This is a genomic window from Streptococcus rupicaprae, assembly GCF_040545225.1.
GTDB classification, from domain to species: domain Bacteria; phylum Bacillota; class Bacilli; order Lactobacillales; family Streptococcaceae; genus Streptococcus; species Streptococcus rupicaprae.
Genome location: NZ_JBEPLO010000004.1, coordinates 1 through 115,343, shown reverse-complemented (window position 1 = coordinate 115,343; position 115,343 = coordinate 1). Strand labels below are relative to the sequence as shown.

Genomic DNA, 115,343 nt, shown 5'->3' with positions numbered 1-115,343 from the left:
ATCCACTAAAATCTTATCAAAGGTATCCGGCCCAAACACACGGTGAACATCCCTTGCATCTAATACCTGCGTTTTAACCTTATCCGACAGCCCTAGACGTTCGGCATTTTCCCGAATCAAAGCTAACTTGTGCTCGTATAAATCAAGAGCTATGACTCGCCCCTGATCTAGGTAAGAGGCCATGTGAACCGTCTTGCCTCCAGGAGCAGCGCAAGCGTCCAAGACAAACTCATCTCCCTTTAAGGCAAGGGTTGGTGCTACTAACTGACTGGTCTCATCCTGGATGGCCAAGGCGCCTGTCTTAAAATAATCCGTCCCTGCAAAATGGCCTTGGTCTTTCACCAAACCATGCTTGGCTAAGACTGACGGACGACTCCCCGTTGCCGTCATAATTTCCTTAAAGCGTTCTGGTTGTGTTACCCGAACACTCGCCTTGCTTCGGAGTAAAAGGCTCTCAAATATCTTAAGGGCACGTTCCAGTCCGTAAACGTCTATCAGGTAGCCAACTAGCCAAACCGGTAAAGAATATTGGACGGAATAGCGCTTGTTAACCCGCTTAATCGTTGCAATCTCTGGCAGATCGGCGCCGAGGATTTTGCGGAGAACAGCATTGACAAACTTATCTGCTCCCAATTTACGCTGCTTGGCCAGGGACACTGCCTCGTGGACCACTGCCCGATCCGGTAGCTTGTCTAGATAGAGCAACTGGTATAGACTGAGCATCAGCAAACTATAAACCCAGCTGTCCAAGGTGTCTCGATCTGCGATGTAGTGAGATAGGTACCATTCTAAGGTGATCTTTCGCGAGACGGTGCCATAAACCAGCTCCGTCACCAAAGCCTTATCTTGGTCACTGAGAGCGCTTCTGTTAAGTTCTTGTTTGAGCGCTAAATTCGAAAAAGCTCCTTGTTCAAAAACCCCTTCTAAGACAGTAAGAGCCGTTCCCCTCGCTGTCTTTTGCCAGTGTTTAGTCAAAATAATCCCCCACTTTCAGGTCACGACCATTGCCATTGAGATAATCTCTGATCTGCAGTTGAGGTTTGCCTGCAGGTTGTACCCGCTCTAAGCTCAAGGCACCCTGGCCAGTCGCAACCACTAGGCTCTGTTTGGTCTTTTCAAGGATCTCTCCCGGATGACCTTGACCTTCCACTGGTGTTGCCTCATAAATTTTGAACCGCTCTCCATTTAGAAAAGCATGGGCCACTGGCCAAGGGTTCATGCCTCTGATCTGATTGAACACTTGACGATTGGTCTTGGTCCAATCAATCTTCTCCTGCTCAGGGGTTATATTAGGGGAGAAACTGACTTGTTCCGGATCCTGTGACTGGGGCACAATATCTCCTGCTACATAAGCAGGCAAGGTTTCGAGGAGCAATTCTCTACCGACCAAGGCTAGTTTATCAAAAAGCGTCCCAACAGTATCCGTTTCCTCAATCGGGACTGCTCGGTTGGCAATCATATCGCCAGCATCCATCTCCTTAACCATTTCCATCAATGTCACCCCTGCCTGCTCATCACCATTAATCAAGGCATAATGGATAGGAGCCCCTCCACGGTACTTAGGTAGCAAGGAAGCATGGACATTGACCGCAAATTCAAACTGTTTCAACAGGCGTTCCGGCAAAAATTGTCCAAAAGCTGCGGTCACGATTCCCACTGCTGGCAGCGCCATCAGCTCCTCCAATTCCGGGCTACCCGACAATTTTTCAGGCTGATAAACAGGTATACCGTGTGCAACAGCTACTGCCTTAACAGGCGTCAGCCGAACTTCCTTCTTGCGTCCAACCGCCCGATCTGGCTGGGTAACCACCGCAATCACTTCATAGGTTTCATCTGCCAAAAGCCCCTCTAAAACGCGAGCTGCAAAATCGGGTGTCCCCATAAAAATAAGCTTCATACACACTTGCCTCTTTTCTATAATCTTATCTATTATATCAAAAAATAAGGCTACTTGCCTTAAACTAACCCTATTTTTAAGACCGTTACAGGCAATTCCTTGCCTTTTCTTGTGCCCTTTTCCATAGCAGAGCAATCTTCTACACCTAGCTATTGGGATTAAAACTCAAAACGGCCCAATTGGAAGACAAAGGAGCAAACACAATCGACCGGTTCTCTTTGCGCCCTTACACGATGCATTAAACGCTAGGTACCTCCCGCCCTATTGACCGAGCATCGCCTTAATTTTGGAAATTGTCCCGGTACTCTGCTGGTGACATGCCTACAATTTTCCTGAAAACCTTATAGAAATAAGAAGGGTTCTCATAGCCAACTTTGATCGCAATCTTCTCTATTGGTGCACTTGTTAACGTTAAGAATTCTGCTGCGATATTGACCCGTTGCAGATGAATCAACTTGATAAAGGATTTGCCAGTATGCTTTTTGAGGTAAGTAGACAGGTAGTTCGGATTAAATCCAAATTCCTCTCCCATATCTTCTAGAGTAGCCGTCGCATAATTCTTCTCAATATAAAGCAAGAGCGACAGGAGCGTATTGGACGATTTGGCATTTTTCTGGATCACTTGGGCACTATTAGCTGATAGCCGAATAAGTCTTGCGAACAGACTAAGAAGACTGAGGCGGATTAGCTGATTGCTTTGGATATCGGTATGATAGTATTCTTCAACGATATCAAGAATCGTTTCACGGATTTTGGGATTATTCTCCGTTTTAAAAATGGTGTAAGAGCCTGAAAAATCACTCTCTGCTGGTCCAAAGAAAAGCATATCCGACAGATTGGTCCCTGTCCCTTGACGCATGAAATCCAAATCATTGAGAGAGAAGGCTGTACTTTTCATGGCAATATTGACCACTAAGTCTTCTGAGCTAATCTTGCGATTACGATGGATGGTATTGGTTCCAACAACCAGAATATCTCCTTGTTGAAGTTCCAAGGTTTCATGCTCCATGACAATGTCCGCCCTGCCTTTAAGAACAACAATCATTTCCACATAATTATGAAGGTGAAAGGGAACTTCTGACTCGATTGGGTTAACCGAGATTGAAATCGGTTGAGGATTGATATAAAGATCATCACTCAGTGTGTTAAAGAATTCAAAAACAGGCTCTTGACCGATATATTGGATAGGAACTGGCCTCATCTTGTCTTGCAATTCCTCCCAATCATATTGCGGACGGTCCTGCTCCAAAAATTTTAAGATCGTTTCCATTTTGCATCACCTCTTTTTTCTATCCTATCATACCATATTTTGTAAAAAGAACTACGAAATGAACACACAAGCCATTAAATTTCACACTAGTTTATGGACATAAAAACGATTACAATAGGAGTAATGAATACTATGGAGGTCCTATATGGTCGACTTACGTCAAAAACCTTATTTACTCACAGAAGAACAGATCGCATTCGTGGAGACTTCTGTCCAAAACTTATCCATGGAAGACAAAATCGGACAGCTCTTCTTTGTCATCGGACAGGACGAAGATCAAGTAGATTTAGCCCAGTTTATCAGCAAATACAGACCTGGCGGGATGATGTATCGTCCTGGTCCAGCTGAAAAATTAAAGGCACAGATTGCCAAAATTCAAGACTATAGCAAGTACCCTCTTTTTCTCGCGGCTAACCTTGAATCGGGTGGCAATGGCATTATCTCGGAAGGAACCTGGTTTGGCAATCCCCTTCAAATCGCAGCGACTGACAATCCCGATGCTGCTTACCAGCTTGGTCGCGTATCAGCTTACGAAGCTAGCCAGGTTGGTTGTAACATGTCCTTTGCACCGATTATCGACATTGATAGGAACTTTCGAAATCCGATCACCAATACGCGAACTTATGGCAGCGATAAGGATCGTGTCCTTGCCATGAGTCAGGCGCAAATCAAAGGTTTTGAAGAAAACCATATCATCCCGGTCATTAAGCACTTCCCAGGAGACGGCGTTGATGAACGGGATCAGCACCTCTTGTCGAGCGTTAATAGCCTCTCTGCTGACGAATGGATGGACAGTTTCGGTCACATCTATAAAACCTTGATTGACCAGGGCGCTCCAAGTGTCATGATTGGGCATATCCTACAACCAGCCTGGGAACGTAAATTACAACCTGGTATTGCTGATAAGGATTTGCGCCCTGCGTCCGCTTCACCTCTTTTGATCAATGGCCTCTTGCGCCAAGAACTCGGTTTCAATGGTCTTGCCATCACCGATGCAACGGCTATGATTGGTTATAATGTGATTCTACCTCGCACGGAACTTTTAGTAGCATCCATCAATGCTGGTATTGATATGATCCTTTTCAACAAAAACATTGACGAGGATTACCAAGCAGTGAGACTTGCTGTTGAAAATGGCGCGATTTCATCAGAACGCCTCGATGAGGCAGTGACCCGTATCCTTGCAACCAAGCTTTCTCAAGGCTTAATGGATGCCTCTGGCCACTACACCTTCCCAGTCCCTGACGCTATCACCCTCAAGTCTGAAGAGCATCTCAAGCTGTCTGAAGCTGTTGCCGACCAAGCTGTCACCTTGGTCAAAGACCGGGACAACCTCTTGCCATTAACTCCTGAAAAATACCCTCGTATTCGTCTCACCGTCCTTGGTGACGCTGATGGCGGCGGGTTTAAAGAAGGCGGCAAAGTCACCGACCTCTTTAAAGAAGGCCTTGAGGCACAAGGTTTTGAAGTCACCCTCTACGGTGAAAAAGGCCTAGACTTCCACGAAATCTTTGAAGAAGGCGTTGCTGATCACAAGGCTAAATTTGATTTGGCATTGTTTGTTGCTAATGTTGAAACAGCAAGCAACCAAACAACGACCCGCCTCAATTGGATTCAACTGATGGCAGCAAACGCCCCATGGTATATGCGTGATATTCCGACAGTCTTTGTATCAACTGCAAATCCTTACCATCTCTTTGACGCTCCTTACCTATCAACCTTTATCAACGCTTATACTGGCAATCCAGGAACGGTCAAAGCAACGCTTGACAAATTGGCAGGTCACTCTCCCTTTAAGGGCATTAGCCCAGTAGACCCATTCTGTGGTGATTTCACCGCCAAACTCTAAACAAGGAGATCTCTTTCACATGAAAATTACAACTATTACCATCAATCACATGACCGAGCCCCTAGGTTTTGAGTACAAAAGCCTCCACGTTGGCTTTAAGGTAGAAGCAGAGCAATTTGAGACTGTTGAAAAACAAGTAGAAATCAAAAGCGGAGACAGCCTTGTCCATCGGTCTGATTTTATTCCATTTGATAGTAACAGCTTTGAACTAAACCTTGACTTAGCACCACGCACACGCTATGACGTGATTGTGAACCTAAAAACAACTGATGGCCAGACTATTTCAGCGACCTCTTTCTTTGAAACAGGGAAGATGACAGAAGCTTTTGAGGCTAAATGGATTGCCAATAAGGATAAAGAGATCCAAAACACACTGTTCCGTAAGATTGTTTCAGTAGCTAAACCCGTCGCTAAAGTTCGCCTCTACATGACAGCTTTGGGGGTGTATGAAACCTTCATTGATGGGCAAAAAGTAGGCAAGGAATTCTTAGCTCCAGGGCAAACAGCCTATGATCAATGGGTTCAACTCCAAACGTATGATGTGACGAGCGCTTTTACCCAAGGCGACCATGAATTACTGATCTCGACAGCTGATGGTTGGTTCAAAGGGGCTTATGGCTTTATTGAAGGCATAGATTGTATCTATGGTGATCAGCACCGAGCTCTTGCAGAGTACCATATTGACTACGAAGATGGTAGCTCCGAGATCATTTCAACCGATGCTTCTTGGGAAACGACTGCTGGTCGTGTAAGCAAATCAGCCATTTACTACGGTGAAGACCGTGATGACTCTAAAGAAATCACGGATTGGGAACCTGTTGTCCTAGTAGAGGGTGACTACGCTGTCTTGACAGACCGCCTCAGCCTCCCACTCGTAGTCAAAGAAACGTTGGATGTTGTCGAAGTTCTGAATACCCCTGCGGGCGAGACTGTCCTTGATTTCGGGCAAAACCACGCTGGGCTCTTCCGCTTTTATAATCGATTGCCTAAAGGAACGAAAGTCTTCCTCCAAGTTGGGGAAATTCTTCAAGAAGGTAATTTCTATAAAGAAAACCTCCGATCCGCTCGAGCTGCTTTTGAGTATATCTCTGACGGTGAAGAAAAATGGGTCCAACCAGCCTTTACCTACTATGGGTTTCGTTACATGAAAGTCGAAGGGTTTGATGTCATCCATCCAGAAGATTTCAAGGCAGATGTCATCTACTCAGATATGGTCTCTACCGGTCATATCACGACTAACAACGCTAAAGTCAACCGCCTCTTTGAAAACGTCATTTGGGGTCAAAAAGGAAACTTCTTTGATGTTCCAACAGACTGCCCGCAACGTGATGAGCGTCTGGGTTGGTCCGGAGACGCTAATGTCTTCTCAAACACTGCCCTCTTTAATATGGATGTCTATGCCTTCTACCGCAAATACCTCAAAGATCTCGCCATCGAACAAGACCTCAACGACGGTCGCTCACCCATGTATGCCCCATCTTTTGGCAACCCCGATGGAGGTGGCGCCATCTGGGGAGACGCCACAACCGTCGTCCCTTGGAACACCTATCAGGCAACTGGAGATGCCAGCATTCTTACAGAGCACTATCAATATATGAAAGCTTGGGTGGACTGGATTGGACGTCAAACCAAGACCCAAAACCTCTGGACAGGCGGTTTCCAATTTGGTGACTGGCTAGCTCTTGACGGCGAAAACCCTGCCATGCCAACCGGTAAAACAGACGAAGACTTTATCGCATCGATCTACTACCATTATTCAGCGCATATCGTAGCAGAAACGGCTAAACTCTTGGAAAATGACGCAGATGCTACGTATTATGGCCAACTATCTGCTGCTATTTTAGACGCTATTCGCAACGAATACATCTCAGCAACAGGACGCCTCACCATCGATACACAGACAGCATATGCCTTAACGCTCCAATTTGACTTGGTCCCAGAAGAGCTCCGTGAACGTGTGACTAAGGATTTAGTCGCTCGCCTCCACAAGGATGACGATCACCTTAAGACTGGTTTTGTTGGGACACCATTTATCAACCAAATGCTCTCTCAATTTGGGCAACATCAATTGGCAACCAAGATTTTCCTTCTGGAAGACCTGCCAAGCTGGCTCTATGCGGTTAATATGGGAGCAACCACAATCTGGGAACGCTGGAACTCTGTCGAGCCTGATGGCAGCATGAATCCTGAGGGCATGAATTCCCTCAACCACTACTCTATTGGTGCCATTATGGAGTGGGCCTATAAATATGTCGTGGGTATCCGTAACCCGCAAAAAGGGTACCAAGCGTTTGATATTGCTCCCGAATTTGATTACCGTTTGGATCAGGTTTCGGGAGAATTTGATAGCCCGTATGGTCCTATCTCTGTCTCTTACCACATCGAGTCTGATGATAACCATACCATCAAGATGGCAATCAAGATCCCATTTGGCAGCACTGCTCATGTCACCCTGCCACGTTCTGAGAACGTTGCTGTCATGGTAAATGGCGACAGTCGCCAAGGTGGTCAATTTGATCTGACTGCTGGTCACTATGACATTAGCTATGTCCCAAATCAAAATTACATCGAACACTACTCTGCCGAAACAACTGCTGCAGAAATCATGGCTGACGATTACCTAATCGAACAAATTGATGCTATCGATCCTGTCCTTGATTTCTTCCGTAAGGATCCTGATGCTGTTCACGGCGGACTTGGCAAAATGTCTCTTACTAAGCTCAATGCCATTCTACCATTTATCACCATTTCAGATGAGCATTTGAAGCAGATCAATACTGTTTTAGAAGCTACACCAATTCTGGCTCAACGCCACTCCTAACAACTAAAAAAGAGGTGGACTGCTGATGTTCAAAGAACACCGACGAGTCATCTCTTTTTGCTCCATTGAGAAAGGACGTTCTATGTTTAAAGGTGCTTTATTTGATTTAGACGGTGTCATTGCTGACACTGCTGTCTTCCACTTTGCTGCTTGGCGGAACCTCATTAAAAAATATTTCAATGCTGACCTCCCTGATGAATTGGAAGAAAAAACCAAAGGCGTTAGCCGTGAAGATTCCCTTCGTGTTATCTTAGACCATCTTCATATCCGTGTCCCAGCTGACGCGTTTGCTCGTCTGGCTGGGGAAAAAAATGAGGCCTACGTTGAAGCGTTAGAAGTCTTAACACCGGATTATATCCTACCAGGCATTGCTGACTTTATTCAAACGTTACAGGAAAATGGCGTCAAGCTAGCTCTGGCATCAGCTTCTAAAAATGGGCCTCTGATTTTGGAGAAATTAGGCCTTTCAGATGCTTTTGATGCCATTGCAAACCCTGCTAACGTTGCTAACGGTAAACCAGCGCCTGATATTTTCCTAGCGGCAGCTCAAGGACTTGGCTTGGCCCCAGCAGACTGCATCGGTGTTGAAGATGCTGTCGCTGGTGTAACAGCTATTAACGCTTCTGGCGCTTATTCAGTAGCTGTAGGCGGAGAAGAGCTAAAGCATGCTAGACTGCGCTTCCAGAGTACGGCAGATCTTGATTTCACCAAGATAAAAACAGATTTCAATAGCTAAGGTAGCGTTTAAAAGAGGAGACACAATGAAACGAAGTGACATTACCATCCGAGACCCTTACATTCTGGTTCATAATGGGATTTATTATCTCTATGGCACACGGAGTGAGACGACCTGGTCCGACGCTTCTGGTTTTGATTGTTATACATCTGTAGACTTAATCAACTGGGAAGGACCGATTGAAATTTTTAATCGTGATGAGGATTTCTTTGCGACACAGAATTTCTGGGCGCCCGAAGTCTATGTTTATAATGGCAAATTCTATCTCTTGACTACTCTCGGTGCTCCAGATCGTCATAAAGGCATTTATCTCCTAGAGGCTGATAATCCTACTGGTCCCTTTTCACTTATTAGCGAACGATTGACGCCTAAAAATTGGGCTGCTATTGATGGAACACTTTATGTTGAAAAGGGTACTCCCTACTTAATCTTCTCTCACTCATTTGAGACGTCACCAGATGGAGATATGTGTTTATTGCCTTTATCAAATGACCTGACCAAGCCCTTAGGTACACCCACTAAATTATTTTCAGCAGCGGATGCGAACTGGGCAAAACCAGTCCCTTTTGCAAAATCTGAGTTTGGTTTAGACGGAGATGTCTACTTGACAGATGGCCCATCTATCTTTAAAGACGATGATGGAGAACTTTTCATGTTATGGTCCAGCTGGGGAACAAAAGGATACGCTGTTGGTCTAGCCAAATCAGCATCTGGAATCATTAAAGGCCCATGGATTCAGCTGGATACTCCTCTTTTCCCTGAGAATGGTGGTCATGCCATGGTCTTTACGGGAATTGACCATGTCAAACGCATCGCTTATCATTTCCCCAATGATCGCTACCAAGAAATGCCACAATTCGCCCAGTTAGTCAAAATTAACGGTGACTATCACCTACAAAATCGCACAGATTTAGCTTAAAAAGGAACTTTTCATGACTGTAACTCACTATCAAAACCCTATCCTACGTGGCATGTATCCCGACCCATCAATTGTCCGTGTTGGGGAAACATACTACATGGTCAATTCGACCTTTGAATATTACCCAGGCATTGCCCTTTCAACCTCCACAGATTTGCTCAACTGGACCCAATTGCCAAGTATTGCCACAAAACCTGAACAGGCCGATCTAAGACAATCAAAATCAAATGAAGGAATCTTTGCAGTCTGTATCCGTTACCACGATGGGCATTTTTATGTCATCACAACGAACTTTGCTGAGTTCAAAAACTTCATCATCCGTGGACGTTTAGTTGATGATGGGCAAGCCATTATCTGGGAGGATAACCGAGTCGTCGTGGATATCTTCGGTATTGATCCAGACCTCTTCTTTGAAGATGGCAAGACCTATGTCCAATTCACGGGCTACATTGATGACAAGGGCACTAAGGCTATTCAACAGGTCGAAATCAACCTAGAAACCGGTGCCATTTTACGTGGTCCTGAAGTCTTGACCTTGGGCACAGGTGGACGCGATGTTGAAGGCCCTCACATCATCCAAAAAGACGACTACTACTACCTTCTTATGGCTGAAGGCGGAACAGGCCTTGGGCATATGATTACCATGTTTAGAGGGCAAAATCTTTGGGGACCTTTTGATGAAGCTGCGCCTAAAAATCCTCTCTTTACCAACCGTGACCGAGCGGACGAGCCCCTTCAGAATATCGGACATGCTGACCTCTTTCAAGATACGGCAGGAAACTGGTGGCTGACCTGTCTAGGCACACGTCCTGCTTCTGTCGGTTTTGTACACTTTACCAATATTGGTCGTGAAACCTTGCTCTACCCTGTAGATTGGTCAGGCGATTGGCCAGTCATCAATGATGGCAGTCCTTCTCAACTGGTCGATCTGACAGCCTTCCCAGACCATGCCAAAGTTCTGAAAAATCCGCAACAACTAAAGCCTTTCGAGGACAACTTCACGACAGAGAGCCTCCATCCAGAATGGGTCAGCCTCCGCTCGGACCTCACTGATCGTCTGAAAATCGGAGCTGACTCCCTCAGCCTGACAGGATCTGCTATCCGGCTCAATGATCTAGCGACACCTTCCTTTTTAGCCCTTCGGCAGACCGAACACGAAGAGAGCTTTGAAGTGGTCCTAGACACTGCCAACACTCTTGTCAACCAAGGTCGACTCGGCCTAGCAGTGATTATCAACTCCGATCATTTTGCGAGTTTAACCCTTGAGGCTGCTCCAGAGGGTGGCTATCAATTCATCAAGCATGTCCGCGTCCTTGATCTTGAGGTTGAGACAGTCGTCGGGCACAGCGAAAATCTGCCTACCCGTTTTACGCTAGAACACACCGTTTCCAATAAAGCTTTCAAGGCTCATTTTGAAGATGGAAGCTCCATCGGATTTGACGTTCATGCCATGCACTTTTCAAACGAAGCCATCGCCGCCCTAAACACTGGGGACTTCTGTGGCTTGTACGTTTTAGATGACGCTCAGATGGTGGTGACAAAAGCTAGTCGGAAGTCCATATAGATAGAACCGGTATCGCTACTTCGTCAATAACTTCCCTACTTATAGCAACCAACCACCAAGATCTTACTACAATGAACATTTGGTAAGATCTTGGTGGTTTATCGCTTATTTTTCTGAAAATTATATGGGGAGTACGTCCTTTGAACTTATAGTAGAAGAGTTGATCAAACGCTTTTAAGTCCCTTTTTTGAAAGGACGAGATAATTAAAAATGGGCGTATTATAAAGCTCCAACAATGGCATGTGGTCGGTAGAGTTCATCAAGATAGGTCATATCGGCTTTCGTCAAGCGAACCTCGAATGCTCCCATAAAATCATCTAGGTACTGTTCTTTGGTCACACCAACGATGGGCGAATGAATACCTTTGTTCCACAGCCAAGCCAGTGCAATCTGCGAACGACTGACCTGATAGCGATTGGCCAGTTCTGCGACACGTTCCACGATAGGGTAGTCTTGTTCCTTTTGGTGGTCATATTTAGCTTTATTGGTCTCATCCGTTTTACTGCGGGCTGTATCAGCTGACCAGTCGCGGACAATTCGGCCAGCTGCCAGAGGGCTATAAGGTACCAAAGCTACTCCTGAATCCTGACAAAATGGGATCATTTCTCGCTCATCTTCACGGTAAATTAAATTGTAATGATTTTGCATGACTGAAAACTTGGTCCAGCCATTTTTCTCAGCAATGTATTGCGCCTTTTGAAATTGCCAGGTGTACATAGCAGAAGCTCCGAGATAATGAACTTTACCAGCACGCACCAAAGCATTAAGCGCAGCCATCGTTTCCTCAATTGGGGTATTATAATCCCAACGGTGGATATAAAGAATATCGATATAATCTGTTCCCAGACGTTTCAAACTAGCGTCCACTTGATGGAAAATTGCTTTGCGGGATAAACCTGCCGTATTAGGAGCTGGTATTTGTCCATTACCAAAGGTACTATCTCCAAAGAAAACTTTTGTAGCAACGACGACTTCTTCGCGCTTAGCAAACTCACGAATAGCCCGCCCTAAAAATGCTTCACTAGAGCCAAAACCGTAAATATTAGCTGTATCAAAAAAATTGATTCCTGCATCCAGTGCTTTTTTGATGATCGAGCGACTCTTCTCTTCATCGAGTATCCAGCCGGATTGAAAACCACGTGCTGCTTCACCAAAACTCATACAGCCCAAACATAGTTTTGAAACGGTTAACCCTGTGTTTCCCAATTGTGTATATTCCATGAGTATCCTCCATTTTGGATTAGCTAATATAATTTGACTTCAAAACACTGACGATAACTTTTTGTGTATGTTATTTTGACCTATTTAAACCTTTCCCTAAGTTTAATGACTCGATATTTCGCCACCTTTCAGTAGGGACGATGATGCTTTTTAGATAGACCGCGGAATCACAATCACCATGGCGGTGATTAAGACAACCCACATCATGGCAGGTGGATAAATGGTTAAGGATAGGAGAAGCCCAATGACTTTTAAGGCAATATCCAACATGCCTGCACGGTCTAAAATATTAAATCCTTGATCTTTGCTAATAGCAGGATTGAGAAGCTCTAATTCACGATACATCCAGACATTGCTGGCTGTTACAAGTAGCACTATCAAACCGTACAAGGTCTGGGCTACTGGGTTATTAAAATCAGCAGAAACAAGGGCTGTTGTATAAGGGAAAAATGAGGAGAAAAAAAGTAGAACAATCGAACTCCAAACCAAATTGGTGTTGATTTTATCAATCACATCCCAACTACGATGCAGATTAACCCACATGGTTCCCAACCAGAAGAAAGAAATGGTGTAAGCGAAAAAATTGGTCCGCAAATCCCATAGAGCCTGCCAGCTAATCTGATCCGGCCGTTCTAATTCCAAAACTAAAATCGTCATGATAATCGCCAAGACGGCATCTGTAAAAGCGATTAAACGCTCTTTTGACATTAAATACATGTTCACTCCTCCTTAATAAGGAGTATTATACCAAAATTTATTTCTTGTGAGAATAAAGAGTTGTTCTCTCTTTCCATAGAAATCTTAATATCCTATCTCAGTAAGCCATTCAGCTACTTCTGAGCTTGTAGCTGATGAACTAAACCGTTGCCCTTCTTCCCAGTTGCCTGTTCCTGCCATCCCTGCTAGTAAATTTCCACTTTCCCCTAAATCAGAGCTAGTAGATATCGCAAATGGAATGACTGTTTTTCCTGAAAAGTCATTTTCTTCAACGAAATCATTGATAGGCCAGGCAGCTTCTTGCCACCAAATAGGATAGCCAATAAAAATAACATCATAATCTGCCCAGTTTTCAGGACTCACTACTTCCAAAGGCGTTTCCCGTTGGGACTCATTGAGATACTCTTGGACGACACGACTATTTTCTTCTGTCCAATTCAAATCAGCCTCGCTATATGGATTCTGTGGTTTGATTTCAAATAGATTTCCACCTGTTTCAAAAGCGATATCTTGGGCAATCATGGCTGTATTTCCAGAGGCGGAAAAATAAGCAACAAGAATTTTTTGACTATCATCTGCCGAACTGGCTTCTTGACTGGATTCCGCCGTTTGACTGCTAGCTGTCTCACTTGTTTGCGTACTCTGCTTACCACTGCTACTTGCAACAAGGACAAAAACTGTCAAAAATCCTAGAAAAATAAACTTAGTTTCTTCATGAACCTCTCCCTTCCTTACCTAGTTATCATACCCTTGTAGTTCATTCCATACAAGCCGGCATAACGGCTCATAGTGTAGTTTCCCATATCAAGAACTTCCTGCGTCGGAGCTGAGCCTTGAAAGATGAAATACAACACTTTTCCGATGAGCTGATCTTCGACACGATTATACTGTCGATCCAGGAAATTCCGTACCAAACCATTGATGCTATGCCAATAGACTGGTGAGCCAAGCACAATTGTATCTGCTTCAAATAGCTTTGCTAGCACCTCTTCAAATTGATCATCTGAGAAATCTTGTCCGTAATCATAAATTTTATAATCAGCTAGATGAAGCGTTTCAAAAGATTGATCTCCTAATAATTTTTTGGCTAAAGCGACGGTATTGCCATTTTTATTGGGACTACCGTTTATAAATAATGTTGTCATCCCACTTTCTCCTTATTTACCGCACTTTATACCTATTAAAATGATTTTCCAACAAATCCAGCAATAATTTCGACAGCTTTTGCTGAATGATGATCTTCAAAAAGTGTCGTATTTGTATTCAGACTAGAAATTTTTTCCATGTCTTCAGCTGATAATTCAAAGTCAAAAATATCAAAGTTTTCTTGAATGCGAGTTGGTGTAACGGACTTAGCCAATGAAACTAGGCCTAATTGCAAATGCCAGCGCAACATAACTTGAGAAGTCGTTTTCTCATATTTTCTAGCAATTTCAACTAAGACTGGATTTGAGAAGACATCGAATTGACCAGCAGCCAAAGCTCCCCAACTTTCCGCAACGACACCTTTTTCTGCCATATAGGCACGTTCTTCATTCCGTTGGTTAAAGACATGGAGTTCGATTTGGTTAACTGCTGGAGTTACCTCGTTAAAGGCGGCAAGGTTGGCTAATTGGTCTGATTTGAAATTTGATACACCAATAGCACGAATCTTACCTTCTTTGTAGAGTTCCTCCATAGCACGCCAAGCTCCAAAAATATCTCCAAATGGTTGGTGAATGAGATAAAGGTCTACATAATCCATGTCCAATCGCTCCAAGGATGCGGCAAATTCCTCTTTGGCTCCCTCATAAGAGAAATCTGAAACCCAGAGCTTAGTAGTGATGAAAAATTCCTCGCGCGGTAGGCCTGAAGCTTTGATAGCTTTGCCAACAGCGACCTCATTGCCGTAGATTTGGGCGGTATCAAAATGACGGTAGCCTACTCGAATCGCTTCTTCAACAACTGCTTGGCATTGCTCCAAATCAGGAATTTGGAAAACTCCAAATCCAACCATAGGCATTTTAATTCCGTTATTAAGTATTGTGTATTGCATTGTTTACCTCGTTTTTATCTATTTTCATTATTCAAATGGATAGTTAGGATTAAATATTTTTTTCAAAGAAAGGTATGATTGCCTCAAAGGCGACATCTATAAAAGGATGGAGGTCGTACATGTCAAAGTGGCTTGCTTCAGGGACAACTACCCATTCTTTTACATCACTCTTGGCTGCATCAAAGATTTCACGAGATGCTGGTTGGCTCCAGGCATTTTCAGCAGTAACAACCAAGTACGGTTTGGTCATATCTTTCATGATATTGGTCACATTGTAATTGATCAGCTCTAATTGACTCCAAGCCACAACTTGATTGCTCCAACGAGAACGGTTTCCACGAGCAGAATAGTAATATTGTGCCCCCTCTTCAAAGGCACGAGGTTGGAAATTAAGTGTAATTAGGTCACCTGTTCCGTTTTCATAAGCTTCTTTAGCTATCCTTACTTCCTCTTCTGGCAAGAAGAATGATGTCATTGGCGAAGTTGAAATATCAGAAATAGCTGGCACGACTGCGGTAATAGCTTTTAAACGGCTATCTTTGACACCAGCAACAGACATATAAGAACCTGACCCGCACATGCCTAAACCACCAATACGGCTATTATCAACGTAAGGAAGGCTCTCAAGGAAGTCAATAGCCCCTTCGATATCTGATTGCTTGACATCAGGAAGCTCTTGCTGGCGTGGGAAACCTTGACTTTCGCCAAAATAAGCGCCATCAAATACCAAGGTAACGTAACCCGCTTCTGTAAGTGCATCGGCATAAACGGCTTGAGCTTGTTCTTTTACGGAAAGCATGGGCCCCGTTACAACAATTGCCGGGTAATTGGTATTCAAATCGAAGTTTGCAGGCAAGCGAAGGATACCTGCGAGGCGGAGGTTTAATTCTTTATTCAAAAAAACAACATTTTGTGTTTGCATTATCAGTTCTCTCTTTCTTTAATGGGGTAGTTGCTTAGTAAAAGCTAGGCTTAGTAAAGGCAGTTCCTACTTCACCTAATCCCAAACTTTCGCGATAATAATTTTCTTTACCAGTGAGCAAGTCAACCACAAATTGTGCTACCGATTGTCTTGATACTTGAGCGGAAGTAAAGGGTTCACCTTTCCGAGTTATTTCTAAAGGAACTAACCCTTTATTATAAAGCCAAGTAATACGAAGAATAACATAATCCAAGCTACTTGCTTCTATCCTATCAGCAAAATCTCGGACAGGTGAGGTCCACATGATACCAGTGTTTTGCCGATACCATTTTTGAAAAGGACCAGTAATCTCCTGGTAAATATCCGGTACACTTACAGCAATCAATCGTTTTACACCAGACTCTATAATAGAATCTAGTGCAGTTTGTAAGACCTCAGGGCCTGACACGTAATTAAGATAGACCGCATCTACTCCCTCTAAAGCTTTCAATAATTGTTCTTTATCGTCAAACTGACCATCTATGAGTTGAACTCGTTCAGATGTTAAATTTGCAAGTTGTTCATGAGCCTTCCTAGCATATAGCACTAAATCAAAGTCAGTCTGGTCAAGTAAATAATTTGTAACCATACTTGCGATTTGACCGGCGGCTCCTAAAATTAACACTTTTGTCATCACACTGCCTCAGCAGTCTTTAATCATGGGCATGAATATCATAAACCGTTAATAGATATTCTCCTACACCTGGGGCATCTGGATCATGAGATCCTTTCCCCTTATCAAGGGCACGGAGTTCGGCTAGTTCCTCAGCAGTTAATTCAAAGTCAAAAATATCTTTGTTGGAAGTCATACGGCTCTTTTTAGTTGATTTTGGCAAGACAACAATACCCTCTTGGTTTGCAAAGCGTAAAATGATTTGACCTACGTCTTTGCCATACTTACTTGCAAGTTTTGTGATCACAGGCTCTTCGAATAATTCTTTATTACCTTGGCCAAGCGGAGCCCACGCTTCAATAGTTACTTGATCTTTCGCAAGCAGGTTCCGTAATTCTTTTTGTTGGAAGTATGGGTTGAACTCAACTTGGTTGACAGCTGGGATAGTTGCAAAATTTGGAATAAATTGTTTCCAAAAGTTTGGTGTGAAGTTTGAAACACCGATGGATTTAATTTTACCAGCAGCTTTGGCTTCTTCAAGAGCTTTCCAAGCCTGCTCCACTTCCCCGTAAGGTTGATGAAGTAGATAGAGGTCAAGATAGTCAAGTCCCATTTTCTCTAGAGTCGCATCAATTGTTGACTTAGCAGTCTTATAGGCAAAATCCTGAATCCAGAGTTTACTGGTTACAAAGATTTCTTCTCGTGGAATACCTGAATCCTTGATAGCCTGCCCAACTTCTTTCTCATTGAAATAGGCTTGAGCCGTATCGATATGACGGTAGCCAACTTCCAAAGCTTCTTTCACTGCTGTATAAGTTGAACCATCCGCTGGAATTTGGAATACTCCAAAGCCAATTGCAGGAATCTTGTTTCCATCGTTTAATGTGATTTGTTGTGTCATATGTTTTTTCCTCTTTCTTATTTATGAATCTATTTTATTTTTAAAAGAGTGAATAGTACAATACTTATTGTTTATTGCAGTATTCATTTTACAAATACTGATAGACTATTCATCTGAATCGGCTTTTTAGTTTGTTTTGACAAATAACGTTGGGAGCATATTGTACAGATATTCTTGAACAGCAAGAAGGTCATGACTTGAACCTGTACTAATATGAAGTGTCAGATTATCTTGAGAAAATGGCTGTCGTGTCCACATTTCTTCCACCTGTGTCACAATTAAATCCTGAGCGAAGTCTTCTGTACCAGTTGCTGCGTAAATCTGATAATCAGATATATCGTAGCCACCTTCTGTCACTACTTGTTCAAATAAATCGACCGTAGCTTGACTTTTATCTCGTCCACCATAAACCTCAACTTCCCAACTATCACCACTCATTGGTCCAAAGTATTTTATTAAGTCCAAATTGTGCAGGAATTGTGACCAGGTCGTCACAGAGCCTCCCGAAAAACCTGCAAAAGCCCGATGATTACGACTAGCTTGTAAATCAGCTACATCGCCACTCCTTGCATAGGTATGATAACGTTCTTCGATGTAAGGAGCTAAATCATTCCGAAAATCATGATAGAAGTTCCGAATTTCTGCTTCCGAACGACTGAAATCTTGGGGAGCATTTTCTGCATCAAAGGTTGGTGTCACCACAATCAAAGGCTCTATATTACCATTTTCAATCATATGGTCTAAAATATTTTTCAAATCAGAATATTGGAAAAAATCTCCAGCAGTCATCCTCCAACCATGCATCAGATACAGAATATTGTAAGAAGTCGTTTCATCTTCTGTTTCGTATCCTGGAGGAAGATAAACGTAGGCTACTTTTTTAATATCTTGGTTAGCATCTGCATAATCCTTACTTTTATAAGTAACTTCTTCAATTGTTCCGCCATTTTCCATCTCCTCCAAATAGGACGGAGGCACATCTTGCGTTTCTTGCATTAGATTACTTGAATTATTAGTCGTTGTCTGCACTATATCTTGTCTCGCTTGTAAATAAATCCAACTAGCTCCCGCTAATAGAAGGAATAATAGACTAAGAACCACTATAATTTTTTTATGTTTCATTCCATTTCTACATTTCTTAACTTGCCCCTTGTCCACCATCAACGCCATAAATAGCTCCTGTCACAAATGAGGCTTGTTCAGAACCTAGAAAAACTGCCAGACTTGCAACTTCTTCGGGACGTCCAAATCGGTGCATTGGGATTAGTTGAGAAATAGCCTGCTCATGTGCCTGTGCTTCCTCAGCTGATAAATCTGTCAAATTCCAAATATCTGTACGAATCGCCCCTGGTGCAATGGCATTAACACTCCTTCTGCAAATAGTTTTATTGTTGGCTGTTACTGCCCTTTGTAACATAGTAGTGTAAACTAATAATTGATTTATGGAAACTGCTCTTTTAGTATAGAAATATGCACCGAACGTATGCTTAAATTTTTTCAAGTAGCAATGGTTTTGCTAATTCAAAATGCTATAACACTTGATAACTATCAAAATCATTGGCAATCCGAGTGTACGTTTCCCCTACTAAGTACCAGTCTTGATTAGTCTTCGTAAAAATCTCAGAAACTATAAATGGATTCTCCACCTCACTGTCCCCAACTTGTGCGGTTAATACGAGTTTTTTAAAGATGATAACGGTCTGACCATAGTCTTCAATCCATTCGTCTGTTATCGCAACATGTTTATAGATAAATTTTTGACTATCAAAGGCATCCAGTTCTCCTTTTTTATCAAACGTAATGCCCATATGCACAAATTTAGCATTATCAGCAATGAAATCTGCTATTTTCTTTGTGTCATTAGCTAATTTGGCTGACCAAATTTGTTTAGATAATTGTTTAACTCTTGTTACCATAATCTTCTCCTTCGTTGTTTTTACGATAAAATGGATTAGTTGGGGTATCAAAAAGGGCGCTTTGTTTCCAATCGGTTGTTACCCCGTAATCAATATAAATCTGTTGACCAGAAAGGTTACTGAATGAGAGATCTTGTGCATATCACTAACTCTTCAATTCTTCTCTTTTTTAAAATGATTTCCCAATAAAACCAGCCAATAATTCAACCGTTGATGCGTCACGATGGTCTGCAAATACAGTTGTATCTGTATTGAGCGCCTTGATCGCTGCCATGTCATCGCTTGATAATTCAAAATCAAAGATGTCAAAGTTTTGGCGGACACGCTCTGGATTAGCTGATTTTGACAAACTCACAATACCACGTTGTAATTGCCAGCGAAGCATAACTTGCGCGGTTGTCTTGCCATATTGGTTGGCAATTTCCGTCAAAACTGGGTTGCTAAACACATCAAATTTGCCTTCTGCAAAAGCACCCCAACTTTCTGTTATAATGCCTTTTTCTTTTTGATAGGCCACTTGCTCTTCTTTTTGATGAAAAACATGACATTCGATTTGATTAACAGCAGGTGTTATGTCATTAAATAAAGCCAAGTTAGCTAATTGATCTTCCTTAAAGTTAGACACGCCAATAGCACGGATTTTTCCTTCTTTATAAAGCTCTTCCAAGGCACGCCAAGCGCCAAAAGTATCTCCAATCGGTTGGTGTAGCAAATAAAGATCCACGTAGTCTAGATCTAATTTTGCCAAAGAGTCAGCAAAGGCCTTTTTAGCTCCCTCATAACTCATGTCTGAAATCCAAAGTTTGGTCGTGACAAAGATGTCCTCACGTGGAATGCCAGACGCCTTAATGGCACGACCAACGGCTACTTCATTTCCATAGGATTGGGCAGTGTCTATTAGGCGATAGCCCGTTTTTAAGGCTTCTTCAACGACTGCTTGAGTAGTGGCATCATCTTGAATTTGAAAAACACCAAAACCAACCATAGGCATTTGAATACCATTATTTAATGTGACATATTGCATAATAATCACTCACTTTCTTTTTGATAATTCTATCCTAACAGAATTCTTTTAAGTTGCACAGAACCATATGTTTATGGTAGTATACATATAACGTATGCTAAAGAAACGCTCACGGAGGAAGGACTTACAATGACCTATACCGAAAATCGCCTTCTTGAAATCCTAGTTTTATTTGCTAAGCTAGGTAGTCTATCCGCTACTGCAGAAGCTCTTCTCTTAACTCAACCAACTATTACCCGTAGCATGCAGAGACTTGAGGAAGAGTTGGCTGTTCAACTCTTTATCCGCACACCGAATCGCCTAGAATTAACCGAAACAGGAAAATTAGCGGCTCAAAAAGCGGAAGTATTACTAAAAGAGCATAAACAATTTGTGAAAGAACTGCGTCAATTTGAGCAAGAACAATACCAGATAGTACTCTCTTCCACTGCCCCTGGCCCCATTTATCTGTTTCAAGAGAACGAATCACTTCGAGCCACTATGGATGAGACGATTATTGCTCAAAGTCAAGTTGAGGAGGCCTTGCTTTCCCACCGTTTCTCTCTTGTTTTCACCACTGAAGAACTGTTTACCGATCAGATTGAATCCCTCTATATCGGGGAGGAGATCCTCTCCGTCCATCTAGATGCCAAAATGGTCGCTTCAAACGTTGAAACAACAACTTTTAGAACTTTAGCTAACACAAGCTTTTTAACTATGTCTGGCCTAGGTGAATGGGGAGATGTTGTTCGAGAGGAAATTCCCAACGGAAAATTTCTCAGTCAGGACAATCGAGAAACCTTTCATGAAATTTTGCAACATTCAAACCTAGCTTACTTCTCAACCAACCTCTCTAGAAATTCGATTAAGAATAACAATCGCAAAATGCTTTTGATTACCGATGAACGTGCTAGCCTTCCATTTTATATGACTTACCTCACTTCAGAAAAAGAGCGACTAACACCACTTATCCAAGACCTTAAAAGGACTTGGCCAGTAAATCATTAATTACTACTTACAAGGCGACGACTTTCGTATTCTCTATTTGTTTAGTCTTATGTAAAAACGCTATATTTTATTAAAAGTAAATGATCAACAATATTAGAAAAGGCTTGAAATCAGGTGATTGAAACCAAATTTCAAGCCTTTTTCTTATTGAATTTGTGTTGACCAACCTTTCCTAATTCCAGCACATCATAACCAATGAATGATCTATAGTCTAGGAAAAGAAATTTTCTGTGCTGTATTCTAAGGGTAAATCAATTGAAAACGGAACTGTCGAGATACTAAAGACAATACTTCTAAAATAGACGTCAACAGTAGAGACAATTAATCCGCTGGCACATAGGCCATTAGGTTTTTCTCACGTTCTTCCAAGGTCATATTGAAATAACGGAAGTCTTTATTAAGGGCATTGATTCTTGCCATTTCCTCATCGGTCAAGGCAAAATCAAAGATGGCAATATTCTCTTTTAAATGGTCTGGATTGGTCGTTTTTGGAAAGACTGCATGACCAGACTGAATATGCCAACGTAGGATAATCTGTGCATTGGTCTTGCCATATTTTTGCGCTAATTCAGTAAAAATAGGCTCATTGATTAAGGTAGCATCACCGTGCCCTAGTGGATACCAGCTTTCGATAATAGTCCCGATACTTGCAATCCGTTCTTTCAACTCCCTTTGTTGGAAATATGGGTGGCATTCTACCTGCAGAGCTGCTGGTTGGACGGTTGCTATCTCAAGAATTTCTTCCAAACGCTCAGACTCAAAATTGCTGAGACCGATAGAGCGCACCTTACCAGCTTGAACAGCTGCTTCCAAATTTTTCCAACCTGCTTTGTAGTCCCCAATTTCTTGGTGCAGGAGAACAAGATCGATGTAATCCATATCTAAACGCGCTAACATTTTGTCAATCGCCTTTGGATCGGCATAGTCACTCGGCCAGAATTTTGAAGTGATAAACAATTCACTGCGATGCAATCCAGAGGCCTTAACAGCTTGCCCAACTTCACGCTCATTTTGATAGGCATGCGCCGTATCCACATGACGATACCCAAGTGTGAAGGCATCCAGTAAATTTTGCTTCGTTTCTTCTGGCTTTACTAAATAGACACCGATTCCAAATTGGGGCATTTTATAGCCTGAATTGAGTGTTAAATACGTTTGTTCCATGATAGTTTCCTTCCTTTATATTGTAGTCCTTAGACTTCTTTGACGTCTGTGTAAATGAAATGCGACGTACGATTGGCTATCTTCCATTGATTATCCACTTTGACGTACTCATCCTCATAACGAACACCTTGCGTTGTTTGAACCTGCTTACCTTTTTCATTAGCACCGATTAAGACCACCTGACAATAAGCTGTGCCTGTTGCCTTATCCCCATCAATTTGGACGACTTGTTGGCCATTAAGGTGGTAAACTGTATCAAATAGCGCTAAAAAATTAGCGAAAGCTTGCTCGATAGCTTCTCTACCCTCTTGTTTGAACACTTGATCGCCATTGTATGATGTCACGCTAGCATCTTCTGTAAATAATTCCACCTGCGCTTTTGTATCCTTGATATCTGCTAAATTAGAAAATGTATCAACTAATTCTTTTAATGCTAATTTTTCTATAAGTATTTCTGTATTCATGTTTTTACCTCTCTTTATTTGTATTTAATCAACCATTTTCCACTGGCCGTCTATTTTTTGAAAGTAGCGATCGCCTGGCACAGACCAAGTCCCCTCACTACCGTATATCTTAGCATGGATTCGCTGTTTAACCTGCATGAGGACACGATCACCTTCTTGTGAAAAGGTATATGCTGTATCCAAAAAATCATAGTAATTCATCTCACCATTTTCGATATCCGCTAACCATTCTGCCTTGGTCTGGGTTCTCCCGGTAATATGAACGGCCAAATAGTCATCTGGCAAAATAGCATCTAAAGTAGCCATATCTTTATCTATCATAGCCTGGCGCATTTGCTCAAAAATGACTATCATTTCCTCTTTATCAGCTTGTGTTAACATTTCTTCCTCCTGATGATGTTTGACTTGATCCTGTGCTGTCGTCGTGTGCTCTCTTTGTCCTTGCTGGTTATTGCAGCCTACTAGCAGTAGCACTAGTAGCAAGGTCATGCGTCCAAATTTAACCCTCATTAGCTGGTTGCCACCTCCCTTCTACCCTTTCAAAGGGCAACTCAAAGTCCATGGTCCAAACCTTCCGAAATCCATAAATACGAGCGTCTGTTTTGGCCTTGGCATGGAGAATGGCTCGCTCATCGTTGATGAAGCGCACCGTCTCAGAAATAGGCACGTAGGTGTAATACCGAAAGATTCCTCTCCGAATAGTGTCGAAGTATTCCTCCCGTGTCTGGTAGTAACCACCAACATGGCGAAAAAGATGGTCTTCTGGATAGAGTTGATTGAGTTGATCAAAATCGCGTGCAATAATCGCTTCCCAAATCTCATGTTGGAGGGCGATAATCTCTTGTTCTCCATTTTTCACAACTATTCCCCCTTCATCCGAATCAATTTAGCTGGATTGCCGCCCACAATGGCATTGGCTGGAACATCCTTGGTTACGACTGCGCCACTAGCTAACAATGCATTGTCGCCAATAGTAACCCCTGGCATAATTTTGACACCTTCTCCAACCCAAACCTTTTTTCCAATCACGACAGGCTGGCAACGCAGGATTAAAAGATCATCCATATCATGATTATCGGTCACAATGCTGACGTTGGGGCCAATAAAGGTGCCATCACCAATTGTCAACCCTCCGATGGACATAAGCGTCAAGCTGTGATTGATGAATACTCCTTCTCCTAGGCAGACATTTCTTCCAAAATCAATTTGTGATGGACTCATGATATGTGTCGATACCGGCAATTTCTTTCCAAGCAAGTCACTATAGAGTGCATGAAGCTCAGGAGAGGTTGGCTGGGTTTGATTGATTTGAAATTGTAGGTCTCGACAACGGTTAAACTCTGTTAGCACAATGTCTTGATAATCTTTCTCCATCATATTGACTACCTCGCCAGTGGCCAAACGGTTCCAAATATCCTTCATCATCCACCTCCTTTTGTTTTAATCTAAGTCCATTATAAATGCCCATCGTGACAAACACAATGGGCATTTTTCTAAAAAAGTGGCTTATGCCACACATGAACCAAAATTGTGGCAAAAAATTATGTCAAAAGGGAGTTGACGCCTGCCAGGGTGAGAAGATTGGCTGTTTCAATCACGTCTTCAAGAGGGGTGTTCTTCCCCTCTTCAACCCACTGACGGTAGATAGCAAGTCCTGTATTTTGAACAAAATTCAAAAGGCTAATCTTTTGAAAATCACTGAGCTGGTTGACCTTCTCGGCCTTAGACCAAGTAGACGCCATAACCATATCAACCATATCTTGCCGAATATCCTTGTAAGAGGATTGGCTGATGGTAATCTTATCGTAGGCCTCTCCCTGCTGGGCTGAAAACTCAAAAAAGGCGCGCTGCATTTTTTCCAAATCCTCAGGCAACGAAAAATCCTTAATCACGTCAATATAGGCCTGAGCATACTGTTCTTGCATTTCAGCTAGCAAATCATCCAAGGTCGGGTAATAGCGATAAAAGGTCTTCTTATTGATGACAGCACGCTTGGCTAACTCTGTCACTGTGATTTTGTCATAATCCAACTGACAGATCAACTCCTCAAAAGCTTGATAAATAGCTGTAATCGTACGCTTCACACGTAAGTCTTCAAAACCTGTTAATTTCATAGCATTCCCTCCGCATGTATTCTACCAAGAATTCAAAGGAAGTACAAGTGGTATCCAATCGATTGAGGGTTTTCTTATTTTCTCCGTGCCAGCAATATCCTACATCTTCAAAAAGTCAATGACCTCTCTTGCAAACTCAGACGCATACTGAAAGATAGAACCATGACCGGCATTGGGATAGATGATGAGTTGACTACCTGCAATCTTATGGTGCATGTCATATGAATTTTCCGTTGGGACCTGCATGTCCTTATCCCCATTGACAATGAGGGTCGGCTGAGTGATGTAGGACAAGTCGTCTGGCAACTCTTTCCCCCAGCGCTTGATAGCTCTTAACTGAGTTAAAAATCCTAGGACATTGATAGCTTTGTCTGAATAGGGGGCTGTTCGCTGGCCCATACGTCCCAAAACTTTTTCAGCTTCCAGGCTACCTTCTTCGTCATGGTTATAGAAGATATAACGTTTGGGGTCAATGCGCTCCAAACCTGCTCTTAGCATGTAACGAAAGGTCTTTCCTGTCACTTTATCAACTTCTTTCCCCCCACGAGGACCTGTCCCTGCTAGAATCAAGCGGTTAACCATTTGGCTATCAAGACGAACGATTTCTTGGGCGATAAAACCACCCATCGAAAGACCGAGCAGGTTAATTTTCGTATGCCCCAAAGCCTCGATAATAGCATGAGCCTGCTCTGCCATTCCTGGAATCGTAGGAGCTACCTTGCCTTGACTGGCTCCGACGCCAGGCAGGTCAAGGACAATGACATGCTCTTTTTCAGCTAGTAAATCTAGCAATTTTGGGTCCCAGTTGTCCAAGGTTGCGGCCAAATGGACCAACATGACCAAGGGCAGTTTGGACTTGCCCTTGCCTAGTTCCCGGTAGGCAATCTGGTTTCCAGCCACAGTTATGTATTGATTTTTGCTTGTGATATAAGACATAGCTTCTCCTATTATTTAAAACTAAGGACAGTTTTGCCACGTGAACGACCATTTGCTACCTTATCAAGGGCAGCATTGACCTCCTCAAAAGGGTACACTGTATCTATAGATGGTTTGATTTGGCGCTGTGCAAGAATATCTGCTACTTCTTGCAATTGTTCACCATTACTCTTGACAAAGATAAAGTCATAATATACCCCATATTTTTTAGCCATTTGATCAAACTTGCGACCAACCAGCCCAAATAAGACCTGTTTCCACTTAGGAAGGTTCATGCACTTAGCAAAGGCTCCATTTGGCATGGCACGCAATGACACCAAATGTCCGCCCTGTCTCATAATGGTCATCTGTTTCTCTGTTTCATCCCCCCCTAAGGTATCAAGGACATAGTCAACACCATTGACTGTTTGCGTGTAATCCTCTGCTTTATAGTCGATAAAGCGATCTGCCCCCAAAGCCAAGACCCGCTCGGCATTATCCCCAGCTCCATTGGTAATAACCGTCAATCCTTTGGCCTTGGCGATAGGAATGGCCATCCCACCGACACCGCCTGTCCCACCTGAGATGAAAATGGTCTTTCCTGCTTGTGCTCCCATCAACTCAAGAGCCTGCATAATGGTTAAAGCTGTCAGTGGCACAGCTGCTGCCTCCACATCAGTCAGATAGGCAGGAACTTTGGCAAAGGCTGTAGCTTCCACCGCTACATACTCCGCAAAGGCACCGATGTTGTCAAGGGGCAGACGACCAAAAACACGATCACCGACCTGAAACTGGCTCACTTGATTGCCAACAGCTTCCACCAGACCAACCACTTCGTTACCAGCTATTTGTGGCAATTTGTAAGGGACAATCATCTTGACCTCACCTCGTGAAATCATGTTATCCAAGGGATTGACGCCAGCTGCGGTCACTCTTATCAAGACTTGATTACCCGAAATCTGAGGCTTATCAACCTCCACCAAATCTAAGGCAATGTTCTGTTTATTGTAAATTTTATGTTGTGCTGCTTTCATCGTTTCCTCTTTCTATTTTTATAATAGCAGAACTGGACTGCTAAGGATATTGAGATAGTTTCTAGGTACTTTATTAGCAAATTGTACTTGAATCTAGTACAAATACATCCAGTGGTAAAACATTAACCAAGCGTTACTTGGTTAATCCTGCTTGAGCATAGAGATTGGAGATGACCGCTGCAAGACTTTGACTGGCAAGCTCTTTTTCCAACTGACGTTCTGCCTGATGAAAAACAGGGTTAATTGCCGCTTCAATATGCTTTCCGACCGGACACTCCAAATTGGCATGTTGATGCACTTGGAAGAGTTTTATCTGAGACACTTCTTGTGTCGCAAAATAAATATCTAAAAGACTAATGTCTGCTGGTGTTATTGTCAACTCATAGCCACTCTTTCCTTGATGGGATATGAGTAGACCTTTATTTTTCAGCAAGGCGATAATCTTGCGAATATAACTGGCATTCGTTCCTACACTAGTGGCTAGAGCTTGTGAACTCAAGACTTCTTTGCTCTCGGCAATCATAGTTAAGATATGAATAGCCACTGAAAATTTAGTATCCATAGGACCTCCCTGAACATGTATCAGAAACAAGAATAAGTTTATCATAAGACGACTAACTTGGCAAGGATTTTGCTTAGAATGGCATAAAACCTATCTCCTTCGCTTGCTTTTCATCAATAACGACCTCCGCCCTTGACGAAAAGCAAACTGAGCTAATAGTCTGTTAAAAGCCTCCGTACCGACAAGAGAGTTCGTATCAACTCTTAGATAAATGTTTCATATTAAACCGCACCGCAGTCACTGCTAGATAACAAGACATGATGGCAGCGATGAACAGTAAAAACTGGCTGTTCTCTAAGAAAAGACAACTCAATCCCAAACCAGCCAGCCAAGCTGTCAGACAACTATAAACCAGACTTTTAGTAAACCGATGGGTCGGTTTATTCATGGATTTGAATTGGTAAATACCTGATAAAATCAAGAAAACACCTAGGTAAAAGAGGGCTACTGCAAAGCCATTGTGTGCTTCTGCATTTCCTAAAAACCCGATTGCTACGGTGACAAAACTTAGTCCAAAAATGATGGGATAATGCCAGTAGATCAAGTGGTTTTCGTTGGGATTGGATGTATACGGATCAATCAAATGGTCTATTTCAACAATATAGGTCATAAAGAGACTCACTACGATCAAAAATATCAAAACAGACAAAACACTCAGTCTATCTGGACGAAAATAATCAGCAACCCCAATAATCATCTCTCCAAAGGTAATAATAACCAGTAGAGAAAGTCGCTCCACTAGATGCGGAAAATTCATGGGCTTTAAATCAGGGGACATGGCCTTCCTTTTGACCAAAAAGCCCGGGAGTAACCACGTTATGAGAACACTTGTAGCAGCGACTATTAACCCTATTTGTTTGATAAGGAAGAAATAGAGCCAGCAAGAGTCCTGACGTTCTAGCGCCTAGAATGGAAAAGAAACGCCTGATAAAGAGTTTGTCTGCTGGGTTTTCTGTCCGAGCATACTCTAATAGATACTTCACCAAGAGGAGAAAGGAGATTCCTGCAAAAGGTCCATAAAAATACAAAAAATGATCAGCGTCACGATTACCATCAATAGACGTTAAAGCAACCAGCAAGAAAAGCATCTGGCCAAACATCATGGCAATATTGGTCAAAGAATTTCACCCAAACCGATTGGTAAACACCGTCTGTACCATCCAAGAGTTTAGCATAATGAGCATTCCAATCGCAAAAGCAACAAAAGACAGGGTTGGAACGACACCGTGGTGAATATGGTGAATCAGTGAGGTAGTCTGACTAAAACCGTAGACATAGACCAAATCGTAAAAAAGTTCTGTTAATTCTACCTTTTTATGTGTCACCATAGCAAAATATTTTTTCTTTTTATTAGCTCCTGATTTGAGAGTGGTTTCTTTTACTCATTCTCCCCAAACGTCCTTCGCTAAACCAAAGGCTGACCAAGCTTTTGGCCACCCGACATAAAAGGCAATGTGAGTGATGATTTCTGAAATTTCTGCTTTCGTCACCCCGTTCTTTTTAGCGGTGTTTAGGTGGTATTTGAGCTGCTCCCAATTCCCACCTGTAATAAGAGCTGAAACAGTGACGATGGAGCGAAGTTTGGGGGAAAGCTCTTCTTCACGCGCCCATACCTGTCCAAAAAGCACATCGTCATTGATTTCTGCAAACGTTGGTGCAAATTCTCCTAATTGATCACGTCCTGCTGTTTGTTTGATTGCCATCTTATTTTTCCTCCTTATGCGCTGCTTGATAGTCTTCATCCGTCACTGGTCCATAAAATTCACTGGCACCAGCAGTAATTGCTATATGGCTAAACCAAGAATCTTCGGTTGCCCCATGCCAGTGCTTCACCCCTTTATCTGTTACTACGACATCACCTGCTTTGAGATGTCGAACAGGTTTTCCAGCTTCCTGATAAAGGCCTTCACCTCCGGTAACAAGGAGGATTTGGTACCCATCCAAATGCACATGCCAGTTATTACGGCAACCTGGTTCAAAGGTTACATTCCCAACACTGGTTTTGCCGTCTGGTGCTTGTGCCAACATAGCTAGATAAGATTGGCCGATAAAACTGGCGCCATAAGGATTTTCTTCCCCTAATGCAAATAAGGGACTATACTGCAACTCTTCATATTTTGCCATAAGTCATCTCTTCTTTCTAAAATCATTTAACCACGGTTGACTAGCATGTCGCCATGCAACGTTTGCAACTGTTTATCTAGGACCAGTTTTGCGCTACGGTCAATATAGTCTTTAAAATGTGGCGTTTCTCTGTGTTGCTCATAAGCAGTTTCATCTTGATACACCTCAAAGAAATACCAACTATCCGGATTGTTTCTATCTGTACCAGCGTACATGACCAAAACACCAGCTTCCTGCTCCATACTTGCCTGCATCTCAGGTAAAACAATTTCTGAAAAAGCTTGGCTATCGCTAACCGTCAGTGTGGCTAACCGGATAGACAAGTCTACATCACCAAAAACTTGTAGGGGACTTGGTTTTTGAAGGAGCAGCTTGGGTGTCAAGGTGACGACCTCACGGCTGATCAACGCTTTTTGAGCCAAATCTGCGAAGGCCTTAAAATGTGGCGATTGAATATGCTCCTGATAAGCTGCTTCACTAGCGTAGCGCTCGACAACAATCTGCTGGCTGAAATCTCCAGGGAGATGGTTACCGTACATAGCTAAAGTTCCTGGCTCTAGCACTAGCGACTGCTGAAAGTTTGTATGGCCGATTTGGCGATAGGCCTCCTCATACTCTAAGTTTAAGCCAAGACGAAAGAGTCTAAAAATTTCTGTCATTTTTCTTCTCCTAAGTGATACAATCGCATCGCATTACCTGCCAAAATCTGTTCTTTTTCTTCAGCAGTGAGAGGCAATGCGTCAATAGCCTCCGCGATAACCTCGGTCGCACCTGCTGGCAGAATGCCAAGCGGCGCATCTGTCCCAAAGAAAACATGGTCAATGCCATAATAGTCCACACAAAGTTCCAAAGCTTTGCGATTGCCTAACAGGGCTGTATCCACATAAAATTTCTTGAAATCAGCCGCCTGGTCTTCTGGCAAAATGTGCTCAATCCGCCCTGCAAAGTAAGGAACCATGGCTCCACCATGATGAACCAAAATCTTGAGGTTTGGAAACTCTCTAAAATAACCAGCCTGGACGATATCAAGCATCGCCTGGGTCAATTCATACTCCCAGCTAAAAATAATATTGTTGTCCGGTTTTCGATGATCAAAGACAGGATGGAGCCAAATAGGAACCCCTACCTTTGCTGCTGCGGCAAAGACTGGCTTAAAAGCTTGATCCGCTATCGATTTGCCCAAATGCCGGGTGAAGAGCTGAATTCCCAAGATCTCAGGGTGGGCTGGAACAAATTCTTCCACCACGCGCACCGCATCCGTGATATGATTCATTGCCACCATAGCCACACCACCAGCAAACAGGTCTGAGTGATTCTGAACAGTAGCCAGTAATTCCTCATTAGCCAGTTGCACCAGTTTCGCTGCTTCTTTGCCATCCACATAATCCTCTGGATTAGCATTGATATAGCTGATAATCTGCCTTGTTTGATCTGGCATGGTTTCACGGCGTTTTGCCATATCAGTCAAAACAGGATTTTGGATAAAGGGCATTTTTTTCACCAAGTCACTATCCAAGGCCCGCATTTTGTCGAAAAACTCTGGCAATAACACATGGGCAAACGCATCAATTTTCAAAGTCATCTAAACGCTCCTTCCAACTCCCAGTTTCATCAAAAATAATCCCGTACTCTTCATAATAGGTGGCCTTATTTAAAATCTCTCCTGACTCATAAAGGTTGATTTTATGAGTCAAACGGTCAATGGAGCGTTGAAGATTTTTTTGTTTTTTGACAAGGACTGCTAATTGCTTTTTCAGCAAGGCTTCACGAGCTCCAACCGTTTTATCCCCCTGCATCAGGAGTTGGCAATAGTCCATCAAAACATCTATTGGGACACCTGAGTGCCGCAGGCAAATGACCATCTCTAACCATTTATTCAATTCATCTGTGAAATAGCGGTTGCCATTCGCTTGACGAGGAAGGCTAGGCAATAGACCAATTCGCTCATAATAGCGGATTGTATTGGGTTTGATATCATATCGTTGAGACACTTCTGTAATCGTATAGATTTTATTTTTGGCCATAATGGATTCCCTTCTTCCGCTTGATGAATGCATCTTATTCTAGTATACAAGATTTTTAGTCAACTGGTGGCATTTTGGTCAATTCGTTCTTACAAATGGCTAACCGTCTCTTTTAGAAATAGCTACGGGACTGTCTCTTTAAGCCTGACCTTCCCAGCCGCCACGCGTATTTACCCCAGCTTGTAATGCTAAGTCTTCCAATTTGACCATTTCATCTGCACTGAGAGTCACTTGACTAGCCTTGGCAGCATCTAAGACTTGCTCAACCTTTGTCACACCTAAGATGGGTGTCGTCCCACGTCCGATAGCCCAAGCTGTCGCGATTTGAGCTGGGGTTACCTGATAGTTAGTCGCCAAGCGTTGCAACTCAGCCAGCAAATCAGCTAAAGCAGGGAACAATGGATTATAGGTTCTACCTCGGTTTGAATCAGCTGGCATTAAGTTCTGGCTATTGTATTTCCCAGACAGGGCACCTTGTTCCAACACCATATAAGAGAAACATTGAATGTCATTTTCCTTGCAGTAATCCAGCAAGCCATCTTCCATCGCGTTACGATACAGCAGGCTAAAATGATTTTGGACTGCTGAAATTTGGACGCCAGTTGGCTTTAAGATTTCCTGGACACGCTTGACTTGCTCAAGACTGTGGTTGGACACCCCAATGCGTTTCACCCGTCCTGAGGTAACCAAGCCGGCTAAGAATGGCGTCCACCGCTCAACATCTGATGCATTATGGATCCAATAGATATCGATGTAATCTGTTCCCAAACGGTTGAGGGAGCCTTCTAGCATATCTTCGACAGGATTTTCTTTGCTATCGTCTCGCATACCTGGTGTAAATTTATCAGACAAAATGAGTGCCGATCGGTCATATTAACCAACTAACTCCCCTAAAATCCGCTCGGATTCGCCATTGGCATATGCAAAAGCAGTGTCAAATGTATTGAGGCCATTTTCCATGGCGACAGCAAATGCTTCCTTCAAATCTGCTGTGTCAAGATGATGGCCAAAAACCACATTCCCACCGGCAAAACCGCCAGTTCCCCATGACCATGTCCCAAGTACGATTGGTGCTAGTTGTTTTACCATCTTCTATCCTCCTTTTTCTTTATAATTGTAGTTTACCACTTATAGTTCACTATAAGTCAAGTCTCTTTTTCATTTTCAAGCAGTCATCTGTACCTCAAGAGTTGTAGCTTGTGGAAAATTCTCGTAATCTAGCCGGTCTGTCAAAAAGAGGTGGCTATTGTGAGAGGTTATGACTCGTTTCTTAAAAGGGGCTGTCCCAAGGCGATGCAAGTTCTGGTGCTAACAGCACCTCCTTTTCTAGATTTCGGTGCAGGACACTTTGGCTTTTCTGGCTACCTTAGTATAACCGATTCAACCTTTTTGGGGTATCGTAAAACACTCCTCGATTCTGGGGTTACCAGATTCAAGAGGAGTGCCTTTGTGTCTCCATTCAGGGAGATGCCTAGATTATTTTCGCTCACTGCCCAAACCTTATGATTGATTTAATTGCTCCAATTCATTTTGGATCGACTCAATAACGTCCTGATTAACCATTCGGTTAATAATTGGGGCCCGATCAAACTGTTCTAATGGTAAATCTAGAAAGGAAAGAACCATGTCGTTTTTCTTCAAAAAAGGGATATGCTTATATATGATCTGGCTTGTAGCAATAGGAACAGCTAAACTTTCAAAAGGTTGTTTCACACTATAAGTTGGCTTATAGGCAATTGTGGGTTGGTAATGAAACGCATACTCTCCTGCCGGCACAGTTAATAACATCTGATTCCCTTCTTTTCTTGCTTCTGGGTATTGATATAGTAGCTCTTCCGGGGCATGAGGTAAGACAATGGTTGCAGTTGTGTTAAAGGGCACCCTAAACTTAAACTCTAATTGACCATCTGCTAATAGATTGCTCTCACTGACTATTAAGCCATTGATTGATTGGTAACGTGCTTTAATGTGTTTTAACTGCCACGATGGTTGGGGTTTTAAATAAAAATGTTTAAACCCAACTCTCTCTGGATCTGACTGAATGCCTGCTGCTACTCGGTAAATCCACTCAGCAATAGAACCATAAGCATAATGATTGAGAGAATTCATACCAGTCCCAGAGATGGTACCATCTTCAAGAACAGAGTTCCATCTTTCCCACACCGTTGTTGCTCCTAATTTAACCGCATATAACCAACTTGGGTAATCATCATTCAACAAAAGGGTATAAGCATATTCTGTCAGTCCATATTTCGAGAGCGCTTCGCACATGTACGGTGTCCCTGTAAAGCCTGTCTTTAAATGAACAGCAGACTCCAGCAATAACTTTTTCAGTCCCTCAATGGTCCTTGAGAGCGCTTCTTCAGGGACCAAATCAAAATATAAAACCAAAACATGAGCGGTTTGAGTACTAATGGCCAAACGTCCACGCTTCGTAAAAAATTCCTCCTGAATAGCACGCTTAATGTCATCCGATAGTTTTTGATAATGCCTAATATCCTCTTTAATCCCAAGTGCTTGAGCTGCTTTGACTAATAAACTCGTTGAATAATAGTAGAAGACTGATGCTACAAGGACGGTATCCGTGCCCCCCATTGGAGAATTAGGATCCTTACCATCAAGGGAAAGCCAATCACCAAATTGAAAATTAGTCGTCCATAGCCGTTTTGATCCCGTTTGTATATCTTGACGTTGGATATAGTCTACCCAATCCTTCATAATCGGGTAATGGTCTTCTAAGCGTTTAATATCACCGTATTGTTCATAAAGAACCCACGGGATAACTGTTGCCGCATCAGACCACACTGCTGCTCCATTTCCCATAACAAATCCGTCTTGACTCTCCGGTTTTAGCATCGGAACCATAAAGGGCACTGAACCATCTAATTCTCCTTGCTCGCGACGAAGATCCTCTAGAAACTTCTGATAAAATGCTGGTGTGTACATCAAGTAACTAGCCGTTCGCGCAAATATCTGTGCATCCCCGGTCCAGCCCAAGCGCTCATCTCTTTGAGGACAATCTGTTGGAACATCTAAAAAGTTGCCTTTTTGCCCCCATTTTATGTTTGAAATCAATTGATTAACAGCCTGGTTATCAGTTTCAATATCTCCCGTCTCCTCCAATTGACTATAAAGGGCAACTGCTTCAAAATCTTCGGGATCAAGGCTTTCAGGAAATCCTGTTAATTTCGCATAGCGAAACCCATAAAATGTAAAATGTGGCCTAACTGTGCGTTCCTGTCCATCACTTATATAGGTAAATTTTGCTTCAGCAGTTCTTAAGTTTTCACGGTAAAAGTTGCCTGCCTGTAACAATTCACCGACCTCATAGCTAACCTCAGTTCCAAGAGGTAGGGCTTGCTTAAATTCAATCCAACCCGACAAATTCTGGCCAAAATCAAGAACGGTCTCTCCTGCTGGTGTCCGAATCAATTGTGGTTTGAATCTCTCATGAGCAGTTATCGGAAGCGACAAACGATCATACAGGCGTTCCGTCAAGTCTTTAGCTAATGCTACTGGAAACGTTTCTTGAACATCAATGAGATTCGCATTAAAAATTTCTCCATCATAAATGCCTGAAAACGATACAGGAGAAAGAGAGGTTTCCCATGATAAATCTGTTGCAATGATTTCTTCCGTTCCATCTTTATAAGTTATTATAAGTTCTGCAAGGAGCTGCCTCTGATCTCCATAGAGATTTTGATAGCCCCCATCAAATCCTATACGCCCCTTGTACCATCCATCTCCTAGGTAAACTTGCAGACGATTTCGCCCCAAGACAGGAAAAGTTTCATAGGTCTGATACTGAAGCCATAAATCATACGCATGAAAACCAGGTGACAAATATTCCTCACCAATCTTCTTACCATTTAGATAAGCCTCATAAACACCTAGACCAAGAATATATAATCGGGCACAGGAGATGGGCTTATTGACTTGGAAATCCTTGATAAACTGAACTGGTTCTTCTTTTCCAGAGGTAATCCAATTCGCACTCCAAGCCTCATCTTGCTTTGCTGTTTCAAACCAAGACACCTCTGATAGAACTTCCTCATTGTATTCTGTCCAAATCCTGACTTGAACATAGTAACGTGTCCTAGCCGCAAATTCGAAATGGAGATAGTAATTATTATCCTTAATCCTCTCGTCTTTGCCAGTATCAAAAACGATTGATGTCATATCCGAGTCTCTAGCCAGCAACACCTGACCAGCTATTTGTTTGGACCCACTAAGCAACGTGTCGTCGACTTGCCAAGATACCTTGACATAGTCTTTTATCCGAAACCCCAACGGTTTGGGAATATCGTTTATTTTTAAATCAGTAATCATACACACTTCCTCACTTCCAAAAATCCCAGATTAGTGACACTGTATCTATTCAAAGAGAGAACCAAGCGTTAACAGAGTTATCTGCTATGCGGCTTGGCACTCTTTGCTTCATTTATTCTATTTCTCTTTCACCAGCCTCAGCTATTTGACGGAGTGTTTTACGGTTCTCCAATTCAGCCTTGATGAGGGGGTATTCTTTATCTAAATTGTAAAATGTTAAAATCAAAATACAAAGTGCTGAGAAGATCATAGGAATATAAATAAAGGCAGCTTTAAGAGAAAAAATAGCTGAATCCGTTTGGCTAGTAGCTTGTGCCACATAGCCACCCATACTCATCACAATACTTAAGACGACTGCTCCTAAACCAGAGCCAACTTTCTCACCGAATGTTCCAGCCGCAAAAATCATCCCATCGCTTCGAATACCTGTCTTATATTCACCATAATCCGCAGTATCACCAAGCATTGCATAGCCTGCAACAGCTACTGGAGCTAAACCAAGGCCTTTAATAACTGTACCAATCAACACCATCGTATAGTTATCAGGTGCAATGGCAATAAGACCGAGGCCAAATAGCGATAGGACGCTACCTGCAATACACAGTGTTTTTTTACTAAAACGGGTAATAACTAATGGCATTAACATTGCCCCAACAGCAATCGGCGCAAAACTCATCATCCCTAAAACAGCTACTAGTTGAATATCCCCTAGAACCCATTGCGCGTAATAGATGAGAACACCACCAAGACCTGATGAAATAAACCCAATCAAAAGGACCCCGATTACCATGAACCAATATTTGTTCTGTAGTAAACTCGATAAACTTTGTTTTGCCGATATTTTTTGATGGTATTGAGAAGCTTCGTTGACAGAAACGCGTTCTTTAGAATTTTTAAAGGTGATCAGTAGCAAGATCGCTGAAATCAAACCATAAATAGCAGCCATTTTTGTCCATGAAGCAGTATCGGTTGTTTCACCAAAGAAATTGACTATTTTTAGCGTTGTTGATTGCAGGACAAATGCTCCTACAAAACCAAATAACGTTCTTGAGTTAGCTAATTGTGAACGATCTTCCTGAGTTGTTGAGGTTGTTCCCATCATCGCATTATAAGGAACCATCGTCGCTGTATAAACACCTGCCATGGCGATAATATAGGATACAGCCGCCCAAATAATTTTCCCATTAGCGTCCAAGAAACTTGGAGAAGAAAAGAGAAAAATGAGCGACAAGGCGTAGGGAATAGCCATCCATAATAGCCACGGTCTTGCTTTACCGTATTTTGATTTCGTTTTATCGACAATAGACCCCATCAACAAATCTGATATCCCATCAAAAATTCTAGCTAAACCTAGAACTACGCCCGCTGCAGCAACTGAAATACCAACAACATCTGTATAGAAAAAGGTTATGAATGTACTCGCTGTGGTCACCATTAAATTTGCGGCCAAGTTTCCAAAGCCATAGGTAATTTTTTCACTGCCAGGCATCCGATTAGTATCTTTAGACATAAAATAGCCTCCTTAAGAATCTCTTATTATTACCTTTATTATAAAGAAAAAGGTAACGTTTTCAATGTGGTTCTTACAGGAGAAACTGGTCAAAATACAGGTGACGTTTATAACTGGCATTCTCTAAAAAAACATGTTAGCCCATTGTAGGTTAACATGTTTTGAGGTTGATAGATTAGTGTTGTTTTCGGATCTTAGCCGGTGTTGTTCCATAAAGTTTTTTAAAACTCTGATAAAAATAGGACGGGTCTTGAAGGCCAATCTGTTCACAAATTTCTTCAATCGTATAATTCGTATGACGAACGAGCTGATAAGCATGTTGCATTCGTTGGGTTTGAACTAATGTTTTAAAATTCAGACCTGTTCGTTTCTTTATCATATTACTAAGATAATTGCTGTTATATCCTACCTCATTAGCCAACCATGACAAGGTAATCGTTCGATAGTATTTCTCAATTAACTGAAGGCTTTTGGAAATTTCATCTTCTTGAGGTTGTTCTTGCAATATTTGGTGTTGACTTCTTGATAATTCAGTAAAAAGTAGCGGAAGATACATCTCTAGAATATGTAAGGAAATTTGTTGTTCATTATAATACTCCGTCAAAATCAGTTGCATCAAGTCATCAAGTCTTTCATTTCCCTTAAAAACTAAATGCTTTTGATTCGCTTGGCCTGCTTGCGCTAAAAATTTGGAAAGGATTGAAACAGAATCTGTCATTTTTTGCAAAATAGCGGTGCTAATCCAATCAAATCTTAACAAAAGATTAATTAAAATATCTCCTTCTCCCAGAGCATCAATCGCATGGTGACTCTCACGGTCTAACATGATAAAATCACCTTTTTGCAAAACAAGGCTTTCTCCGTCTATCTCTTGCCGACACGATCCTTGATACATATAATTTATTTCCAAAAAAGCATGCTTGTGATCAGGCATCGGAGCATAGCGATTATGTTTACTAATGAAGACATTCCCACGTTTAAAGAAGATCTCTTCTGGCATATCGTACGTTTTAGCTTGAGCAAACACCTTAATCATTTCCGGATCAATCTGCTCAATGAGTTCCAGATCAACGATGTTTTCTCCTGTACGTTTCTGTTCTTTTTCTGCCCATGTCTCCGCCATTAAAAGATTGTGTAAATCTTTTTTATTCATCAGCATACATTTCCTTTCCGCTCAAAATTTGAAAATAAGTGAGAGAAGGTTTCTCCCACTTATTATCTATATTTCACCTGCATTTGTCAATCTAATACCGTAATTCCTCTCGTCCACAAAATGGATCAATAGGGCTTTGACCTTTAAAGGGACTTCTTCCCATCAACTTTTCTATGACACATTCTATCGTATAAATAGAATTATCATAAGCATTAATATAGGTTTTTACCATAGGAACATCTAGCAAATGATACGGATTGGCTAGGCTAACAAATACGGTTGGCACTTCATTAACAAACCATGGAAGATTGTTCCCTCCACCAAAAAAAGTATGCCAATTTAATCTAGCTGTTGTGGCATTGGAACGGTTTTCGACATTTGCAAAATACAGTACTAAATCATATTTTTTTTGAATCGTTAGAGCAGTATCCATCTGGCCTGACATAAATGTTTCCATCGTCTCAGGTTGGTAGACCGTAATCTGGAATCCTTCCTCCTCAAGACGCTTTTTAATCTCATCCAAAACTGTTTGATTACTCTCCTCATATGGCCCTAAAATTTGGAGTAAAACGCGTTTATGTTTGGTCACTGAAATTGGAAGAAGGTTTTGTGTGTCTTTGACTAAAGTAATCGCCTGAGTAACATTTTCCTTTGCAAGTTGCAAAAATTCTGGTGTCCGTAGCTGTTCAACGTTTGCCTCGACAAGCCTACCCGACTTTTTCTTAGCTGGAAGCCCTAAGGCTGCTTTTGTGGCCAAAATACGTGTTACAGCTTCATTAAGCCGCTCTTCCGTTAAAATGCCTTCCTGAAACCCTCTCAACATATAATGATAATCTTCCTCAAGACTCTGATTGAACAAGAACATATCACAACCTGCGGCAATGGCGGCTGGAACTGCTTTTTCACGGGGCATAGCAGACGTAAACCCAACCATTGGTGTCGCATCCGTGACGATCAAACCGTTAAACCCTAACTGATTACGAAGAAGACCTGTTATGAGTTCTGGGGAGAGGCTTGCAGGTAACTTTTGACCGTTTTTCAAGGCAGGATTTAATTTTTCCTGATAGGCAGGCAAGGCAATATGCCCAGCCATAACGGTTAGCACACCCTCATCAATTAATTCTTTATATATCCGACCATAAGTGCTATCCCATTCTTCCACTGAAAAACGGTTAACACCAACTAATAAATGCTGATCACGATCATCCGTACCATCTCCTGGAAAATGCTTAATAGAAGCAGCCATACCATTTTCTTGAACTCCCTTACAGTATTGGCGAGCAAAGTCTAAAACTGTTTGAGGATCACTACCATACGTCCGTACGTTGGTAATCGGATTATAATAATTATAGTCTATATCAACTACTGGTGCAAAAGCCCAGTTAACCCCCACTGCTCCTCCTTCAATAGCTGAAATTCGCCCAAGTTGGTAGGCTTTTTGAGGATCACCAGTTGCAGCGACTTGCATCTGTCTTCCAAAATGTGTGCCTTCTTCGACAATACCTGTGCCTCCAAACTCAAGATTAGCAGCAAGTAATAATGGAATCTCACTATATTGTTGTAATCGTTTATGCGCTTGAACAATATCATCATACTGTCCACTTCGGAACATCATACCACCAATTTTATAATTTTCCACAATAGGTCTTAAATAGCTTTCTTCATTTGAGTACCCAATTGGGCAAAACAATTGACCTATTTTTTCCTCAATGCTCATTTTAGACAAGGTGTCTTTTACCCAATCAATATCTGACTCAGATAGAAAAAATGGATTTGCTTTTAAATTTAAGTCCATCTAAGTAGTCTCCTAACTTGCTTTTTTTCTATTTTATGAACTTCATCCCTTTTTTACAAGAGGCATTTTTTATAGAAAAATGGTGAAATTACAGAATCTATAATGAGATATCTAGGAATCATGCTATGAATAGGTTACACTATAAAATTAACTACCCCTACGAGTATTATACTAAAAGGAAATCAAAATCTGAAAAACGTCATTAGTTGAAACTCTGTTTAATGGATACATCACTAAAAACCTTTTTTCTAGAAAGTTAGCGCTCCAGATTTTGATTTTAAATAAGTCTTAGTATGCCTATTCTTTCTTGATTTTTCTACATTCGAAAAACCCAGGTACTTATTCACTAATCCTGGGTTTTATAGTTGTCTCTTTTGCTTAAAACTCTATTTCTCCCGTCAAACCCTCTCCTGTAACGGTGACGGTTGTGGTTTCTGCGGTTTTCTTGAGGATGGCTAGCGCACGCCCGTTGAAGGTTGTGGTGTCAAGGCTATGGTAATGGTCTTTTGGTTTAGGGTTTCCTGTGCCAAATCCTAGGACCTCTGCGCCTTCTACTGTCAGATGAAGCGTTAGCTCTTCATCTCCAATGACCTGACCATTTTGATCTGTATGGGCAATGTCAAGATAAGTCAATTCTTGTCCTTGGTGAGAGAGCTCAAGCGTCAATGACGCCTTTGTTTTATCTGCAGTAGCTAAACTTGACTCTGATACCATTTGACCCTCACGGTAAAGAACGGCCCTAAGTTCCCCTGGTTGGTAGACTGTTTCAAAACGCACTAGACAGCCCAATTCTTCACCGATGACTTTTTTCTCAAGCAGAGCATCATCCAGATAGAGTGCTACTTCATCCCCTTTGGCATAGACTTCGACAACGACTGGCTTACCTTCAAGACCTGACCACGTCCACGAATGAGTGGCATCTGATAAGACCCATGGGGTTTTGATCAAGGTTTGGCCAAAATGCTTTGGATTTTGAACGGCAATGTACGGTTCCTCACGCAAGCCAAAGACAATTTCACGGTAATAGGACTGGGGACGACGGAAACCAGTAATGTCAATATCACCTGCAAAGGCCAATTGGCATGGGAATTGTGCGCCGAAACCTCCTTCCCCAAAGGCGTAAGCTGGTACACCGACACCCGCTTCACCAATATAATCCCAGCCTGTCCAAGTAAAATCACCAATAACGCTCGGCAATTCCTCAACGATATCCCAGTTTCTAGCAATAGCTGGTGGATAAGTTTCACTTCCGACCATGACGCGGTTTGAATAGGCTTTAGCATCGCCATAATAGCGCGCTGTCATGTAGTTGTATCCAGCAATATCTGTGCTGGCTGTCGCAAACTCAAGGGTTTTCGTAATCGCCGGATGAACCACAATTTTATCCATATTAGTATCTAACAGGGTCATAAAGTCATTGACATTTCCTTCAATTTCAATCCCTTCAGCAGCGTTTTGCGCCATAACATCTCCCATGATTTGGCCCATCTTATCGCCTGCGGCAAAGACACCGTTGATACCCGCTAGTGTTGGTCGGCTATCATCAATCGCCTTAATATGATCATGGATTGCTTTCGCCAGTCGACTACCATGAGCTGTTCCAATTTCAGGAATTTCATTTCCAATCGAGTAGAGAATCACACTGGGGTGGTTAAAGTCTGTCTCAACCATGGCTGTCACATCCTTGCGCCATTGGTCTTCAAAGACAAGGCTGTAGTCAAAATCCCCTTTGAAACGCGTCCACATGTCAAAGGTTTCATCCATGACATACAGTCCCAACTCATCACAAGCTTTTAAAAGGGCAGGCGCAGCAGGATGATGGGACATGCGAATCGCATTAAATCCTGCTTCTTTGAGGATTTTAACCTGACGCAGATGAGCATCTAAGTATGTTGCGGCACCTAGCAGGCCGCTATCATGGTGGATACAAGCACCACGTAACTTAACCGTTTCTCCGTTAATACGAAGTCCACGCTGGCTGTCAACACTGATCGTGCGTACCCCAAAACGATGTTCTTCGGTATCGATGGCTTTGCCATCCACCAAGAGACGATTCTCTATCGTGTACAAATCAGGTGTTTGGTCGGACCAGGGTTTGATATCGGTCAAGAGGTAGCGTTGTGTGCAGACCAGATTGTCCCCTGTTTTAAGGAAGTAAGGCCTGCTATCTGTCAAAACCGTTTGACCGGATGGTGCTGTTATCACCGTTTCTAAGACCACTGACTGGGCACGCGCCGTCTCATTTTGAAGAGGGACAGCCACCTCAATCAGGGCTTCTGAACCAGTCAACTCTACTGTTTTAATCAAACTACCGCGCGCAGCGATATGGAGTTGGTTGCCGGATAGCAGATAAACGTCACGGTAGATGCCACTGCCAGAATACCACCGGCTATTGCTCATCGCTGCATTACGGACTTGGACACGAATTTCATTGGCACCGACCTGAAGAAAGTCATTGAGGGCAATGGTAAAACCAGTATAGCCAAAGTGGTGTTTACCAGCCAACTGCTCATTGACATAGACGAAGGTATTCATGTAAGACCCTTCAAAGTGCAGGAGCAAGCATTGTTGAAGGTCCTCTTCTGAGACCGTCAAGGTTTTAACATAGACATAATTTTGACCGTCACGAAAGCCTGTATTGCCACCATTTTGACTGTCAGCATGAGGTTCGAGAGCAATCATGGCATCATGAGGGAGGGTCACTTCCTGAGCGTGCTCTGGAACGTCCCAAACGAGGGCAAAGGAATCGCCATCTTTCCAAAATTTCCAATTGTCATTAAACAAGGTCTGCTTCATTATTCTTTTCCTCTCTCCTATTTTTAAGGGTAATTATCGTTAAGCCTTATTTTTCTCTAGTATACAGCAGGAATCCCCATTTGACTAGAGTGATTTTTTGGATAGCTGTGGCTATTTCGTAGAAGTATGAGCTGATCTAGTCAGTTTCGATAGCCAAGCAACATAGAGGTCCAACCACTGCTCAACTAAGGTCCTATCGTGGTAAAATTGAGGCATTTGCTCTTCTAGACACCCTCCAAAACCATGGCCTCCTTCTGCAAATACATGCACCTCAGTAGAAACACCCTTAGCACTAGCAACCTTTGCCAAGTCGAAAATATGATGAGCAGGAACCACTTCGTCATCTAAGGCTGCGCAAAGAAATAAGGGACTATCTCCTTCTCTTACATGCGTTCGCATATCATAATTGGCAGCAAACACACGGCCTTTTTCTTTATCGTTATAGGTTTCTTCCCCAGCTAATACAACTAGAATTTTGTCATCCTCAAGAGCTATCGCAGGATAGATTAGGGCAAGCGCAGAAAGTTCTGCGGAAACATGGTCAATAGCATCTGCCTGATAGCTGTCAGCTGAGATCTCTTGGTTACGGGTCACCAAACCAGTGACACCAGCTAAGTTACCCCCTGCTGAAAAGCCTATCATGCTGATTTTTTGAGGGTTGAGTTTCAAATCATTCGCATGATAACGGACATAGCGGATGGCACGTTGAGCATCCCAAAAAGGAACTGGCGCCTGATAAGGATAAGTCCGATACCAGAGGACAAACGCTGAGATTCCTGCTTGATTAAGACGTTGAGCGATGTGCTCGCCTTCATTAGTCATGGACTTGGTCAAATAAGCCCCTCCAGGGCAGATAATAACGGCACTATCCGCTCCTTCTACTAAGTAAGGGATTAAAAATGGTTTATCCTCATAGGTCATCCCTGCAGGGCCATGCTCGATTTCCTGACGGTAAACAAGGGTAGCATTGCCTGACATATCGCCAATGATGTCTGTTGTTTTATCCCAAATACCAGGGTATTTCTCAAATAAATCTTGTTGAGTATACTCGTTGTGAATATCCATGAGATCCGTTTTTGATCCAGGATGATTTCCAGGAATCTTATCTCCCCATATATAAAGCTTGTGTTCTGACATTTTTTCTCCTTTTAATTATCGGCATGCGATTGATGATAAAGGGCTAACTTAGCGTAAAAGTCTTCTAAGGTTAAACGCACATCCATGTGGCGATAAACACGAATCAACCGTTTTTGCTCATCAATCGGCTGATAAGCCATCGTTTCCTCATCAATATGAGGAGCGGGCACCATCTGATAAAGGTCGGTCCGCTGCTGCTCATGCATTAGAGCTGCTAAAACGCCTTGGTCACCTAATCCCCAAAGCTCACCATGGGGCCAATCAAAATCAGGCATAGCCTTCCCCAAGGCAAGATTGAGTTCCACCATTTGCTTAAAGAGATAGGCTCCCAGTGGTCCTTGAGGGACTACACGGTATTGCAATTCTGCCAGCGATACGGCAAAAGATTTGTAAACATCTGACGGGACTTGCCATAAAGGCATCTCAGACGCAAAAACAATGTTAGCTGCTTTAATGTCTTGCATCAGGTTAAATTCTTGACCTCCTTCAGGATAGGCACCGCCACCAATCCAAATCGCAGTCATCCGTTGGCAGATGCGAGGCTCCATCAAAATCGCTGAAGCAAGGTCAGTCAAACACCCCTGCATACCTATATATAAAGGTCTCAGATCCTCCTTCATCGCTTCATCGATGATCAATTGAGCTCCCTCAGAGATCAAGGGAATATCACTAGCTTCTAAGGCCCTATCTGCTCCCATGAAAACAGGAACCTCTGCATATTCTGGCATGAAAGACAAGACTGTCCTTATTTCATCGTAACTGGCTTTTGCGGATTGTCCTTGTGCAAAGCGGCCATAATTCTGATCAAAATATCCTGCAATAATACCTTTAACTTGGAAACTTGGCGTTAGTAAAGCATGAACTAAGGCAAACTGATCATCTGCTTCATTCTTGCAATCGGTGTGAATAATGTAGCGAACCTGACGGCTATTAGGCACTTGAAAGTCATATGCAGTCATCTTATCCTCCTTTAAGCCCAGCGACTTTTTTCCTTCAAGGGTAAAGCAAAGCGTTTTTGGAGCCAAGACTCCGCCAGATCTACCCATTGCCTTGCGTCAGCATTCACTTCTGTCAAAGCTGCTGCCGTCGCTTGGGTAGCAAGAGCCAGCCCATGTGGTCCTTCTTCAAAAATATGCAATTCAAAGGGAATCCCCGCTTCCGCAAGAGCTGTTCCGAGGCGCGTGGATTGGCTAACTGGAACGAGCTTGTCCCCAGCAGTCGCCCAGATAAAGGTCGGCGGCGTTGCCTCATCGACTAGCCGTGCCGCACTCGCTTGGAGCAACTGCTCCTCAGAAGGTGTCTCTGTTCCAAACAAGGATAGATTAGCCACTCGAAAGAGTCTTTGAGCCATCTGATCTTGCCTTTTAACATGGGCCTCATGGGCAAAGTAATCCGTAATAGGATAGCCTGCGATAATCGCTGCTGGCTTGATTTTGTTGACATCAAAATAATCTGTTACAATCGGCTTGTTCCAATGAACGCTGTAGTTGGTCACGTTATTTCCTCCAGCAGAAAAACCACAAAGAGCGATCTTATCCGTGTCAACTAACCATTCTTCTGCATGGTCATGGATAAGAGTGAAGGCCTGTGCGATATCATGAATGGCTGCAGGAAACACCGTATCTGCTCTGCCTTTTACCTGACCTGAAAAGACCTCTTCAAACGCATCATCTGCTTCTAAAAGGACATGGTAACGAAGAACAAAAGCGTGGTAACCCATACTCGCAAAGCGCAAAGCGACCGCTTCCCCTTCACGGTCTGAACAGTTCAGATAAGCCCCACCAGGACAAATCAAGACAGCAGGCCGCTTTTTCCCATCGAGCAACTCTGGAGAGTCACTAAGGACATAGGTTGTTAAATCAACATTGGTTCTGTTTTCGTCTAACGTAAATCTTTCAATAATCATCTCATCACACTTTCTAAATCACTTTTTATAATTGAATTGTTTCACAAAATGGCAGAGCGGGTATCCCTGCTTGATTATATAAATTGAGGGTCATCCAGTTGGATTGTCCCAAACTGACACGCAATTCTGTGAAATCCTTGGCCTCTGAAAGCCTTAGAATCAGGTTATCTCGGTCAAGCCTCTCTGTAAAGGAGAGCGCCTCACCATTAGCCTCCACTTTCAGACATGCTACTCGCTCACCCCTAATCACCAATCCTTCTTCAGCATGGTTAAAATGAAGCACCACTTGCCCCGCCTCATAAGTCACCTGTGATAGCATAGGGGCATCTGCTTCTATCGGATAGCCATAGGTGTGTTTTTGGGCTAACAAGGCTAGTCGTTCCCCTACCGTCTTTTTATTTTTAGGGTGTATGTCAAATCGTTCGCCTAGATCAGAAATGGAACAGAGGTAGGTCAAATCTGTTTCCTTGACTGCCTCCTGCTGGCAATTACGAATGATGTCATACCGAATAGCCTTATTCTCCAGCCAAGACTCATAACCTGGTAATTGAATGATATAAAAAGGTGTTTCTTCTCCAAAAACCTCACGCCAATCGGTGATAAGCCCCTTTAACAAAGACTTATAGCGGTACTGTTTGCCCTCTACATCATTACTTTCTCCCTGATACCAAAGAATACCCGCTATCGCAACCGGTTCTAATTGAAGAACCATATGCTCATATAAACTTGCAGGGAGAGCTTGGGGCTGCAATGTGCTCCTATAGGTTTTGATTTCCTCACCCACATGTGTCAAGAAGGCGCCAAATTCCTCTGCTTGAACTGTCCTTGGCATCACCAATTCTCCAAAAGCATCTTCAAAAGGAAGACCTCTATGGTTTAGTGGAGAAGTGCGTTGCTTTTCCCAGTAAGCTGCCATATCTTGCGTCTGTAACCAATCTTGGTAGGCATCGAAAGTTTCAGCATCTAGCTCTCGAATCGTTTCCAGTTTCATCCATGATTGGATTTTAGTGCCACCCCAGTTACAACCGATGACCCCAATCGGGCTGTCTATGGCTCTTGATAAATGTTTCGCAAAATAATACCCAACCGCTGACCACCATTCTACATTTTGAGCATCTGCCATACGCCATTTGCCCATTTCTGAAAAATCAAAATATTCCACAGCCTGCGCAAAAGCCATTTCTGGCACATCGTAGAAATAAATGTGATCCGCCAGCTGTGACAGTTCTTCTTGAAGGTGCTTTTCATAGCGCATGTGGAATTCCATATTGGACTGGCCACCTGCTAGCCACAGTTGCCCGATAGCAAGACGCAAGCAAATCTCGTCTGAGTCTGTCGTCCAAACCCGTAATTCCTCTTGCCAAGAGGTCTCTAGAGGTGGCAGTAAAATCTCCCAATTCCCAAACTCATCAGCAAGGACTTCTCGTTTGTGAGTTTGAAGACAGAGGTGAATAGTAGCCTTCGGAGCAGCTTTTCCCCAAACTTTCTGAGGAGCACCTGCTTGAAGCAGCATGTGATTTTGGAAATAAGGTGCAAGTTTTAACATGGGTTCACACTTTCTTTAAGCTATAGTCAAAATGTAACGTTGATAAGACTTCAATGGGGTTTCGGCTTGATTTGCCACCTCTAACAAGAGATGAAAGGTGTCTCCTAGCTGGGCATCGGCTCGGAATGCTGGGCAATGGGAATATCCATATGGCCTAGTTTTCCCATCACCGTCTGAAGGGGGACTTGGCTCAAGTCCCAATAGCTAGAAGCCTCATAATAGCAGGACCATTTATAGGTCAAGGGGAAACCATTCGGATCACTGGCTGGATCGGATAAGGTGACGGTTTGACCAGCTTCAACCGTGAGATTACGGGGCTGGTCCTTAAACTCTGGGTAGTGCACCGCCTGATCAAAACGTTCTGCGACACACCAGTTCGCCCTTGCTGCAAAATCTGCCTGAATGTCTGGAATCCAGCGAGCAATGCTGTACTCTGTTTCAAAACGACCTGTCTCAGGATTATAATCAGCTGTCTTATTGCCATAGGTCTTTCCATGAAGCAGATCAAAACGACCACCCCAGCCACCGTAAGTCGGATGTTCAAATCCCCGCAAACCTTGGGCTAACAGATAGAAATAAGAAGGAGAATCACCTTCTGAGATAAAGGAATAAGGCTTCACCTCAGGGTGTTTATCGAGGTAATCCTGTGTCCCGAATTGGAACTCCTCTGCTTCCCCCTCAAGGTAGTGACCGTCCCCAATCAAGGCATATTGATCTAAGAGCGCCCCCTTATTCTTGATATGGTTTTTGAACCATTCCGGTTGGAAAACAGTCTGAGTCTTCTCAGGAAGATAACGCCAAACATAGGCAAAAAAACCAAAGTTGGTGTAGTCATTGATGATGGTCAAGTCCCAGTGCTTGGCAATGTATTGCTCATAGGTTTCGTCTTGGTTGAGAATAATGTAGAGAACAACCTTATCTTCCACCTTCTTTTTAATCGCTGGCCATTCTGGCGTTCCTTCATACCGCTCTTGAATCGTCTTAAGGGCACGAGCAGTTGTATTGGTCCCACCCCAAGTCTGGATATACACCGGTTGAGGGTTATCATCCAAAAGAACCGAAACCATATGATTAGACCCATCCGTTTCTTCAGCCATATCACCGACATCTGAAATGTTGCCAATATGGTAAAGACTGTGGAGATGATCTGGCGTTGGGTAGTCAGGATTATGCTTGATCAAGTTAGGATAAACCGTCGCGTAACGTTCAATCATCTCAGGAATCCAGGTCGTCCCTGTCCAGCGATAAGCAGGTTTATCCACTGTGCCACTATAGTGGAATTTAGAGGAGGTCAGGATAATACCCGCCACATCCAAATCATTGGTATAGAGCAACAATCGAATAAATGAATTAATATCATCAATCTCACCATCCGTCGTCACGATGGTCCGTGGTTTCACTTTTGTCATAAACGCCTCCTAGTTTCCTTTTCCATAAACCTTTAGCACTTCTGCTTTTTCAATCATGATACTTCCTTTGCCATACCGAATCCGGCAAAAACGAGCTGACCTTGGATCCATTTCGATAAAGCGATGGTTAAGTTTATCTTCAATGCCAACTGTGCCTTCAAAAATCCCCTCAACCAAGTTAAGATAGTCCGTCAAGTAGGACCTCGCAATCGGTGCCCCATTATGATTTGGCAAAAGATAATCATAACGATCTGAATAATCTAGCAAGAGTTCTGTATTGGCCTTAAAATTCAGTAGACGTTCTTTCACATCGTAAGTTTTGGCGACTTCAGGATTTCGCGAGTTTTCAAACAAAAGGACTTGAGCTGACTCCATCTCATCGCCACAGAACATTAGACGTTCTTTGGCATCGAAGAAAAAGAGTGAGGAATTGCAGTGGGCTGGCTTGGCCTCTAACAGCTCAATGATACGCCCGCCAAGATCAATCGTGTCACCTGGCGATAAAGTCACCCGTCTGTAGTCCGGATAAGGAAGCTTTGTGATGTCAAACGGTCCTGTATTGTTAGTCACAGATTTGTCATCTAAATCATGTCCTCTCGGGATTAAAACCTCCTGAAACTCGCCGTTACCACCTGAATGGTCTGGGTGAAAATGGGTATTGGCACAGATCAAGGGTTTGTCCGTCAACTGCTCAGCAAATGCTCGCAAGGTCCCGGAACCATAACCTGTATCAAGGAGCAAAGCACTGCTTTCTCCCTCCAACAGGTAAATGTTTTGACTCCCTGACATGAAGTTAATAGCCCAGGTGCCTTCTTTCATTTGGTAAGCCGAATATGCCGCAAAAATATCTAATGGATTCATTTGTTACTCCTTTTAGATTTGTTCATTCAGTTCTTTAATGACATCATCCAATTCGTCACTAGTCATCTCTACAAATGGTAACACACCCCTCAGTGGCATGTTTTTAAAGATGCTGTCACCTATATCATCAGAAACCGCATCATCTTGATCCACACCATCTGGGTGGAAGAAAGCATCTATTTTACGTTTTAGGCCTTCCGTCCATGCTCTCGTTTTAGGATTTTCCATCAACTCTCCAAGAGTGGTATTGCGGTGAATGACGAAGGGGAGAACCTGAGAACTCTTTACTGAAATATTTTGGCTCAAAACGATGGTGCGGGAATCCTTCCCAATTTCAATAACATAATCTCCAGAAGGCACATACCAATCCTCCAATAAGGTATTGTACTCCGCAAAACTGCGTTTGGTTAGTGTGAAGGTTACTTCTTTAGATTCTCCAGGTCCCAGCGCAATCTTTTCAAACCCTTTTAACTCTCTAACAGGACGAAGGGATGAATCAACTTGACGGTTGACATAGAGCTGGATAACTTCTTTACCAGCACGATTTCCACTATTGGTTACACGAACACTCACTTCTACTTGATCAGTATCTTGACAGGTTGTATGACTGACTTTCAAATCCTGGTAGCTAAAGGTCGTATAAGACAACCCATACCCAAACGGAAATTGCACGTCCATTTTTTTCTTATCGTAGTAGCGGTAGCCGACAAATAAACCTTCCTTGTACTGAACCTTGTCTCCATCGCCTGGGAAATTAAGGTGTGACGGGTTATCTTCGAGCTGGTACGGGAAGGTTTCTGCCAAACGGCCACTCGGGTTAACTTTCCCATAAAGCAGATTGACCGTCGCTTCTCCTATAGCTTGACCAGCTAGATACATTTCTAAGATGCCTGCTACTTGATTGGCCCACGGCATAGCTACCACTGAACCATTATGGAGAACAACCACCGTCTTAGGATTAGCTGCAGCGACCGCCTCAATCAAGGCGTTCTGGTTAGATGGCAAATCGATATGTTGACGGTCATAGCCTTCAGACTCATAACTTTCCGGCAAACCAGCAAATACCACAGCAACGTCACTGTTCGCGGCCAAAGTAACTGCCTCAGCAATAAGCTGCTCCTCGGTACCTTCTTCTAACCGGTACCCTTGCGCGAAGTGGACATTACCCAGCCCAGATACAGCATCTAAAGCATTGGATACCTTAAAGGCATTGATGTGAGAACTGCCGCCACCTTGGAAACGAGGGGCCTTTGCAAATTCCCCAATAAAGGCTATTTTTTGTTGAGAATTAAGGGGTAAGACACCTTCATTTTTAAGAAGAACCGCTGATTCTTCTGCGATACGTCTCGCCTCAGCATGATCTTTTTCCTTATCCCAAACAACTGCTTGATAACGAGAGGTATAGTCTAAAATAACCGTTAAAATCCGCTCAACCGCCTGATCTAAAACAGCTTCCTCAAGCCTCCCGTCCTTTACCGCCTGAACAATCTCAGCATCATTAATCCCATTAGAGCTGGGCATTTCCAGATCAAGACCCGCTTTCAGGGCTTCCACACGCCTATCTACTGCTCCCCAGTCTGACATGACATAACCGTCAAATCCCCATTCGTCACGCAGAATTTCCGTTAATAACCGATGATGCTCAGAGGCGTAGACACCATTAATCCGATTATAGGATGCCATAATGGTTTTGGGCTGTGCCTCTTTGACAACCGTTTCAAAAGCTGGAAGATAGATTTCTCGCAAGGTTTGTTCATCAACTTCTGCTGAAATACTCATCCGCCATGCTTCTTGATTATTAACCGCAAAATGTTTGGGACTAGTTGCAACACCACATCCTTGAGCCCCTTGGACAAAGGCCTTGGCCAACTCTCCCGTCAGATAAGGATCTTCTGAGAAATATTCAAAATTTCGTCCACACAAAGGAGACCGTTTGATGTTCATACCAGGACCTAATATAACGGATACCTCCTCTGCCAAACATTCTTCACCAATGACCTTTCCCATCTGTTTGAGCAATTCACGGTCGAAAGAACCAGCTGTGCAGCAGGCGGCTGGAAAACAGACAGCCGGTATACTGTCATTAATGCCCAGATGGTCAGCCACCATATCTTGCTTCCTAAGCCCATGCGGGCCATCACTGACCATAACACTTGGGATCCCCAAACGCTCCAAACCTTTCAAATGCCAAAAATCAGCCCCTGAACACAGTCCTGCTTTTTCTTCCAACGTCATTTTTGAGCAGATCTCTTTTCCCGTTCCCATGGTCATTTCCTCTCTAAATAGTGTTCATTTCGTATGTTTAATAACTTGAATTCAAAATCTGAATAGTATGGGTTTTCAGAGGTTTATTTGTCTGGATGCTTTCCTTAAGCAGAGCGTTCCCTGATGACCATCCGTGGTTGAGATTTTGATTTTTATTTCGTATGAGCATTGAGTGATGACTTATTGCCAAAGAAGGCCCCATATCACAGATATAGAGCCTTTTTGCAAATCGCTACGACTTATTATTTAGAGATTATGCCTCGTGATTTTCGTCAGAGTGGTCACGAATTAATGCCTTCATAGCCGCAATATCTTCACGATGTTTATCAACTGGATTGAAGCGAAGCGCTAACAGCATGATCAAACCGATAACAACCGGAGCACCAAAACGTAAGAAGTTAATGGCAAACATGGTCGCTTCATTTTGCTGCCCAATAGCGTTAGGGACATAGCCTACCAAGCCAAGGACAAATAGAACACCTGAGTTGGTTAAAGCATTCCCACACTTCTGAGCAAACCCTTTAATAGATGAGATGACACCATTAGCAGAGATTCCTTCTGTAAATTGGATATAGTCAATGGCATCATTAACCAAAACGTTAACCAAGGCATTTTGCATGGTTGAGAACATGGCAGCTGCAAAGCTGAGGACAACCAGAAGAATAAAATTTGTTTTACCAAAGAAGAAGAGGGCAACAAAGAAAATACCTGATGCAAAGACTGAGAAGGCCAATGCTTTTTGAGCAGTTTTCAAGTATTTAAGCACCAACGGCATAACCACCATCATAGAGATGATTCCAGCTGGAGAAGTAAATGCCATATATCTACCAATCAAATCTGGACGAGCCCAATAGTACATGACATAATAAACCGATGCTGCAAAACCTAAGCCATACCCTAGAGAAGCTAAAACCCAAACCACGATAAACGGTGCTAATTCTTTATGCTTCAAAATGCGTTTCAAATCTTCCGAAAGTGGGCGATCAGGAAGTGGTTCAATATATTTTTCCTTCGCAGACCCAAATAAGCCCCAGAAAGTTACGCAAGATAAGGCTCCAAGGATTAACATAAATGGAATATAACCATTTGAAACACCGAGAGTTGCTTCAAACCAAGCCTTGATATCCATACCAAATGACGAACCAATGGTAAAGGAAATCGCAGTTGCACCTGCACCCAATGAGATAATCAAGTTACGGTTACGATCCTCTTTTACATGGGCTGGTAAAATAGCCATCTGTGGCATCGTGTACATCGTCACAGTCATCCCATAGCCAATATACATCAATAAGAAATACCACCACTTCCCAGATGCTGAGAAATCGGGTACGACCCAAACCATAGTCGCAAAGAAAGTGAGTAGCAATGGAGCAGGTAAGAAGTATGGACGATACCGTCCCCACTTAGATTTCGTACGGTCAGCCAAGACACCCATCATAGGGTCATTAATGGCATCCCATAATGTTGCAATCAACATAATCAATGCACCAGATGTAGCACTAATTCCTAGGTTGTCCGTCATATGAATACTTAGGAATGATGCCATTGCAGCAGCAATTACCATGGCTGGTCCACTAACAGACGTTGCATGGAAGAAGGCAAACTTTTTGTCTAACTTCTCCTGAGGTTGTTTGATTTCCATAGGATAAGCTCCTTTTTGTTTTTTCTATGGTTCTATTTTACGCAATTGATATCGTTTACACTATCGCTAAATAATCCCTTTTGTGTGTTCATTTCGTAGATTTTAGATTGATTCAGTCAACTCTCCTCCCACAGCTGACAAATCGATCATCATTTGGATCTTATCCGGCGACTTCACTGCCCATTGTTTTCCATCTTTTTGAATCCTGATCTCACCAAAAGGTGTTTGATAGGACATTTCAAAGGCGTCTACGATTTCAAGACTTGGTCTAACAGAAACAGCCTGATACCCTGGTGCCACCGGTTTTAAACCAACCGTTTCGCGGATTATCCAGTCTAAAACACAGCCAAAAGCATAGTGATTAAATGAGAAGGTGCCAACTTTACCGTCTGGCTGAATACTTGCCCATGATTCCCAAATCGTCGTTGCCCCTTGATTCACTTCATAAAACCAAGACGGACAGGCTTCTTGGAAGAAGAGCGTTTTCGCCAGCTCCGTTTCACCGCATGTGCATAAGACATCCAAAAGGTAGGGGACGGATAAAAATCCTGTATCCAATCGATCTCCATTCTCATGGATTAAGGTGACCAAACGAGCAATCAACGCCTTTTGATATTTTTGGGGCACCATATTAAAGGCTAAAGCTAAAACATAACAACCTTGGTAATCCTTTGTCAACAGGCCATCTGCAGTGACAAAATACTCCGTAAACGCCTCTTTGACTTTTTGAGAATAAGCCAGATAAGAAGAGCCATCTTTTCCCAGTAGCTCCGAAATGGTAGCCAATAACTCAGCCGAATGGGCTAAGAAAGCTGTTGCCACAAGGTCTTTGGTCACCTCTGCCGTCTTCATAGGATTGGGATTTTCCATCATAAAGCTCGGAAACATCCAATCCCCGTAATGAAACTTCGTATCCCAGATATAGCGCGCAGCGCCAGATTTATCTCCTGCTGCACTATTCTTAGAGAACTCAAACCAACACACCATGGCATCATAGTTCTCCTCCAAGACCGCTTTATCGCCATAGCGTTCATAGAGGGTCCAGGGGACCATAATAATCGCATCTCCCCAACCAGCTGAAGAGTACGCCCCTGTAAAAGCGACACTCTTTGCTGCATCTTTGGGTGCAGGCGAGTAATCTATCACTTCCCCATTGGCTTTTTGATTGCTCCGAACGCTTTTAAGCCATCTCCTGATCAATGCTTCCGTTTTTAAAAAGAAGGTCGAGGACGGGGCAAATACTTGCATATCGCCTGTCCATCCAACACGCTCTCTTTGAGGGCAATCCGTCGGAACAGAGAGCATATTGCCTTTTTGACTCCATAAAATATTGGACAAGAGCTGATTAACCTTGTTATTACTGGTTTTTAAGTAACCTGTTCTCTCCATTTCAGAGTAAATGGCTATGGCTTTAATAGCGGTTATCTTCTCTTTCTTCAAGCCAGTTACCTTAACATAGCGAAAACCATGGAAGGTAAAATCTGGTTCTAAAACCTCCTTGCGACCTCGCCCAATAAAGCTATCGGTCGCATCCTTATTCCGCCCAACAATATTTTGAAAGAAGTTGCCATTTTCATCCAAGGTTTCGGCATGTTCTAGCTTAATCTCTTGACCATCTTGCAAGAAAGCCTCTAATCTCACACGGCCCGCTATGACCTGTCCAAAATCAACTATAAGCGCATCGTCTTCTTTCCAAAAAGCTTGAGCAGGAAATTGTTCTTGGCGATAGACCATCGGTCCTTCTTGAGGGGCTAACCGTCCATAATCTGCATCTACTTCAAAAACGGCTAACTCTAAGGACTCTAGGGACCTTTTCCAATCTGTCTCTAACCTCAAGTCCTGTTTTTCACCGATTTGAATGTCCGCATAGCGATGCTTGCCAGAACCCGCACTAAAATGCTCGTCTGTCCCTATAACGACCCGAGACCCATCCTCAAATGTGACCTCTAAATCAGCCAATAAAGCCAGCTGGTCTCCAAACTGTGCACTCCCGCCTTGGACACTGATTCGACCTGCATACCAGCCATCTGCCACCTCAACTGCCAGTACATTATGACCCTCTCTCATCAATGCTGTCACGTCATAGGTTTGATACATGAGGAAATCGTTATAATCCGTATAATCCGGCGTAAAAATCGCCTCAGTCACCTTTTGGCCATTTAAATAGGATTGATAAATCCCTTGACAGGTCATGATAAGCCGAGCAGAAGCAATTGGTTTTTGAGTCTCAAATACCCGTTTAAAATAAACAGTTGGATGCAATCGCTCCTCAACAGGAGCTTGAGGGCGAATCTGCCCAGAGAACATTTCCTCAAGTGAAAACTCTGGTTCTTCTGATACTCTGGCGTGCTCACTTGAAATCCATCGTCCAGTCCATTTTTCTTTCTGATTACGCAACCTAATGCCCTCCAATAGTTTTAGTAGCTTTAGTATACAAGAATCTCCGTACCTTTCAATGCTTGCTCATGACAAAAAACTGTGATAATATGACATCAACAGAAAACGAAAGAGGAATGATATGGTGAAAAACAATTGGAAACTGCCCTCATTTGAGATTAATCAGCCATTCTTATCAGGTATTGAAAACTACTTAAGTGTTGATAAAGACTTTCTGCCTTTTAATCAAATCCAACACGAAGCCAACCACATTTATTTTGCAGATCTTCTCGATGCCCTCCGCTTGCCAAAGACTGCTCAACTGGCTATCACATCTCATAAAATGACATATCCTACCAAATGGCACAATCATGATTACATTGAATTATTCTTTGTTTTAGAAGGACGTCTCCTTCATCTCACGAAGGAAACTACCCATGTATTAGACAGCCCTAGCTTTTGCTTCATTCCTATCGGAGAATCCCATTTAATTGCCCCTATCGATGCTCAGCCAACCACTATCGTCAATCTTTTGATTCATCCTGATCTCTTTCAAAAAATAACCGAGCTGGACTCGAATTTTTCAAAGCAACATTTCCAAGCCCCTCTTATTCTTGAACCTTCCCTTACAAATGAACAGCTTATGCTTAATCTCAAAACCTTAATTCTTCATTATTATAAAAACGAGTATCAGCCGACACTCGTTACTATTGCTCATCTTATGACTATTTTATACAGCATCTTCGATCAAGCGAAGCCTAACTATCCTTCCTCAGACCTGTTATCCAAAGCTTGTCTGGATCTCATCAAAAAACAGGCTTCAACCATCACTCTAAAACAACTTGCTCAGCACTTGAATTATAGCCAAGGCCATCTCTCTAGGCATATTCGCCAACAAACAGGACTGACTGTTTCGCAGCATATCGCTCAAACCAAATTAAATAAAGCATGCCAATTGTTGCTAGAGTCAAAGCTTTCAATCCATGAAATCGCACAGCAATCGGGCTATCAAAGCGAAAGTCATTTTCACAGGGTATTCAAGAAAGAACTCGCTCTCACCCCTGGGCAGTACCGCAAACTGGTTGGGTCAAAGTGAGCGTAAAACCGTTCTATTATCCCTCACATGACATTCTGCGGTTCGTGGTCAATGCTGAGTTTGAGATCTTTGTTGGAGGCTTCTTGAGTTAAATCCAAGATTTGATTCAGAACTTGGGTTAAATGCTCCTCGAAGCGGTATTTGATTAGAATTTGGTAATGGTACAAATTATGGGTCCGTGCAATCGGTTTAGGCGTCGGTCCAAGGAGCTGGACCTGATCGGACAACTGCTCTCTCAATAGGCCCATCACCCGATAAGCCTGTTGGGCAACAAAGGTCTCATCCTTGTGCGATAGGGTCAAGGCAACCGTGTACACATAAGGTGGGTAACGGAGCTGCCTCCTGATGGCCATCTCATAGTGGTAAAAGCCTTCGTAGTCCTGATCTTTGGCAAACCGGATCGCATAATGGTCTGGATTATAGGTCTGAATAATCACCTGGCCTGGTTTGTCAGCCCGGCCCGCTCGGCCTGCCACCTGGGTCAGGAGCTGAAAGGTTCGCTCCGAAGCTCTAAAATCAGGTAAGTTGAGGGCCGTGTCTGCATTGAGGACTCCGACTAGGGTCACATTTGGAAAATCCAAGCCCTTGGCAATCATCTGAGTCCCTAGTAAAATATCTGCCTCCTGGCGTCCAAAGGCCTCTAACAGTCTTTCATGGGCGCCTTTTTGACGGGTTGTGTCCACATCCATCCGCAAGATACGCGCCTCAGGTAAAAGCGCCTGCAACTCATTGACAGCCTTTTGTGTTCCTGTTCCATAATAACGAATGGACCTGCTTTGACAGGACGGGCAAGTCTGAGGGATTTCCTTGGTAAAACCACAATAATGGCAGTGCATCAAGCGAGTATCCATATGCAGGGTCAGGGAAATGTCGCAGTTGGGGCATTCCTCCACAGCCCCACAATCACGACACATGACAAAACTTGAATAGCCCCTGCGGTTCAAGAGGAGAACCACCTGCTCTTTTCTAGCTAATTTTTCCTGAATCTTATCAAGAAGATAAGGTGTGAAATTCCCTGCCTCAGTTTGCCCAATATGGTCCCTAAAATCAACCACCGTCACCTCTGGTATCTGGGCTTTGGGATTAGCTCTTTGGCTCAGAACGAGACGGTTATAAACCTGTTTGCTTGCCCTGGCTCGACTTTCCAGGCTAGGGGTTGCAGAACCTAGAACGAGGCTAGCTTGATTGTAGCGAGCCCGCAAGGAAGCAACTTCCCGCGCATGGTAGCGTGGATGATTGTCCTGCTTATAGGTCGCCTCGTGCTCCTCATCAATGATGATGACTCCGAGATGTCTTAAGGGCGCAAAGATGGCAGAGCGGGCACCAACCACTACCTGGGCCTTCCCAGCTGCAATTTTTCGCCACTCATCATATTTTTCCCCATCGGACAGCCCCGAATGTAAAATGGCCACCTTGTCTCCAAAACGACTAACAAAACGCTCCGTCACCTGAGGCGTCAAGGAAATTTCTGGAACCAGCATAATGGCTGTCAAGTTTCTTGCCAGAGCTTCTTCAATCACTTGTAAATAGACTTCTGTCTTGCCAGAGCCTGTAATCCCTTGAAGTAAGAAGGTCTGGGATTCCTGCCCCATCTGGCTTGTGATGGCTGAAACTGCCTGGGCTTGTTCAGCATTGAGTGTCAATGGTTGACTGGGCTTAATGTTCTCAAAATAAGCCTGACTCCGACTGATCTCCTTGTCAAAAGCCTCAAGAAGACCTGCTTCGAGGAAGAATTTGGCAACTGGTGCTGAAAAAGCCTGTCTCAAATCAGCCAAACGCCCATCGCCTGCCTTTTCTAGCAAGAAGGTCTGAAGCTCTTGACGCTTCTTAGCCCTGTTGCCAGGATCAAATCTTGCCAGTAAGGAAGAATTCACTCGGTACCAAGCTTCCGTTTTAACCTTTTTCTTGTCCTCTGCCACATACTCCACACGAATATGGCCTTCCTGCGCCAGACGGATTACCTGGGCCTGTTTCTCAACCGAAAGTTCCGTAAAACGAATAGACGCCTCCTGGCCAAACAATTCCTGCCGCACTGCCTCTTGCAAACTTTCCAAGGGGAACAAATACTTATCATAGGTCGAATTGAGGACATTAGGAAGCATGGCTTTTAAGATTGAAATCTTATAGGAGAAGACGGTCTCACGCATGGCATCTGCCAGCCAAAGCAATTCCTCTGTCAAGACCGGCTGGGTGTCCAAGACTTCCGCAAGCTCCTTGAGTTCCACCTCAAGCTCTTGAGTTTCTTCAACGTCAACCACCAGACCTTGGAGCAAGCGGTTGGCCTTACCAAAAGGAACATGGACCCGCATTCCCCTTGAAACCAGACCATCTAAGGCCTCAGGAATCGTATAGGAATAGGGCTGGTCCGTCTGCATCAGAGGCACATCCACAATAACCTTAGCGATCTTTTTCATTTCTTACTCCTTTCCCTATCAGCATAAAGAAAGAGAAGTTGAGCCCTTGTCTCAACTTCACTAGTGTATCAAGGACGCACCAGACCTGGCTAGATCTTTTCGCCGTCTTCTTTTTCCTTGGCAATTTGCTCTTTGATTTTACGTTCTTCTTCTTCCTTGCGGAGACGCTCCAATTCTGCATGGCGACGAACAGCCTCACGTTTTGCCTCTGGATCAGGATGAATCACCACATTACCCGATTCGATTTCTTCTAAGGCACGAAGGGTAGATTTCACTGATTTAAAATCCTGAGTCGGTGCTGCACCCGCTTCTAATTCGTGGGCGCGTTTCGCTTCTAAAATGACTAAGGAATACTTTGATGGAACCTTGTCCAACAAGGTATCAATAGACGGTTTTAACATCATAATGGTTTATCTCGTTTCTATTTTTATTTAGCTGGAACTTCTGCGCATGCCATCTCAGCATAGCGGCCGATCACTCTCTCGACACGGAAATGTTCCGCCTCAATGATGCGCCGGACCCGCTCTGCAGCTAAGGGGACTTCATCATTGACCACAGCATAGTCATATTCGCGCATGAGGGCAATTTCTTCCTTGGCTCTGGCAATTCGCTGGGCAATGATCTCTTGCGAATCTGTCCCGCGTCCTACTAAACGATCTTGCAACTCCTCTAAGTCAGGTGGCGTCAAGAAGATAAAGACCCCATCTGGTACCTTGGATTTGACCTGCAAAGCCCCTTGAACCTCAATTTCTAAGAAAACATCAATCCCTTGATCAAGTGTTTCATTAACATAATTGAGCGGTGTCCCATAGTAATTGCCGACATACTCTGCGTACTCCAGCATCTGGCCTTGACGAATTAAGTCTTCAAATTCCTCGCGCGTGCGGAAATGATAATCTATGCCATCGACCTCACCCGGGCGTTGAGGCCGTGTTGTCATGGAGACAGAATACTTAAATTTATTATCCCGATGTTCAAAAATCTCTTTTCTAACCGTTCCTTTTCCAACACCAGATGGTCCTGAAAAGACAATCAGCAAGCCTCGCTCTTTCATGTCAACTCCTCAATTGCTTTCCTACTAGTTTAACAGAAAAAGCACCTGATTTCAAGTGCTTTTTCTTGGCTAGAGTCTATCTACTTGGCATAGTCAACCGCACGGGTTTCCCGAATCACAGTAACCTTGATATTCCCTGGATAATCCAGGTTTTTCTCGATTTTCTGGCGAATATCATGCGCTAGAATAGTGATCTTGTCATCCTTAACAATGTTAGGCTTGACCACCACACGAATCTCACGGCCTGCTTGAAGGGCATAAGCTTGGTGGATGCCATCAAAGCTCGTTGCAATCTCTTCCAGCTCTTGAAGACGCTTGATGTAGTTTTCCATCGATTCGCTCCGTGCACCTGGACGAGCAGCGCTGAGAGCATCTGCTGCCGCAACAATGACAGCAATGACTGATTCAGCTTCCACATCTCCGTGGTGGCTGGCAATCGTGTTAACCACAACAGGGTTTTCTTTATACTTTCTAGCAAGCTCCATACCGATTTCGACGTGACTGCCTTCAACCTCGCGGTCAAGGGCCTTGCCGACATCATGTAGGAAACCAGCCCTGCGAGCCAAGGCAACATTCTCGCCCAGCTCTCCTGCGATCACTCCTGCCAGTTTACCAACCTCGATAGAGTGTCTTAGGACATTTTGCCCATAGGACGAACGGAAATGCAAACGTCCCATGATTTTCATCAGATCAGGATGGAGGTTAGGTGCCCCAATTTCGTAGGCGGCCTCTTCACCGTACTCACGGATCCGCTGATCCATCTCAAGGCGCTTCTTCTCTACCAACTCTTCGATCCGAGCTGGATGGATACGCCCATCCTGGAGGAGGGTTTCCATGGTCATACGGGCAATTTCCCGTCTAATCGGGTCAAACCCTGACAAGACAACTGTCTCAGGAGTATCGTCAATGATGACATCAATCCCTGTCAAACTTTCAAAGGTCCTGATGTTACGGCCCTCACGCCCGATAATCCGTCCCTTCATGTTTTCGTCTGGCAGATGGAGCGAGGTCACCGTCTGCTCAGTCACATAATCCCCAGAAATCCGCTGCATGGCCTGAACCAGGAGATCCTTGGCCACCTTGTCTGATTTTTCCTTAGCTTCCGCTTCGGCAACCTTAATCAGACCAGCAATTTCATGTTCCAAGCCCTGACGCGTATCAGTCAAAATGATCTCACGCGCCTCCACCTGGCTCATCTGAGCGACTCTTTCTAACTCTGCTGTCTTTTGAGCTTCTAACTCTGTCAGCTTTGCTTCGCGCTCATCAATGTGTTTAGTTTTATCAGCGAGACTTTGCTCTTTTTTCTCGAGTGTTTTCTCTTTATTGCTTAAATTATCATCTTTACGATCAAGATTTGAAGCACGTTCTGCCAAACGAGCCTCAATTTGTTTCAATTCCTGTCTTTCAGATTTAAATTCTTTCTCGATATCCTCTCGATACTTTCTCGCTTCTTCTTTTGCTTCAAGCTGGACTTCTTTTTTCAACGCACTGGATTCTCGCTTGGCAGTCTGGACAAGTTCCTCTGCTTGCCGTTCTGCCTGGGTGCGAAGATTAGTCGCCTCTTGCTCAGCATTGAGAAGGGCTAGCTCTGCCGCTTCCTTTGAAGCTTTCATTTTCAAAGAAATCAACAGGCTACCAATGGCTAAACCTAGGAGCGCAAAGACAAGCATAATCATCAATGATGGCATGTCTTTACCTCTTTTACAATTTTTTACGAATTTTTTGGACAAATTCTCTATTATTTTACCATAAATTAAACAAATGGACAATCTAAAATCACCAAGCTATGATATAATATTTGAAAAGAGAAATTCCTAAAATAAGTTATTTTTAGCGCTAGAGTAACATTCTTAAAAGAAGGCTGGAATCTTTCGATAAGGTGACTGTTTAAGAATTTCCAAACTATTTTAAAAGGAGTTCCCCATGACCAAAGAAGTTGTCGTTGAAAGTTTTGAATTGGATCATACAATCGTTAAGGCCCCCTATGTCCGCTTAATCTCTGAAGAATACGGCCCTAAGGGCGATGTGATCACCAACTTTGATATCCGCTTGATCCAGCCCAACCATAATGCCATGGATACCGCTGGTCTTCACACGATTGAGCATTTATTGGCAAAATTGATCCGTACGCGTATGGACGGAATGATCGACTGCTCACCTTTTGGGTGTCGGACAGGCTTTCACATGATTGTTTGGGGACAGCCGACCGCTAGCCAAGTTGCCCAAGTCATCACAGAAAGCTTGCGTGAAATTGCTGAATCAATCACCTGGGAAGACGTGCCTGGGACAACCATCGAGTCTTGTGGCAATTACAAGGACCACAGCCTCCATTCTGCAAAAGAGTGGGCCAAGTTGATCCTAGACCAAGGTATTTCCGAAGATGCTTTTGAACGAAAGGTAAACGGATAGACCAATAAGGAAAACCACTAGTTTCCAATCACCGGATACTTCCTAAGGCAGCCTGAGGTATTTTATCCCTGTCAAATCCAAGTTGACATACAGAAATGATTGACCAAAAATAAACCACTTTAAAAGCATTGAACCTAGAAAGGATTCAGTGCTTTTTATATTTTTATAATCACTAAAAAATACCAGACATACGGAGAAACGCAATACAGTTATTGCAAGCATGCAGGAGAATAACAACCTCTAATTGTTTGGTCCGATGATATAAGTAAGCAAAGACCAGGCCCATTCCCCCATAGAGAGCCCAGGAGGCCAAATCAGTCGGTCCATGAAGGAAGCCAAAAACTACGCTACTGAGAACTATTGCTAAGATCGGCCGATGCTTCAGTAACCTCCCCATGAGGATCCCCCGCATGGTGACTTCTTCAAGAACTGGCCCTTGGCACACCACGAGAATAAAGAGTAAATACATAGGCATCTGGGCGTCTATGATATTCTGCTGGTTCTGAGGTTCAACGAGTTGGCCATATTGCCAAATCATCAGCAGGTTTCCCAGAATTTGCGTCAAATAAATGAGCAACATCCCTAAGCCCAGCCTCCTAAGTGTTCGCCAAGTCCAAAATTTCCCCCAAGCTTGAAATAACTCCAATCGGAAAGCTACGTATAAACAGATCAGCAAGAGGACTATCGACAGAATCGCTGTTACCACAGGATGGGCCGTCCAGACCATCGTATTGACGATAAAATCACTCGCAAATAAGATCATATAAGCAATAGCCGCTGACCAGTTATCCCACCTTGTTTTCTCCATAAGTCCTCCTCAGACAATTGATATATTAATAGTATAGCATATGGTCTTGTGAATGTGAAGTTTTAATCAATCTAAAAATTGCACTCTTGTCTCCATTTCCTATCAGCTAATGCTGTTTAGCCTTCTTCATCCTTTAGCTACTTACCACCTACTTGATGAATGTCCTGATAAAGCAGGCTAATACTCTTTGAAGATCAAAGATAGTCGTTGTCAACTGGCTTCGATGAACTCCAGTTCTATCATCAGCTTCCTTTCCTAGGCTAGATTGATTTTCTTTGAGTATAAGCCCTTTTCAAAACGGTTTTGAAATAGAACCTTGCAGGACTCGAAAAGCAGGAAAAAAGGCTGGCCTTATAAGCCAACCTCTTGTACATTAATTAAGCAGCGTCCTTGGTCTTAGATAGCAATCCTTCTAATTTTTTGACTTGTTCGGCAGTCAAGGACGGTGATAAAGCATCGATCAGTTCTTGTAGCTCCGCTTTGGTATGATTAGAAACTTCTGTCTCTAGCATAGTATAAAATTCTTGAAACTCTTCATCACTCATCTGGTAATCTACAGTAGTATCTGCTCCGCTGCTAGCCATAAGACTTTGTTGCAGTTCCTCTTGAGAGATGATATCTTTTTCAGCCGGAACCTTAGGTGCCTTATAATCAATCTTGTTGATAGCCATCTTGATGGTCATGCCATCTTCTTTATTTTCAGCTGATTTCATGGTTAAAACAGCTTCGGCATTATTCTTTTTGTCAACCGTCATGACGAACTTAGAATCCTTCGTAAAGGCACCCTGGGCAGTTTCCATCTGAGCCTTGTATTGCTGAGCAAGTTCCTTGGTCTCTTCATCGCCAGTCTCCAAAACTTTTTGGGTAAATGCCATTAACTCTTCTAGGGTCAAACTTAGGCTAACCTTGTCTCCAGACTTGGTAAAGTTTTTGCTGTCAATCTCTTTAAAGAAGGCAACATTTTCCTTGTTGGCAGGTGTTAATTCACCAAGATCAGGCAGGGGAGAACCTTGTGCATCTGCTACATCCATGTATTTTCCAGCCAAATCGCTAGAGGTCACACCATACATCCCTAACATAGGCTCTACCGTCATATAGGCCTTGTCACCAATATAAACCATTTCAAAATCAGATAAAGTTGGATTAACATCTGACAAATCTGCATGAAGACTGACTATTTTCTCTGACAAATCTTGACTTATCGTAGCTTTGATTTCCTTACCGATGAAAGAGGCCATCGGATTAACCCCGCTAGAAGTTACATCATCCAATTTGATGGTCATTTCATAGGCAACAGGCTTATCCGTGTATTGGTTTTCAAGACGCGAAATAAATTCGTCCTTAGGACTTTTTCCACAAGCCACCAACAAAAAGGTGAGGGGCAACCAGAGTAATAATGCTAGTTTTTTCATCGTAATCCTCCTCGTAAAAAACTATCTCTATTATACCATTTTTAAAATAAAATTTGTGAAAAAAACCGAATAAGCATATACTCACTGGCTAATATCCGAACTTTCACATCCCTAGGTATATCTAAAATCCAAGGACTCTAAACCTGCTGCTCTCCTATTTAGAAAGCCAATCAGCGACAGTAAGTTACTCACCTCAAGCTATTCCAAGGAAATCAGTTCCTTCCCACTACCAGTTGACCACATACTGCCTCTTTTCATAATAGGCCCAATCTCTCCACCTCAAATCCGTTACAAAAAACTCAAAAGCAGGAAACTTCCCTAGCTTCTGAGTTTTATCTCATAGAATCTCTATAGAATGAACTGTTGCAGAGCTCTTAATCCAACAATTTCTGCAATTCTTGGGCTAGGAGTTGTTGGGCCACTTGTGGGTTGGCTTGACCTTTTGTAGCCTTCATCAGGAAGCCTGTGAAGGCCTTGTCTGCATTGCGTTTGCCAGACTTAAAATCCGCAACAGCTGCTTCGTTATCTTCAAAGACTTGGTGGATAATGGGAATCAGAACCGCTGGGTCTGAAACCTGCACTAAACCTGCTTTTTCCACATGTTCCTTAGCTGAGCCGCCATTCTTAGCCAGGTGAACAAAGACCTTCTTGGCAATCTTAGAGGAAATGGTCCCATCTGCAATCAAGGCAATCATCTCGACCAGATTTTCTGGAGTCAAGGCAATCTTTTCAAGGACCGTTTGCTCAGCATTGAGGTACTGCGCTACTTCGCCTTGAAGCCAGTTGGAGACCTGCTTGGCATCGCCGCCGATGGCCACGGCCTGCTCGAAGAAATCAGATGTTGCTTTAGTGGCGGTCAACTGACCAGCATCGTAGGCTGACAAGCCCAAGTCCGCCATATAGCGAGCACGGCGCTCTGCTGGAAAGGCCGGCAAGCTAGCCCGCATCTCCGCAATCCACTCGTCTGAGATCTCATAAAGGGGCAGGTCTGGCTCTGGGAAGTAGCGGTAGTCCGCCGCTCCCTCTTTGACCCGCATCAGAATGGTGCCCTTTGTCGCTTCATCATAGCGGCGGGTTTCCTGACGGATTTGACCTCCACTGCGCAGGATCTTGGCCTGACGAGCTACTTCAAACTCCAGACCTTTGCGGACATTGGAGAAGGAGTTGAGGTTTTTGAGCTCGGTTTTGGTCCCAAACTTCTCCTGACCGTACGGACGTAAGGAAATGTTGGCATCGACCCGCATAGAACCCTCTTCCATCTTGACATCGGAAATTCCTGTGTACTGGATGATTTCCTTGAGGGCTGTCAGGTAAGCATAGGCCTCTTCTGGAGAGCGCATATCTGCTTCTGACACAATCTCAATCAGCGGCACACCCTGACGGTTGAGGTCCACGTAAGAATAACCGTCTGTCCCGTGGGTGTTTTTCCCAGCATCTTCTTCCAAATGAGCCCGCTCTATACGGATTTTCTTGGTCGTACCATCTTCTAGGGCAATCTCAATCCAACCATTGTAGCCAATGGGCTCATCAAATTGAGAAATCTGATAGGCCTTGGGGTTGTCAGGGTAGAAATAGTTCTTGCGGTCAAAGTGCATGTGCTGGTGAATGTCCATGTTGAGGGCCAGCGCAGCCTTGATCCCAGCGTCGATAACCCCCTTGTTCATCACAGGCAAAACACCCGGGAAAGACCAGTCAATCACATTGGTGTTGCTATTCGCATCTTCTCCAAAATGGGCCGAAGAAGGCGAGAAGATTTTGGAGTTGGTATTCAATTCCACGTGGACTTCTAGTCCGATAATGGTTTCAAAATTCATTACTTATCACCTCCAAAAATCACGGGCTGTTGCTTGTGGTAATCGGTCACCGCTTCAAAGGCTGCGGCTGCTTGGTAGATGGTCTCTTCAGAATATTTTGGACCAATCAGCTGAAGCCCTACTGGCAAGCCATCCACAAAGCCTGACGGGATGGAAATGCCCGGCAAGCCCGCCAAGTTAACTGGAATGGTCAAGAGATCTGCTAGGTACATGGCCACAGGATCCTGGCTTTGGCTGCCCAAATCATAGGCTACCGTCGGTGTCGTAGGCCCTAAAATCAAGTCATAATCCGCAAACACCTTATTGAAGTCTTCAATGATTAAGGTCCGCACTTGACCAGCCTTCTTGAAGTAGGCATCGTAATAGCCAGAAGAAAGGGCAAAGGAGCCTAGCATGATCCGGCGTTTCACTTCCTCACCGAAGCCTTGGCTACGGGTCTTGACATAAATATCTTCTAGAGATGTAGCATCTTCTGCACGGAAACCATAGCGAATCCCGTCAAAGCGTTGCAAGTTAGAGGATGCTTCTGCAGAAGCGATGATATAGTAGACCGCTACCCCATACTTACTGTGAGGCAGGCTGACCTCCTCTACAGCCGCACCCAAGTTTTCAAACTGCTTGGTAGCTGCCAGGATATTGTCCTTAATAGCTGGTTCGATCCCCTCACCCAAGTATTCTTTTGGCAAGGCAATCTTAAGCCCCTTGATGTCTTGGCCAATCTTGCTGGTGTAGTCGGCAATCTGGATAGGCGCAGAGGTCGCATCCTTCGTATCGCTACTCGCTAGGACATTGAGCAACTGAGCGTTTTCCTTAACCGTCTGTGAAAATGGCCCAATCTGATCCAGTGATGAACCAAAGGCAAAGAGACCATAACGTGAAATCGCTCCATAAGTCGGTTTTAATCCCACAATCCCATTAAAGGCTGCTGGCTGACGGATGGATCCACCCGTATCAGACCCTAAAGACAGACGAACTTGACCAGAAGCAACCGCTGTCGCAGAACCTCCAGATGAGCCACCTGGAACCTTGGTCTGATCCCAAGCATTCTTAGTCTTTTTGAAGTAAGATGTCTCGGTCGAGCCCCCCATGGCAAACTCATCCATATTGGTCTTACCAATGACAATCATACCGCTGTCATAGGCATTGGTTACCGCTGTCGCGTCAAAAATCGGCTCGTAGTTGTAAAGCATTTTAGAAGCTGCAGTCGTCAAGATCCCCTTGGTCGAGATATTGTCCTTGACCGCAAGCGGAATCCCTGACAGGACATTGTCTGCATCAATCCCAGCTGCATCAATCTTCTCAGCTTGGGAAAGGGCCAGCTCATCAGCTACGGTGATAAAGGAGCCAACCGCCTCTTCGCGCGCATGAATGTCTTCCAAGGTCGCCTTGGTCAGCTCCACAGCTGAAATCTCTTTTTTGACCAAAAGTTCATGCAATTCATCAATGGTCTTCTTGTTCAAGTTCATTAAGCATCTCCTCCTTCCTCTAAGATGGCTGGTACTTTGATAAAGTTGTTTTCTTTTTCAGGTACATTTTTAAACAACAGATCACGGTCTGGTCCTTTTTCCGTCACATCTTCACGGACAACCGTCTTCCGGTCCGCCATGGTTGTGGTAACAGGAATACCTGCCGTGTCCACCTCATTCAGCAACTCCACCATGTCCACAATCTTGGTCAAGGTTGTCGCGAAAGCTGTCGTTTCTTCATCGCTAAAGGCCAGCTTAGAAAGCTTGGCTACATGGCGTACTTCTTCTTCTGAGATTTTCATACCTTCTCCTTGCGCATTTACAGAATTCTATCTATTATATCATATTTCAGTCTATTTTTTGAACTTCAAATGAAGCCATTCCGTGTTGAATGCCATAGTAGTCAGTCCTTTAGCTGATCTTCAGTCCAAATAAAGATGTTGTGCAACCTATACTCTCCAGACATACCTTCCTCAAAAGACAGATGGTAAATCGTATCCGAATCCGGCATATGATAGTTCAGCCCTAAGCTTTTCGGTAGTATGGAATCCATAGAAATATAAGAATAAGTCGGCGGGCCAAACTCAGCGATCACCTCCTCAGGCAAGACCCCTGCTTTCTCTTCTAAAAAGTCTGCAACTTCCAGAGCAGCAATCTCGTTAGCTCTTCCTTTTAAGTCTGGATTCTCCCCCTTCTTAAGTGGATAATCTTCCGCTATGAAACGTCCAAAATAGGCAAAAACACGATAGGCCCCATCAATCCGCTTTATCCCCAAAGCGACATCTTGCATAGTCTCCCCTTCTTCTTTTGCGACCACAGAGTGGGCCGTCTTATCAAAGGCATATTTCTGGTAGATAATGAAAAAAGAGGTCGGATCTCCCTCATTGATCTGCATATCTGAAGGCTTACCATAAGTTTTCAAAATGTCTGTCAATTTTGTCCCCTCATGACCAAGCTCATCTGCCTTGATCGTTTCTAGATTTTCCGCTGTCCATAAGTAGTCATACTCTTGAGCCGATTGAGCGATCAAAGACTGAGCATAAGCCTCGGTTTCCTCTGGTGTCAGTGGCCGCTTCTGATAACGCTCCCAAGCCAAGTAACCAACTGTCACTAGCAATAAAACGGTCAACATAACTAAGACGAAGCGATAAGGCCTTAAGATTCTGCTGATTTTCTTGAAAAAGAGAAAGCGATCCAGTTCTTGGACAAGGTCTTCAAGCTCATTTTCCCTTCTCTTATTCGGTGCTTTTTTCACCCTCTTCTCCTCCTATCATCCCATCCACAGAGACTAAATGTGGTTCCTTGCCATCATGGCCAAGAAAAAGTAGACTGACGTGATCCTCTTTTCTCCACTCCTTGACTCCTATACGGTAATAAAATGCATATACGTGTTCCGTATCATCCAGTAAACTATAAGCCACAGAGTTTGGAAGATCATGTTGGTCAATAACTTCTTGATAAGACGTTCCTTCCGACTGAGGGTCAAGATAATTTGTTGGCCTCAAGGCGTCAAAATCATCTTGACTCCAATCAAAAGTCGTATGCCACTGAGCAACGAAAGGTGAATCGCTGAATTCTCCTTCTGCCTCCCTGCTATACAGACGAAACACACCATCTACTTTCTTAAACAAGAGAGTCACTTTTCGGTAAGGAATACTGTAGTCATATTTGTTGGAGAGGTAGCTGATCTGAAAGGCATCTATATCTTCTTTTCCAGCAATCAACTCTGCGCTTGACGGCTTTCCATGAGTTGACAAAACATCCTTCAAACTGCTTCCTTTCCGATCATCCTTGGTAGAAAATTCTAAGGCCTTAACCTCTTCCAGGCTCCAATCAAAGGAATAGTCGGATTCAGATGCTACTAAACCATCTATATAAGTTTGTAATTCTAATTCGCTCAAGTCTCGATTACGATAGGCACGTACACCCAAACCAATCAGAAGAACCCCCAACAGGCTAATCACCATAATAATCCAGCGAGAATAGTTTGTCTTTTGCATCTTGACCTCACGGTTTAACTGGTCTTGTTGCAAATCACTTGCCAGCGTCTCTAAATTGCGTTTCTTTTCTACCATTGCCATCTTTCCTTTCTCACAATAGTATATCATACTTCATTCTGATTGCTTCACATAGAAACTATATGATAAAATGGGATAAGTTCTAAATGTCGAAAGGATATGTTATGGCTTCCAAAGATTCCAAGACCAAAAGCTCAAACCAGTTGTATCTAGTTCCTAAAAAGACCAATCCATCCCCTAGTGCTCTAGCTTTTGGAAGCCTTTCTATCGCGAGTATCATCAGTGCTCTTATCTTCCCCCAGCACCTCCTTGCCATAGGACTTGTTGCAGCAGGAAGTTTGGGCGCCTTGTCTTTGGGGAAATACATTACTTCTCTGTTCCAGCCCAACAACATGCAGCAATTGCAAGAGTTAAAAGAGGATCTTTTCCGCTGTGATCAGCAAATCAAGACCCTTGAACATCTCATTGATCAAAAGGAATACATTTCATACGGCATCTTATCCTATCAAGTCCTGCCCCAAATTCGCCAAATTCTCGAAAAAACCAACAGCCTAAAAAACCAGATGGACCAGGATATCTACCACCGGATTAGCCAAAGTCTAAGTCATGAACAAAAAAAGATTGAGGAAAATCTGCAGTCTCTCAATCTTTCAACTCTTGCTGATACAGCAGATTCTGTAGCCCATGATATTTTAAATATCGCTCCCGAAATAACCGTCACCTACCAAAACATCCAGCGGGATCACTTAGAAATCCTGTCCAAACTTCAGGACTCTGATAATCAGGCTGAATTGAGAGCCATCCACGAGATCAACATGAAACAGTTCTACGATATTCTCCATGGCTATCTCAAAATCAAAAAAGCTCCAAAGAATTACAATCAGGCCGAAGCACGACTAGCCAAAGCCAAGGCTGCCCTAGAACAATTTGACACAGACCTTGACACTACCTTGAAAAAATTAAATGAAGCTGAGCTTGGCGATTTTGAAATCTCACTGCGGATGATGGAGAAAAAACACTATGGGCAAGAAGACTTATTTTAGACCACCTCTTTAACTTCATAGACTTTATTAAAAACTAAAGCCCTGATACTTGCGAACCTTGCGCCAAAAAACTGATAACAGCAGGACACCACATCCATAAAAGCCTTAGAAAAACGTCATAAAAAGCGTTGATCTAAGGCTTTTACAAATAACTTGAAGATTTCAAAGTGACTTGTAATCCTTGCCTGAAAGAGAGAACACAGCTTCGTCTAGGAAACAAAAGTTACCCTACAAGCTAGATCCCTCTCTTTCTCAAAGCGACTGGCCTGCCCGTTCAGAAGATTTGATACCTATTCTTCCACCTCCTTAATCAATTCATCAAATAGCAGCGAAGGTTCTTCCCATTCCTCCTGAATAAGATAATCAAAATTAGACGTAGCAGGCAAATCAATTAAACTTCTATCTACGGGACTGGAGGTGGTTTGGTTTAATACCTGACCTCCCTTAATTTGAAAAGCTCGGCCACCTAATAGATAGAGACCATCTGACAGCTGACTCGTATCCAAGTTCTCAAAGATTTCCGATTCAGCCGCTTGATACTCAGCCCAGCCATAGTAAAAATCGTCAGAGATAGTCATTAAATCAACCGTCACCACTAAGGCCCCTGATTTTATTAAATCTTCCACTGATAGGCCACCCAAGCCATAGAAAGCCGACTGAACAGGATCCGACGATTGCCTATGAGAGGCTTTTTCAGAAAGAATCGCTTCAGATAGGTCCCAAAAACGGTAACCGGTATAGGAGCTGTAGATAGTCCCAGTATCCATCACGGCCAAATGAGCCTTGTGGTCAGTCTTTGCAATGGCTTGCTTGACTAATTCCTTGTAGTGGTTTCTCAGTCTTTGGGCCTCTGAACTTTCTGCAAAATGCCTCAAGATTATGCTATGCTCATAAAGCGAGTCATCTCCTTCGTAGGTTGTGGAAATGACTTGTCCATTTTCAAATCCTAGCCTAACTGGAATTCTAATCTTCCCCTGCTCCAGGTAAGCGAGCACTGTCTGAGTACCTTCGAGATAGGCGACTACTGTAGCCGTCACTTTTTGACCCAGTTGATTATAGAAAGATTCTATAGCCGTGATAATTTCCTCCTCGGACAGTGTATCTTTGCCAGTCAATCTTCCTCCGTCTGAATCATGCGCCACTTCGATTTCTTCCAAGGAATAGTAGTGCGTGTTAGATTCATCTTTGTCTAAGCCTTTTGGGGAAATCGGCATACTCTGATTAGCTATGATTTGCCCATCTTGGACAACATAGAGCTGATCATTGAGGAGATAAGAGCCGTCTGGTAAACTCGACAAATCTCCATTCTCCAAAAGGCCGTAACCCGTACTATAGTCAGAAGAGTTTTTTAAGGAAATAGCTGGCATTAAGAGACCATAGGCCATGTAGGTCTCGACATCAATCCCATAATAGCCCTCATAAGCCTTCAAGACAGCCTTATCTGATTTATTATTTTTCTGCGCCAATCGGACCAATTCTTCTGGCAATTGATAATCCTCAGGCGTCCGAAAAGTGATCTCAAGCTCGGCTGGCTGTTCTTCCTCAGGCAAGTCATCAGCCAAGGTCTCTACCAAGGACTGATAGATCTTTAGGGTCTCCTGAGCTTCTATTTCTTTGCTCTTTTCTTCCAATAAAGTGTTCAAGCCTTGACGAACATCAATAAAACTTGTCCCTAAAACCTCCACTTTGCGACTAACTCGATCCTCTTCAAACTGAATCCTGACAGGGAGGTCAACTCCTTGATCGCTTAAAACAACCCTTGCGTGTCCTTCCTCTTTAGACTGCACAGCTACTTCATAGTCATAGCCGTAGGATTGATATAAGGACTGTAAACTTTCTTCAATTCCCCTGTTCTTCTGATAAGAAACAAACTCTCGGTGGATTTGAGGAAGCCCTATAGCCGCTATCAGTAGGCCAACCCAAACAAGAAGCGCTAGTTTCAGGTTGATTTTTTTCTGAGATTGCAAAAAAGGAATGGTAAACTCTTCCTCGGAAAGACTTGAAAAATAGTCCAAAATGGGAAAACTTGCAATTAGCAGGGCAAAGGGAAAGTTTTCTTTGATTAGAAAAATTCCCATCAAAATAAGCGAAGAATTCATAATGCCATAAATAGCTGCTATTATAGTCACTATCAGATAAAGGAGACTACTCAAACCCTGCCACTTAGTATCTGCTGCCCTCAGTCGACCGATTGCCCTAGTCAAATTCCCAATAAATCCTAAGAGGTAAAGTATGCCACAAGCATAGGCCAGGTAAACCCATACCACCAGGCCAGACATCATTCCTCCCGAAAGGAGCAATTTTATGACTAAATCAATTAGGAGGTATCCTCCAAATGGAAATAATAGCCACATCAGCAATGGCAGATAGACGAGCAGATAACCGATTTTTTTCTTCATTTAAAATCCTCATATAAATCCATAGATTAGAAAATTTAAGCAAAAAAGCAGGATCCTCAAACTTTTTAAATCACTGCTCTTTCTAATTATTCTACTTATTCTACGATAGTTGCTCCAAGCACATTTTTAAAATGGTTGAGAGCAAATTGATGATTTTCCTCTGTTAGACTGGCAACTGCTGAGGCCACGATTTCAATCTGATACCCTAGATTATAAGCATCAATGGCCGTGTGCAGCACACAGATATCCGATAAAACTCCTGTTAAGACGACTGTTTTGACCTCACGTTCTCGCAGACGGATATCCAAGTCTGTCCCCGAAAAGGCCGAATAATGCCGCTTGTCAAACCAGAAAACACGGGTATCCTCCTTGATGGCTTCGTAAACCTCAGCCAATTGGCCATAGAGGTCCCTACCAGAAGTTCCTTTGATATTGTGAGGAGGAAACAGCCTGGTTTCAGGATGAAAAACATCGTCTTCCTCATGGCTATCAATAGCAAAGAAGATATAGTCTCCTCGCTCATAGGCTTCCTGCGTGACCTCTGCAATCCGCTCGTCAATCGCTTGGGCGGGCTTTCCTGCAGTTAGCTTGCCATCTTCCGCCACAAAATCATAGGTATAATCAATCGAAATCAGAGCTTTCTTAGTCATTTTAATAATCCCGTTTCTTCACTTCTTCGAAAACATCTGGAATCAAGACCTTCAAGTAAGTTCCCTTCATGCCGAGCGAACGGCTTTCAATCACTCCGGCAGACTCTAATTTACGAAGGGCATTGACAATAACCGACCGTGTAATCCCGATACGATCTGCAATAACAGACGCCGTCAACTGGCCTTCTTTGCCATCTAACTCTTGCAAAATGGCAGAAACAGCCTTCATTTCTGAGTAAGAGAGGGTGTTAATCGCCATGTTAACAGCCGTGCGTTTACGGATACTTTCCTCGTCTTTCTCGCGTTGGAAATTCAACAATTGTAGCCCCACTACTGTCGAAGCCATTTCAATTAGAATCAAGTCCTCATCGTGGAACTGCTCATCATTGCGCCAGATCAGCAGAGAACCAAAGCGAATCCCAGAGACATGAATAGGGACAATGGTTGTCAAACCGTTAGGATAGAGGTCCTGCGCATCCTTTGGAAATGCTGTCAATTCGTTAGTCACAGGAATATTGGCCTCTGTTTCGTAGATCAGTGACGCCAATCGTACATAATCTTCAGGGAATTGCTTGCGCTCAAAGAAAGCCTCAATTCGATCATTATTTGTCCGATACTTGAGGAAATAGCCCAAAACTTCTCCTGAGCTATTGATAATACAAGCATTACAGTCAATAATGTCCGCCAACTGATTGGCGATTGGATTGTAAGGAAGATCGGCTTGGAGCTGCTCTTCTGAACGTTTCAAAATCGCTGTAATCTTACGTGTTTTTTCTAATAAAGTTGCCATTTCAACCACCTTGTTTTTAATTACACTCATTATACCAGATATTGCGTAAAATCGCAACAATTATCAGAATATTCCTATTGTTAAAATGCAAAAAACAGACAAAACATAGATTGCCTTGCCTGTGAATACCTTACCGCTTGTATTGCTTTAAATGACGGGTCAGTTTTTCTTGAAGATCTCCGAGCTCTTCCACCGTTGGCAGGTAGACAATTCGGAAGTGATCTGGCTCTTGCCAGTTAAAGCCTCGACCATGGACTAACATGACCTTCTCCTGCTTGAGGAAGTTCAGCACAAACTGCTCATCGTCGTCGATCCGATACATATCTCGGTCGATCTTTGGAAAGACATAGAGACCCGCCTTGGGTTTGACCGTAGAAAGGCCTGGAATGGCATTGATGGCTTTGGTGATAAATTCTCTCTGCTCAAAAATTCGACCGCCTGGCTTGAGGAGTTCATCGACCGACTGATAGCCACCGAGCGACGTTTGAACCACCTGTTGGGCCAAGACGTTAGAGCATAGGCGCATATTGGCCATCATGTTGAGGCCCTCAATATAGCCCTTGACATGGTCCTTGCGCCCCGAGAGCACCATCCAGCCCACTCGGAAACCACAAATCCGATGAGATTTGGATAGGCCGTTCATAGTTACTACAAAAACATCTGGTGCAAGGCTGGCGATCGGCGTATGTTCCAGCCCATCAAACACCATACGATCATAAATTTCATCTGAGAAAATAATCAACTCATGCTGGCGAGCAAGCTCAACAATCTCTTCTAATAGTTCCTTGGGGTAAAGAGCACCCGTCGGGTTGTTGGGGTTGATGATCACGATAGCCTTGGTGCGGTCGGTAATCTTGCTTTTAATGTCATCAATATCAGGGTTCCATTCTGCCTGTTCATCGCAGATATAGTGAACAGCATTTCCTCCAGCCAGGCTGACAGAGGCTGTCCAAAGCGGGTAGTCTGGCATGGGCACTAAAACTTCATCTCCATTGTCCAAAAGGGCATGCATGGACATGGTGATGAGCTCGGACACTCCATTACCGATGTAAATATCGTCAACATCTATATTAGGAAACTGCTTCAACTGACAGTACTGCATGATAGCCTTACGGGCTGAAAAAATCCCCTTGGAATTAGAGTAACCCTCGCTGTAGCGGGCATTACGAATCAAATCCTGAATGACCTCATCCGGTGCCTTAAAGCCAAATTCAGCTGGATTTCCTGTATTGAGACGCAAAATTTGCTCACCGTTGGCCCGCATACGGTTAGCTTCATCTAGCACTGGACCACGGATATCGTAAGCCACATGTTCTAACTTAGATGACTTATTATATAGTTTCATCTCTCTTGTCCTCACTCTCCTCTTTTAAAGTATGTCTTATTGTAGCGCATTTCCTTTTTTTTCACAATAAAAAAGATGAGAATTATCAACTGATCAAGTGTAAGCCTTTACATTTTTTCTAAAATAGTTTACAATAGAGTTAGAAAGAATCTCACCCCATGTAGCACAAGTTGCTAGCATTAAGATAAGGAGGACGGATTATGCTACAAACCTATCAGACCATTATGGTCGCTGTCGACGGCTCTCCAGAGGCTGAATTAGCCTTTGAGAAAGCCATCCATGTTGCCCTGCGAAACCAGGCCCAACTCATCATTACCCATGTCATCGACAATCGTTCCCTCCACACCTACTCGGCCTTTGACACCAATGTTTACGTTAATCTTGAAAAAGAGGCCAAGTTGCAATTGGTGGCTTATGAAGAGCGTGCCCGTAAGGCTGGCCTACAGCACGTCAAACAAGTGCTAGAACTCGGTGACCCTCGGCCACTTCTAGCAAAGGAAATTCCTGATCGTGAACAGGTGGACCTCATCCTTTTGGGAGCTACAGGGCTTAATTCTTTTGAGCGCTTGCTCATCGGCTCTTCTTCTGAGTACATCATGCGCAATGCTCGAGTTGACCTGCTGATTGTCCGCGATCCCAACAAGGTCTAACTCCATCCACTGCTAAAGGCTAGGACAGGGTGTCCTGGCCTTTCCTCTTTGATTTGCCATTAGTAGATCAAAGAATGGAGGAATTCCAACGCCGCTCCTAGCAAAGCCTAATCTCCCACTAACCACCTCATAGCTGGCTCCTCTTGGAACTTTGAAGTTTGCTAAACGCTTGTTTATAGAAGGCTTTCAGTGTATAATTTAAGAGAACTTGATTAGAAACAGGGAGTAGTTTATGATTGATTTTTTGATAACTGTTCTCATCTTTGGTTTACCAGTTGCAGGTGGCATCGGGGCCTGGCGCTACAAGACTCAAAAGGACCTGATGCGCATTGAACGTTTGACTGTCAGCCTGCAAATGGGATTGGACTATGTGAGAAACCTAAAGCAAAGCGACCAGCAGGGCCAATATCCTCAGCTCTACCGAAAGATTAACCAGGACGCTAAAGAACTGGACCGCTTGGTTGAGCGCCACAGCAACCGTCTTGACACCCAGAAATACCAAGATGCCATCACCATGATCCATGTCTCATCTGCCCTCAAACCTAAAGGAAATTTCCTAAATGACGTGACCGATGGGGTCCTCAACCTAGTTGAGGATATCTTCCCAGATGCTGGCAAGGTCACTGCAAGACTGAGGCCTAAGGAAACTGTCGATAATCCTGATATTATCTACCAGGCAGCTGACGATAAGAGCCATGAAACCTTTCTTAAAATGCGCCACATCCAGCAAGTGGCCCCAGAGATTTTAGAAACCTATACATCGCTCAGCAAGAGCCACGAGCAAATCGTAGAAAAATTAGAAAAGACGCAACTGGCCAATAAGAAAGAGCTTCTCGCTATCCACCTCAGCAATATGAGAAATTTCAACGATGTTTTGGATGGCTACCTGCGTATTAAGGAAGACCCGAGCCAATATTTTAAGGCAGAAGATCGCCTCAAACAGGCTAAATTTTCTCTCGAAAGTGGCCAGGAAATCCTCAAACAAACCCTACGCCAAATCAATGAGAACGATATGATGAATTTTGAAATCAGCCTGCGTCTCTTGCAAAATGACAATTAAAAAGGAGTAACTTATGACCCAAACCTTCAATTTTGACATCGACAAAATCGCTAACTCTGCTGCAGCTCCAACAGATAAGACAACTGAACTGATCCAGCAAACAGCCCAAGGCGAGGCTGAATCCCTCTCTTTCTTTGACAAGTTGACTCCTGAGCAAAAAGAGGCGATTTCCAGCCGGGTTCCAGCTCTTGTCGACAGTTTCGTGGATAACCAAAACAGCCTTCTGGATTTCGGTAAAGAAGCTGTTGAGGCTGTCAATAAAACGGTGAACCATATCTTAAAGGAACAAAAAAATATCCAGATTCCTCAAGTTGATGAACTCCTGCTCAACACCAACCGTGAATTGAACGGTTTCGTTGCCAAGTACAAAAACGTCGGCGAAGCGGCTGACTTAGAAAAGAAACCCAACCTTCTTCAAAAGCTCTTCAAACAAGGGAAAACCAGTCTCCAAGACTTCTACTTTGAAGCCCAGTCCATTGAGAATCGGATGGACGGTTTAGCTGCCAGTGTCGCTAAAAACGAGGATACTCTCTCACGCAATATTATCTCTGCCGAGCTCTTGATCGAAGAAAATACCAATTCTATTGAAAACCTAGTTGGCGTTATTGCCTTTGTCGAAGCCAGCGGCCGAGAAGCCAGCCAACGAGCAGACCAACTCCAACAAGAATTGGCGCTGTTAGATTCTACTTCTGTTGACTATCAGGTTAAAAACGAGCAGATGATGCGGATGACTGAGGTCGTTAATTCCTTGGAGCAACAACGCACTGAATACATCAGTCGACTCTATGTCGCCTGGGCAACCACGCCACAGATGCGCAATCTGGTCAAGGTTTCCTCAGACATGAAGCAAAAACTCGGGATGATTCGTCGCAACACGATTCCAACCATGAAGTTGTCTATCGCCCAACTCGGTATGTTGCAACAGTCTGTCAAGGCAGAAGTCACCGCAGACGCCATCATCAACGCTAATAACGCAGCCCTTCAAATGCTGGCTGAAACCAGCAAGGAAGCCATTCCTCGTATGGAGGCAACTGCCCAACGGCCGACCATGGCTATCGAAACTGTGACCAAGTTAGCTGAGAGCCTTGTCGCTCAAAACGAAGGCATTATCCAGGCTATTACCAACGGCCGTGCCCAACGCCAGCAGCTGGAACAGGCCATTGTCCAATCTGCTCAAACCATCAATGACTCTGTTAGAATACGAGACCGTAAGATTGTTGCAGCCTTGCTTGAAGAAGGCAAGGCTGTCCAAGACAATTTGTCCCAAGAGGCATAATCGCTCTTTTGAAGAGCTGGAATCAGGTAATCTCCACGCTTAGCCTTTTGCTCTAAGAGCCTTAGAAAAAGTGTTACGAACAGTAAAAACCGCATAAGATCAAGCCCTCAAAAAGCCTGATTTTATGCGGTTTTAAAATAAAATCATTCTTAATGACTATATCATTTTTGCCTAGCCGTATACTCAAAGCTAGCCCTTGTCGACTCGCTTCGATGACCCCCAGTTCTAGCATCAGCTTCTTTTCCTAGGCCAGATTGATTCGCTTTGAGTATCAGTTGTCGCTCTAATTCTGCTCTGATTTTAGGCTCTGGAGCAAACTCTTTTTCCCAATGCGGTGGCTTCAAAACCTTATGGGTGACAGGGTCATGATGCGCCTTGCCATCGGACCAGATTTTCCCCATGTTGGCCTGGTGGACAATCTCAAAAAACGGCTCTGGGTCAACCCCCATCAGAACAAAACTACCATAGGTGAGATAGAGCAGGTCAACTAGCGCATCCACCTGATTAACCAAGGACGGTGCTGTCTCCTGATTATCCTGCTTTGATCGTATTTTTTGCGCAGCCTTGTCCAGAGCAAGATGCAGGGCTACCACACCATCTTCAAAAGCTTCTTGGCTTTCAGCTGTGCCATGAACCATTTCCAGAAGTTCTTCCAATTTAAAATCCACGCGGTGCAGTAACTCTTGGTAGATAAAGGCCTTAGGGCTTTCAGGAACCTCACCATCCATCAGACGATGAAAATCCTGAACAGCTTGAAATTGACGATCCTCACTTACAGTCACTCTTGTCTCCTTCTACCAATCGAAAATGTCTCAAAGCCTTAGCAATGCCAGAACGATTGTTGGTATCGGTCGTGTAAGAAGCTCTTTGCTTAACACGCTTTTTAGCATTACCCATGGCCACACCGATGCCAACACCGGCTAACATTTCTAGGTCATTTTCAGAATCTCCAAAAGCCATGATCTGATTCAACTCAAATCCAAAATGCTTGGCGACTACACCAATTCCTTTGATTTTAGACATGCCTCGACTGATAACATCAGCTGCAAAAGGACTGCTTCGCGTAAAGCTTAACTTCGGAAATCGCCCCCCTAGCTTATCTGTTTCCTTCTTACTTGCCAGCATCATGACCTGATAGATAGGCTGATTCAATTTAGATAGCATCTTTTCCCTGGTTTTGGGTCGAATTCGGCGGTAAATGTGATTAAAGCCAGCCATCAAGAGATGGGCTACAAAATCAGGCATTCGACTCGCCAGCCAGTAGGCCCACGGTTTGACCCCGACATGTAACAACTTACTGCCTACCACATCGTTCGCGGTTCCAAAAGAAAGATCACGTCGTTTTAGCTGGGCATAGTCGATTAAGTCTCGGAGGCTATCCATCGGCAAAGGCTGCTCTGCCAGAACTCCACTACGGCCAAAAATGTATTGTCCATTGTAGCAAACCGCTACATCCAAATTCAAGGCTGCCATGTAGGGCATGGAGAAACTAGGCCCCCGTCCTGTTGCTAACCCAACCAGGTATCCTTTCTGCCTCAATTCGTTAATGGCACAAATCGTCGAAGCAGAAACCGTACGATTATCAGTCAATAATGTTCCATCAATATCAAAAAACACTGCTTTTATGTTCAAAACATTACCAACTTTCTGTTTTTATGCTAAAATAAATTATACCACAGATTATGAAAAGAGGCTGTAAAAATGGTTAAAAAAATCCTAATCCTTCACACAGGTGGCACCATTTCCATGTCGGAGAACGCTGATGGACATGTTATCCCTTCTGCTACCAATCCAATCGCAAATGTTCACGAAAAACCTGATCAGATAGAGGTCACCAACTTGGAGGTCTTCAATCTCCCCAGTCCCCACATCAGCCCTAATCATATGCTAAAACTCTACCAACTGATCCTCGATAACAGCCCTCTCTATGATGGCATCGTGATCACTCATGGCACCGATACCCTAGAAGAGACCGCCTACTTTTTGGATACCATGCAAATACCACAACTTCCAATCGTCCTGACAGGAGCTATGCGGTCTTCTAACGAATTAGGCAGCGACGGCATTTCCAATTACCAGGCTGCCCTCAGAGTAGCAGCGGATTTCAGAGCTCAGGACAAGGGTGTCCTCGTTGTCATGAACGAAGAGATCCACGCCGCCAAATACGTCACCAAGACCCATACCACCAATCTCTCTACCTTCCAGAGCCCCCTACATGGTCCATTGGGGTTGGTCAGTAAAAACCATATCCTCTTTTTTAAGCAGGCTGAAGAACGTGTCCGATTTCATCTCACTAACATTTCAGGACTGGTTCCTATCCTTAAAATCTATGCGGGAATGGAGGAGAGTCTCCTCGATATGCTTGATAAAACCAAACTATCTGGCCTCGTGATTGAGGCCATGGGAGCTGGCAATATCCCTCCCAAAGCCTGCCAGGCTCTAAAAGAGTTCCTAGATGCAGGGATTCCAGTCGTTTTAGTCTCCAGATGCTTTAACGGCATTGCTGAACCAGTCTACGCTTATCCTGGTGGTGGTGTCCAACTCCAAGAGATGGGCATTCTCTTTGTCAAAGAGCTCAATGCTCCAAAAGCCCGATTGAAGCTATTAATCGCCCTAAATGCAGGCTTAACTGGCAATGACTTACAAAATTATATTGAAGGATAACATCACTCATTCGCTAAGTCCATCCCTAATATCTTCCCCCTTTTTTAATTTTCTGAAAATCATCGTCCCCGCAAAAAAAGATTCTCCCTTCAACCTCTTAATGCTTAATCTAATAAAATAGGAGAATCATCTCAGCTCACATCTAGTTGCCTTTCAACAGTTCTGGAGGTAAATGTAAAACTAGGTCAGTTTCGAAGAAAATATAAGGCTAATGAAAAATCCAAATCAGGCATAGTATTATTAACTAAAATTTTTAGGCACCACATAATTTACAGTTGGCTATATCCCTATTAATGTAGATTCCAGACATTCTACCCCTTTGAAAGAAAGCACAACCAATTTGTCAGACTTCCCTTATCAATTGCCCAATCTTCTTATAAAAAGACGAACTCCCAAAATAATGGAAATTCGTCTTTTTATTACAATGGTTGCTTATAGATAAAGTCTTAAAAGCTAGGATAAATGTAGTAAACCTCTCCACCCCAAGTTGATGAAGTTGGATTAAACCAACCACGATGGTTTCCGATAGACTGGTTCCCAGCATAGTTAGCCTCAGATACCTGGATACGGTCTGGTGTTTCAACAGAAGTTACCAAGGCAACGTGACCGTAGCCACCACCATCCTTAGGCCAAACAGCAATTGCTCCAACCGTAGGGGTTGTGCCAACAGCATAACCTGCTGCCCGAGCTGAATTAGCCCACTCACCAGCGTTACCCCAATGATCACCTACCCACGAAGCCAAAGCCTTAACACCCCAAGTACATTGTCCAACAGGATAAGGATTATTGACTGTAGATGAAGAGCTCGTAGCTACAGGTTCTACAGACAGAGGTGTCACAACTGGTGCTGGTGTAGCTGGTTGTGCTACTACTGGAGCTTCTACTTTAACCAGCTCAACAGCAGGAGTATTTACCACAACTTCATTTACCGATGCTACAACTGGTTTAACAGGTTCTGCCACAAGAGAAGTTGAAACGACCGTTTCCGATTGAACAGGAGAAGCAACTTCTGTTGTCCTTGTCTCTACTCGAGGCTGAACTGGCTGTGCTGTTTCTTCTGAGCTTGTTACTTCTGGAGCTACAACTGGGGCAGGTTCTGGACTTACCGGAAGCGCTGGTGCTGGCTGTTCAACAGCCGACTCTGACTTAGTAACAGCAGGTTGCTCCACTTTCTCTACAGACGATTCCGTTTTCTCAGCAGGTGACTGGATAGGTTCTGTAACTCTTACCTCTGTCACCTCCTCTGTAGGCTTATGCTCTACAATCTGTATTAGAGGTTGAACAACTGGAGTTGAAGAAACTGAAACAGCTGGAGTTTCTGCCTTGAGCGTTTCAAGTCTTGGAACCTCTGCCACTTCTTTCTCTTCAACTTGAGGCACTGGCTGAGCTTCAATCACTTGAGGAGCTACTGGCTTAAATCCTGTACGAACAGCTTGTACCTCTTCATAAACCAACCCTTCCTTGACTGCTGCTGGTTCTACTGGAGTTGTTGCCGCCACTGGCGCTTGAGAAACAAGACTAGTCAACAAAGTCGCTTCTTGCTTTACCTCTTCCTTAGGAAGCTCAGAAGTCTTTAAAGGTTCTGCAGATAAGACTACCTTGGTCGTTTCTGTTGCTTGCAAAGAGGGAGCAGTCGCTTCGCTAGCCGAAGTGGACTGGTCTTGGTTGGTTTGAGCAACGAGCCCTACAACACCACCGAGCGTTGCTGTACTAAAGAGTAAGCTGGAAAAAATCTTCTTGATCACGCTAGTCTTCTCCTAATTATCCGTTAATTATCAGTACTACCATTTTAACAGATTCAAGACCAAATACATATTACACTTTTTTAACATATTTCCCTGGTATTATTACAAGTCAATGACATAAAAGAACTTGGAAGAACTGCTCTCGAAAAACGCCCTTCGGCAACCCGCTCTTCCACCATGCTTCTTTAACTCTTTCTCAAGAGGATTTCTGTTTAATCAATCTGACCCTTATCTTCCAAATGTTCAGCGACTAACTGCCATCTAGGATCATTCTGCCAATCATCCTCCTGAACAATTTGGCTAGCCACACGTCTAGCTTCTTCTAAAATAGGATAATCCTCCACGAGGTCAGCCACTTGAAATTCGGGAATACCTGATTGTCTGGTTCCAAAGATCTCCCCAGCACCACGCATTTTCAGATCTTCTTCGGCCAATACAAAGCCATCTGTCGTTTGGGTCATAATCGCCATTCGTTTTTTGCCAGATTCCGTCTTTGGATTGGCCACCAAAATCGCGTAAGATTGCTTTTCCCCTCGGCCGACACGTCCCCTCAGCTGATGAAGTTGGCTCAGGCCAAAGCGATCCGCATCCATGATCAGCATGATGGTAGCATTGGGAACATTGACTCCGACTTCGATAACCGTTGTCGATACCAAGATATCGATTTGTTTGGCTTTGAAATCTTCCATGATCGTCTCCTTCTCCTGGGCCTTCATCTTTCCATGGAGGAGAGCAACCCTAGCCCTATCTTCAAAGTAAGCCTCCAATTCCTCAGCCAGGGCGATGGCATTTTTTAGGTCCAAGGCTTCCGACGCTTCAATCAAAGGGGAGATGACATAAATCTGCGCTTTTTGCGCCAATTCCTTCTCTAACCAAGTCAGCACCTGGGGCAGTTGCTCATGTCTCACCCATCGGGTCTTAATCGGTTTTCGTCCAGCAGGCAATTGATCGATAATAGAGACATCCATTTCCCCAAAGGCAGTTATGGCTAAGGTCCGTGGAATCGGCGTCGCCGTCATCATCAACACATCTGGATTGACGCCTTTTTCCCGAAAATACTTGCGCTGATTGACCCCAAAGCGGTGCTGCTCATCCGTGATCACCAAACCTAAGCGGTGGTAGTCAACCCCCTCCTGAATCAGGGCATGTGTGCCTACGATCATATCCACTTCACCGGATGCAATAGACTGTAAAACCTGACGCTTGTCAGCGACTTTCATGCTCCCAGTTAGGAGAGCAATGGTCAACTCTGGGAAAAGATTCGTCAAACTCTGATAATGCTGCTCTGCCAAAATTTCTGTCGGAACCATGATAGCTGCTTGAAAACCAGCTGTCACCGTAGCATACATGGCAAGTCCTGCAACCACCGTTTTCCCAGAACCGACATCCCCTTGGAGAAGGCGATTCATATGACTAGAGGAAACCATGTCTTCTAGTATTTCTTTTAAACTCCGCGACTGAGCCTGAGTTAGGGCAAAAGGAAGTCCCATTATCTTCTGCTCCAACAAGTTCTCATCATAGGAAAGAGCCTGTCCATAATTGACTGACTTGGTCCTTTGCCGCAAAACCTGCAACTGCATCTGATAATAAAAAAGTTCTTCAAATTTGATCCGCCTGAGCGCCTGCTTGTATTGGGCTAGGTCAACTGGAAAATGCATGGCTAAAACTGCTGATTGCCGGTCCATAAGACGGTATTTTTCTAGCAACAACTGGGGGAGATTTTCTGGTAACAAGCGATGGTAGCCAGCTTCAAAAGCACTGGTGACCAGCTTAACCACGCTGCTCTGCGTGACACCTTGGACCACATGGTAAATGGGCTGCATGTCATCTTGGGCTTGAGAAATGACCTTCATTCCTGTTAGCTGAGCTTTTTTCTGGTCCCACTTGCCAAAGATAGCAACCTGCTCCCCCAAGACCAGCTTATCTGCTAAATAGGGCTGGTTAAAAAAGCTGACTCCGATGACAAGCTCGTCCTGTTTGAGCTTAAAACTGATACGGTTGCGCTTATAGCCATAATATTGGACGTTAGCTGGCGTGACCACTTGACCAACGACCACAGCCTTTTCACCGTCCAAGAGCTCCAGCACCTGTTTGGCCTTTAAATCCTCGTAGCGGAAAGGATAGTAAAGAAGAACGTCCTCAACCGTAGTCAAGTCTAATTTTAAAAACTTCTCCGCCGATTTCGGCCCGACACCTGGCAAAGTAAGCAGTTGATCTGTCAACTCCATCCCGAACTCCTTTTTTGCGAATACAATCAGTCGTAGGATCGCGGTATACGATCGCTCAAGAGACAAACCACCTCGTAGTTGATGGTTTTCCGATAATCGGCCCAATCCTGAACACTGATAACCTCATCCTGATTCTGACCAATCAAGGTCACCTTAGTGCCCAAGGGGTAAGGCTGAGGCAGACGAAGGGTCACTTGGTCCATGGAGACTCGGCCAACGACTTCACAGCGCTGTCCATCAACAAGAACCGAAAACCCCTGCATGTCTCTTGTCAGACCATCTGCGTAGCCAATCGGAATCGTTCCAATCCATTCATCAGCTGCAGCCTGGTAGGTAGCCCCATAACCGACCGAACAGCCAGCCGCCAACTGCTTGACATGGACTAATTCCGAGGTCAAAGACAGGGCTTGACAGAGCTGATAGGGCATTTCTAAGTTCCGACCACTAGGATTGAGCCCGTAGATGGCATCGCCCAAACGAACCGCCGAAAAGATTGTCTCCTTATGCCAAATAGTCGCAGCAGAATTACTGGCATGGACCATCTTAGGTTGCTCTATTAAACCATTTAATAGCTCTTGAAATCTGGTCAATTGTTGCTCTACATAGGATCCATCTGCCTCGTCTGCTGTAGCAAAATGGGTAAAGACACCTTCAAAAATCATCCCCTGATCCTGCATCAAGGCAATAGCCTGATTGATTTCGTTTAGTTGCCTAAAACCAATCCGCCCCATGCCAGTATCTACCTTAACATGCAAGGCAAGCCCTGAAAGATCTTTTCCCAAACTTACAGCCTGACTTAGCCAGTCCAGGCTCCCCACTGTTACTTGAATCTTAAAACGGCGAGCTAAGTCGAGAGCCTCAAGGGGAACCACTCCCAAGACCAGAAGCTGCGCTTCAATACCCGCCTGACGCAATTCTATAGCCTCGTCAAGATTAGACAGGCAAAACCCATACACGTGATCAACCAAAGATTTAGCTACGGCAACTGCTCCATGGCCGTAGGCATTGGCCTTGACCACTGCCCAGACCTTGGTTTTTTCAGGTAATTGAGCAGCAAGCTGCCTCACATTGTTTCTAATAGCTTCCAAATCGATCTGAATCATGGTCGGGCGGTGTTTGCTACTAATCATGTTTCTCCTCCAATATCACGCTGGCCTGGACAAAATTGTCTGAGTGGCTAATCGAGACCCAAACGCGACCCGTAAAAGGATGCTTTGTAAAAATAGGAGCGCCAGAGCCATCATTCAGAATCTCTAGGTCAAGAAAACTAACCTGGCCAATACCCGTTCCCCAAGCCTTGGCAAAAGCTTCCTTGGCAGACCAACGTCCTGCCAGATACTCTATCCGCCGTTTTTCTGACAAGGTTACAAAGACTTCCAATTCTTTGGGAGTCAAAATTTTAGCCGCAAAACGCTCATTTTTTCCATAGGCGTGAGCAATTTTGTCCATGTTTTGAAGGTCAATTCCATGTCCTTTAATCATCGACAGTTTCCTTTCTTCTTGGAACTTGAGACTGGGGCTCAATCGGTCATGGGTCAGAATTCGATTTCCCTCACTCTTGTATTTCTAAGTTCGGGCTGCAACGACCTCTCCCAGACTTTTTTAACACTGACTCGTCATCTCTATTTCAAACTTCCGAAGATCCCCCGCCTTAGAAACTTTAGTTCCAAGCAATCACTGCTGATTGGCAGTTTTGTTCGCTTTACAGGCTCCAAAACTGACCTAATGGACTTGTGCGAGGACGGAAGTGAAACTCTCCATTGGACGGTTTCAAGTCCGAGCCTTAAAATAAGATAGCAAAGACGAAATCTTTTTCATTTGTTGGAGTTCTTTCCTACTACCTGTCAAGCTCCCAACCACTGCATCTTGTTTGACCATTCAAAATCAACTGAAAAGATTAGTATTGAGTCCAGCAACTTTTGCCTGACTAACGTGTCTGGGCCAGAGAAACTGACAAGATGTGAGCGAAAAAGAGTTAGTTCCTTAGAGACAGATGGTCCAAACAAATCCGTTTAACTTGCTCCCTAAAAGAAAAGAGCCAGTTGGACCAAGCCCAGCTGACTCGCCGTCTTTAGAGATTTCAGAAGTTCAAACATCCAATTCCGCACAAATCTATCGGCGCTTTATTGAAGAGTGGCATAGATCTCACGAATCAGGCCTTCTGTCTTTTCCCAGCCCAAACAAGGGTCCGTAATTGACTGTCCATAAACAATCGGCTCGTTTTGACGTCCATCTTCCAGATAAGATTCAATCATAAAGCCTCGGACAAATTGCTTGATTTTTTGATTCCAATCACGGTTAATCAAGGTTTGACGGACAATCCGAATCTGTTCCAGATAGTTTTTCCCAGAATTGTCATGGTTGGTATCAATCAAAATAAAGGGATTTGCAAGCCCCATCTGTTCGTATTGGGCAATAGCTTTCAGCAAAATATCATAGTAATAGTTGGGTTCATTTTCCCCGTGGCTATTAGTAGCACCGCGTAAAATAGCGTGGGCCAAAGGATTGCCATCTGTGTCAACTTCTGCGCCATTGAAGAAGAAATTCTGCTCATTTTGTGCCGCATAAATCCCATTGAACATGATGTTGAGGTTACCTGAGGTTGGATTTTTAAGGCCAACTGGCACATCAATCCCAGAGGCGACAAAGCGATGTTCCTGATCTTCAACCGAACGAGCTCCAATCGCATGGTAGCTTACCAGATCGTCAACCAAGACTAGATTACTTGGATAGAGCATCTCATCAGCCGTTGTCAGACCGGTCTCTGTGATAACTCGGTAATGAAGGTTACGAACCGCCTGTAGCCCGTTGATCAAGTTAGGTAACTGTGAAGCATCCGGCTGGTGAACCAGTCCCTTATAACCAGCACCATTGGTTCTTGGCTTAGCAGTATAAACCCGCATAACCATAAAAATCTTGTCCTTGACCTCTTCTTGCAATTGAGCTAGTCGCTGCGCATACTCTAAAACAGCTCGCTCATTGTCTGAAGAGCAGGGGCCAATAACCAAAAGCAGGCGATTATCCTCGCCTGTTATAATTTGCTGAAGCTCACGGTCTCTAGCAAGCTTTTTCTCAAGAACCGCTCCTGTCAGCCGTGTGGGTATCTTAACCTCTTCGATGTCAATGATACTTCCTTTTCTATGAATGCCCATCTTTTTCTCCTAGGGTTCTGTAGATTTCCTGAATCAAAGCTTCTGTCTTCTCCCAACCCAAACAAGGATCTGTGATGGATTGCCCAAAGACTTGAGGCTCATCTTGACGCCCATCTTCCAGATAAGATTCGATCATGAAGCCACGAACAACTCGGTCAATCTTAGGATTCCAAGCCTTGTTGATCAGGGTTTGACGGATAATCCGAATCTGCTCCAAGTACTGCTTTCCAGAATTATCATGGTTGGTATCGATGATGATGAAGGGGTTTTGCAAGCCCATCTTCTCATATTGGTTGATGGTATCCACCAAGTTATCATAGTAATAGTTGGGCTGGTTTTTCCCTAATTCATTGACTGCACCGCGCAAAATCACGTGCGCCAGAGGATTACCACTGGTTTCAACTTCCTGGCCGTTGAAGAGGAAGGACTGCTTGTTTTGTGCCGCGTAGACACCATTAAACATAACCGCAAGGTTCCCTGAAGTGGGATTTTTCATTCCTGTCGGGACATCGATCCCCGAAGCCACAAAGCGGTGCTGTTGGTTTTCGACCGAACGTGCACCAATAGCGATGTAGGATACCAAGTCCTCTACCAGAGACAAGTTTTCTGGGTAAAGCATCTCATCAGCCGTTATCAGACCTGTCTCTGTGATCACACGGTAGTGTAAGTTGCGCACCGCCTTGATGCCATTGATCAGACTGGGTGCTTGGTTGGTATGAGGCTGGTGCATCATGCCCTTGTAGCCATCCCCATTAGTCCGAGGCTTGGCAGTGTAGACACGCATGACCATAAAAATACGGTCCTTGACCTTTTCTTGCAAGGCAGATAAGCGTTTGGCATATTCCAAGACAGCCGCTTCATTATCAGAAGAACAGGGCCCGATGACCAGCAAGAGCCTGTCATCTTCTCCCTTAATAATCGCTTCTAATTCTTTATCACGCTTTTCTTTTCGTTCGAGACAGTCCCCTGTCAGCTTAGAAAGATGGCGGACTTCATCAAAATTAATGGCTTGGCTGATTGGTTTAAATGTCAATAACTTATCCTCTACTTTTCTTATTCATTAGCCACGACCGTGGCAATTCTTAAATTTCTTGCCAGACTGGCATGGACATAGGTCGTTACGTCCAATTTGTGACAAGTCTAGTTCTTGTGGTAAATCAGACTGCACAGCTGGAATATTTCGGGTCGCAGTCGTTTGTACCTGTTGAACCTTGCGCTCACGTTCAATATTATCGTGAATCTGTGCCTTCATCATGAGGCGCGTCACATCAAATTCAATCGCCCCAATCATGTCATTAAACATCTTGAAAGCTTCTGCCTGGTACTCTACGACTGGGTTGTTTTGGGCGTAACCACGCAAGCCAACCGCACTACGTAGCTGATCCAAGGCATCAATGTGGTCTGTCCACTTGTTGTCAACAACCCGCAAAATCAATACCTTTTGGAACTCTTTGACCGCTTCTTCATCGCGGAGCTTGTCAACCTGGCGGTCATAGATTTCAATTGCTTTTTTATATAGAAGATCCTTGATTTGGTCATTTGAAAGACCTTCCAGATCTTCAAAGCTCAGGTCTTCCTCTGATACCAAAGCCATATGGGCAAAGTTTAAGATAGACTCTACCGCTTCCTCACGGTTCTTGAGATGGGCATGAGCATCCACCTGGCGTTCAATCGTTCGGCGAATCATTTGGTGAATCTCTGGTGCCAAGTCTCGGTCAGAAGTGATGACATCGTGACGTTCACGGTAGATGATTTCCCGTTGCTCACGCATCACATCATCGTACTGCAAAACTTGTTTACGGGCGTCGTAGTTGTTCCCTTCAACACGCTTTTGAGCCCCTTCAACTTGACGGGTGAACATCTTAGACTTAATGACAGATTCCTCTTCGGTCAAGTTAAAGCGCTCCATAGCAGCCTTGATACGGTCTGATCCAAAACGACGCATCAATTCGTCTTCTAAAGACAGGTAGAATTGTGATTCACCTGGATCTCCTTGACGACCTGAACGCCCGCGAAGCTGGTTATCAATCCGGCGGCTCTCATGGCGTTCCGTACCGATGACACAAAGACCACCTAACTCACGGACTCCTTCGCCGAGCTTGATATCCGTTCCACGTCCTGCCATGTTTGTCGCGATCGTAACGGCACCACGTTGCCCAGCATTCATAATGATTTGCGCTTCCTTGGCGTGGTTTTTCGCATTCAATACTTCATGCGGAATTCCCTTAGCCACTAGCTTGCGAGAAATCAACTCCGAAGTTTCAACCGCAACCGTACCCAGTAGCACTGGCTGCCCTTTTTCATAGCGAGCCTTAACATCTTCAACAACGGCGTTAAACTTAGATTCTAAACTTGGGTAGAGCAAGTCCTCATGGTCAATACGCGCAATCGGTTTGTTGGTTGGAATCGGAATAATGCGCATGTTGTAAATTTCGCGGAATTCTTCCTCTTCTGTCTTCCCTGTCCCTGACATCCCTGCTAGCTTTTTGTACATACGGAACATGTTCTGATAGGTAATGCTGGCAGAGGTCTTCGACTCATCTTGGATCGGCACACCTTCTTTGGCTTCGATCGCTTGGTGAAGACCATCAGAATAACGACGCCCTTCCATGGTACGACCTGTAAATTGATCGACAATCAAAATTTCCTGCTGATCTGAAATGACATAGTCAATATCCAGAGTCATGATGTAGTTAGCCCGCAAGGCATTGTCGATAAAGTGGGTCAAGACTACGTTTTCGATATCATAGAGATTGGTCAAGTTAAAGAAAGCTTCTGCTTTATCAATCCCTGAATCGGATAGACCGATCGTCTTGGAAGGAACGTCGATGATATAGTCATCCTTGTCGAGCGACTTAACATAGCTATCAGCACGATGGTAGAGCTGGCCGGCCTCACCGGTCTTGGCACCAGATACAATCAGAGGTGTCCTTGCTTCGTCGATTAGAACAGAGTCCACCTCATCGACAACCGCGTAGTTCAAAGGACGTTGCACCATGTCTTCTGCACGGACAACCATGTTATCACGCAAGTAATCAAAACCGATTTCTGAGTTGGTCGAGTAGGTAATATCGCAGCGGTAGGCTTCGCGTTTTTCCATGGGTGATTTTGCCGCCAAGTTAATCCCTACAGAAAGCCCCAACCAAGAGTAAAGTTCACCCATCTCAGTCGCGTCACGGGTAGAGAGGTACTCATTTACCGTAACAACGTGAACGCCTTCGCCAGTCAAGGCATTGAGGTAAACCGGCATGGTCGCTGTCAAGGTCTTCCCTTCACCGGTACGCATCTCTGGGACATCCCCATGGTGGAGAACAATCCCACCCATAATCTGAACAGGATAAGGGTACAGGCCTAAAACCCGTTTGGCTGCTTCACGGACAACCGCAAAAGCTTCGTACAAAAGATCATCAAGACTTTCGCCGTTTTGGTAACGCTGTTTAAATTCTGGTGTCTTGGCTTGGAGCTCTTCGTCAGAAAGCGCAGCCATCGCATCTGCGTAGCTTTCTACCTTTTGAGCCATTTTTTCAAGCTTCTTCAATTCCCCTTTGTCATTCTCAATAAGGGTTCTGAGTAAATTAGTTGCCATCATTTTTCCTTTCGAAGGTAATCAACCTATCATATCATAAATTATCTTAACTTTCAATAGATTTCCATTGGTGATTTCAGGCTTTTCAGCACTTTTGGGCTCCTGTTATCTAAAAAAATCGAGGCTGGGACTCAGTCCTAGTCTCTTCGTTGTATACTAGCACGCTGAACAAAGACGCAGTGGTTGGGAGCTTGGAAAGCTTGGGGTCAGGCTGTCCAAGGTTGTCTCCTAGAATTTAAAAAGAGACAATGCTGGCTTTGCCAGTTTTAGAGTGCACAGTTCAATTAGATGCTTTAGCACCAATAAACCACCGCTAGTGGAGTAAAAAGGTCTGGAAAATGAAAATGGGACAGAAATCGGTCATTCGTTAGAATTCGATTTCGTTGTCCCACTCTCAACTTTAGAATATGACTAATCCTAAACCAATTGCTTGGCTAAAGCAAAGTTTCCTAGGGTTGCTGAGCCATTGTCAGCCACAGCAGGCCTCACAATGTATTCCTCAACGGCCGGTACTGGCAAGTAGCCATTCAAGAGCTCTTCAAAGTAGTCGTGGACCCGCTTAAGCATGTGGTCTTGGGCCATGACACCACCCCCGAAAACAATCACTTCTGGCCTAAACATCATGGTTGCCTGAATAGCTGCTTGAGCAATGTAATAAGCCTGCTTGTCCCAGACGTCCGAGTCCAGACCAATCTCCTCCCCACGAATACCTGTCCGTCCTTCAAGAGATGGCCCTGCCGCCATGCCTTCTAAGCAGCCCTTGTGGAATGGACATACCCCTTCAAAATCTCCTTCTTGCGGATGACGCGCTACATAAGTGTGCCCCATTTCCGTATGGCCAATACCACCGATGAAATGACCATCTTGATAGGCGCCAGCACCAATCCCTGTCCCGATGGTGTAGTAGACCAAGCTGTTCACCTGTTGTCTAGCAATAACTTCCCCGTAAGCTGAAGAATTCACGTCCGTTGTGAAATACACAGGAATTCCAAGAGCTTCTTGAATAGGACCTACCAAATCAACATTGGCCCAGTAAGGCTTTGGTGTCGTGGTCACATAGCCATAGGTCTCTGATTCAGGCTCTATGTCAATGGGACCAAAAGAACCGATGGCCAAGGCCTCTAACCCTTCAAACTGTTCAAAGAAGGCGATGGTCTGAGCAATAGTTTCCTCAGGTATTGTCGTCGGAAACTGCGTGCGTTCAATCACTTCAAAATCTTCGTTTCCAACGGCACAGACAAACTTTGTCCCACCAGCTTCCAAACTACCAAATAAACGTGTCATAAGATCTTCCTCATTTTCATTTTCTAAGATTCATTATACCATAAGATCAGGCCAAATTTGCCTATAAAATCAGCAAAAAGAGAGCGGTACATAAATCGATAATTCGTGAGAATTCGATTTCCCTCACACTTTTCATTTTTAGGTTCGGGCTGAAACGGTCTATTCCCAGACCGTTTTTGACGCTGACTCCGTCAGCTCTATTTCCCACTTCCGCATAACTTCAACAGTCAGGGGAGTGACTATTGAGGGTGTGAGCCTTGAAACCAGAAGGCGAGCAAAGTCGCAGAGAGTGACTGTTGAAGGTGCGAGCTTTGAAATCAGAAAGTGAGTAAAATCAGGGAAGTGACTGTTTGAGGTTGGAAATCAGGGAAGCAAGGCTTCCCTCGTTCGTTAGGACTGTAAAAGCTGATAAAATCAGCGGTTTTTGATGCTATCTGCGATAGCTTCATTTCCCACCTAAAAAGCTCTCCCAGACCTTTTTAGCCCACTAGCAGTGATTGATGGTGCCAAGCACCTTTTGACGCTGACATCGTCAGCTGCATTTCCAACTTCCAAAGGTCCCCTGGACCTTTGGAACTATGCAGGGGCAACTCTAAAGCTGGCAAAGCAAGTATTGTCTCTTTTTAATTTCTAGGAGACAACCTTGGACAGCCTAACCCCAGGCTTTCCAAGCTCTCAACCACTGCGCCTTGCTCAATGATTCAGAAATAGTTGAGTGGCTAGGACTTTTGTCCCAGCCACATATTTACTTATTTGCAACTTACTTGACCAATTTCAAGAAGGCATCACCTTGAGCAACAGCTCCTGAAGCCAAGGTTTCAACCGCTGCATAATCAGCTGTGTTGGTCACAATGACCATGGTTGTTGTATCTAGACCAGCCTCAGTGATAACTGCTGGATCAAAGTAACCCAAGATATCACCAGCCTTAACAGTCTGTCCAGCTGACACTTTCATGTCAAAGCCACGACCGTTCAGGGAAACCGTGTCAATCCCAACGTGGATCAAGATTTCAGCACCGTTAGTAGTCTTCAAACCGTAAGCATGACCAGTTTCAAAGGCAATGGTGACTTCCGCATCTGCCGGTGCATAGACAATACCTTCAGTCGGCTTAACAGCCAATCCTTTACCCATAGCTCCACTTGAAAAGACTGGATCAGCAACGTTTTCAAGGGCTATAACTTCACCAACAAGTGGCGAAACGATTTCTTCACCAGCTTGATCAGCTACAGCTGACGCTGGTACAGCAGAAACGCGTGGTTGTGTTTTGATTGGACGCTCTGCAGCTGCTTTTTTCTCATCTTCAAATCCGAAGAAGTAAGTAAAAGCAAAACCTGCTGCAAATGACACAGCGACCATGAGGAGGTATTGCAACAGTTGACCATTGAGGTAAAGGAGCGTACCAGGAATGATGGTGATCCCAAAACCAGTACCAGCAAGACCAAGGAGTGATGCCACTAAACCACCGATAGCACCAGCCGCTAATGACAGGAAGAACGGCTTGCGGTAACGCAAGTTAACCCCGAAGATAGCTGGTTCCGTAATACCAAGGAAAGCTGCAAGAGCTGCTGGGAAAGCCAGAGCCTTCAATTTAGGATTCTTAGTTTTCACACCTACCGCAACTGTTGCCGCACCTTGCGCGGTCATGGCAGCTGTGATGATAGCGTTGAATGGGTTGGCGCCAGTGTTAGCAACCAATTGTGATTCAAGCAAGTTGAAGATATGGTGCACACCTGAAACAACGATGACTTGGTGAACCCCACCGATCAAGAGACCAGCAAGACCAAATGGCAAGGAAAGAAGCGCATTTGTCGCAGCAAGGATGTAGTTTTCAACCACGTGGAAGACAGGTCCAATGACAAAGAGACCCAAGATAGACATCACCAAAAGCGTGATGAACGGCGTCACCAAAAGGTCTAGGACTTCTGGCACATACTTGCGGACAAACTTCTCAAACTTAGCACCAACGATACCGATGATAAAGGCTGGCAGAACGGAACCCTGCAAACCAACAACTGGAATGAAGCCAAAGAAGGTCATCGGGGTAACATCGCCACCTGATGCAACTGCCCAAGCGTTCGGCAGAGAGCCTGAAATCAACATCATCCCAAGGACGATACCGATGGTCTGATTCCCACCGAAAGAGCGGAAGGTTGACCACACTACGAGGGCCGGCAAGACGATGAAGGCTGTATCGGTTAAGATCTGTGTATAGGTGATGAAATCTGAGTTGTATTCAGCAATGCCAAAGAGGCTCATGATTTCTGGACGGGTCAAAAGGCCGCGGAAGCCCATGAAGAGACCTGTTGCTACGATAGCTGGGATAATTGGAACAAAAACGTCACCGAAAGTACGGATAGCACGCTGGAAGGCATTGCCTTGTGCAGCTGCTTCTGCTTTTTGCTCGCTAGTTGTTGATGTCGGCAAGCCAAGGGCCACCACTTCATCATAGATCTTGTTAACAGTACCTGTCCCGAAGATCAATTGGTACTGGCCTGAGTTAAAGAAAGCACCTTGTACTTTTTCAATGTTCTCTGCACGGTCCTTGTCGATTTTAGCTTCATCAACGACCATGACACGTAAACGAGTCGCACAGTGAGCTACGCTTCTAACGTTCTCACGTCCACCGAGCGCCTCGATGACTTCTTTTGCAATTTGTGTGTTATCCATTTGCAAAAACTCCCCTTTAATAAAATCATTTGTTGAAAGCGGTTTACAATATCTTTCGATTTCTATTTTATCACTTTTTTAAAATATGTCAACCGTTTGATATAAAATATTTTAAAACGACATAAAAAAGTTGATTTTTAGCCAGAAAACGGTTACTATTATAATAGATAACTAGGAGGAAACACCCCCTCCTAGACTTGGAGGAGAGATAAAATGCCTTTTGATAGTAACTTGCGTTACCGCCCTTATGCAGACTGGACTGCTGAGGAGATTCAAACCATTGAAGCCAATGTCGCTAGATCCCCTTGGCGATCCACTTTGCATATCGAACCCCAGCGTGGCCTGCTCAATGACCCTAATGGTTTTTCCTATTTCAACGGTCAGTTCCATCTCTTTTACCAGTGGTTTCCTTTTGGAGCTGCACACGGTTTAAAATCTTGGTTCCATACGGTTTCAGATGATCTAGTCCACTTTAAAGAGACTGGTACAGTCTTGCTTCCTGACCATCCATTGGACACTCACGGCATGTATTCTGGCTCTGCCATGCAAATGGATGACCAGCTCTTTATCTTCTATACTGGCAATTGTCGAGATGCTGAATGGATCCGCCACCCTTATCAAAATGGGGCTTTGATGGCAGCAAACGGAGATCTGGTCAAATTCGATAAGCCCCTCATCACCCAGCCGACAGATGCGACCGATCATTTTCGAGATCCACAAATCTTCGACTACAAGGGCCAGTACTACGCCATTATCGGTGGCCAGGATTTAGAGAAAAAGGGGATGATCAAGCTTTATAAGGCAGTCAATAACGACTATAAGCAGTGGGAAGAAATGGGCAACTTGGATTTCGCCAATGACCGCACGGCCTATATGATGGAGTGCCCTAACCTGGTCTTTATCAATGACCAACCCATCCTCCTCTACTGCCCGCAAGGCCTTGATAAATCGGTCTTTGGCTACGATAATATCTACCCGAACCTCTACAAGATCGGTCAGGGATTTGATCCTGATCAAGTAGCCATACTAAAGCCTTCCGAATTGCAAAATCTGGATTATGGCTTTGAGTGCTACGCTACCCAAGCCTTCAACAGCCCAGATGGCCGCGTCCTTAGTGTCAGCTGGTTGGGCTTGCCTGATGTAGAGTACCCAACGGATCACTTTGATCACCAAGGTGTTCTCTCCCTCGTAAAAGAATTGACTCTTAAAGAGGGTAAACTCTACCAATACCCTGTCGAGGCGCTCAAAAACCTTCGCCAGGAACCCGTAGACTTAAGAGATATGTCAGAAACAGACAACGTCTACGAACTAGAGCTTACCATCCCAGCCAACAGCAACAGCGAACTTGTCCTGCTAGCTGACCAAGCTAATCGTGGTCTTCGTCTTGAGGTTGATACAAAAAACGGCCTTCTGACTCTTGATCGTAGCCAAGCAGGTGAACAGTACGCCTTGGAATTCGGACAGACACGTGAATGTCCGATTGCAAAAACTGAAACCACCCTCAATATTTTCATTGACAAATCCATCTTCGAAATTTTCATCAATAAAGGAGAAAAAGTCCTCTCAGGCCGCGTCTTCCCTAATGCCGATCAATCTGGCATACGTTTGACAGCTGGTTCGATTTCAGGAACTTATTACGCATTACACCATGGTCGCTAAACTTACTGATGTTGCCCGCCTAGCGGGCGTTAGCCCCACTACCGTCTCTCGTGTCATCAACAAAAAGGGCTACCTATCCGAACAAACCATTCGCAAGGTGGAAGAAGCCATGCGGGAACTTTCTTATAAACCGAATAATCTTGCTAGAAGTTTACAAGGCAAATCCGCTAAGCTAGTCGGTCTCATCTTTCCAAAGCTCTCTAACGTCTTCTATGCTGAGCTGATTGAGCACTTAGAGCTCGAACTGTTTGAGCGTGGCTACAAAACCATTATTTGCAACAGCCAAAATGAACCCGAAAAAGAAAAAGAATACTTGGAAATGTTAGAGGCTAATCAAGTTGATGGCATTATTTCTTCTAGCCATAACCTAGGCATCTCAGATTATGAGCGGGTCTCTGCTCCTATCATCTCCTTTGACCGCAATTTATCTCCCAGCATCCCTGTCGTATCATCAGACAATTTTAAGGGCGGGCAATTAGCGGCGCAATCTCTCAAACGTTCAGGTTGTTTAAACCCACTCATGATCACTGGAAACGACGACTCCAACTCACCGACAGGTCTTAGACAGGCAGGGTTTTCTACGATTTTTCCAGACGCACCTATCATCAATGTCTCTAGCGACTTTTCACCTGTGCGCAAGGAAATGGAAATCCAGACCATCCTCCGAAAGCACCAGCCAGATGGCGTCTTCACTTCCGACGATTTGACTGCTATTCTGGTCAAAAAAATCGCCAGGGAGCTGGAGTTACAGATTCCTGATCAATTAAAACTTATCGGTTATGATGGCAGCTATTTCGTAGAGACTTATTACCCTCAGCTGACAACGATCAAACAGCCCATCGTCGAAATGGCAAAACTGATGGTCGAACTATTGATTCAACGCATTGAAGGCCAGGAACTCAGGGAGATGAATTACGTCCTTCCTATCCAGCTCTCTCCAGGCAGTACCCTATAAAGTGATTTTCAACTAGAGGAGGCAAGTCACTTGTCCCCTCTAGTTTTTCTAGTGTGTCAAGCAAGGCTCTCCAGTCAGCCTCTCTGACCTGACTTGACAATAAGTCTTTCTTTTTAAATTTTACCATCGAATTCATTGCAAATTTTTAGAATTTTTTGTAGAATGAGAAGAATTGAAAAATATCTAACAAGGAGAACATATGAAAAAATCCCCCTTACTCCTGTTGGTCTTCCTAATGAGCCTGTTTGGCTTTTCTGGGATAGCCCATGCAGATGAAAACGTCCTGCGTGTCGGTATGGAAGCCGCCTACGCTCCCTTCAACTGGACCCAAGATGACGACAGCAATGGTGCTGTGCTGATTGAAGGAACCAGTCAATACGCCAACGGCTATGATGTCCAAGTGGCTAAAAAAATTGCCGATAAGATGGACAAAGAATTAGTCATCGTTAAGACTTCTTGGTCTGGCTTGATTCCAGCCCTTACTTCCGGGAAAATCGATCTCATCATTGCCGGTATGAGTCCCACTGAAGAACGTAAACTGGAGATTGACTTTTCCGATAGTTACTACACCTCTGAGCCTGTCTTAGTGGTCCGTTCTGATAGTTCTTATGCTAATGCTAGCACTTTAGCTGAGTTTTCAGGCGCTAAAGTCACCTCCCAGCAAGGCGTCTATCTTTATAACCTGATCAGCCAAATTGAAGGCGTTGCCCAGCAGACTGCCATGGGAGATTTTGCCCAGATGCGCCAAGCCCTCCAATCTGGAGTCATTGATGCCTATGTTTCAGAGCGCCCAGACGGTATTTCTGCCCAGATGGCTTCTAAAGACTTTAAAATGATTTCCTTAAAGGAAGGCTTTGAAGTCAGCGAATCCGATGTTGCTATCGCCATCGGAATGCGAAAAGGTGACAGCAATTTACCGCTGGTCAATGACGTTCTGGCTGACTTTTCATCCGAAGAACAGACCAAACTCATGGACAGCATGATTCCTTTGCAACCTGTCGCTGAAGATAACGATGCTAAGCCGTCCTTCCTAGGGCAAGCTCTAAGCATCCTGACCAACAACTGGAAAACCCTATTGACAGGGGCTGGCATGACCCTGCTCATCTCTATCATCGGGACAGTCGTCGGGACCCTGATTGGTTTAGCCATTGGTGTCTTTCGTACTGCACCCAAGGCCACGAATAGAGCGCTAGCCATTCTCCAAAAAATCGTGAGCTGGTTGATCAACATCTATATCGAGGTCTTCCGTGGCACGCCGATGATCGTTCAGTCCATGGTTATCTACTACGGAACAGCCCAGGCCTTTGGCCTCAACCTCGACCGTACACTAGCGGCAATCTTTATCGTTTCGATTAATACGGGTGCCTACATGAGCGAAATTGTCCGCGGAGGTATCCACGCAGTTGATAAGGGACAATTTGAAGCGGCCACAGCCCTCGGCATGACCCATAACCAGACCATGCAGAAGGTTGTTCTACCACAGGTCATCCGCAATATCTTGCCAGCGACTGGTAACGAGTTTGTCATCAATATCAAGGACACTTCTGTCTTGAATGTCATCTCCGTGGTCGAGCTCTATTTCTCAGGAAATACCATCGCAACACAAACCTACCAGTACTTCCAAACGTTCACGGTCATCGCGGTCATCTACTTCATCTTGACCTTTACCGTAACCCGTATCCTGCGTGCTGTGGAAAAACAGTTTGACACCGACCACTACACTACTGGAGCCAATCAAATGCAAGTGGAGGTTGTACATGACTAATACTATTTTAGAACTTAAAAATCTCAAAAAATCTTACGGCAACAACCAAGTCCTCAAGGATATTTCCCTGACGGTTGAACAGGGGGAAGTGATTTCAATCATCGGTTCTTCCGGCTCAGGAAAATCCACCCTGCTCAGATCCATCAATTTATTGGAAATCCCGACAGGTGGAGAGATCCTTTTTCACGGGCAAAATATCATGAACAAGGGGTTTGAGCTAACTGCTTACCGCGAGAAGGTCGGCATGGTTTTCCAATCCTTCAACCTCTTTGACAATCTCAATGTCCTAGAAAACACCATCGTCGCCCAGACCACCGTCCTCAAACGCGATCGCTCTGAAGCCGAAGCCATTGCCAAGGCTAACCTTGAAAAGGTCGGCATGGGCGAACAGTATTGGCTGGCCAAGCCTAAACAACTCTCAGGTGGCCAGAAGCAACGGGTAGCCATCGCCCGCGCCCTCTCTGTTGACCCGGAGTGTATCCTCTTTGACGAACCGACTTCCGCCCTTGATCCAGAAATGGTCGGCGAAGTCCTCAAAACTATGAAAGACCTGGCAGACTCAGGCCTGACCATGATCATCGTGACCCACGAGATGGCTTTTGCCAAGGAAGTCTCAGACCGTGTTATCTTCATGGATCAAGGCGTCATTGCAGAAGCCGGCACACCCGAGCAAATCTTTGAAAACCCTCAAGAAGAACGCACCAAAGCTTTCTTACAACGCTTTTTAGGATAGAACGAAACAGACCTGCCATCTTTCATGCAGGTCTGTTTTATCTTTTCGTTTAATTTTCTGTCACAAACTGAGTCAAAACACCATTGATAAAACGGGCTGACTGTTGATCTGAAAAAGTCTTCGCAAGCTCAATGGCTTCATTGACGGCTACCTTGGCAGGCGTTTCATCTAGGAAGTTTAGTTCAAAGAGTCCTAAGCGCAGAATGGTCTTGTCCACCAAGTTCAAACGGTCCAAGGTCCAGCCTGCCTTTAATTTTGGACCCAACAGCTGATCCAATTCTGATTGGTGACTGGTCACGCCTTGAATTAAATTCAACATAAAGAGCGGCAAATCCTGCTGACCAAGGCCCTCTGTCTGCTCATCATCCTCGTGAGCATAGGCAAACTGAGCCGCTTGGAGACTTTCTGAGCCAAATTCCATGGCCAAAAGAGCCTGAAAGGCTTTTTCACGCAGCTGACGGCGGGAGTAAGTCTTAGTCATCGAGGAAATCCTCATTGAACAAATCCTTCAAGTCAGGCTTTGGTGTCTTGTCAGGAGCAATTCCAATCACGTGGATATTAACACTGTCAATACTCACATCCGCATAGTTGTACACAGCTGTTTTAACCGCCTTTTGAATCTCCATGGCTACTGTCGGAACGCTAATACCGTACTCCAAGTAAACGTAGATATCGGCTGTGATCACACCTTCATCATCTGTATGAAGGTAGACACCACGGCCCTTGCTGGTCTTGATGAAGCCATCTGATACCGCCTTATTGCGCAGGGCATACACACCATCCACCTTGGCAGCCGCAATCCCAGTAATCACCTCCAACACACGAGGAGCAATAACGATTTCACCTAAGTTTTCCATCGTAAATTCCTTTCTATCCTTACTAGAGGCTAGGCCTAAGCGCGAGAGACGTAAGTCCCTTCTGCGGTATTAACAATTAATTTTTGGCCGATCTCAATAAAGTCAGGCACGTTAACCACCAGGCCTGTTTCCAAGGTTGCTGGCTTACCAGAACCTGTCACAGTCGCACCCTTGATAGACGGTTGAGTGTCCACAACCGTCAATTCAACGGTTGTCGGTACCGTTACCCCGATCACTTCTGTGCCAAAGAATTGGATTTTGACTTCAGCATTTTCAAGGATATACTTCAATTCTTCTTCGACATTGGCAACTGGAATCTCATACTGTTCGTAAGACTCTGTGTCCATGAAGAAAGCAATGTCATCCATTTGGTACAGGTAGGTCGCCGGACGTGTCTCGATAATCGCCTGTTCAAATTTTTCATCTGGACGGTAAGTCGTATCAAAGGTCGAACCTGTACGCACGTCACGCAACTTCATCCGCATGATAGTATTTCCCTTACCAGGTTTGTGGTGACTAGCTTCCAAAACACGGAGCAGACGTCCTTCGTCTGTTGTAAAAGTCATTCCAGCTCTTAATTTACTTGCATCTACCATTTCGTTTATTACCTCTTTTATTTTAAATAGTTACAGTTTATTCTATCACAAATCGCCCGATTACTCAAATAGGGCTTGCTTTTTTTGAAAAATTCCCAGCCTAGATGGTTAGACAGAGAGAACGATCAATTCCTTAGGAGCCGTAGTCAAGACCTGGCAACCTGTCTCTGTGATCAGGAGGTCATCTTCGATGCGGACGCCGTATTTGCCATCTAAATAAATCCCTGGTTCATCTGTCACCACCATGCCTGCTTGAAGCGTGTCCAGCGTCTTTGTGAAGAAGGGCACTTCATGAACATCCAGCCCCATTCCGTGGCCAATTCCATGCGTGAAGTTAGGGCCATAACCTTTGTTCTCAATAACTTGGCGAGGAATGCCATCGTAGTCTATGTAGGTCATTCCAGCCTTAGCTTGATCAATTAAGGCTTGATTGGCTGCTAGAGTAATCGCATAAATTTCCCGTTCTTCATCGGTCACATGCCCGACATGGATAGTCCGTGTCATATCAGAAGCATAATGATCATAGTAACAGCCAAAATCCAAGGTCAAGGAATCTCCCCGCTCAATCACCTTGTCGCTAGCTCTGCCATGAGGCATGGCCGAACGATAGCCAGACGCTGCAATGGTATCAAAAGAAACCCCAGAAGCCCCTAGTTCTCTCATCCTAAAATCCAGGAAATTAGCCACTTCAAGTTCGGTCTTGCCTGGCTTGATAAAATCGAGGGCATCTATAAAAGCTTGGTCAGAGATTTGACAGGCGCGCTGAATGGTCGCAATCTCGACCTCATCCTTGATCATGCGCAGTTTCTCCACCAAGTTTGTTTGGGCAACCAAGTCATAGCCTTCCAAAGCAAGCACCAGTCCCTGATAAAACCCATAGCTTATCGTGTCCTCAAAGCCTATCCGCTCCAAACCATCCGCCTGAATCAGCTGAGCGATCTCACTCAAGGCCGTCCGACTGCTGATGACATCGCAGCCCTGAACCACCTGTTTAGCAATCAAGGCATAGCGGTCATCCGTCACAAAGAGACTACGCTTTTGACTGACAAACAAGGTCCCAGCGGATCCCCAAAAACCTGTTAGGTAATAAATATTATGCAGGTCGGTGATAAGAACCGCATCCAAGGCTTGCTCCTCTAACCGTCCGACCAAAGCTTCTAATCGTTTTTCCATACTGTCCTCCTCTTTCAACGGATACCCTATTATATCACAAGGGCGACGAGAAAAAGAAGGAGAACTTAGCATTCTCCTTCTAATCCTGATTTTCCTGAGAGGTTATAGACGATTTCTCTAGGTTGATCTGATTGGCACCCGCCCCCAGTTTTGCTCCTTGAGAGCTGGGTGTCCTAGCTGGTAGACCTGATCGGCTTGCTGGGTGAGAGCGTCCCAAGGCTCTTTTCCGATACGTGTGACGAGTTCTACCTGCCCCTTTATCCGAGACAGGTGAGCTTGCCCAGCGGGGCTAAAGCCCAAGACCCGCACCGCAGACGGCAGCTCCGCTTCTGTCGCATTGACAAGGATATAGGTCAGCACCCGTCGCACCCGCGCCTTGGTGTAGCGTTTAGTCGCAACACGTGCGATGAGTTCGTCAATGGTTTGGCTATCGCCAATAGCAGAGCGAATACGGCTGGCTAGCTCTGCATTGACCTGATAGAGGCCTGTCAGGTTTGGATGGGTCAGGATCTGATAGCGGAGCAGGGGGAAATAAGCTTCCCAGGAGACCTGCGGTGAGGAGAGCAGGAGGTCAGCCGCCGGGCTGACCCTGCGGACAAAGTCGCCATCTGCGATGTGCTTGCGGATGGCTGTTGCTGACGCATACTGCTCTGCCATTTCCTTCGAGTGAAAGCCTGCTCCCTGCCGAGCGATAGGGCAAAGGGCAATCCCTGTCCCAGCTGCCGCCTTGGCATAGGCCAGCGCCAAAATGTGGTTGGGCGTCTCACCCGTGAAGGTCAGTCCCGTAAAGGTCTGCCACATGGCCTGCGCCTTTTCAGGGTAAGACAGGTGGTCGGGCAGGCGCGAGAGAAACGCCTCCATCTCCTCTGCCCGCTGGGCGTAGGTGTCCGCAATCAGCTGGTAGTCCATGACCGCCTCCGTCCCAAAGACCAGCTGGTCAATCCCCAGCCGCCGCAGGATGTCCACTGCGCCTTTGGCAAAGTAGTCCGCCGACTGGACAGACACCAGAAAAGGCAACTCGACCACGATGTCCGCCCCATGCTCCAGCGCCATCTGGCTTCTCGTCCACTTGTCCACAATAGCGGGCTCTCCCCGCTGGACAAAGTTACCAGACATGGCCACAATTTTGAGCCCTTCTGCCTGGTCTAAAAGATACTTGTGCCCATTATGAAAGGGATTAAACTCTGCGATAATACCTGTTGTGGTCATGGAAAGCCTTTCTAGATGTTTTATCGTTTAATTTTTAGATGATATGACGGCTGTAATTCCTTATTTTTGTTAAGGTTATATTCACTTTTCGGTTTGCCACCTCTTTACAAGTTCCATAGCCTCCTGCTCATTAGCATGTCCTATATCATCCTTATGGTGATTCAAAACGAATGAAGCCAATTTAATCTGTTCAATTTCAGTAAACTCATCTAATTTGTTCTTATCAAAACCCTGAATTAAATTATAAATTTCATCTTGAGAAATATATTCCGAATAGTATTTCAAATCGAAACTCCATCCATTTCCATTAGTCCCGGTCCACCGTCCTGCTAGTCCACAAATAAATTTAAGCTTATTCACTACATTTTTAAACAAACCGTCTAAATAAGACTTCGCTCCGTCTTGATCAAAACACTGCCACAAATAAAAAATAATATAAATGTTCGACATATTCAAAAGTGAGACAGAGTTTGCAATTTCACTGATTCTACTAACATACATTTTCTCGATTTCTTCAAGATGAGGTAGAGTAATAAGCTGGTTCTCTTGTTTTTCTGAATTTCCTGCTAATCTTCCATAGGCAAGCTCTATCCTATTAATGATTGTAGCCAAGAGGCCAGCACTAGACACATCCATATTTTTCACAGCAGAACAAATAAAACTAAATCTTTCTTCCTCTGTTTCAAGCCTGTCTATTATATGGCATACAAGATACTCAGCCTTACTCTTTGTAGATATTCTGAAAAGGACTTTTTGCTCCTCACCTTTAAATTCACCCTGTAAATTAATGATGACTGAAGCTAGTATTGTTAAGCGATTATAAGGAATTTCATCAACCAACGACTTTAATTCTTCAATAAAATAAGCAATATTTCCCTCTTGATTGATTTTTAAAATAACTTCTTTTAATTCAGTAGAATCAAATTCATGTATGCATTGATTAACTGTATTTCTAGAAACTTTAATATCATCTAAATCAAACATAAAGTATAGTTCAAATCTTCCTTCTTCTCTAGCTCTCATCTTACCTCTTGCATCTGAATAGGAATGATAACCATATTGATGCTCTTTGACAGCATTAGCAAAAACAGGAAACAGAGTTGAAACACAACTTATTGCTAAATCAGGATTTATACCTAATCTTTCAAACTCATCATGATAAAATTTTCTATAATCTAATTTATTACTATATGAAAAACTATACGCAAAGCCTCCGCAAACAGCTTCTTTATTGCTAGCAATCCACTTATATAACTCTGGTTCTAGTACCTCTAACGTTGTAATTGCTATCATATCTTCAAAGGAAGTTTCTTGATATACCAAACCATACCTAAACTGAAATGTATTTACTACTCGATTCACATCTCTTAAAGTGTAGATAAATGGTTCTATGCAATTTCTAAAAACATTATTCCAATAACTCTCGTCCCATTCTACTTTATCAGGAAGATTATTAATAACCCGATCAAGTTTAGAGAAAAATATATCATGTAATTTTGATTTTCTTAGTTCTGGTAATTCAAATGGTATTTGAATAATTTTCTCTAAATATTCATTTCCATCTATATTATGAACTTCTGTTAAAGCACTACGGACAACATCTCTATCCATGGCTAATACATATATGACATTGGAAAAATCAGCAACTTGTTTTACTAATTGAAAAATATCTCTAATCTGTGAGTTAGTCAGTCTATCTATATCATCAATTACAATAATGATTTTCTTGTTAGCATCGACCAAAGCCCGTTCTAGATTCTCTCGAGCTTGAACTAAATCAATATTTTGCATCAGATTAGCACCTTTGGCCTGAGCTATAGTTTTTAATATTGCAGCTACGCCTGACCCTACTAATGGAATCATAGATAATGCATCAAAAGCACCCGAATAATCACTTAATGCCTTACCAACTTTCTTCTTCAATTGTTCATTATCTTGAACATCTATTTTGTTTTTTAAACTTTGAAAAAATAAACTGATAAGATTATCTTTATCAGAGTAATTCCATGGGGCAAACCTCATAATTATCGGCTTATTTTCATCTTTCTCAGAAAGTTTAAGAATTTCATTTTCTGCAATATTAATAACGGAAGTCTTACCAGTTCCCCATTTACCAAACAAACCTATTACCAATCCGTCTTTTCCACTATACTCATAGATTGCTTTTCCCAATTGTTTTGAAAATGAGGCTCTACCTAATAAATCATCTTTTGCTGTATGAATCGGTTTATCTGTATTATAATCCATATTTATACTCCTATTTTTATTCGTTATGGAATAATATTTCCCTTATCTAATAATTAGATAATTCATTAGAATTAATAACTTAATTAAGTTAAATTACTATAATCTCTCAATACACGATTAACTCTTACACCTTACACATTAATATAACTCCATTATACCACAAAAAGCCCTTGGTTTAGGGCTTTTATCCTATTCATAACTACTGATAACTTTTTCTTACCTCTCCTCTAAAAACTGATGAAAGAGTTGAAAGAACAAGGTCAAGGCATGGGCATCATCCATTGCACGAAGGGCAATGAGCTTATCCCATGGAAATAAGGCACGTCGTATTCCTTCTGTAACCATGTTGTAAAGTCCTGTAGCACATTTCTATCGCTATCTTTCTCCTCAGGCCTTTCTAGTAGTTCTCGAAAAGTCCAACCATCAAGAAAAGAGCGCAGTCGCATTAAACTATTACCTCCCAAGTACATAGGAGGGCGCTGCTCAATTAAGAGAATGAGATCAATCATTGATGTAATCTCTGGGAGCGAGGGCTTTGAAACATATTCTGTCATCTGACCACCTACTTCCTCCCCACAAAAAACCATCGTCTGCTGGTATCGGTCAGCTCCTTGTCTTCAAAATCGGCATAGACCTTAACATCTTTAAAACCTGCTTGCTCCAACAGAATATCGTAGGTCAAGAGTTCGTAGGTGCGTTCTTCGTGAATCTCATCGTAGCGGGTAAAGCGTCCGTCCTCGTCCTTGATGAAAAAGGTCAACTCATGGACCACCGAGTGCGGCGCCTCATCTTCATAGATATCCCAAACCATAGCAAAATCCTCTGCATTTTCATGATGGGAATAGCCCGGAAAAATCTCGTCCGTCTGATAGGTCGAGTGAACATCAAAAATAAAGGTGCCACCGTCATTGAGGTGCTCATAAACCTGAGCGAAGACATCACCCATCTCCACCTCGTCCGCCAGATAGCAGAGGCTGTCCGAGTAGCAGGTCACCATATCAAACCTCCCCACACCGCTCAAGTCCAGCATATTGCCCGCCACAAAGTCAACGGCAACCTTGGCAGAGGACGCCCGCCGTTTTGCGACCGCAAGCATCTCCTCACTCAAGTCCAAGCCCGTCACCTCAAAGCCCGCTTGTGCGAACCGCACCGACTGGATGCCCGTCCCACAGGCCAGCTCCAGCAGTTTGGCTCCCTTTGGTTTTTTAGGGAAATGGCGGAGCGAAAAGTCCGTCCAGAGATCATAGAGCGAATCGTCCATGATGGCATCATAGACCGATGCAAATGTTTCGTAGTTTTTCATCAGTTTTTCCTATAAAATTTTTCTATTTGTTCTTTGTTATAAGCTAACATGTCATCAATACTGTCCAACTCAAAAAATACTTCTTCATTAATTTTTAAAATGATGATATCGCCTGACACATACAAATTTTCTAGTAGGATATGCTTACTATCTGTTGAAATCCCTAATTTATAGTACTTATTAACAATATCAGACTCATCCCTCCCCTTATTTGTAATTCTTGTAGGGTTCGTTTTATCTGTGATTTTTTGGTGGACTTTTTTCTGAACCAGAAGTAAATTTTTCCCATTGTGAATCTCAGATTTATTCAGTTTTTTATAACTTGTATACTCACTTTTTTCAATAATATGATGAACCTCATACTCATATGGTTTACTTCCAAATTCTTCTTTCAAATTAGGATTATATTTGAAAAAATTATCTCTCTACTGACTCATGCTTTCCTTTCCACAAAAACCTTGCCATCGGCAAGGTTTGTCTCTCACGCCAAATATTCTGCCACATCCACCATTGGGGCTTCATGCCAGAGTTTTTCGAGGTTGTAGTGGACACGGTCATCGTCGCTAAAGATGTGGACGATGACGTCATTGAGGTCTATTAGCACCCAGCCCCCTTTGCTGTCACCTTCGATGTGGCTGGCATCATGCCCAGCCTCCTTCACCTTTTCACGGATATTATCCGCTAGGGCTTCCAGCTGGCGAGAGTTGGTCGCTGTCATGATGACAAAATAGTCCGTCATGCTGGTCAAACCCGCCAAGTCCAGCACTACAATATCCTCTGCCCGCTTTTCATCAGCGGCTTTCACAATCACTTCTACTAATGTTTCTTTCGTCATTTATTCCTCTTTCAAATAGTGTATATAAGCATTATAGGTCTCTAAAGTCTGGGGATAGATGGGAATGCCCTTGTGAGCCAAGTGTTCGATCGTTCTCGCTGTTTCGTAGGCAACAGCCTTGTTAAGGTCTTCTGCTGCTAGCTGGCGAGCAGTCTCCACACCTGGGAAGTCTCTGCCTGGTTCGATATAGTCAGCGACGTAGAGGACCTTATCAAGGAGTGTCATCTCACTTGCCCCGACGGTGTGACGGGCGATGGCGGTCAAAATCTCCTCGTCTGTCAGTCCAAACTGCTCTGTGATCAAGTAGCGTCCGACCAAACCATGCCAGACGTTGTTGCCCCAAGTTTTGAGGGCTGGGTCCAGCTGGTAACGGTCAATGAGGTCAAGAAAAACGCTATCTGGTTGCTCCTTGGCATAGTCGTGCAGGAGTGCCGCAAGACTGGCCTTAACAGGGTCGCAAGCGTAGCGATCGGCGAGCTCCAAAGCAGCCTTCTCCACGCCTAAGACATGGCGGAAACGCTTCTCGCTCATCTGCTCTGCTATTTCCCCCAGTAATTCCTCACGTGATAAGGTGAGATAGGCGTCGTATCTCATAGGTAGAGCCCCTTTTCTTCGATATAATCTAGCACCTCATGTGGCAACATAAAGTTAGGTGTTCTGCCTTGTTTGATAAAGTCGCGCACCATACTAGAAGAAATGTCCATAAGCGGTACATCGACCCAGATGATAGGGTATGATGTTCCTGCCTTATAGCGTGGACGCTGTACGCCGACAAACTGTACCAACTGCATCAACTCATCAATCCGATGCCATTTTGGCAGATACTCAACCATATCCCCACCTATGATAAAGTAATAATCCGCATCCGGATGCTGCTCCTTGAGCAACTTCATGGTGTCATAGGTATAAGAAATGCCCTTGCGCTCTAGCTCAATCGTCTCGATACTCAGTCCTTCAATGCCAGCAATGGCACGCTTGAGCATCTCTAGGCGATGCGCCTCATTAATCGTTTCCTTCTTATCCACATGGGGCGGTGTGAATTCCGGCATCAGATAGACCTTGTCCAAATTCAGTTGTTGGCGTACCTGATCTGCCACCAACAAATGCGCATTGTGGACAGGGTTAAAATTCCCCCCCAGAATACCGATCTGCTGGCGATCCGTTGGTTTTTCTTCTGTTTGTAATTCGACCTTGGTAAAGGGGGTCAACAGTTCAATAGCCATGCGTGTCCTCTCTTAGATGTCCCTAACTTTGACAGACAGTTTACGGTTTTCCTTCTTAGCCGATTTCTTGAAAAGAATCAAGATACGACCGATTTTTTGAACCGTCTCAAGGCCGATCTCCTCTTCCAGGATTTCCGCCACCTCGTGGATATTCTCATCCGTATTTTGCAAGAGGGTCACCTTGATCAGCTCGCGCGCGTCTAGCGCCTGACGAATGCTGGTCTTGATCTGGTCGTTGAGGCCGTTTTTCCCGATTTGCACGATAGGTTTCAGACTATGCGCCTGACTGCTTAAAAAAGCACGTTGTTTAGATGTTAATGTCATCGTTTCTCTTTTCTTTTTTGGGGCATAGCAGAGCTGCTTAGTCTCGGTCTGCCAGCCAGTTTTCTATAGGGTGTTGGAGCTTGTAGATCCCTGTGTAGGGTTGCTCCAGATAGGTAGTTCCTGCCTTCGGATACAGGTAGGCGACAGACTTGCTTTCGCCATCTTTGAATGCAAAATCCAACCGCACATACCGCTGTCCATAAGGGACATCATTGACGGACGCCTCCTTGGTCTTGTTGGCCTGAGACAGGTAATCAAGCAGGGAGGCTATCTCAGCAGGGCCGCTAATTTCCAAGGAGTGATCTTCTGTCACCAGGTAGGCCTTAGCTCCTGTAGTTGACAGAGCGATGGACTGCAGCTGGTCCGCAGGCGGAAGGCTAGGGGCAGGCCCTGAGGCCGAACCACTCCAATACCAGAAGACGAGTCCCAGCAAGACTAAGCCTAAACTTACAAGTGTTACTAACTTTTTCATATCTGGTTTCCTTTCACCTCCTTACAAGCGCTTCTCCTATCTCCTAGAGACAGACCTAAATGATGGCTTTTCGAATCACCACATCCACTCCCTTGGGTGCCCAGGCCGCAATGATAGCAGGACCACTCACCCGGATCCAACCCAGACCTGAAAAGACCACATCTGTCTTGTCCTTGATGGTAAATTCATGGCAGACCAATGGTGGCAAAGCAACCGCTTCTTGCTGATTAGGGGGTTGCAGGAGATCTCCGACATGCTTGGCATAAAAATCTGTCGCCCCATCCAATTTGGTACGATGCAACGCCAGTTCATTGTCAAAATAAGCCGTAAACCCTTGCTTTTCCCCTGAAATGAAATCAAAACGTCCCAAACCACCTAAAAAAAGCGTCTGCTCAGGATTGAGCTGGTAGGTTTTTGGCTTGATTTCCTTACGAGGCGAAACGTATTTGAGGTTTTTAGCGCTCAGGTAATGCGCCATTTGATGGCGGTGGATAATCCCTGGTGTGTCATAGATAAAGCTACCATCATCCAAAGGAATCTCAATCTTGTCCAAGGTCGTGCCTGGAAAACGGGAAGTAGTGATGACGTCCTTGTCCCCTGTCACTTCTTGGATAATGGCATTGATCAAGGTTGACTTGCCGACATTGGTCACACCGACAACGTAGACATCACGACCCCTGCGGTAATCTTCAATCTTGGACATCAATTCCTTCAGGCTGGCTTTTTTCTGGGCGCTGGTCAATATCACATCGACCGGTCGCAGGCCAACTTCATGGGCTCTTTCCGTCAACCACTGGGTGACCTTGCTGGTCTTGACAGACTTGGGCAGGATATCCTGCTTGTTGCCAACAAGAAGGACATCATTGCCCGAAACAAAGCGTGACAAACCTGGAATCACCGACCCGTTAAAGTCAAAAATATCCACCACATTGACCACCAGAGCATCGCTATCACCGACCTCATGGAGCAGTCTGGTAAATTCATCGTCTGTGATGCTGACATCTGTGATATCGTTGTAGTGACGCAGGCGGAAACAACGCTGGCAATAAACCTGCCCTGTCTCTAAGCCCTTGTCCAAAGCAGATTGGGGGGTAAATCCAACCGCCTCTTTATCCCTTGTCTGAATGACTGCACCGCAGCCAATGCATTGTAATGTGTCGTTCATTTATGCTTACTTTCTAAAACATTTGTATAAGCTCTGCGCCCCATATTTGCCAAAAGACTGCCTAGGAAAACGGCACAAATATAAGGCCCAAAGCGATAGGGCAAGTTCAACAACCCAAAAATCAGTCCAAAGCTCACAAGAAAAGCCGCAAGACTAATCAGCAGTTTCGTCAGAAAGGTCATCTGATCCCCCTAAGAGACTTCTGCTATACATCAACTGTCCGTATAAGGCTTCCATTTTTTTCAAGACACGGCGCTCTCTCCAGCGATTGATCTTGGTCTTCTTAGAATCCGTCTGGACCAGGGGCCTAACCAAGATGGAACGAATGCCTGCTCGGTGCGCCGCACGGATATCCGTCATCAATTGGTCGCCGACCATGACAACCTCTTCTGGTTTGATATCGAAACGCTGCATGGCCTTTTTGATTCCGATGTTAAAAGGCTTCATGGACCAAGGTACAAAAGGAATGTCCAGTTGCTCAACAGCGCGACGAACCCGCTCCCTTGTATTGTTGGAAACAACAACGACCTTGATGCCTGCATCTCGCATGTCATGGAGCCACTGCTTCATCTCAGGTGTTCCATCTGGATTATCCCAGGCGATTAAGGTATTATCTAAGTCGACAAGGACAGCGCGGATGCCATGTTTTTCTAAATCTTCTACTTTAAGGTCATAAACCGCTTCAAGCGCAAAGGTTGGTCTGTATTTTTCCACTACTTCAACATTCTCCAAACTATTCATTCCCTTTTATTTTACCACAAAATAGGATGAAAAGACAGTACAGCCGTACTGAATCACACGCCGTACGCATGAAAACTTTCTCTTCCTCCTTTTGTGCCCTGACATCAATTTTGAAAAAATAGCTGTTTAAATCAATCCTCTGCTTAACCTCTTTTTCCAAATAATTGGACTAAATAATCTTCCAAATGGACAGAAATATACCGTTGTTTGCGGCGATAACTGAGATCTTTTTTAGGAAATACCATCACCTTTAGAAAATATAAGCACATTTTTCGGATAAGATTTAGATTAAATGCTGCTCTTTTATCCAATGTCTGATGATGATCTTCACGATAAACAACATCCAATAACCAGTGCATACTTTCTACAGACCTATGACCTCGTACACTATTGGCAAATGTACTGACATCTGGCTTAAAGCTAAAGATAAAATAACGATTCTCTTGACTCAACTGACCATCCTTATCAATCGTATGACGAGTCATCCCAATACCACGT

Annotated in this window: 100 protein-coding genes and 4 pseudogenes (1 of these 104 running past the window's edge); 17 read left to right on the top strand and 87 right to left on the bottom strand. The window is 44.0% G+C overall.

Features of this window, described 5'->3' with window-relative positions; genetic code table 11:
- The 3 genes from rsmB to ABID29_RS02940 all read right to left on the bottom strand — a co-directional run.
- On the bottom strand, positions 1–981 hold the 5' portion of the coding sequence (gene rsmB / locus ABID29_RS02950; protein WP_435533144.1) for a 16S rRNA (cytosine(967)-C(5))-methyltransferase RsmB. 342 nt of this gene lie to the left of the window's left edge; only the first 981 of its 1,323 coding nucleotides appear in the window; its start codon is at positions 979–981; its stop codon lies beyond the left edge, outside the window.
- Positions 968–1,897: a methionyl-tRNA formyltransferase gene (gene fmt / locus ABID29_RS02945; RefSeq protein ID WP_354364282.1), complete on the bottom strand. Its 930-nt coding sequence runs from the start codon at positions 1,895–1,897 to the stop codon at positions 968–970. The genes rsmB and fmt overlap by 14 nt, the downstream gene beginning before the upstream one ends.
- A gap of 280 nt (positions 1,898–2,177) precedes the next feature.
- Positions 2,178–3,167 carry an AraC family transcriptional regulator gene (locus ABID29_RS02940; protein WP_354364281.1) on the bottom strand — a complete coding sequence of 330 codons (990 nt, stop codon included), beginning with the start codon at positions 3,165–3,167 and terminating at the stop codon, positions 2,178–2,180.
- Positions 3,168–3,312: 145 nt separating this feature from the next.
- On the opposite strand from ABID29_RS02940, the gene ABID29_RS02935 reads away from it, so the two are divergent.
- From ABID29_RS02935 to ABID29_RS02915, 5 genes are all read left to right on the top strand, one after another.
- Positions 3,313–5,016 carry a glycoside hydrolase family 3 protein gene (locus ABID29_RS02935; protein WP_354364279.1) on the top strand — a complete coding sequence of 568 codons (1,704 nt, stop codon included), beginning with the start codon at positions 3,313–3,315 and terminating at the stop codon, positions 5,014–5,016.
- Positions 5,017–5,035: 19 nt separating this feature from the next.
- Positions 5,036–7,837 carry an alpha-L-rhamnosidase gene (locus ABID29_RS02930; RefSeq protein ID WP_354364277.1) on the top strand — a complete coding sequence of 934 codons (2,802 nt, stop codon included), beginning with the start codon at positions 5,036–5,038 and terminating at the stop codon, positions 7,835–7,837.
- Positions 7,838–7,919: 82 nt separating this feature from the next.
- On the top strand, positions 7,920–8,573 hold the full coding sequence (pgmB, locus tag ABID29_RS02925) for a beta-phosphoglucomutase (RefSeq protein WP_354364276.1): 654 nt from the start codon (positions 7,920–7,922) through the stop codon (positions 8,571–8,573).
- Positions 8,574–8,598: 25 nt separating this feature from the next.
- Positions 8,599–9,492: a glycoside hydrolase family 43 protein gene (locus ABID29_RS02920; RefSeq protein ID WP_354364275.1), complete on the top strand. Its 894-nt coding sequence runs from the start codon at positions 8,599–8,601 to the stop codon at positions 9,490–9,492.
- A gap of 13 nt (positions 9,493–9,505) precedes the next feature.
- Positions 9,506–11,056, top strand: a complete 1,551-nt coding sequence (locus ABID29_RS02915; RefSeq protein ID WP_354364273.1) for a glycoside hydrolase family 43 protein — start codon at positions 9,506–9,508, stop codon at positions 11,054–11,056.
- A 219-nt stretch (positions 11,057–11,275) separates the two neighbouring features.
- Here the strand turns inward: ABID29_RS02915 and ABID29_RS02910 are convergent, their stop codons facing one another.
- The 12 genes from ABID29_RS02910 to ABID29_RS02855 all read right to left on the bottom strand — a co-directional run bounded on the left by ABID29_RS02910 (position 11,276) and on the right by ABID29_RS02855 (position 20,444).
- Complete coding sequence (locus tag ABID29_RS02910) at positions 11,276–12,277, bottom strand: aldo/keto reductase (RefSeq protein WP_354364272.1); 1,002 nt, start codon at positions 12,275–12,277, stop codon at positions 11,276–11,278.
- Positions 12,278–12,427: 150 nt separating this feature from the next.
- Positions 12,428–12,985, bottom strand: a complete 558-nt coding sequence (locus ABID29_RS02905; RefSeq protein ID WP_354364302.1) for a TMEM175 family protein — start codon at positions 12,983–12,985, stop codon at positions 12,428–12,430.
- Positions 12,986–13,078: 93 nt separating this feature from the next.
- The gene (locus ABID29_RS02900) at positions 13,079–13,678 is read right to left on the bottom strand and encodes a flavodoxin (protein WP_354364271.1); all 600 of its coding nucleotides are present in this window, start codon (positions 13,676–13,678) and stop codon (positions 13,079–13,081) included.
- A gap of 47 nt (positions 13,679–13,725) precedes the next feature.
- Positions 13,726–14,139, bottom strand: a complete 414-nt coding sequence (locus ABID29_RS02895) for a flavodoxin family protein (protein ID WP_354364270.1) — start codon at positions 14,137–14,139, stop codon at positions 13,726–13,728.
- A gap of 35 nt (positions 14,140–14,174) precedes the next feature.
- Positions 14,175–15,029 (bottom strand): aldo/keto reductase, encoded by an 855-nt coding sequence (locus tag ABID29_RS02890; RefSeq protein WP_354364268.1) that lies wholly within the window; start codon positions 15,027–15,029, stop codon positions 14,175–14,177.
- Positions 15,030–15,078: 49 nt separating this feature from the next.
- On the bottom strand, positions 15,079–15,951 hold the full coding sequence (locus ABID29_RS02885; RefSeq protein ID WP_354364266.1) for an alpha/beta hydrolase: 873 nt from the start codon (positions 15,949–15,951) through the stop codon (positions 15,079–15,081).
- Between the two features lie 34 nt (positions 15,952–15,985).
- Positions 15,986–16,624 carry an NAD(P)H-binding protein gene (locus ABID29_RS02880; protein WP_354364265.1) on the bottom strand — a complete coding sequence of 213 codons (639 nt, stop codon included), beginning with the start codon at positions 16,622–16,624 and terminating at the stop codon, positions 15,986–15,988.
- A 19-nt stretch (positions 16,625–16,643) separates the two neighbouring features.
- A complete protein-coding gene (locus tag ABID29_RS02875) occupies positions 16,644–17,504 on the bottom strand; it encodes an aldo/keto reductase (RefSeq protein WP_354364263.1) in 861 nt (286 codons plus the stop codon).
- 126 nt (positions 17,505–17,630) lie between these two features.
- Positions 17,631–18,674 (bottom strand): alpha/beta hydrolase, encoded by a 1,044-nt coding sequence (locus ABID29_RS02870; protein WP_354364261.1) that lies wholly within the window; start codon positions 18,672–18,674, stop codon positions 17,631–17,633.
- Entirely contained in the window at positions 18,643–18,921 is a 279-nt protein-coding gene (locus ABID29_RS02865) for an SDR family oxidoreductase (protein WP_354364260.1), read from the bottom strand. The genes ABID29_RS02870 and ABID29_RS02865 overlap by 32 nt, the downstream gene beginning before the upstream one ends.
- 112 nt (positions 18,922–19,033) lie before the next feature.
- Positions 19,034–19,420, bottom strand: coding sequence for a nuclear transport factor 2 family protein (locus ABID29_RS02860; RefSeq protein WP_354364259.1), 387 nt, complete (start codon positions 19,418–19,420; stop codon positions 19,034–19,036).
- Positions 19,421–19,589: 169 nt separating this feature from the next.
- Complete coding sequence (locus ABID29_RS02855) at positions 19,590–20,444, bottom strand: aldo/keto reductase (RefSeq protein ID WP_354364301.1); 855 nt, start codon at positions 20,442–20,444, stop codon at positions 19,590–19,592.
- 129 nt (positions 20,445–20,573) lie between these two features.
- On the opposite strand from ABID29_RS02855, the gene ABID29_RS02850 reads away from it, so the two are divergent.
- Positions 20,574–21,431: a LysR family transcriptional regulator gene (locus tag ABID29_RS02850; RefSeq protein ID WP_354364257.1), complete on the top strand. Its 858-nt coding sequence runs from the start codon at positions 20,574–20,576 to the stop codon at positions 21,429–21,431.
- Between the two features lie 321 nt (positions 21,432–21,752).
- On the opposite strand, the gene ABID29_RS02845 is transcribed toward ABID29_RS02850, so the two are convergent.
- The 30 genes and pseudogenes from ABID29_RS02845 to ABID29_RS02690 all read right to left on the bottom strand — a co-directional run bounded on the left by ABID29_RS02845 (position 21,753) and on the right by ABID29_RS02690 (position 56,578).
- The gene (locus tag ABID29_RS02845; RefSeq protein WP_354364256.1) at positions 21,753–22,595 is read right to left on the bottom strand and encodes an aldo/keto reductase; all 843 of its coding nucleotides are present in this window, start codon (positions 22,593–22,595) and stop codon (positions 21,753–21,755) included.
- Between the two features lie 29 nt (positions 22,596–22,624).
- Complete coding sequence (locus ABID29_RS02840) at positions 22,625–23,059, bottom strand: nuclear transport factor 2 family protein (RefSeq protein WP_354364255.1); 435 nt, start codon at positions 23,057–23,059, stop codon at positions 22,625–22,627.
- A gap of 24 nt (positions 23,060–23,083) precedes the next feature.
- A complete protein-coding gene (locus ABID29_RS02835) occupies positions 23,084–23,569 on the bottom strand; it encodes a nuclear transport factor 2 family protein (RefSeq protein ID WP_354364254.1) in 486 nt (161 codons plus the stop codon).
- Positions 23,559–23,918, bottom strand: a complete 360-nt coding sequence (locus ABID29_RS02830; protein WP_354364253.1) for a nuclear transport factor 2 family protein — start codon at positions 23,916–23,918, stop codon at positions 23,559–23,561. Before ABID29_RS02830 ends, ABID29_RS02835 begins: the two co-directional genes overlap by 11 nt.
- Before the next feature lie 17 nt (positions 23,919–23,935).
- Positions 23,936–24,085 (bottom strand): annotated as a pseudogene (locus ABID29_RS12310) (sugar O-acetyltransferase); the annotation flags it as partial.
- 515 nt (positions 24,086–24,600) lie between these two features.
- A complete protein-coding gene (locus ABID29_RS02820) occupies positions 24,601–25,173 on the bottom strand; it encodes a TetR/AcrR family transcriptional regulator (RefSeq protein ID WP_354364249.1) in 573 nt (190 codons plus the stop codon).
- A gap of 99 nt (positions 25,174–25,272) precedes the next feature.
- Positions 25,273–26,109 (bottom strand): alpha/beta fold hydrolase, encoded by an 837-nt coding sequence (locus ABID29_RS02815; RefSeq protein ID WP_354364247.1) that lies wholly within the window; start codon positions 26,107–26,109, stop codon positions 25,273–25,275.
- Positions 26,110–26,120: 11 nt separating this feature from the next.
- Positions 26,121–27,122: an NADP-dependent oxidoreductase gene (locus ABID29_RS02810; protein WP_354364246.1), complete on the bottom strand. Its 1,002-nt coding sequence runs from the start codon at positions 27,120–27,122 to the stop codon at positions 26,121–26,123.
- A gap of 133 nt (positions 27,123–27,255) precedes the next feature.
- Entirely contained in the window at positions 27,256–27,684 is a 429-nt protein-coding gene (locus ABID29_RS02805; RefSeq protein WP_354364244.1) for an Rrf2 family transcriptional regulator, read from the bottom strand.
- Between the two features lie 196 nt (positions 27,685–27,880).
- A pseudogene (locus tag ABID29_RS12305) lies at positions 27,881–29,012 on the bottom strand (low temperature requirement protein A).
- A 54-nt stretch (positions 29,013–29,066) separates the two neighbouring features.
- Entirely contained in the window at positions 29,067–29,387 is a 321-nt protein-coding gene (locus tag ABID29_RS02785; RefSeq protein WP_156805519.1) for a carboxymuconolactone decarboxylase family protein, read from the bottom strand.
- Position 29,388: 1 nt separating this feature from the next.
- On the bottom strand, positions 29,389–29,808 hold the full coding sequence (locus tag ABID29_RS02780; protein ID WP_354364239.1) for a cupin domain-containing protein: 420 nt from the start codon (positions 29,806–29,808) through the stop codon (positions 29,389–29,391).
- A gap of 26 nt (positions 29,809–29,834) precedes the next feature.
- The gene (locus ABID29_RS02775) at positions 29,835–30,467 is read right to left on the bottom strand and encodes a putative quinol monooxygenase (RefSeq protein ID WP_354364237.1); all 633 of its coding nucleotides are present in this window, start codon (positions 30,465–30,467) and stop codon (positions 29,835–29,837) included.
- Entirely contained in the window at positions 30,464–31,390 is a 927-nt protein-coding gene (locus ABID29_RS02770; protein ID WP_354364236.1) for an amidohydrolase family protein, read from the bottom strand. Before ABID29_RS02770 ends, ABID29_RS02775 begins: the two co-directional genes overlap by 4 nt.
- Positions 31,374–31,832: a MerR family transcriptional regulator gene (locus ABID29_RS02765; protein WP_354364234.1), complete on the bottom strand. Its 459-nt coding sequence runs from the start codon at positions 31,830–31,832 to the stop codon at positions 31,374–31,376. The genes ABID29_RS02770 and ABID29_RS02765 overlap by 17 nt, the downstream gene beginning before the upstream one ends.
- Before the next feature lie 138 nt (positions 31,833–31,970).
- Positions 31,971–32,921 (bottom strand): annotated as a pseudogene (locus tag ABID29_RS02760) (aldo/keto reductase).
- Positions 32,922–33,332: 411 nt separating this feature from the next.
- A complete protein-coding gene (locus tag ABID29_RS02755) occupies positions 33,333–36,161 on the bottom strand; it encodes an alpha-L-rhamnosidase (RefSeq protein WP_354364233.1) in 2,829 nt (942 codons plus the stop codon).
- Positions 36,162–36,273: 112 nt separating this feature from the next.
- Positions 36,274–37,671, bottom strand: coding sequence for an MFS transporter (locus tag ABID29_RS02750; RefSeq protein WP_354364231.1), 1,398 nt, complete (start codon positions 37,669–37,671; stop codon positions 36,274–36,276).
- Between the two features lie 175 nt (positions 37,672–37,846).
- Entirely contained in the window at positions 37,847–38,824 is a 978-nt protein-coding gene (locus tag ABID29_RS02745; protein ID WP_354364230.1) for an AraC family transcriptional regulator, read from the bottom strand.
- A gap of 91 nt (positions 38,825–38,915) precedes the next feature.
- Complete coding sequence (locus ABID29_RS02740; RefSeq protein ID WP_354364229.1) at positions 38,916–40,619, bottom strand: glycoside hydrolase family 3 protein; 1,704 nt, start codon at positions 40,617–40,619, stop codon at positions 38,916–38,918.
- A 378-nt stretch (positions 40,620–40,997) separates the two neighbouring features.
- Positions 40,998–43,415, bottom strand: coding sequence for a glycoside hydrolase family 2 TIM barrel-domain containing protein (locus ABID29_RS02735; protein ID WP_354364227.1), 2,418 nt, complete (start codon positions 43,413–43,415; stop codon positions 40,998–41,000).
- Positions 43,416–43,526: 111 nt separating this feature from the next.
- Positions 43,527–44,552, bottom strand: a complete 1,026-nt coding sequence (locus ABID29_RS02730) for an alpha/beta hydrolase (protein ID WP_354364226.1) — start codon at positions 44,550–44,552, stop codon at positions 43,527–43,529.
- An 11-nt stretch (positions 44,553–44,563) separates the two neighbouring features.
- A complete protein-coding gene (locus ABID29_RS02725) occupies positions 44,564–45,511 on the bottom strand; it encodes a nucleoside hydrolase (protein ID WP_354364224.1) in 948 nt (315 codons plus the stop codon).
- Positions 45,512–45,522: 11 nt separating this feature from the next.
- Positions 45,523–46,458: an alpha/beta hydrolase gene (locus ABID29_RS02720; RefSeq protein WP_354364223.1), complete on the bottom strand. Its 936-nt coding sequence runs from the start codon at positions 46,456–46,458 to the stop codon at positions 45,523–45,525.
- 25 nt (positions 46,459–46,483) lie between these two features.
- Positions 46,484–48,004, bottom strand: coding sequence for a sialate O-acetylesterase (locus ABID29_RS02715; protein ID WP_354364222.1), 1,521 nt, complete (start codon positions 48,002–48,004; stop codon positions 46,484–46,486).
- A 104-nt stretch (positions 48,005–48,108) separates the two neighbouring features.
- The gene (locus tag ABID29_RS02710) at positions 48,109–49,413 is read right to left on the bottom strand and encodes a DUF1593 domain-containing protein (RefSeq protein ID WP_354364221.1); all 1,305 of its coding nucleotides are present in this window, start codon (positions 49,411–49,413) and stop codon (positions 48,109–48,111) included.
- 9 nt (positions 49,414–49,422) lie between these two features.
- Positions 49,423–50,274 (bottom strand): MBL fold metallo-hydrolase, encoded by an 852-nt coding sequence (locus ABID29_RS02705; RefSeq protein WP_354364220.1) that lies wholly within the window; start codon positions 50,272–50,274, stop codon positions 49,423–49,425.
- A 12-nt stretch (positions 50,275–50,286) separates the two neighbouring features.
- Positions 50,287–52,539 carry a glycoside hydrolase family 3 C-terminal domain-containing protein gene (locus tag ABID29_RS02700; RefSeq protein ID WP_354364218.1) on the bottom strand — a complete coding sequence of 751 codons (2,253 nt, stop codon included), beginning with the start codon at positions 52,537–52,539 and terminating at the stop codon, positions 50,287–50,289.
- Positions 52,540–52,792: 253 nt separating this feature from the next.
- Positions 52,793–54,181, bottom strand: coding sequence for an MFS transporter (locus ABID29_RS02695; protein WP_354364217.1), 1,389 nt, complete (start codon positions 54,179–54,181; stop codon positions 52,793–52,795).
- 102 nt (positions 54,182–54,283) lie between these two features.
- The gene (locus ABID29_RS02690) at positions 54,284–56,578 is read right to left on the bottom strand and encodes a family 78 glycoside hydrolase catalytic domain (RefSeq protein WP_354364215.1); all 2,295 of its coding nucleotides are present in this window, start codon (positions 56,576–56,578) and stop codon (positions 54,284–54,286) included.
- Between the two features lie 121 nt (positions 56,579–56,699).
- Between ABID29_RS02690 and ABID29_RS02685 the strand changes: the two genes are divergently transcribed.
- On the top strand, positions 56,700–57,653 hold the full coding sequence (locus ABID29_RS02685; RefSeq protein ID WP_354364213.1) for a helix-turn-helix transcriptional regulator: 954 nt from the start codon (positions 56,700–56,702) through the stop codon (positions 57,651–57,653).
- A gap of 23 nt (positions 57,654–57,676) precedes the next feature.
- Here ABID29_RS02685 and ABID29_RS02680 read toward each other — a convergent pair whose 3' ends face one another.
- From ABID29_RS02680 to ABID29_RS02665, 4 genes are all read right to left on the bottom strand, one after another.
- A complete protein-coding gene (locus tag ABID29_RS02680; RefSeq protein ID WP_354364212.1) occupies positions 57,677–60,067 on the bottom strand; it encodes a primosomal protein N' in 2,391 nt (796 codons plus the stop codon).
- Positions 60,068–60,156: 89 nt separating this feature from the next.
- Positions 60,157–60,471, bottom strand: coding sequence for a DNA-directed RNA polymerase subunit omega (gene rpoZ / locus ABID29_RS02675; protein ID WP_168548674.1), 315 nt, complete (start codon positions 60,469–60,471; stop codon positions 60,157–60,159).
- Positions 60,472–60,494: 23 nt separating this feature from the next.
- Entirely contained in the window at positions 60,495–61,121 is a 627-nt protein-coding gene (gene gmk, locus ABID29_RS02670; RefSeq protein WP_354364211.1) for a guanylate kinase, read from the bottom strand.
- A gap of 80 nt (positions 61,122–61,201) precedes the next feature.
- The gene (locus ABID29_RS02665) at positions 61,202–62,809 is read right to left on the bottom strand and encodes a ribonuclease Y (RefSeq protein WP_354364209.1); all 1,608 of its coding nucleotides are present in this window, start codon (positions 62,807–62,809) and stop codon (positions 61,202–61,204) included.
- Positions 62,810–63,044: 235 nt separating this feature from the next.
- Here ABID29_RS02665 and ABID29_RS02660 point away from each other — a divergent pair, with 235 nt between their 5' ends.
- Positions 63,045–63,530 carry an S-ribosylhomocysteine lyase gene (locus tag ABID29_RS02660; RefSeq protein WP_354364207.1) on the top strand — a complete coding sequence of 162 codons (486 nt, stop codon included), beginning with the start codon at positions 63,045–63,047 and terminating at the stop codon, positions 63,528–63,530.
- A gap of 172 nt (positions 63,531–63,702) precedes the next feature.
- Here the strand turns inward: ABID29_RS02660 and ABID29_RS02655 are convergent, their stop codons facing one another.
- The 7 genes from ABID29_RS02655 to ABID29_RS02625 form a co-directional block, all read right to left on the bottom strand.
- Entirely contained in the window at positions 63,703–64,338 is a 636-nt protein-coding gene (locus ABID29_RS02655) for a CPBP family intramembrane glutamic endopeptidase (protein ID WP_354364206.1), read from the bottom strand.
- Positions 64,339–64,715: 377 nt separating this feature from the next.
- The gene (locus ABID29_RS02650; protein ID WP_354364205.1) at positions 64,716–65,750 is read right to left on the bottom strand and encodes a hypothetical protein; all 1,035 of its coding nucleotides are present in this window, start codon (positions 65,748–65,750) and stop codon (positions 64,716–64,718) included.
- A gap of 374 nt (positions 65,751–66,124) precedes the next feature.
- Entirely contained in the window at positions 66,125–67,564 is a 1,440-nt protein-coding gene (gene gatB / locus ABID29_RS02645) for an Asp-tRNA(Asn)/Glu-tRNA(Gln) amidotransferase subunit GatB (RefSeq protein WP_354364204.1), read from the bottom strand.
- A complete protein-coding gene (gatA, locus tag ABID29_RS02640) occupies positions 67,564–69,030 on the bottom strand; it encodes an Asp-tRNA(Asn)/Glu-tRNA(Gln) amidotransferase subunit GatA (protein WP_354364202.1) in 1,467 nt (488 codons plus the stop codon). Before gatA ends, gatB begins: the two co-directional genes overlap by 1 nt.
- Positions 69,030–69,332, bottom strand: coding sequence for an Asp-tRNA(Asn)/Glu-tRNA(Gln) amidotransferase subunit GatC (gatC, locus tag ABID29_RS02635; protein ID WP_354364201.1), 303 nt, complete (start codon positions 69,330–69,332; stop codon positions 69,030–69,032). Before gatC ends, gatA begins: the two co-directional genes overlap by 1 nt.
- Before the next feature lie 101 nt (positions 69,333–69,433).
- Entirely contained in the window at positions 69,434–70,285 is an 852-nt protein-coding gene (locus tag ABID29_RS02630; RefSeq protein WP_354364199.1) for a hypothetical protein, read from the bottom strand.
- Positions 70,266–71,105: a hypothetical protein gene (locus tag ABID29_RS02625; protein ID WP_354364198.1), complete on the bottom strand. Its 840-nt coding sequence runs from the start codon at positions 71,103–71,105 to the stop codon at positions 70,266–70,268. Before ABID29_RS02625 ends, ABID29_RS02630 begins: the two co-directional genes overlap by 20 nt.
- A 107-nt stretch (positions 71,106–71,212) precedes the next feature.
- On the opposite strand from ABID29_RS02625, the gene ABID29_RS02620 reads away from it, so the two are divergent.
- Positions 71,213–72,091, top strand: coding sequence for a hypothetical protein (locus tag ABID29_RS02620; RefSeq protein WP_354364196.1), 879 nt, complete (start codon positions 71,213–71,215; stop codon positions 72,089–72,091).
- A gap of 290 nt (positions 72,092–72,381) precedes the next feature.
- Here ABID29_RS02620 and ABID29_RS02615 read toward each other — a convergent pair whose 3' ends face one another.
- The 4 genes from ABID29_RS02615 to ABID29_RS02600 all read right to left on the bottom strand — a co-directional run bounded on the left by ABID29_RS02615 (position 72,382) and on the right by ABID29_RS02600 (position 77,275).
- Positions 72,382–74,490, bottom strand: coding sequence for a hypothetical protein (locus tag ABID29_RS02615; RefSeq protein WP_354364195.1), 2,109 nt, complete (start codon positions 74,488–74,490; stop codon positions 72,382–72,384).
- Positions 74,491–74,585: 95 nt separating this feature from the next.
- Positions 74,586–75,140, bottom strand: a complete 555-nt coding sequence (locus tag ABID29_RS02610) for a cysteine hydrolase family protein (protein WP_354364194.1) — start codon at positions 75,138–75,140, stop codon at positions 74,586–74,588.
- A gap of 1 nt (position 75,141) precedes the next feature.
- Entirely contained in the window at positions 75,142–75,930 is a 789-nt protein-coding gene (codY, locus tag ABID29_RS02605; protein ID WP_168548686.1) for a GTP-sensing pleiotropic transcriptional regulator CodY, read from the bottom strand.
- 130 nt (positions 75,931–76,060) lie between these two features.
- Positions 76,061–77,275, bottom strand: coding sequence for a pyridoxal phosphate-dependent aminotransferase (locus ABID29_RS02600; RefSeq protein ID WP_354364193.1), 1,215 nt, complete (start codon positions 77,273–77,275; stop codon positions 76,061–76,063).
- A gap of 200 nt (positions 77,276–77,475) precedes the next feature.
- Between ABID29_RS02600 and ABID29_RS02595 the strand changes: the two genes are divergently transcribed.
- From ABID29_RS02595 to ABID29_RS02585, 3 genes are all read left to right on the top strand, one after another.
- Positions 77,476–77,925, top strand: a complete 450-nt coding sequence (locus tag ABID29_RS02595; RefSeq protein WP_354364192.1) for a universal stress protein — start codon at positions 77,476–77,478, stop codon at positions 77,923–77,925.
- 232 nt (positions 77,926–78,157) lie between these two features.
- A complete protein-coding gene (locus ABID29_RS02590; protein ID WP_354364191.1) occupies positions 78,158–78,985 on the top strand; it encodes a hypothetical protein in 828 nt (275 codons plus the stop codon).
- 13 nt (positions 78,986–78,998) lie between these two features.
- On the top strand, positions 78,999–80,261 hold the full coding sequence (locus ABID29_RS02585) for a toxic anion resistance protein (RefSeq protein ID WP_354364189.1): 1,263 nt from the start codon (positions 78,999–79,001) through the stop codon (positions 80,259–80,261).
- Between the two features lie 161 nt (positions 80,262–80,422).
- On the opposite strand, the pseudogene ABID29_RS02580 reads toward ABID29_RS02585, so the two are convergent.
- Positions 80,423–81,893: pseudogene (locus ABID29_RS02580) on the bottom strand (Cof-type HAD-IIB family hydrolase).
- Positions 81,894–81,962: 69 nt separating this feature from the next.
- On the opposite strand from ABID29_RS02580, the gene ABID29_RS02575 reads away from it, so the two are divergent.
- Entirely contained in the window at positions 81,963–82,925 is a 963-nt protein-coding gene (locus tag ABID29_RS02575; RefSeq protein ID WP_354364187.1) for an asparaginase, read from the top strand.
- A gap of 446 nt (positions 82,926–83,371) precedes the next feature.
- On the opposite strand, the gene ABID29_RS02570 is transcribed toward ABID29_RS02575, so the two are convergent.
- From ABID29_RS02570 to ABID29_RS02530, 9 genes are all read right to left on the bottom strand, one after another.
- Complete coding sequence (locus ABID29_RS02570; RefSeq protein WP_354364185.1) at positions 83,372–84,670, bottom strand: CHAP domain-containing protein; 1,299 nt, start codon at positions 84,668–84,670, stop codon at positions 83,372–83,374.
- Positions 84,671–84,882: 212 nt separating this feature from the next.
- Positions 84,883–86,898 (bottom strand): ATP-dependent DNA helicase RecG, encoded by a 2,016-nt coding sequence (gene recG, locus ABID29_RS02565; protein WP_354364183.1) that lies wholly within the window; start codon positions 86,896–86,898, stop codon positions 84,883–84,885.
- A gap of 26 nt (positions 86,899–86,924) precedes the next feature.
- Positions 86,925–88,028: an alanine racemase gene (gene alr / locus ABID29_RS02560; protein WP_354364181.1), complete on the bottom strand. Its 1,104-nt coding sequence runs from the start codon at positions 88,026–88,028 to the stop codon at positions 86,925–86,927.
- Positions 88,021–88,380: a holo-ACP synthase gene (gene acpS / locus ABID29_RS02555; protein ID WP_354364179.1), complete on the bottom strand. Its 360-nt coding sequence runs from the start codon at positions 88,378–88,380 to the stop codon at positions 88,021–88,023. The genes alr and acpS overlap by 8 nt, the downstream gene beginning before the upstream one ends.
- A gap of 641 nt (positions 88,381–89,021) precedes the next feature.
- A complete protein-coding gene (locus ABID29_RS02550) occupies positions 89,022–90,050 on the bottom strand; it encodes a 3-deoxy-7-phosphoheptulonate synthase (RefSeq protein ID WP_354364178.1) in 1,029 nt (342 codons plus the stop codon).
- Positions 90,037–91,083 carry a 3-deoxy-7-phosphoheptulonate synthase gene (locus ABID29_RS02545; protein WP_354364177.1) on the bottom strand — a complete coding sequence of 349 codons (1,047 nt, stop codon included), beginning with the start codon at positions 91,081–91,083 and terminating at the stop codon, positions 90,037–90,039. Before ABID29_RS02545 ends, ABID29_RS02550 begins: the two co-directional genes overlap by 14 nt.
- Before the next feature lie 27 nt (positions 91,084–91,110).
- Positions 91,111–93,636 (bottom strand): preprotein translocase subunit SecA, encoded by a 2,526-nt coding sequence (gene secA / locus ABID29_RS02540; RefSeq protein ID WP_354364176.1) that lies wholly within the window; start codon positions 93,634–93,636, stop codon positions 91,111–91,113.
- A gap of 417 nt (positions 93,637–94,053) precedes the next feature.
- Complete coding sequence (gene scrK, locus ABID29_RS02535) at positions 94,054–94,920, bottom strand: fructokinase ScrK (protein WP_354364175.1); 867 nt, start codon at positions 94,918–94,920, stop codon at positions 94,054–94,056.
- A gap of 760 nt (positions 94,921–95,680) precedes the next feature.
- Complete coding sequence (locus tag ABID29_RS02530) at positions 95,681–97,588, bottom strand: sucrose-specific PTS transporter subunit IIBC (RefSeq protein WP_354364173.1); 1,908 nt, start codon at positions 97,586–97,588, stop codon at positions 95,681–95,683.
- A 213-nt stretch (positions 97,589–97,801) separates the two neighbouring features.
- Here ABID29_RS02530 and ABID29_RS02525 point away from each other — a divergent pair, with 213 nt between their 5' ends.
- The 4 genes from ABID29_RS02525 (at position 97,802) to ABID29_RS02510 (ending at position 102,700) form a co-directional block, all read left to right on the top strand.
- The gene (locus ABID29_RS02525) at positions 97,802–99,247 is read left to right on the top strand and encodes a sucrose-6-phosphate hydrolase (protein ID WP_354364172.1); all 1,446 of its coding nucleotides are present in this window, start codon (positions 97,802–97,804) and stop codon (positions 99,245–99,247) included.
- Positions 99,237–100,202 (top strand): LacI family DNA-binding transcriptional regulator, encoded by a 966-nt coding sequence (locus ABID29_RS02520; RefSeq protein ID WP_354364171.1) that lies wholly within the window; start codon positions 99,237–99,239, stop codon positions 100,200–100,202. Before ABID29_RS02525 ends, ABID29_RS02520 begins: the two co-directional genes overlap by 11 nt.
- A gap of 199 nt (positions 100,203–100,401) precedes the next feature.
- Entirely contained in the window at positions 100,402–101,967 is a 1,566-nt protein-coding gene (locus ABID29_RS02515) for an ABC transporter substrate-binding protein/permease (protein ID WP_354364170.1), read from the top strand.
- The gene (locus ABID29_RS02510; protein WP_354364169.1) at positions 101,960–102,700 is read left to right on the top strand and encodes an amino acid ABC transporter ATP-binding protein; all 741 of its coding nucleotides are present in this window, start codon (positions 101,960–101,962) and stop codon (positions 102,698–102,700) included. Before ABID29_RS02515 ends, ABID29_RS02510 begins: the two co-directional genes overlap by 8 nt.
- Before the next feature lie 49 nt (positions 102,701–102,749).
- Here ABID29_RS02510 and nusB read toward each other — a convergent pair whose 3' ends face one another.
- The 17 genes from nusB to ABID29_RS02425 form a co-directional block, all read right to left on the bottom strand.
- Positions 102,750–103,181, bottom strand: a complete 432-nt coding sequence (gene nusB / locus ABID29_RS02505) for a transcription antitermination factor NusB (protein WP_354364168.1) — start codon at positions 103,179–103,181, stop codon at positions 102,750–102,752.
- Positions 103,174–103,557 (bottom strand): Asp23/Gls24 family envelope stress response protein, encoded by a 384-nt coding sequence (locus tag ABID29_RS02500; RefSeq protein ID WP_354364167.1) that lies wholly within the window; start codon positions 103,555–103,557, stop codon positions 103,174–103,176. Before ABID29_RS02500 ends, nusB begins: the two co-directional genes overlap by 8 nt.
- 35 nt (positions 103,558–103,592) lie before the next feature.
- Positions 103,593–104,153, bottom strand: coding sequence for an elongation factor P (efp, locus tag ABID29_RS02495; RefSeq protein WP_354364166.1), 561 nt, complete (start codon positions 104,151–104,153; stop codon positions 103,593–103,595).
- A gap of 108 nt (positions 104,154–104,261) precedes the next feature.
- Positions 104,262–105,326 (bottom strand): M24 family metallopeptidase, encoded by a 1,065-nt coding sequence (locus ABID29_RS02490; RefSeq protein WP_354364164.1) that lies wholly within the window; start codon positions 105,324–105,326, stop codon positions 104,262–104,264.
- A 117-nt stretch (positions 105,327–105,443) separates the two neighbouring features.
- Positions 105,444–106,535 carry a nucleotidyltransferase gene (locus ABID29_RS02485; RefSeq protein WP_354364163.1) on the bottom strand — a complete coding sequence of 364 codons (1,092 nt, stop codon included), beginning with the start codon at positions 106,533–106,535 and terminating at the stop codon, positions 105,444–105,446.
- Positions 106,536–106,616: 81 nt separating this feature from the next.
- Entirely contained in the window at positions 106,617–108,782 is a 2,166-nt protein-coding gene (locus ABID29_RS02480) for a KAP family P-loop NTPase fold protein (RefSeq protein ID WP_354364162.1), read from the bottom strand.
- A gap of 216 nt (positions 108,783–108,998) precedes the next feature.
- Positions 108,999–109,127, bottom strand: a complete 129-nt coding sequence (locus ABID29_RS02475) for a hypothetical protein (RefSeq protein ID WP_354364161.1) — start codon at positions 109,125–109,127, stop codon at positions 108,999–109,001.
- Between the two features lie 217 nt (positions 109,128–109,344).
- On the bottom strand, positions 109,345–110,085 hold the full coding sequence (locus ABID29_RS02470) for a class I SAM-dependent DNA methyltransferase (protein WP_354364160.1): 741 nt from the start codon (positions 110,083–110,085) through the stop codon (positions 109,345–109,347).
- Positions 110,085–110,480 (bottom strand): hypothetical protein, encoded by a 396-nt coding sequence (locus ABID29_RS02465; RefSeq protein WP_354364159.1) that lies wholly within the window; start codon positions 110,478–110,480, stop codon positions 110,085–110,087. Before ABID29_RS02465 ends, ABID29_RS02470 begins: the two co-directional genes overlap by 1 nt.
- Before the next feature lie 86 nt (positions 110,481–110,566).
- Complete coding sequence (gene rsfS / locus ABID29_RS02460; protein WP_354364158.1) at positions 110,567–110,920, bottom strand: ribosome silencing factor; 354 nt, start codon at positions 110,918–110,920, stop codon at positions 110,567–110,569.
- Positions 110,921–111,514: a bis(5'-nucleosyl)-tetraphosphatase (symmetrical) YqeK gene (gene yqeK / locus ABID29_RS02455; RefSeq protein ID WP_354364156.1), complete on the bottom strand. Its 594-nt coding sequence runs from the start codon at positions 111,512–111,514 to the stop codon at positions 110,921–110,923.
- Positions 111,511–112,143 (bottom strand): nicotinate-nucleotide adenylyltransferase, encoded by a 633-nt coding sequence (locus ABID29_RS02450; protein ID WP_354364154.1) that lies wholly within the window; start codon positions 112,141–112,143, stop codon positions 111,511–111,513. The genes yqeK and ABID29_RS02450 overlap by 4 nt, the downstream gene beginning before the upstream one ends.
- A 12-nt stretch (positions 112,144–112,155) precedes the next feature.
- Complete coding sequence (gene yhbY / locus ABID29_RS02445) at positions 112,156–112,467, bottom strand: ribosome assembly RNA-binding protein YhbY (RefSeq protein ID WP_354364153.1); 312 nt, start codon at positions 112,465–112,467, stop codon at positions 112,156–112,158.
- A 37-nt stretch (positions 112,468–112,504) separates the two neighbouring features.
- Positions 112,505–112,939, bottom strand: coding sequence for a DUF5301 domain-containing protein (locus ABID29_RS02440; RefSeq protein WP_354364151.1), 435 nt, complete (start codon positions 112,937–112,939; stop codon positions 112,505–112,507).
- A gap of 55 nt (positions 112,940–112,994) precedes the next feature.
- Positions 112,995–114,104, bottom strand: coding sequence for a ribosome biogenesis GTPase YqeH (gene yqeH, locus ABID29_RS02435; protein ID WP_354364149.1), 1,110 nt, complete (start codon positions 114,102–114,104; stop codon positions 112,995–112,997).
- A gap of 153 nt (positions 114,105–114,257) precedes the next feature.
- The gene (locus ABID29_RS02430) at positions 114,258–114,845 is read right to left on the bottom strand and encodes a YqeG family HAD IIIA-type phosphatase (RefSeq protein ID WP_354364148.1); all 588 of its coding nucleotides are present in this window, start codon (positions 114,843–114,845) and stop codon (positions 114,258–114,260) included.
- A gap of 143 nt (positions 114,846–114,988) precedes the next feature.
- Positions 114,989–115,343, bottom strand: a 355-nt coding sequence (locus tag ABID29_RS02425; RefSeq protein WP_354364147.1) for an ISAs1 family transposase, incomplete at its 5' end; no start/stop codon positions are given.

Bases quoted from the DNA above. Each gene is read 5' to 3' on its own strand.
- ABID29_RS02650 (WP_354364205.1), bottom strand. From the start codon at position 65,750: ATGAAAAAACTAGCATTATTACTCTGGTTGCCCCTCACCTTTTTGTTG.
- ABID29_RS02820 (WP_354364249.1), bottom strand. From the start codon at position 25,173: ATGAAATTAACAGGTTTTGAAGACTTACGTGTGAAGCGTACGATTACA.
- ABID29_RS02520 (WP_354364171.1), top strand. From the start codon at position 99,237: ATGGTCGCTAAACTTACTGATGTTGCCCGCCTAGCGGGCGTTAGCCCC.
- ABID29_RS02680 (WP_354364212.1), bottom strand. From the start codon at position 60,067: ATGAAAAAGATCGCTAAGGTTATTGTGGATGTGCCTCTGATGCAGACG.
- ABID29_RS02515 (WP_354364170.1), top strand. From the start codon at position 100,402: ATGAAAAAATCCCCCTTACTCCTGTTGGTCTTCCTAATGAGCCTGTTT.
- yqeH (WP_354364149.1), bottom strand. From the start codon at position 114,104: ATGAACGACACATTACAATGCATTGGCTGCGGTGCAGTCATTCAGACA.
- ABID29_RS02840 (WP_354364255.1), bottom strand. From the start codon at position 23,059: ATGAATACAGAAATACTTATAGAAAAATTAGCATTAAAAGAATTAGTT.
- ABID29_RS02665 (WP_354364209.1), bottom strand. From the start codon at position 62,809: ATGCCATCATTGATGATTATGCTTGTCTTTGCGCTCCTAGGTTTAGCC.
- ABID29_RS02715 (WP_354364222.1), bottom strand. From the start codon at position 48,004: ATGTTAAAACTTGCACCTTATTTCCAAAATCACATGCTGCTTCAAGCA.
- ABID29_RS02750 (WP_354364231.1), bottom strand. From the start codon at position 37,671: ATGTCTAAAGATACTAATCGGATGCCTGGCAGTGAAAAAATTACCTAT.
- ABID29_RS02500 (WP_354364167.1), bottom strand. From the start codon at position 103,557: ATGGAAAACTTAGGTGAAATCGTTATTGCTCCTCGTGTGTTGGAGGTG.
- ABID29_RS02910 (WP_354364272.1), bottom strand. From the start codon at position 12,277: ATGGAATATACACAATTGGGAAACACAGGGTTAACCGTTTCAAAACTA.
- ABID29_RS02550 (WP_354364178.1), bottom strand. From the start codon at position 90,050: ATGGGCATTCATAGAAAAGGAAGTATCATTGACATCGAAGAGGTTAAG.
- ABID29_RS02585 (WP_354364189.1), top strand. From the start codon at position 78,999: ATGACCCAAACCTTCAATTTTGACATCGACAAAATCGCTAACTCTGCT.
- ABID29_RS02525 (WP_354364172.1), top strand. From the start codon at position 97,802: ATGCCTTTTGATAGTAACTTGCGTTACCGCCCTTATGCAGACTGGACT.
- rpoZ (WP_168548674.1), bottom strand. From the start codon at position 60,471: ATGATGTTAAAACCGTCTATTGATACCTTGTTGGACAAGGTTCCATCA.
- ABID29_RS02855 (WP_354364301.1), bottom strand. From the start codon at position 20,444: ATGCAATATGTCACATTAAATAATGGTATTCAAATGCCTATGGTTGGT.
- ABID29_RS02765 (WP_354364234.1), bottom strand. From the start codon at position 31,832: ATGGCCAAAAATAAAATCTATACGATTACAGAAGTGTCTCAACGATAT.
- ABID29_RS02530 (WP_354364173.1), bottom strand. From the start codon at position 97,588: ATGGATAACACACAAATTGCAAAAGAAGTCATCGAGGCGCTCGGTGGA.
- ABID29_RS02785 (WP_156805519.1), bottom strand. From the start codon at position 29,387: ATGGCAATCAAACAAACAGCAGGACGTGATCAATTAGGAGAATTTGCA.
- ABID29_RS02655 (WP_354364206.1), bottom strand. From the start codon at position 64,338: ATGGAGAAAACAAGGTGGGATAACTGGTCAGCGGCTATTGCTTATATG.
- rsfS (WP_354364158.1), bottom strand. From the start codon at position 110,920: ATGACGAAAGAAACATTAGTAGAAGTGATTGTGAAAGCCGCTGATGAA.
- ABID29_RS02610 (WP_354364194.1), bottom strand. From the start codon at position 75,140: ATGACTAAGAAAGCTCTGATTTCGATTGATTATACCTATGATTTTGTG.
- ABID29_RS02620 (WP_354364196.1), top strand. From the start codon at position 71,213: ATGGCTTCCAAAGATTCCAAGACCAAAAGCTCAAACCAGTTGTATCTA.
- ABID29_RS02705 (WP_354364220.1), bottom strand. From the start codon at position 50,274: ATGAATCCATTAGATATTTTTGCGGCATATTCGGCTTACCAAATGAAA.
- ABID29_RS02480 (WP_354364162.1), bottom strand. From the start codon at position 108,782: ATGGATTATAATACAGATAAACCGATTCATACAGCAAAAGATGATTTA.
- codY (WP_168548686.1), bottom strand. From the start codon at position 75,930: ATGGCAACTTTATTAGAAAAAACACGTAAGATTACAGCGATTTTGAAA.
- ABID29_RS02600 (WP_354364193.1), bottom strand. From the start codon at position 77,275: ATGAAACTATATAATAAGTCATCTAAGTTAGAACATGTGGCTTACGAT.
- recG (WP_354364183.1), bottom strand. From the start codon at position 86,898: ATGGAGTTGACAGATCAACTGCTTACTTTGCCAGGTGTCGGGCCGAAA.
- ABID29_RS02725 (WP_354364224.1), bottom strand. From the start codon at position 45,511: ATGACTGCATATGACTTTCAAGTGCCTAATAGCCGTCAGGTTCGCTAC.
- ABID29_RS02805 (WP_354364244.1), bottom strand. From the start codon at position 27,684: ATGGATACTAAATTTTCAGTGGCTATTCATATCTTAACTATGATTGCC.
- alr (WP_354364181.1), bottom strand. From the start codon at position 88,028: ATGATTAGTAGCAAACACCGCCCGACCATGATTCAGATCGATTTGGAA.
- ABID29_RS02885 (WP_354364266.1), bottom strand. From the start codon at position 15,951: ATGCAAACACAAAATGTTGTTTTTTTGAATAAAGAATTAAACCTCCGC.
- ABID29_RS02845 (WP_354364256.1), bottom strand. From the start codon at position 22,595: ATGGAACAAACGTATTTAACACTCAATTCAGGCTATAAAATGCCCCAA.
- ABID29_RS02860 (WP_354364259.1), bottom strand. From the start codon at position 19,420: ATGGTAACAAGAGTTAAACAATTATCTAAACAAATTTGGTCAGCCAAA.
- ABID29_RS02930 (WP_354364277.1), top strand. From the start codon at position 5,036: ATGAAAATTACAACTATTACCATCAATCACATGACCGAGCCCCTAGGT.
- gatB (WP_354364204.1), bottom strand. From the start codon at position 67,564: ATGAATTTTGAAACCATTATCGGACTAGAAGTCCACGTGGAATTGAAT.
- ABID29_RS02595 (WP_354364192.1), top strand. From the start codon at position 77,476: ATGCTACAAACCTATCAGACCATTATGGTCGCTGTCGACGGCTCTCCA.
- pgmB (WP_354364276.1), top strand. From the start codon at position 7,920: ATGTTTAAAGGTGCTTTATTTGATTTAGACGGTGTCATTGCTGACACT.
- ABID29_RS02850 (WP_354364257.1), top strand. From the start codon at position 20,574: ATGACCTATACCGAAAATCGCCTTCTTGAAATCCTAGTTTTATTTGCT.
- ABID29_RS02695 (WP_354364217.1), bottom strand. From the start codon at position 54,181: ATGGAAATCAAACAACCTCAGGAGAAGTTAGACAAAAAGTTTGCCTTC.
- ABID29_RS02815 (WP_354364247.1), bottom strand. From the start codon at position 26,109: ATGTCTTATATCACAAGCAAAAATCAATACATAACTGTGGCTGGAAAC.
- ABID29_RS02935 (WP_354364279.1), top strand. From the start codon at position 3,313: ATGGTCGACTTACGTCAAAAACCTTATTTACTCACAGAAGAACAGATC.
- ABID29_RS02660 (WP_354364207.1), top strand. From the start codon at position 63,045: ATGACCAAAGAAGTTGTCGTTGAAAGTTTTGAATTGGATCATACAATC.
- ABID29_RS02740 (WP_354364229.1), bottom strand. From the start codon at position 40,619: ATGGACTTAAATTTAAAAGCAAATCCATTTTTTCTATCTGAGTCAGAT.
- ABID29_RS02770 (WP_354364236.1), bottom strand. From the start codon at position 31,390: ATGACTTTGAAAATTGATGCGTTTGCCCATGTGTTATTGCCAGAGTTT.
- acpS (WP_354364179.1), bottom strand. From the start codon at position 88,380: ATGATTAAAGGACATGGAATTGACCTTCAAAACATGGACAAAATTGCT.
- yqeK (WP_354364156.1), bottom strand. From the start codon at position 111,514: ATGAGATACGACGCCTATCTCACCTTATCACGTGAGGAATTACTGGGG.
- gatC (WP_354364201.1), bottom strand. From the start codon at position 69,332: ATGAAAATCTCAGAAGAAGAAGTACGCCATGTAGCCAAGCTTTCTAAG.
- ABID29_RS02615 (WP_354364195.1), bottom strand. From the start codon at position 74,490: ATGAAGAAAAAAATCGGTTATCTGCTCGTCTATCTGCCATTGCTGATG.
- ABID29_RS02920 (WP_354364275.1), top strand. From the start codon at position 8,599: ATGAAACGAAGTGACATTACCATCCGAGACCCTTACATTCTGGTTCAT.
- ABID29_RS02895 (WP_354364270.1), bottom strand. From the start codon at position 14,139: ATGACAACATTATTTATAAACGGTAGTCCCAATAAAAATGGCAATACC.
- ABID29_RS02880 (WP_354364265.1), bottom strand. From the start codon at position 16,624: ATGACAAAAGTGTTAATTTTAGGAGCCGCCGGTCAAATCGCAAGTATG.
- ABID29_RS02915 (WP_354364273.1), top strand. From the start codon at position 9,506: ATGACTGTAACTCACTATCAAAACCCTATCCTACGTGGCATGTATCCC.
- ABID29_RS02700 (WP_354364218.1), bottom strand. From the start codon at position 52,539: ATGGGAACGGGAAAAGAGATCTGCTCAAAAATGACGTTGGAAGAAAAA.
- ABID29_RS02575 (WP_354364187.1), top strand. From the start codon at position 81,963: ATGGTTAAAAAAATCCTAATCCTTCACACAGGTGGCACCATTTCCATG.
- ABID29_RS02730 (WP_354364226.1), bottom strand. From the start codon at position 44,552: ATGTCAGAACACAAGCTTTATATATGGGGAGATAAGATTCCTGGAAAT.
- ABID29_RS02485 (WP_354364163.1), bottom strand. From the start codon at position 106,535: ATGACCACAACAGGTATTATCGCAGAGTTTAATCCCTTTCATAATGGG.
- ABID29_RS02745 (WP_354364230.1), bottom strand. From the start codon at position 38,824: ATGAATAAAAAAGATTTACACAATCTTTTAATGGCGGAGACATGGGCA.
- ABID29_RS02780 (WP_354364239.1), bottom strand. From the start codon at position 29,808: ATGGCAAAATATGAAGAGTTGCAGTATAGTCCCTTATTTGCATTAGGG.
- ABID29_RS02475 (WP_354364161.1), bottom strand. From the start codon at position 109,127: ATGGTTACAGAAGGAATACGACGTGCCTTATTTCCATGGGATAAGCTC.
- ABID29_RS02835 (WP_354364254.1), bottom strand. From the start codon at position 23,569: ATGAGGGTTAAATTTGGACGCATGACCTTGCTACTAGTGCTACTGCTA.
- efp (WP_354364166.1), bottom strand. From the start codon at position 104,153: ATGGTAGATGCAAGTAAATTAAGAGCTGGAATGACTTTTACAACAGAC.
- ABID29_RS02755 (WP_354364233.1), bottom strand. From the start codon at position 36,161: ATGATTACTGATTTAAAAATAAACGATATTCCCAAACCGTTGGGGTTT.
- gmk (WP_354364211.1), bottom strand. From the start codon at position 61,121: ATGAAAGAGCGAGGCTTGCTGATTGTCTTTTCAGGACCATCTGGTGTT.
- ABID29_RS02775 (WP_354364237.1), bottom strand. From the start codon at position 30,467: ATGACAGAAATTTTTAGACTCTTTCGTCTTGGCTTAAACTTAGAGTAT.
- ABID29_RS02870 (WP_354364261.1), bottom strand. From the start codon at position 18,674: ATGGCGTTGATGGTGGACAAGGGGCAAGTTAAGAAATGTAGAAATGGA.
- secA (WP_354364176.1), bottom strand. From the start codon at position 93,636: ATGGCAACTAATTTACTCAGAACCCTTATTGAGAATGACAAAGGGGAA.
- yhbY (WP_354364153.1), bottom strand. From the start codon at position 112,467: ATGACATTAACATCTAAACAACGTGCTTTTTTAAGCAGTCAGGCGCAT.
- ABID29_RS02865 (WP_354364260.1), bottom strand. From the start codon at position 18,921: ATGTTACAAAGGGCAGTAACAGCCAACAATAAAACTATTTGCAGAAGG.
- ABID29_RS02905 (WP_354364302.1), bottom strand. From the start codon at position 12,985: ATGTCAAAAGAGCGTTTAATCGCTTTTACAGATGCCGTCTTGGCGATT.
- ABID29_RS02450 (WP_354364154.1), bottom strand. From the start codon at position 112,143: ATGGCTATTGAACTGTTGACCCCCTTTACCAAGGTCGAATTACAAACA.
- ABID29_RS02875 (WP_354364263.1), bottom strand. From the start codon at position 17,504: ATGACACAACAAATCACATTAAACGATGGAAACAAGATTCCTGCAATT.
- ABID29_RS02430 (WP_354364148.1), bottom strand. From the start codon at position 114,845: ATGAATAGTTTGGAGAATGTTGAAGTAGTGGAAAAATACAGACCAACC.
- ABID29_RS02710 (WP_354364221.1), bottom strand. From the start codon at position 49,413: ATGACAAAAGTGAAACCACGGACCATCGTGACGACGGATGGTGAGATT.
- ABID29_RS02440 (WP_354364151.1), bottom strand. From the start codon at position 112,939: ATGAAAAAGTTAGTAACACTTGTAAGTTTAGGCTTAGTCTTGCTGGGA.
- scrK (WP_354364175.1), bottom strand. From the start codon at position 94,920: ATGACACGTTTATTTGGTAGTTTGGAAGCTGGTGGGACAAAGTTTGTC.
- ABID29_RS02490 (WP_354364164.1), bottom strand. From the start codon at position 105,326: ATGGAAAAACGATTAGAAGCTTTGGTCGGACGGTTAGAGGAGCAAGCC.
- ABID29_RS02510 (WP_354364169.1), top strand. From the start codon at position 101,960: ATGACTAATACTATTTTAGAACTTAAAAATCTCAAAAAATCTTACGGC.
- ABID29_RS02720 (WP_354364223.1), bottom strand. From the start codon at position 46,458: ATGATTATTGAAAGATTTACGTTAGACGAAAACAGAACCAATGTTGAT.
- ABID29_RS02470 (WP_354364160.1), bottom strand. From the start codon at position 110,085: ATGAAAAACTACGAAACATTTGCATCGGTCTATGATGCCATCATGGAC.
- ABID29_RS02625 (WP_354364198.1), bottom strand. From the start codon at position 71,105: ATGGTAGAAAAGAAACGCAATTTAGAGACGCTGGCAAGTGATTTGCAA.
- fmt (WP_354364282.1), bottom strand. From the start codon at position 1,897: ATGAAGCTTATTTTTATGGGGACACCCGATTTTGCAGCTCGCGTTTTA.
- ABID29_RS02590 (WP_354364191.1), top strand. From the start codon at position 78,158: ATGATTGATTTTTTGATAACTGTTCTCATCTTTGGTTTACCAGTTGCA.
- ABID29_RS02735 (WP_354364227.1), bottom strand. From the start codon at position 43,415: ATGAAGCAGACCTTGTTTAATGACAATTGGAAATTTTGGAAAGATGGC.
- nusB (WP_354364168.1), bottom strand. From the start codon at position 103,181: ATGACTAAGACTTACTCCCGCCGTCAGCTGCGTGAAAAAGCCTTTCAG.
- gatA (WP_354364202.1), bottom strand. From the start codon at position 69,030: ATGAACTTGAACAAGAAGACCATTGATGAATTGCATGAACTTTTGGTC.
- ABID29_RS02810 (WP_354364246.1), bottom strand. From the start codon at position 27,122: ATGAAAGCAGCACAACATAAAATTTACAATAAACAGAACATTGCCTTA.
- ABID29_RS02685 (WP_354364213.1), top strand. From the start codon at position 56,700: ATGGTGAAAAACAATTGGAAACTGCCCTCATTTGAGATTAATCAGCCA.
- ABID29_RS02890 (WP_354364268.1), bottom strand. From the start codon at position 15,029: ATGCAATACACAATACTTAATAACGGAATTAAAATGCCTATGGTTGGA.
- ABID29_RS02940 (WP_354364281.1), bottom strand. From the start codon at position 3,167: ATGGAAACGATCTTAAAATTTTTGGAGCAGGACCGTCCGCAATATGAT.